Annotated in this window: 103 protein-coding genes (2 of these 103 cut by a window edge); 55 read left to right on the top strand and 48 right to left on the bottom strand. The window is 69.1% G+C overall.

Going from position 1 to position 115343, the window contains the following annotated elements; all coding sequences use genetic code 11:
* Together ACFSE6_RS06280 and ACFSE6_RS06275 are read left to right on the top strand one after the other, a co-directional pair.
* Positions 1-1266: the 3' portion of a DUF5979 domain-containing protein gene (locus ACFSE6_RS06280; RefSeq protein ID WP_388003652.1), read on the top strand. Its footprint begins 8922 nt before the window's first position; the window shows 1266 of its 10188 coding nt (coding positions 8923-10188); its start codon lies beyond the left edge, outside the window; it ends in the stop codon at positions 1264-1266.
* Positions 1267-1606: 340 nt separating this feature from the next.
* The gene (locus ACFSE6_RS06275; RefSeq protein ID WP_388003649.1) at positions 1607-1852 is read left to right on the top strand and encodes a DUF2798 domain-containing protein; all 246 of its coding nucleotides are present in this window, start codon (positions 1607-1609) and stop codon (positions 1850-1852) included.
* A gap of 43 nt (positions 1853-1895) precedes the next feature.
* Here the strand turns inward: ACFSE6_RS06275 and ACFSE6_RS06270 are convergent, their stop codons facing one another.
* The 6 genes from ACFSE6_RS06270 to ACFSE6_RS06245 form a co-directional block, all read right to left on the bottom strand.
* Complete coding sequence (locus ACFSE6_RS06270; RefSeq protein WP_388003646.1) at positions 1896-2855, bottom strand: Dyp-type peroxidase; 960 nt, start codon at positions 2853-2855, stop codon at positions 1896-1898.
* A gap of 236 nt (positions 2856-3091) precedes the next feature.
* Positions 3092-3907: a hypothetical protein gene (locus ACFSE6_RS06265; protein WP_388003643.1), complete on the bottom strand. Its 816-nt coding sequence runs from the start codon at positions 3905-3907 to the stop codon at positions 3092-3094.
* Positions 3904-5226: a right-handed parallel beta-helix repeat-containing protein gene (locus ACFSE6_RS06260; protein ID WP_388003640.1), complete on the bottom strand. Its 1323-nt coding sequence runs from the start codon at positions 5224-5226 to the stop codon at positions 3904-3906. The genes ACFSE6_RS06265 and ACFSE6_RS06260 overlap by 4 nt, the downstream gene beginning before the upstream one ends.
* Positions 5227-5360: 134 nt before the next feature.
* On the bottom strand, positions 5361-6302 hold the full coding sequence (locus tag ACFSE6_RS06255) for a response regulator transcription factor (protein ID WP_388003637.1): 942 nt from the start codon (positions 6300-6302) through the stop codon (positions 5361-5363).
* Between the two features lie 101 nt (positions 6303-6403).
* Entirely contained in the window at positions 6404-6727 is a 324-nt protein-coding gene (locus ACFSE6_RS06250) for an Hpt domain-containing protein (protein WP_388003634.1), read from the bottom strand.
* Entirely contained in the window at positions 6724-7104 is a 381-nt protein-coding gene (locus ACFSE6_RS06245) for a response regulator (protein WP_388003631.1), read from the bottom strand. Before ACFSE6_RS06245 ends, ACFSE6_RS06250 begins: the two co-directional genes overlap by 4 nt.
* Before the next feature lie 144 nt (positions 7105-7248).
* On the opposite strand from ACFSE6_RS06245, the gene ACFSE6_RS06240 reads away from it, so the two are divergent.
* The 9 genes from ACFSE6_RS06240 (at position 7249) to ACFSE6_RS06200 (ending at position 16131) form a co-directional block, all read left to right on the top strand.
* A complete protein-coding gene (locus ACFSE6_RS06240; protein WP_388003628.1) occupies positions 7249-9321 on the top strand; it encodes an ATP-binding protein in 2073 nt (690 codons plus the stop codon).
* Between the two features lie 23 nt (positions 9322-9344).
* On the top strand, positions 9345-9851 hold the full coding sequence (locus ACFSE6_RS06235; RefSeq protein ID WP_388003625.1) for a pyruvoyl-dependent arginine decarboxylase: 507 nt from the start codon (positions 9345-9347) through the stop codon (positions 9849-9851).
* The gene (locus ACFSE6_RS06230) at positions 9848-10411 is read left to right on the top strand and encodes a hypothetical protein (protein WP_388003622.1); all 564 of its coding nucleotides are present in this window, start codon (positions 9848-9850) and stop codon (positions 10409-10411) included. The genes ACFSE6_RS06235 and ACFSE6_RS06230 overlap by 4 nt, the downstream gene beginning before the upstream one ends.
* 229 nt (positions 10412-10640) lie before the next feature.
* The gene (locus ACFSE6_RS06225) at positions 10641-11900 is read left to right on the top strand and encodes an MFS transporter (RefSeq protein WP_388003619.1); all 1260 of its coding nucleotides are present in this window, start codon (positions 10641-10643) and stop codon (positions 11898-11900) included.
* A gap of 261 nt (positions 11901-12161) precedes the next feature.
* Positions 12162-12896, top strand: a complete 735-nt coding sequence (locus ACFSE6_RS06220; RefSeq protein ID WP_388003616.1) for a hypothetical protein — start codon at positions 12162-12164, stop codon at positions 12894-12896.
* Positions 12897-13090: 194 nt separating this feature from the next.
* Positions 13091-14326: an AGE family epimerase/isomerase gene (locus tag ACFSE6_RS06215; RefSeq protein ID WP_388003613.1), complete on the top strand. Its 1236-nt coding sequence runs from the start codon at positions 13091-13093 to the stop codon at positions 14324-14326.
* A 22-nt stretch (positions 14327-14348) separates the two neighbouring features.
* Positions 14349-14615 (top strand): hypothetical protein, encoded by a 267-nt coding sequence (locus ACFSE6_RS06210; RefSeq protein ID WP_388003610.1) that lies wholly within the window; start codon positions 14349-14351, stop codon positions 14613-14615.
* A 106-nt stretch (positions 14616-14721) separates the two neighbouring features.
* The gene (locus ACFSE6_RS06205) at positions 14722-15486 is read left to right on the top strand and encodes a mechanosensitive ion channel family protein (protein ID WP_388003607.1); all 765 of its coding nucleotides are present in this window, start codon (positions 14722-14724) and stop codon (positions 15484-15486) included.
* A gap of 282 nt (positions 15487-15768) precedes the next feature.
* Positions 15769-16131: an Hpt domain-containing protein gene (locus ACFSE6_RS06200; protein ID WP_388003604.1), complete on the top strand. Its 363-nt coding sequence runs from the start codon at positions 15769-15771 to the stop codon at positions 16129-16131.
* Between the two features lie 19 nt (positions 16132-16150).
* Here ACFSE6_RS06200 and ACFSE6_RS06195 read toward each other — a convergent pair whose 3' ends face one another.
* On the bottom strand, positions 16151-16807 hold the full coding sequence (locus tag ACFSE6_RS06195) for a response regulator (protein ID WP_388004039.1): 657 nt from the start codon (positions 16805-16807) through the stop codon (positions 16151-16153).
* The gene (locus ACFSE6_RS06190) at positions 16795-17949 is read right to left on the bottom strand and encodes a sensor histidine kinase (RefSeq protein ID WP_388003601.1); all 1155 of its coding nucleotides are present in this window, start codon (positions 17947-17949) and stop codon (positions 16795-16797) included. Before ACFSE6_RS06190 ends, ACFSE6_RS06195 begins: the two co-directional genes overlap by 13 nt.
* A gap of 169 nt (positions 17950-18118) precedes the next feature.
* On the opposite strand from ACFSE6_RS06190, the gene ACFSE6_RS06185 reads away from it, so the two are divergent.
* The 8 genes from ACFSE6_RS06185 (at position 18119) to ACFSE6_RS06150 (ending at position 25927) form a co-directional block, all read left to right on the top strand.
* A complete protein-coding gene (locus tag ACFSE6_RS06185; RefSeq protein ID WP_388003598.1) occupies positions 18119-18571 on the top strand; it encodes a DUF6069 family protein in 453 nt (150 codons plus the stop codon).
* A gap of 129 nt (positions 18572-18700) precedes the next feature.
* A complete protein-coding gene (locus ACFSE6_RS06180) occupies positions 18701-19468 on the top strand; it encodes an IclR family transcriptional regulator (RefSeq protein WP_388003595.1) in 768 nt (255 codons plus the stop codon).
* 159 nt (positions 19469-19627) lie between these two features.
* On the top strand, positions 19628-20656 hold the full coding sequence (locus ACFSE6_RS06175) for an amidohydrolase family protein (protein WP_388003592.1): 1029 nt from the start codon (positions 19628-19630) through the stop codon (positions 20654-20656).
* 70 nt (positions 20657-20726) lie between these two features.
* Positions 20727-21743, top strand: coding sequence for an ABC transporter substrate-binding protein (locus ACFSE6_RS06170; protein WP_388003589.1), 1017 nt, complete (start codon positions 20727-20729; stop codon positions 21741-21743).
* A gap of 7 nt (positions 21744-21750) precedes the next feature.
* Entirely contained in the window at positions 21751-22545 is a 795-nt protein-coding gene (locus ACFSE6_RS06165; protein ID WP_388003586.1) for an ABC transporter permease, read from the top strand.
* Positions 22542-23384 carry an ABC transporter permease gene (locus tag ACFSE6_RS06160; protein WP_388003583.1) on the top strand — a complete coding sequence of 281 codons (843 nt, stop codon included), beginning with the start codon at positions 22542-22544 and terminating at the stop codon, positions 23382-23384. The genes ACFSE6_RS06165 and ACFSE6_RS06160 overlap by 4 nt, the downstream gene beginning before the upstream one ends.
* A gap of 10 nt (positions 23385-23394) precedes the next feature.
* A complete protein-coding gene (locus ACFSE6_RS06155) occupies positions 23395-24195 on the top strand; it encodes an ABC transporter ATP-binding protein (RefSeq protein ID WP_388003580.1) in 801 nt (266 codons plus the stop codon).
* On the top strand, positions 24188-25927 hold the full coding sequence (locus ACFSE6_RS06150) for a thiamine pyrophosphate-requiring protein (RefSeq protein WP_388003577.1): 1740 nt from the start codon (positions 24188-24190) through the stop codon (positions 25925-25927). The genes ACFSE6_RS06155 and ACFSE6_RS06150 overlap by 8 nt, the downstream gene beginning before the upstream one ends.
* Before the next feature lie 44 nt (positions 25928-25971).
* Here the strand turns inward: ACFSE6_RS06150 and ACFSE6_RS06145 are convergent, their stop codons facing one another.
* From ACFSE6_RS06145 to ACFSE6_RS06135, 3 genes are all read right to left on the bottom strand, one after another.
* Positions 25972-26430, bottom strand: coding sequence for an RrF2 family transcriptional regulator (locus ACFSE6_RS06145; protein WP_388003574.1), 459 nt, complete (start codon positions 26428-26430; stop codon positions 25972-25974).
* 37 nt (positions 26431-26467) lie between these two features.
* Complete coding sequence (locus ACFSE6_RS06140) at positions 26468-27016, bottom strand: CAP domain-containing protein (RefSeq protein ID WP_388003571.1); 549 nt, start codon at positions 27014-27016, stop codon at positions 26468-26470.
* A 200-nt stretch (positions 27017-27216) separates the two neighbouring features.
* Positions 27217-27465, bottom strand: coding sequence for a DUF2530 domain-containing protein (locus tag ACFSE6_RS06135; RefSeq protein WP_388003568.1), 249 nt, complete (start codon positions 27463-27465; stop codon positions 27217-27219).
* 122 nt (positions 27466-27587) lie between these two features.
* Here ACFSE6_RS06135 and ACFSE6_RS06130 point away from each other — a divergent pair, with 122 nt between their 5' ends.
* Together ACFSE6_RS06130 and ACFSE6_RS06125 are read left to right on the top strand one after the other, a co-directional pair.
* Positions 27588-28124: an LPXTG cell wall anchor domain-containing protein gene (locus tag ACFSE6_RS06130; protein ID WP_388003565.1), complete on the top strand. Its 537-nt coding sequence runs from the start codon at positions 27588-27590 to the stop codon at positions 28122-28124.
* A 135-nt stretch (positions 28125-28259) separates the two neighbouring features.
* Positions 28260-29720 carry an NCS2 family permease gene (locus ACFSE6_RS06125; RefSeq protein ID WP_388003562.1) on the top strand — a complete coding sequence of 487 codons (1461 nt, stop codon included), beginning with the start codon at positions 28260-28262 and terminating at the stop codon, positions 29718-29720.
* Between the two features lie 7 nt (positions 29721-29727).
* Here ACFSE6_RS06125 and ACFSE6_RS06120 read toward each other — a convergent pair whose 3' ends face one another.
* Positions 29728-30315, bottom strand: coding sequence for an arsenate reductase/protein-tyrosine-phosphatase family protein (locus tag ACFSE6_RS06120; RefSeq protein WP_388003559.1), 588 nt, complete (start codon positions 30313-30315; stop codon positions 29728-29730).
* Between the two features lie 251 nt (positions 30316-30566).
* Here ACFSE6_RS06120 and ACFSE6_RS06115 point away from each other — a divergent pair, with 251 nt between their 5' ends.
* The 4 genes from ACFSE6_RS06115 (at position 30567) to ACFSE6_RS06100 (ending at position 35074) form a co-directional block, all read left to right on the top strand.
* Positions 30567-32327: a DUF4012 domain-containing protein gene (locus ACFSE6_RS06115; RefSeq protein ID WP_388003556.1), complete on the top strand. Its 1761-nt coding sequence runs from the start codon at positions 30567-30569 to the stop codon at positions 32325-32327.
* Positions 32328-32383: 56 nt separating this feature from the next.
* Positions 32384-32947 carry an LAETG motif-containing sortase-dependent surface protein gene (locus tag ACFSE6_RS06110; protein WP_388003553.1) on the top strand — a complete coding sequence of 188 codons (564 nt, stop codon included), beginning with the start codon at positions 32384-32386 and terminating at the stop codon, positions 32945-32947.
* A gap of 265 nt (positions 32948-33212) precedes the next feature.
* Entirely contained in the window at positions 33213-34139 is a 927-nt protein-coding gene (locus ACFSE6_RS06105; protein ID WP_388003550.1) for a hypothetical protein, read from the top strand.
* 53 nt (positions 34140-34192) lie between these two features.
* Complete coding sequence (locus ACFSE6_RS06100; protein WP_388003547.1) at positions 34193-35074, top strand: glycosyltransferase family 2 protein; 882 nt, start codon at positions 34193-34195, stop codon at positions 35072-35074.
* Positions 35075-35095: 21 nt separating this feature from the next.
* On the opposite strand, the gene ACFSE6_RS06095 is transcribed toward ACFSE6_RS06100, so the two are convergent.
* Both ACFSE6_RS06095 and cysC read right to left on the bottom strand, forming a co-directional pair.
* Positions 35096-36004 carry a sulfite exporter TauE/SafE family protein gene (locus ACFSE6_RS06095; RefSeq protein WP_388003544.1) on the bottom strand — a complete coding sequence of 303 codons (909 nt, stop codon included), beginning with the start codon at positions 36002-36004 and terminating at the stop codon, positions 35096-35098.
* Positions 36004-36906, bottom strand: a complete 903-nt coding sequence (cysC, locus tag ACFSE6_RS06090) for an adenylyl-sulfate kinase (protein ID WP_388003541.1) — start codon at positions 36904-36906, stop codon at positions 36004-36006. Before cysC ends, ACFSE6_RS06095 begins: the two co-directional genes overlap by 1 nt.
* A gap of 470 nt (positions 36907-37376) precedes the next feature.
* On the opposite strand from cysC, the gene cysD reads away from it, so the two are divergent.
* The 12 genes from cysD (at position 37377) to ACFSE6_RS06030 (ending at position 50269) form a co-directional block, all read left to right on the top strand.
* Positions 37377-38288 carry a sulfate adenylyltransferase subunit CysD gene (gene cysD / locus ACFSE6_RS06085; RefSeq protein ID WP_388003538.1) on the top strand — a complete coding sequence of 304 codons (912 nt, stop codon included), beginning with the start codon at positions 37377-37379 and terminating at the stop codon, positions 38286-38288.
* Positions 38289-39539: a sulfate adenylyltransferase subunit 1 gene (locus ACFSE6_RS06080; protein ID WP_388003535.1), complete on the top strand. Its 1251-nt coding sequence runs from the start codon at positions 38289-38291 to the stop codon at positions 39537-39539.
* Positions 39540-40292: a 3'(2'),5'-bisphosphate nucleotidase CysQ gene (locus ACFSE6_RS06075; protein WP_388003532.1), complete on the top strand. Its 753-nt coding sequence runs from the start codon at positions 39540-39542 to the stop codon at positions 40290-40292.
* Positions 40293-40414: 122 nt separating this feature from the next.
* Positions 40415-41959, top strand: a complete 1545-nt coding sequence (locus tag ACFSE6_RS06070) for a tyrosine-protein kinase domain-containing protein (protein ID WP_388003529.1) — start codon at positions 40415-40417, stop codon at positions 41957-41959.
* Between the two features lie 34 nt (positions 41960-41993).
* Positions 41994-43295, top strand: coding sequence for a hypothetical protein (locus tag ACFSE6_RS06065; RefSeq protein WP_388003526.1), 1302 nt, complete (start codon positions 41994-41996; stop codon positions 43293-43295).
* Between the two features lie 144 nt (positions 43296-43439).
* The gene (locus ACFSE6_RS06060; protein ID WP_388004036.1) at positions 43440-44459 is read left to right on the top strand and encodes a glycosyltransferase; all 1020 of its coding nucleotides are present in this window, start codon (positions 43440-43442) and stop codon (positions 44457-44459) included.
* Positions 44456-45268 (top strand): glycosyltransferase, encoded by an 813-nt coding sequence (locus tag ACFSE6_RS06055; RefSeq protein WP_388003523.1) that lies wholly within the window; start codon positions 44456-44458, stop codon positions 45266-45268. The genes ACFSE6_RS06060 and ACFSE6_RS06055 overlap by 4 nt, the downstream gene beginning before the upstream one ends.
* A 420-nt stretch (positions 45269-45688) precedes the next feature.
* Positions 45689-46459, top strand: coding sequence for a class E sortase (locus tag ACFSE6_RS06050; protein ID WP_388003520.1), 771 nt, complete (start codon positions 45689-45691; stop codon positions 46457-46459).
* The gene (locus tag ACFSE6_RS06045) at positions 46459-46623 is read left to right on the top strand and encodes a hypothetical protein (protein WP_388003517.1); all 165 of its coding nucleotides are present in this window, start codon (positions 46459-46461) and stop codon (positions 46621-46623) included. The genes ACFSE6_RS06050 and ACFSE6_RS06045 overlap by 1 nt, the downstream gene beginning before the upstream one ends.
* An 88-nt stretch (positions 46624-46711) precedes the next feature.
* Complete coding sequence (locus ACFSE6_RS06040) at positions 46712-47170, top strand: MarR family winged helix-turn-helix transcriptional regulator (protein WP_388003514.1); 459 nt, start codon at positions 46712-46714, stop codon at positions 47168-47170.
* Positions 47167-48519, top strand: a complete 1353-nt coding sequence (locus ACFSE6_RS06035; RefSeq protein WP_388003511.1) for an MFS transporter — start codon at positions 47167-47169, stop codon at positions 48517-48519. The genes ACFSE6_RS06040 and ACFSE6_RS06035 overlap by 4 nt, the downstream gene beginning before the upstream one ends.
* A 262-nt stretch (positions 48520-48781) precedes the next feature.
* Positions 48782-50269, top strand: coding sequence for a sugar transferase (locus ACFSE6_RS06030; protein ID WP_388003508.1), 1488 nt, complete (start codon positions 48782-48784; stop codon positions 50267-50269).
* A 14-nt stretch (positions 50270-50283) separates the two neighbouring features.
* Here the strand turns inward: ACFSE6_RS06030 and ACFSE6_RS06025 are convergent, their stop codons facing one another.
* The gene (locus ACFSE6_RS06025; protein WP_388003505.1) at positions 50284-52521 is read right to left on the bottom strand and encodes a polysaccharide lyase 8 family protein; all 2238 of its coding nucleotides are present in this window, start codon (positions 52519-52521) and stop codon (positions 50284-50286) included.
* A gap of 404 nt (positions 52522-52925) precedes the next feature.
* On the opposite strand from ACFSE6_RS06025, the gene ACFSE6_RS06020 reads away from it, so the two are divergent.
* Positions 52926-53582: a sulfotransferase family protein gene (locus ACFSE6_RS06020; RefSeq protein WP_388003502.1), complete on the top strand. Its 657-nt coding sequence runs from the start codon at positions 52926-52928 to the stop codon at positions 53580-53582.
* 6 nt (positions 53583-53588) lie between these two features.
* Here ACFSE6_RS06020 and ACFSE6_RS06015 read toward each other — a convergent pair whose 3' ends face one another.
* Positions 53589-55646, bottom strand: a complete 2058-nt coding sequence (locus ACFSE6_RS06015) for an acyltransferase family protein (protein WP_388003499.1) — start codon at positions 55644-55646, stop codon at positions 53589-53591.
* Positions 55647-55808: 162 nt separating this feature from the next.
* Between ACFSE6_RS06015 and ACFSE6_RS06010 the strand changes: the two genes are divergently transcribed.
* From ACFSE6_RS06010 to ACFSE6_RS05995, 4 genes are all read left to right on the top strand, one after another.
* A complete protein-coding gene (locus ACFSE6_RS06010; RefSeq protein WP_388003496.1) occupies positions 55809-57131 on the top strand; it encodes a UDP-glucose dehydrogenase family protein in 1323 nt (440 codons plus the stop codon).
* Positions 57128-58051, top strand: a complete 924-nt coding sequence (locus ACFSE6_RS06005; RefSeq protein WP_388003493.1) for a sulfotransferase family protein — start codon at positions 57128-57130, stop codon at positions 58049-58051. Before ACFSE6_RS06010 ends, ACFSE6_RS06005 begins: the two co-directional genes overlap by 4 nt.
* Before the next feature lie 104 nt (positions 58052-58155).
* Positions 58156-58971 carry a Stf0 family sulfotransferase gene (locus ACFSE6_RS06000; RefSeq protein ID WP_388003490.1) on the top strand — a complete coding sequence of 272 codons (816 nt, stop codon included), beginning with the start codon at positions 58156-58158 and terminating at the stop codon, positions 58969-58971.
* Positions 58968-59852 carry a glycosyltransferase family 2 protein gene (locus ACFSE6_RS05995; RefSeq protein WP_388003487.1) on the top strand — a complete coding sequence of 295 codons (885 nt, stop codon included), beginning with the start codon at positions 58968-58970 and terminating at the stop codon, positions 59850-59852. Before ACFSE6_RS06000 ends, ACFSE6_RS05995 begins: the two co-directional genes overlap by 4 nt.
* Positions 59853-59869: 17 nt before the next feature.
* Here ACFSE6_RS05995 and ACFSE6_RS05990 read toward each other — a convergent pair whose 3' ends face one another.
* From ACFSE6_RS05990 to ACFSE6_RS05975, 4 genes are all read right to left on the bottom strand, one after another.
* Complete coding sequence (locus ACFSE6_RS05990) at positions 59870-61414, bottom strand: lipopolysaccharide biosynthesis protein (RefSeq protein ID WP_388003484.1); 1545 nt, start codon at positions 61412-61414, stop codon at positions 59870-59872.
* A gap of 107 nt (positions 61415-61521) precedes the next feature.
* Positions 61522-62376 (bottom strand): sulfotransferase, encoded by an 855-nt coding sequence (locus tag ACFSE6_RS05985; protein WP_388003481.1) that lies wholly within the window; start codon positions 62374-62376, stop codon positions 61522-61524.
* Between the two features lie 64 nt (positions 62377-62440).
* Positions 62441-63280, bottom strand: a complete 840-nt coding sequence (locus ACFSE6_RS05980; protein ID WP_388003478.1) for an alpha/beta fold hydrolase — start codon at positions 63278-63280, stop codon at positions 62441-62443.
* Positions 63277-63837 carry a PadR family transcriptional regulator gene (locus tag ACFSE6_RS05975; RefSeq protein WP_388003475.1) on the bottom strand — a complete coding sequence of 187 codons (561 nt, stop codon included), beginning with the start codon at positions 63835-63837 and terminating at the stop codon, positions 63277-63279. Before ACFSE6_RS05975 ends, ACFSE6_RS05980 begins: the two co-directional genes overlap by 4 nt.
* A 101-nt stretch (positions 63838-63938) precedes the next feature.
* On the opposite strand from ACFSE6_RS05975, the gene ACFSE6_RS05970 reads away from it, so the two are divergent.
* From ACFSE6_RS05970 to ACFSE6_RS05945, 6 genes are read left to right on the top strand one after another with little or no spacing between them, the layout of a single operon-like run.
* Entirely contained in the window at positions 63939-66350 is a 2412-nt protein-coding gene (locus ACFSE6_RS05970; RefSeq protein ID WP_388003472.1) for a xanthine dehydrogenase family protein molybdopterin-binding subunit, read from the top strand.
* A 12-nt stretch (positions 66351-66362) separates the two neighbouring features.
* Positions 66363-67142 carry an enoyl-CoA hydratase/isomerase family protein gene (locus ACFSE6_RS05965; RefSeq protein ID WP_388003469.1) on the top strand — a complete coding sequence of 260 codons (780 nt, stop codon included), beginning with the start codon at positions 66363-66365 and terminating at the stop codon, positions 67140-67142.
* A 1-nt stretch (position 67143) separates the two neighbouring features.
* Positions 67144-68046, top strand: coding sequence for an FAD binding domain-containing protein (locus ACFSE6_RS05960; protein ID WP_388003466.1), 903 nt, complete (start codon positions 67144-67146; stop codon positions 68044-68046).
* Positions 68043-69302, top strand: coding sequence for a 2Fe-2S iron-sulfur cluster-binding protein (locus ACFSE6_RS05955; RefSeq protein ID WP_388003463.1), 1260 nt, complete (start codon positions 68043-68045; stop codon positions 69300-69302). The genes ACFSE6_RS05960 and ACFSE6_RS05955 overlap by 4 nt, the downstream gene beginning before the upstream one ends.
* Position 69303: 1 nt before the next feature.
* On the top strand, positions 69304-70884 hold the full coding sequence (locus ACFSE6_RS05950; RefSeq protein ID WP_388003460.1) for a class I adenylate-forming enzyme family protein: 1581 nt from the start codon (positions 69304-69306) through the stop codon (positions 70882-70884).
* 30 nt (positions 70885-70914) lie between these two features.
* Positions 70915-72195, top strand: a complete 1281-nt coding sequence (locus tag ACFSE6_RS05945) for a benzoate/H(+) symporter BenE family transporter (protein WP_388003457.1) — start codon at positions 70915-70917, stop codon at positions 72193-72195.
* 8 nt (positions 72196-72203) lie between these two features.
* Here ACFSE6_RS05945 and ACFSE6_RS05940 read toward each other — a convergent pair whose 3' ends face one another.
* Genes ACFSE6_RS05940 through ACFSE6_RS05915 form a run of 6 tightly spaced genes read right to left on the bottom strand, consistent with a single transcriptional unit; the run spans position 72204 to position 78926 of the window.
* Complete coding sequence (locus tag ACFSE6_RS05940; protein WP_388003454.1) at positions 72204-73478, bottom strand: neutral/alkaline non-lysosomal ceramidase N-terminal domain-containing protein; 1275 nt, start codon at positions 73476-73478, stop codon at positions 72204-72206.
* Positions 73475-74611 carry an N-acetylglucosamine-6-phosphate deacetylase gene (locus tag ACFSE6_RS05935; RefSeq protein ID WP_388003451.1) on the bottom strand — a complete coding sequence of 379 codons (1137 nt, stop codon included), beginning with the start codon at positions 74609-74611 and terminating at the stop codon, positions 73475-73477. Before ACFSE6_RS05935 ends, ACFSE6_RS05940 begins: the two co-directional genes overlap by 4 nt.
* Complete coding sequence (locus tag ACFSE6_RS05930) at positions 74608-75366, bottom strand: sugar isomerase domain-containing protein (RefSeq protein ID WP_388003448.1); 759 nt, start codon at positions 75364-75366, stop codon at positions 74608-74610. The genes ACFSE6_RS05935 and ACFSE6_RS05930 overlap by 4 nt, the downstream gene beginning before the upstream one ends.
* Entirely contained in the window at positions 75363-76136 is a 774-nt protein-coding gene (locus ACFSE6_RS05925; protein WP_388003445.1) for a 6-phosphogluconolactonase, read from the bottom strand. Before ACFSE6_RS05925 ends, ACFSE6_RS05930 begins: the two co-directional genes overlap by 4 nt.
* Entirely contained in the window at positions 76133-77371 is a 1239-nt protein-coding gene (locus tag ACFSE6_RS05920) for an AGE family epimerase/isomerase (protein WP_388003442.1), read from the bottom strand. The genes ACFSE6_RS05925 and ACFSE6_RS05920 overlap by 4 nt, the downstream gene beginning before the upstream one ends.
* 1 nt (position 77372) lies before the next feature.
* Positions 77373-78926, bottom strand: a complete 1554-nt coding sequence (locus tag ACFSE6_RS05915) for a sodium:solute symporter family protein (protein ID WP_388003439.1) — start codon at positions 78924-78926, stop codon at positions 77373-77375.
* 107 nt (positions 78927-79033) lie between these two features.
* Between ACFSE6_RS05915 and ACFSE6_RS05910 the strand changes: the two genes are divergently transcribed.
* The 3 genes from ACFSE6_RS05910 (at position 79034) to ACFSE6_RS05900 (ending at position 84304) form a co-directional block, all read left to right on the top strand.
* Positions 79034-80029, top strand: a complete 996-nt coding sequence (locus tag ACFSE6_RS05910) for a LacI family DNA-binding transcriptional regulator (RefSeq protein ID WP_388003436.1) — start codon at positions 79034-79036, stop codon at positions 80027-80029.
* 166 nt (positions 80030-80195) lie between these two features.
* The gene (locus ACFSE6_RS05905; protein ID WP_388003433.1) at positions 80196-82763 is read left to right on the top strand and encodes an NHL repeat-containing protein; all 2568 of its coding nucleotides are present in this window, start codon (positions 80196-80198) and stop codon (positions 82761-82763) included.
* 14 nt (positions 82764-82777) lie between these two features.
* Positions 82778-84304 carry a hypothetical protein gene (locus tag ACFSE6_RS05900; RefSeq protein ID WP_388003430.1) on the top strand — a complete coding sequence of 509 codons (1527 nt, stop codon included), beginning with the start codon at positions 82778-82780 and terminating at the stop codon, positions 84302-84304.
* Between the two features lie 25 nt (positions 84305-84329).
* Here ACFSE6_RS05900 and ACFSE6_RS05895 read toward each other — a convergent pair whose 3' ends face one another.
* The 5 genes from ACFSE6_RS05895 to ACFSE6_RS05875 all read right to left on the bottom strand — a co-directional run bounded on the left by ACFSE6_RS05895 (position 84330) and on the right by ACFSE6_RS05875 (position 89773).
* Positions 84330-85415 carry a dihydrodipicolinate synthase family protein gene (locus ACFSE6_RS05895; RefSeq protein WP_388003427.1) on the bottom strand — a complete coding sequence of 362 codons (1086 nt, stop codon included), beginning with the start codon at positions 85413-85415 and terminating at the stop codon, positions 84330-84332.
* Complete coding sequence (locus tag ACFSE6_RS05890) at positions 85415-86431, bottom strand: NAD-dependent epimerase/dehydratase family protein (protein WP_388003424.1); 1017 nt, start codon at positions 86429-86431, stop codon at positions 85415-85417. Before ACFSE6_RS05890 ends, ACFSE6_RS05895 begins: the two co-directional genes overlap by 1 nt.
* Before the next feature lie 62 nt (positions 86432-86493).
* On the bottom strand, positions 86494-87516 hold the full coding sequence (locus ACFSE6_RS05885) for a Gfo/Idh/MocA family protein (protein WP_388003421.1): 1023 nt from the start codon (positions 87514-87516) through the stop codon (positions 86494-86496).
* A complete protein-coding gene (locus ACFSE6_RS05880) occupies positions 87513-88547 on the bottom strand; it encodes a Gfo/Idh/MocA family protein (protein ID WP_388003418.1) in 1035 nt (344 codons plus the stop codon). The genes ACFSE6_RS05885 and ACFSE6_RS05880 overlap by 4 nt, the downstream gene beginning before the upstream one ends.
* Positions 88544-89773, bottom strand: coding sequence for a DegT/DnrJ/EryC1/StrS family aminotransferase (locus ACFSE6_RS05875; RefSeq protein ID WP_388003415.1), 1230 nt, complete (start codon positions 89771-89773; stop codon positions 88544-88546). Before ACFSE6_RS05875 ends, ACFSE6_RS05880 begins: the two co-directional genes overlap by 4 nt.
* 94 nt (positions 89774-89867) lie before the next feature.
* On the opposite strand from ACFSE6_RS05875, the gene ACFSE6_RS05870 reads away from it, so the two are divergent.
* Positions 89868-91127, top strand: coding sequence for a DegT/DnrJ/EryC1/StrS family aminotransferase (locus ACFSE6_RS05870; RefSeq protein ID WP_388003412.1), 1260 nt, complete (start codon positions 89868-89870; stop codon positions 91125-91127).
* 9 nt (positions 91128-91136) lie between these two features.
* Here ACFSE6_RS05870 and ACFSE6_RS05865 read toward each other — a convergent pair whose 3' ends face one another.
* The 6 genes from ACFSE6_RS05865 to ACFSE6_RS05840 form a co-directional block, all read right to left on the bottom strand.
* On the bottom strand, positions 91137-92813 hold the full coding sequence (locus ACFSE6_RS05865; protein WP_388003409.1) for a dipeptide ABC transporter ATP-binding protein: 1677 nt from the start codon (positions 92811-92813) through the stop codon (positions 91137-91139).
* Positions 92810-93610, bottom strand: a complete 801-nt coding sequence (locus ACFSE6_RS05860; protein WP_388003406.1) for an ABC transporter permease — start codon at positions 93608-93610, stop codon at positions 92810-92812. The genes ACFSE6_RS05865 and ACFSE6_RS05860 overlap by 4 nt, the downstream gene beginning before the upstream one ends.
* Positions 93611-93626: 16 nt before the next feature.
* Positions 93627-94685 (bottom strand): ABC transporter permease, encoded by a 1059-nt coding sequence (locus tag ACFSE6_RS05855; protein ID WP_388003403.1) that lies wholly within the window; start codon positions 94683-94685, stop codon positions 93627-93629.
* Positions 94686-94688: 3 nt separating this feature from the next.
* Positions 94689-96506, bottom strand: coding sequence for a peptide ABC transporter substrate-binding protein (locus ACFSE6_RS05850; protein ID WP_388003400.1), 1818 nt, complete (start codon positions 96504-96506; stop codon positions 94689-94691).
* A gap of 182 nt (positions 96507-96688) precedes the next feature.
* Complete coding sequence (locus tag ACFSE6_RS05845; protein ID WP_388003397.1) at positions 96689-98524, bottom strand: hypothetical protein; 1836 nt, start codon at positions 98522-98524, stop codon at positions 96689-96691.
* Between the two features lie 71 nt (positions 98525-98595).
* Positions 98596-99924 carry a hypothetical protein gene (locus ACFSE6_RS05840; RefSeq protein WP_388003394.1) on the bottom strand — a complete coding sequence of 443 codons (1329 nt, stop codon included), beginning with the start codon at positions 99922-99924 and terminating at the stop codon, positions 98596-98598.
* Between the two features lie 118 nt (positions 99925-100042).
* On the opposite strand from ACFSE6_RS05840, the gene ACFSE6_RS05835 reads away from it, so the two are divergent.
* From ACFSE6_RS05835 to ACFSE6_RS05825, 3 genes are all read left to right on the top strand, one after another.
* Positions 100043-100963: a Gfo/Idh/MocA family oxidoreductase gene (locus ACFSE6_RS05835; protein WP_388003391.1), complete on the top strand. Its 921-nt coding sequence runs from the start codon at positions 100043-100045 to the stop codon at positions 100961-100963.
* Between the two features lie 70 nt (positions 100964-101033).
* Positions 101034-101300 (top strand): type II toxin-antitoxin system VapB family antitoxin, encoded by a 267-nt coding sequence (locus ACFSE6_RS05830; protein ID WP_388003388.1) that lies wholly within the window; start codon positions 101034-101036, stop codon positions 101298-101300.
* A complete protein-coding gene (locus ACFSE6_RS05825; protein ID WP_388003385.1) occupies positions 101297-101695 on the top strand; it encodes a type II toxin-antitoxin system VapC family toxin in 399 nt (132 codons plus the stop codon). The genes ACFSE6_RS05830 and ACFSE6_RS05825 overlap by 4 nt, the downstream gene beginning before the upstream one ends.
* Position 101696: 1 nt before the next feature.
* On the opposite strand, the gene ACFSE6_RS05820 is transcribed toward ACFSE6_RS05825, so the two are convergent.
* From ACFSE6_RS05820 to ACFSE6_RS05770, 11 genes are all read right to left on the bottom strand, one after another.
* Entirely contained in the window at positions 101697-103043 is a 1347-nt protein-coding gene (locus ACFSE6_RS05820) for an FtsX-like permease family protein (protein ID WP_388003382.1), read from the bottom strand.
* Positions 103040-103795, bottom strand: coding sequence for an ABC transporter ATP-binding protein (locus tag ACFSE6_RS05815; RefSeq protein WP_388003379.1), 756 nt, complete (start codon positions 103793-103795; stop codon positions 103040-103042). The genes ACFSE6_RS05820 and ACFSE6_RS05815 overlap by 4 nt, the downstream gene beginning before the upstream one ends.
* Before the next feature lie 667 nt (positions 103796-104462).
* Positions 104463-104849, bottom strand: coding sequence for a PIN domain-containing protein (locus tag ACFSE6_RS05810; RefSeq protein WP_388003376.1), 387 nt, complete (start codon positions 104847-104849; stop codon positions 104463-104465).
* Positions 104850-104851: 2 nt separating this feature from the next.
* Entirely contained in the window at positions 104852-105115 is a 264-nt protein-coding gene (locus tag ACFSE6_RS05805; RefSeq protein WP_388003373.1) for a type II toxin-antitoxin system Phd/YefM family antitoxin, read from the bottom strand.
* A 50-nt stretch (positions 105116-105165) separates the two neighbouring features.
* Positions 105166-107211 carry an acyltransferase family protein gene (locus ACFSE6_RS05800; RefSeq protein WP_388003370.1) on the bottom strand — a complete coding sequence of 682 codons (2046 nt, stop codon included), beginning with the start codon at positions 107209-107211 and terminating at the stop codon, positions 105166-105168.
* A 121-nt stretch (positions 107212-107332) separates the two neighbouring features.
* Positions 107333-109372, bottom strand: a complete 2040-nt coding sequence (locus ACFSE6_RS05795; protein WP_388003367.1) for an acyltransferase family protein — start codon at positions 109370-109372, stop codon at positions 107333-107335.
* 176 nt (positions 109373-109548) lie between these two features.
* On the bottom strand, positions 109549-111504 hold the full coding sequence (locus ACFSE6_RS05790; protein WP_388003364.1) for a DUF2264 domain-containing protein: 1956 nt from the start codon (positions 111502-111504) through the stop codon (positions 109549-109551).
* Positions 111505-111608: 104 nt separating this feature from the next.
* Positions 111609-112535 carry a carbohydrate ABC transporter permease gene (locus tag ACFSE6_RS05785; RefSeq protein ID WP_388003361.1) on the bottom strand — a complete coding sequence of 309 codons (927 nt, stop codon included), beginning with the start codon at positions 112533-112535 and terminating at the stop codon, positions 111609-111611.
* Positions 112532-113434, bottom strand: a complete 903-nt coding sequence (locus ACFSE6_RS05780) for a carbohydrate ABC transporter permease (protein ID WP_388003358.1) — start codon at positions 113432-113434, stop codon at positions 112532-112534. Before ACFSE6_RS05780 ends, ACFSE6_RS05785 begins: the two co-directional genes overlap by 4 nt.
* Positions 113431-114744, bottom strand: a complete 1314-nt coding sequence (locus tag ACFSE6_RS05775) for an ABC transporter substrate-binding protein (protein ID WP_388003355.1) — start codon at positions 114742-114744, stop codon at positions 113431-113433. Before ACFSE6_RS05775 ends, ACFSE6_RS05780 begins: the two co-directional genes overlap by 4 nt.
* Positions 114745-114887: 143 nt before the next feature.
* Positions 114888-115343: the 3' portion of a substrate-binding domain-containing protein gene (locus ACFSE6_RS05770; RefSeq protein WP_388003352.1), read on the bottom strand. The gene runs 606 nt beyond the window's last position; the window shows 456 of its 1062 coding nt (coding positions 607-1062); the start codon falls outside the window, past its right edge — the gene reads right to left on this strand; its stop codon occupies positions 114888-114890.

Genomic DNA, 115343 nt, shown 5'->3' with positions numbered 1-115343 from the left:
CCGGGAGTCGAGTGGGGCGAGGTCACCCTCACCGTCAACGGCGAGCCCGTCGAGGGCGAGACCGCCTCGTTCCCGATCGGCCCGAACACCGGCGCCGCCATCGTCGCCACGAACACGGCGGACTACACGCCCGGCGGGTTCACTGTGGAGAAGCTGGTCGAGGGTGGGGCCGCGGATGCGGTGCCGGACGGGACCGAGTTCACCGTCGAGTACGCCCTCGACGGCGGGGGGCCGCAGACCGCGACCGTGACCGTGGGCGTGCCGTCGACCTCCGAGGACCTGCCGGCCGGCACCGAGGTCGCCGTCACCGAGGTCGACCTGCCCGAGATCGACGGTGTCACGTGGGGCGACCCCGTCCTGACCGTGGACGGTGAACCCGTCGAGACACCGGCGACCTTCACCATCGGCGCGGGCACGACGGTCGAGGTGGTGGTGACCAACACCGCGCAGCCGGCTCCGGGTGGGTTCGAGCTGGTCAAGGAGGTCACCGGGGACGCCGCGGGACTGGTGCCACCGGAGACCGAGTTCACCGTCGAGTACTCCACCGACGGTGGCGAGACCTGGCAGACCACCACGGTCACCGCGGACGGGACCCCCACCGTCGTGGAGGACCTGCCGGCCGGGACCGAGGTCACCTTCCGCGAGGTCACCCCGCTGCCCGAGGTCGACGGGGTCGTCTGGGGCGAGCCGGTCATCGACCCGCAGACCCTCACCGTCGAACCCGGCGCCACCGCGACCGTCACGGTGACCAACACCGCCGCCCCGGCACCCGGACAGTTCTCGGTCGCCAAGGCCCTGGACGGCGGGGCCGCGGGTGAGGTCCCCGGTGACGCGGAGTTCACGGTCGAGTACTCCACCGACGGCGGCGAGACGTGGGAGCCGCTGACCATCACCGCCGGCGGCACGCCCGTCACCGTCGAGGACCTGCCCGCCGGCACCGAGGTTCAGCTCCGCGAGACCGCCGCCCGGCCCGACGTCGACGGCGTCGACTGGGGCGAGGTCACCCTCACCGTCAACGGCGAACCCGTCGACGGCGACACCGCAGTGTTCACCGTCGACCCCGACACCGGTGTCGCCATCGTCGTCACGAACACCGCCGACGTTCCGCCCACGCCTCAGCCACCGACGGAGCCACCGGACGAGCCGCCACCCGGTCCGGGCCTGCCGATCACGGGCGCCACCGGCGTCGGCCTTCTGGCCACCCTCGCGCTGCTTGCCGTCGCTGCCGGGCTGCTCATGATCCGTAGTCGCCAGCGCAACAAGTAGACGAGATCGCTCGCTTCCGTCACGTTGCTGAGCCGGTGAGGTCGGCCCGGACGGCACGATTCCGAGGACGACTGTCCGGAGGTCGACACAGCATCCACCGAGCCGGTTATCAGGGGGCCGGCCGCCCGTGGGGCGAACGTCTCAGTTGGTTCCGGCGCGGCCGAGACGCTAGAGTCGACTAGCCGAAAAGATTGCAGGCTGGTGTGGTTATTCCAGCCCTCGAACCACCGAGATGCAGTCGCGCCGCCGCGCGAACCCCCGGTACGCAACGTCCCGACGAAGTGGGACGGTGACGTGCCTTGAGGGACCTCGGCGTCACCGTTCCCGAAAGGAGCGGCCCATGAACAAGCGCAGCATCCTCGTGTCCCAGATCATCATGACTTTCCTCATGGCGCTCACCATGTCTGGAATCATGGGGCTGGTCGCGCTCGGATTCTCCCCTGCGTGGCTGAGTGCCTGGCCCAAGCAGTTCCTCATCGCCTGGCCGATCGCCTTTGCCCTCACCATGGTTGTCTGGCCCGCTTCCATGGCGCTGACCCGGGTCATCGTGAGGCCCAGCGCCGGCGAGAGCACGTCCGAAGCCTGACACCGGGCCGACCGACCGGTCGCGGCGGCGAGCGAAGCTCGAGTCAGGTGAAGAGACCAGCGCCCAGCGGGCGATCCTCGTCGAAACCTGGGAGCACCAGGAACGTCGCGCTGCCGGTCGGCGTGACGAACCGCTGAAGGTCGTCGGTCTCGTCGAGGCGCTGCTGCGTGCGCACGAAGGTGGCAAGCTCACGCTGAAAGCTGACGAAGAACAACCCGGTCTCGGGCCGGCCGTCCAACTCGGGGCCACTGAAGGTGTAACTGCGGCGCAGCATCAGACCGCTTCCCGTGAACGAGGGGTGTGCAGCCCGCACATGTGACCGGGCCGGCACGAGGTACTGCCCGTCCGGTGTCCTCGCCTCGAGATCGACGTCGTCGGTGGGAGCACCTCCGCTCAACGGAGTGCCGTCCCGCCGGTGCCGCCCGATCACGATCTCCTGCTCGCGTGTGTCCAGCGCCGCGAACGCGGTGACGTCCAACCGCAGCCGGCGGATCACGCACACCGTGGCACCCTGCAGCCGGCCTCGCCGCCAGACGTGCTCGTCCAACTCGTCTTCTCCGTGCGGGACGACGATGCCGTCGAGATGGCCGAACGGGTTCCGGGAGACGGTGCGTTCTCCGGGCCCACGAAAGCACGTCTCGGCCCAGCGTGCCACGGCGGCCTCGCCGAGCCGTGCCCGCAGGGCAGCGAGCGCGGCAGGGAGGACCGTGGGGTCCGAAGCGTGGAGAGAGAGCAACATATCCCCGCCCCGGCGCTCAGGCGCGATGTGCTCGTCACCGGCGAACACGGGCAGCTCCTCGGCGCCGGGCAAGCCCGGTTCGAGAACGGTCAGCACGCGCGGTCCGAGGCCGACCGTGATCGTCAGATCACCCGGCCCGTCCGGGAGGGTTCCGTCCCGATCCGGATCCGTCAAGGCAAGGATCGTTGCGCCAAGCTCGCTCAGCAGCTCGGCAAGCGTTGCCCGGTCCGCCCGCACATCGTCGGCCAGGTCATGTACGGCCACGAGTCCGTGCGGCTGTGGTGTGGCCGGTCGCGCGACACCTGCTTGCGTCCTGCCTGCGGCCGGGACCGGCGACGGCCGAGCCGACCGCGTGTGCTGCGCCGATGCGGGCGGCGGCGTGACAGCCTCCTCACGCCCGTGCCGGCCCACGGCGAACCCACCCGCAGCACTGCCCAGTACACCACCGGCGCCGAGCAGCATGCTGCGCCGCGTCGGGCCCGAAGTCCCATCCGGGCTGTTCACGATGCACCTGCCGGATGCGGCGGCGGCCCGATGTCCGGTCCGTCGTTGTCGGTCAGGTCGACCCTCGCCCAGCCGTCCGCGAGCCGAATCTCGACCCGGTGGGCCATGCCCGCCTCGTCGATCCAGTAGCGGACACCTGCCGCTGCCGGGTCCGGGGGACCTCCGTCGTCCTCGGGCGACGGTTGCTGGTCATCGGTACCTCGGTCGGATCCTGAGGTGGGCCCGGCGAACACCGTGACCGCCTCGCCCCCGACGTCGTCCTCGCGCAACCAGAGTGCTCCGCCTTCCCGGAGCAAAAGCGGGTTCTCGGGTCGATCGTTGCCCAGACGGGCGAGCATAGCGAACAGGGCTTCGATCGGGGAGGCGCTCGGATCCAAGGGGGCGATCGACCAACCGTCGAACGACTGCGGTGGTGGGCCCAGCCACTCCACCGGCGGGCCCGACGCCGTCGCCGGGGCCGCGGTGACGGCTACGTGCTCGTGGTCCCACACGACGACGTCACTCGGCACCCCGTCCGTGCTCACGGCGGCATAGCCGCCTCCGCCGGCATAGTCGAACCACCCTTCGACCTGGACTTCGTGCCCACCGTCTTGATATGACGCGGACACCTGCCGGCTTCCCGCGTCGAAATTCCGGAAACGCATCGTCGCAAGGCGCTCCGCCTCGTCGTCTGTGACCGGCCGGGGCTCCGGCTGCGAACCGCGCCCGTCGCCGCCGTCGTCCTCCTCGTGCTGACAGCCCGCCACAGACATCAGGACGAGCAGCAGCAGTGCTATCGCGGCGCGTGCCCTCGGTCTCCTGGGCGCGCTCATGGCCGCCCGCTACGCTCAGCGAGGAAGTCCGGCGGCGGCACCTCGACCGAATCGAGATCGGGTATCGCGGTCGTGGCCGGGAGCCTGTCGGGGACGCGCTCGGCGTCGTCCATCGAGTGCTGTGGGGGAGGCGCAGGCACCTGGAGGAAACTCATACCGGGCGGAATCTCCGGAGAAGGCAGCTCGCCGGCCCCGGTCGCCGGCTGCCGGCCGGAACAGTCCGCGAGGAGCGCGTCAGGTAACACGGTGGGCAGCCCCGACGCGCCCGTGACGCAGTTGTCCGCGGCCGGCGTTCGGCCGGCGGAGGTGTTGGCGATATCCACGCCGTTGGGGGCCACGTCCTCCGCCCTGAACATGTTTTGCTCGAAGGTGTTTCCCGTGGCCGCGAGGTCCTCAGCGTGGGTGAGCAGGATACCGGCGCGTGGATTCGCCGTCACGAGGTTGCGCGAGAAGAGGTTGTCCTGCCCACCGGAGACTCCGATGCCGATACCGAATCCACCCTGGGCGTGAGCGGGGGACTGCTCGGAATCGTTGTGGGTCACGACATTGCCGACCACGGTGTTGCCATGTTGCGGGGTGAACGCCTCCTGGTAGTTCGACAGTATCGCCATGCCCACCCGGTTGCCGGAGAAACGGTTGCCGACCACCACGACGGAATCCGAGGCGTTCGCGTTCTCGAATCCGACGGCGTTTCGCTCGGCGACGTTGCCCTGGACAAGCACGTCACACTCACGACACTGCCCCACGTAGAGTCCGGAGTCGGCTGAGCCGGAGGCGTAGCTGTCGGTGACGTATCCGTGCTGTGCGTGGAACGCATAGATCCCGTAGAGACCATTGTTCGCCGCCGTCACGTGGCTGACGCCGAAGCGCTCCACGGGGGGGAACTCGGCCGGGTCGAAGCGCTCGTAGTCGTCGACCGCGGGAGCGGCCGGGCCCGACTCGTCATGCAGACCGGTGACGAGCACGCCGTAGAACGTCGTCTCCTGGACCGTGAGGTTCTCGATCCGGACGCCGTCCGCGGTCGCCACGATGCCGGAGGGCCGGACACCTTCACCGTCGATCACCACCTCGTCTCGCTCGGTTCCCCTGACCGTGACGTCTTCGGTCGCCACGTGCACCTCCTCCCGGTACACGCCGGGCGAGACCAGCACGAGATCACCCGGTTCGGCCGCCCGGACGGCGGCCGAGATCGTCTCGTGCTCCTCCGGCACCTGGAGGATCGCCGGGTCCTCGTCGGTGCTGACATCGGTGCCGGTTCCGCAGGCCGTGAGAGCGGTCAACAGGCTGATAACCCCGAACAGGGCGATGGCTCGTGTCATCCGAGCACTGTGGTCTCGGCAGCGGTCCGCGAACACATGCTCATGTCCGCGACCGTCTCGTGCGGCCTTCGTCACAAGGATTACCGTAACGCCGCAGGTCTGACGGCGACGGGCTAGAAGCTCGTGTTTGCGGGTCAGCGGCGTAGGCGGTATCCGACTCCGCGGACGGTCTCGATGAACCGCGGGTGGCCGGGGCCGTCGCCGAGCTTGCGGCGCAGGTTGGCGACGTGAACCTCGACGGAGTGCCGGTCCGCGTCCGAGACGACCGCTCCGGTGTCGTAGCTGTCGGCCCAGGCGCGCTGGACCAGTTCGTCCTTGCGCAGCACGCGCGTCGGAGACTCGACGAGGGCGACGAGAAGGTCGAACTCCGTTCGTGTCAAGGACACCGCTTGACCGTCGAGCTCGGCCGTGCGGGCGTCGACGTCGACCACGAGGCCACGGTGGGACAGCACCCGGTTGACCGGGCGGGTGGCCGCCGTCGCCACCGCCGGCTCGGCGGGCGAGCCCGGGGAGAACGGTGACGGGCTCGCCCCCGGGCTGGCCGCCGTCGGAGCCGGCGCACCGGAGTACGTGGGGTGGTGCCCGCTCGCACTCGCGGCGAGGACGTCCGCGGGAGTGACCGGGTGGGGCGCGCCGGTGATCGTGCCGTTGGTCGGCGCAGCCTGGCCAGCCACGACGGCGCCTCCGCTGGTGAAGCCGGCCAGCGTCCGGGGCCGGCGGAGCATGGCCTCGATGCGGGCGCGGAGCTCGCGCGGCCGGAACGGTTTGGTGATGTAGTCGTCGGCGCCGGCGTCCAGCCCGAGGAGCGTGTCGATCTCGGCGGCGCGGCCGGTGAGCATGACGAGGTATGTGGTGGAGAACCGCCGCACGCGCCGGGCGACCTCCAGGCCGTCGATGTCCGGCAGGGCGATGTCGAGCGTGGTGACCAGCGGATTGTGGGCACGCACCAGCTCGACGCCGTCGGTGCCCGTGGCCGAGGCGTGCACCTCGAACCCCGCCTGCGTCAGCGTGGTCTCGAGCAGGAAGCGAATGTCAGGGTCGTCCTCGACCACGACGGCTGACCGCAATTCCTCCACCGGCACAAACTAACGAGAACCACGGACATCCGGGGAGGTCCGGCTGATCCGAGACAGTTTCGTGACGTTCCAGGCTCACGGTTGGCAGGCGCGGACGCCTGTCACAGCTGTTCGGGCCCACCCCCGGGCGCAGCCTCCAGCGCCGCCCTGAGCGCCCCCATGAGCCCCGGGACGGCGGCCCGGTCCCGGGCCTGGAGCGCCTCGAGGAGCTCGCGCGCCCGGCCGCTGGCCGCCATGTTGCCGAACGTCCCCGTTGAGCCGGCGATCTGGTGGGCGAGTTCGACGCCCTCGATCCACATCTCGTCCGGGGTTCCGGGCTCCAGGTCGGCGCAGAGCCGGCCCAGGCGATCGGCCCGCTGCCGATTGCGGTGCGCGGCCCGCTCGCTGAGCTGGGCGAGCACTGCCTCGGGATCCTGCGCCGTCACGGCTCACGCCCGAGCAGGCGATTGACGTCCTCGGCCAGGGTCATCGGGTCGAACGGCTTGGCGATTGTCCCGACGGCGCCGTCGGCCTCCCACTCTTCCTCCCGCCCGGGCGTGACCTTCGCGGTGAGGAACACGACCGGGATCTCCCGCGTCTGGCGATCCGTCTGCAACTCGCTGAGGATGGCGGGCCCGTCCAGCACCGGCATCATCACGTCGAGCAGGATCGCGTCCGGCTGCGTATCAGCGGCCACCCTAAGCGCCTCTCCGCCACTGGAGACGGTCGTCACGCGCCAGCCGCCGACGACCTCCAACGCCATCTGCGCGACCTCGCGGATGGTCTCGTCATCGTCCACGACCAGGATGTGAGGCGGATGCATGGCTCCTCCCGCGCTGCGCGGGCGCGCTCGGCGGCTTGTCCGGACGCTACCGCACACGGAACCGGCCCACGTGACGGTTGCGCTCGCTAGAGTCCGATCATGACGCCCGGTGCGGGTCCTCACCGGCACGGCAGGTTTCGCTCTTTGGCGTTACTGACCACGGCCTGGCTCGTCGTCGCCTTCGCCGTCCTGGTCAGTGATCTTCCGGTCGGCGTCCGCGCACAGTTCTCCGAGATCGTGCTGCCGGCATCGGCGCTGGTCACGGCGACCAGCTGCGCAGTCACGGCGGCGCGGTCGTCGGGTCGACGACGGCGGGCGTGGGCGTTGTTCGCAGCCGCCGGGTACCTCGCCGCCTTGGCGAATCTCGCCGCGCTCGTCGTCGGGCCCACGCAAGTCGGCGACTTCACCTACGTCACCGCGCTCGTCCTCGGCATCCTCGCGCTCCTTTCCCTTCCGGCGACACCGCTACGCGGGACGCGGGTGGCGCAGATGGTTCTCGACGGCGTGGTCGTGGGCGGGTCGGTCCTGTTCGTCGCTGCGGTGGCGGTCTTCCCCGGGCTCGAGGTCTCCGACGGACTGACGCTCACCACCCTCGCGGCGCTCGTGCTCCCCCTGATCGACGCCGTCGTCGTCACGCTCGCCGTCTTCGTCATCACCCGCAGCGCCCGGCGCGAACGTGTCCCGCTCGTTCTCGCCGCCCTGTGCTTCACGTTCTTCGCCCTGGGGGACCTGTCCTACGCCGTCTTCGGGATGTCGGCCTTCGAGTTCGGCACCCCGGTGGACCTGACGTGGATCATCGGCTACGGCCTCGGCGCGCTCGCCGCCCGCCATCCGGACGCCGTGGGGACCGATGTTGCCCTGACACCGGAGGAATCGCCGGTCGCGGCGACGGCGCTGACGTTCGGGCTGTTCATCTTCGCCGCCGTCATCGGGGTGGCGACGATGAACCGGCTGCCCTGGGGCGCCGTCGCCCTCGTGCTGTGGGCGATCATCCTGTTGGCCGTCGCGGCCCGGCAGACCATCCTCGTGGTGGACAACGAGCGGCTCCGGCGCGCCCTCGAACGCCGGGTCCGGGCCCGCACCGACGAACTCCGGGCGATGACCCGCTCCACCGAGCTGATGCTCTCCTCGGTCGGCGACGGCATCTACGGCGTCGACCGCGACGGCAACGTCACGTTCCTCAACCCCGCGGCGGCCGAGACACTCGGCTACAGCGAGACGGAACTCGTCGGCCGCCACGCGCACGCCACCTTCCACGCGGCCCGCCCCGACGGCGTGCCGTTCCCGTACGAGGGCTGTTACATCGCCGAGGCGATCGGCGCCGGGTCGACGGTGACCGCCGAGGAGGACGTCTACCGACGCGCCGACGGCGAGACGGTCCCGGTGGAGGTCACGGCCAGCCCGGTGCTCGACGGACCGGTTGTGCGCGGCGCCGTCGTCGTCTTCCGGGACGTGACCGAACGTCAGGAGATCGACCGGATGAAGGACGAGTTCGTCTCCGTCATCTCGCACGAGCTGCGCACCCCGCTGGCTTCGATCCGCGGGTCGCTCGGGCTGCTGGCCGGGGGAGCGGCGGGCCGGCTCACCCCGCAGGCCGAGCGGATGGCCACCATCGCGATGGAGTCGAGCAAGCGCCTGGCCCGGCTCATCGACGACATGCTCGAGGTGGAGCGGATGCAGGCCGGCGCCGCCGTCATCAACACCGACGACCACGCAGCCGCCGCACTCGTCGAGGCGGCGCTGGACGAGGTTCGCAGCGCGGCGAACGAGGCTCAGGTGGACTTGCGGCGCGGGGACATCACCGGGCAGGTCCACGCCGACGCCGACCGCATCGTGCAGACCCTCATCAATCTCCTGGGTAACGCCATCAAGTTCTCGCCGCGGGGAAGCCCGGTATTCGTGGAGGCCGGCCCGGCGGGCGGTTATGTGGAGTTCCGGGTGATCGATCGTGGCCGCGGTATCCCCGAGGACCGTCTCGAGCGGATCTTCGGTCGCTTCGAGCAGGTCGACGCCTCAGACGCCCGGGAGAAGGGTGGGACGGGGCTCGGACTGGCGATCTCCCGGGGGATCGTCGAACGGCACGGCGGCCGCATCTGGGCGACCAGCCGCCTGGGGGAGGGCTCGACGTTCCATGTCACGTTGCCGCGCGCGGATGTGGACCGGGACGGGGAACCGGTGACCGAGACGGGAAGGACCGAAGAGTGGCGGAGTCGTTAACGGGCCAGGAGGGAACGCACACGGTGGAGGCAAGGCATCACGAGGACGCCCCGGTCATCCGGGTCAGCGCGGGGTCCGGGTCGGGCAGGACCCGGTTGTCGGCCTTCGACGCGGCGCTGCGCAGTGCAGGGGTCGCGAACTTCAATCTCATTCGGCTCAGCTCGGTGATCCCGCCCGATGCCGAGGTGCGCGAGGTCGAGGCTGTCGATCAACTCGTCGGGCGGCACGGGGACCGCCTGTTCTGCGTCTACGCGTCGGCGCACGCGGAGCTGCCGTTCCACCAGGCGTGGGCGGGGGTGGCGTGGGCGCTGGCGGACGACGGTAGCGGCGCCGGCCTCTTCGTCGAGCACGAGGGGCCGTCGGAGGACCAGGTCGGCCACGACCTGACGGCGAGCCTCGAGGACCTCATCGCCGGGCGCGGCGGCGGTTATGCCGAGGCAGGCCGCGTGGTCACCTCGGTCACCTGCGACACCGAACCGGTGTGCGCCGTCGTCGTGGCGGCCTATCTGGCCCAGGGGTGGACAGCGTGAGCGAGCCGAACCTGGATGTCACGACGGTGCGCCGCCTGCCCGAGGACGTCATCGACATCTTCTGGCCCATCTACCGGGCCTCGTTCGAGCCGCTGACCGTCCGCGCCGCGGCACGTCACCTGCTCAGCCGCGAGGAGTTCGAGGAGGACATGCGCGACGAGCGCATCCTCAAGTTCCTCGTGCAGGACGGCGGGCGGATCGTCGGCATGACGACGATGACGACGGATCTGGACGCCGTGCCGTGGATCAGCCCGGAGTACTACCGGCACCACTATCCGGAGCACGCAGCCCGCGGGGCGATCTACTACTTCGGGTACGCGCTCGTCGGTCCGGACCACCGCCGCAACCGGGTGTTCGTCGCCATGCTTGACAGCATGCTGGCGCTGCTGCTCGAGAACCGGGCGATCGCGGCCTACGACGTCAGCCGCTACAACGACGAGACGGTCAAGCTGGCCGAGCGGCTGTTCATCCGTGCCCGCCAGACCAGCGAAGTGACCGTGGACGTCGCGGACGTGCAGACGTACTACGCGGCCACCTTCCACGGACCACGCAGCGACTGAGACGTACGCGAGCGGGGTGCGGGACCGGCGCTTTCGGTGATCTCGGGCTCGGGGCCGGCTCGTTCGGGAGCGGTGCCCGAGCGGGCTCTGGAACGCACGCCTCGGCACCGCACGCTCGTTCCGGCACCGGTGCGGCCGCGCGAGCCACCGTTCATCCAACCAGTCCGGCGCCCGTCCCAGCAGCCGGGCCCGAGATGAAGCCGACGGCGGGACGCGCCACCATGGCGTCGTGCCTGCTCACGCGCCCCGCGACCCGGATCGCGGGCGGGCTGCGCCGATGTTCCCGATGCGGAACGTGGTGCTGGGTGCATTCGTGCCGACCTTCGTATTCGACATCGGCATCGGGGCGATGCTGCCGATCATCGCGCCCTCGGCCGTGGCTCGCGGGGCGGATCTCGCGCTCGCCGGATTGCTCACCGCGCTGCTGCCGATCGGCCAGATCCTCGCCGACGTGCCGGCCGGTGCGCTGACCACCCGCATCGGCGACCGCCGGGCGATGGTCGCCGCCGGCTTCGTCGCCGCGCTCGCCTTCGCCGGTGCCGGGCTGGCACCGGGGCTCCTCACCCTCGCCGTCGCGGTGGTCGCCATCGGGGCGGCGTCGGCGGTGTACAACCTCGCGCGCCACTCGTACCTCACCGAGATCACGCCGCCGCTGCGCCGGGCACGGGTCCTCTCGACCCTGGGCGGGGTGCACCGGATCGGCCAGTTCGTCGGGCCGTTCGTCGGCGCGCTGGTCATCCACGGTGGCGCCGTCGACCACGCCTACTTCCTCGGGGTCGCGACCGCGCTGGCCGCGACGTTCACGCTGCTCGCGGTCCGGCCGGAGGGCCACCCCGGTCCGGCGGTGACCCGTCCGGCGGAGCCGGTGCCCACCGTGCGTGAGGCCCTACGGCAGCACCGCGCCGTGCTGACCTCGCTGGGCGTCGCAGTGGTTCTCGTCGGGGCGGTGCGCGGCGCGCGTCAGCAGGTGGTGCCGCTGTGGGGCGAGCATCTCGGCCTGGATCCGGCGGTGACGTCCCTGATCTTCGGCATCGCCGGCGGGATCGACATGCTGCTGTTCTACCCGGCCGGGAAGGTCATGGATGTGATGGGCCGGTTGTGGGTCGGGATTCCGGCGATGCTCGTCATGGGCAGCGCGATGGTCGCGATCCCGCTGACCGGCGGGGCGGTCAGCCTCGGTGTGGTCGCTGCCCTGCTCGGATTCGGCAACGGCATGAGCTCGGGCATCCTCATGACTCTCGGCGCCGACGTGGCGCCGGCGCACGGCCGGGCCCAATTCCTCGGCATGTGGCGGGTGCTGCAGGACGGCGGTGTGGCTCTCGGTCCGCTCATCGTCTCCGCGGGGGCGGCGCTCGGGTCACTGGCCGGCGGGATCTGGGCAGCAGGTGCTCTCGGACCGGCCGCCTCGGCCGCGCTGGCGCGGTGGGTACCCCGGTGGACCGTGCACGCGAACCGCGCCACGCGCCGGCGGGCCGGTCTGGCCGACTGATCGGCGCTCGCGGGCCGGTCCTGGGCCCCCCTGCCGTGTGATCCGCCCGCCGCCACGAACCACCGCCGGAACGAGGTTGCAGAATCTGTCGAAAAGCGGATGGATTCTGCAACCTCGTTTCGGGCTCGGGCTCGGGCTCGGGCTCGGGCTCGGGCTCGGCTCCGGTTCGGGTTCGGGTTTGGGTTCGGGCTCGCGTTCGGGTTCGGAGGCCGGCTCGCCTTCGAGCTCACGTCCAGCGCCCGAGGCCGTACCCTCGCGCAGGTGCGCCATCAGCCGAACCTTCAGCTCGCCGACGTCGGTGCCGCGTGGGACCCAGACCCCAGCGCGGGGGAGTGGATCGCCCCGCTGCTCGGGCCGTTCGGCCAGCGGCTCGACCACGCCGTGCCGCGCGGCTACGAGCGCTACGCGGTGGTGCCCGTGCCCGAGTGGGACGATCCGGACGCCAACCCGCTCTCCTGGCTGGAGACGCTCCTCGACGTTCTCGAACCGATCACCGGGGATCAGCCGGTCCATGTCGGCTACTGGGACGGCTGGGGCTGGATGTACCGGCACGGCGAGGACGCGGCGACCGCACCCGGAATGAGCGCTCACGTCGCCCGGACCACGGGTTGGCGTGCCCGTCTCGCCCGGCTGCTGCCACGCCCCGCCCGGCGCCTCATCCCACCGGGCCGGCAGCTACGGGAGGCACGCGCCGCCGCCCAGGCCGAACTCAGTGCGGCCCGGGTCGAGCACCCGGCCGCGGCGCCCCTGCAGCTCCCGCACCGCGACTACTACCTCTGGACCGGCCCGCTGCGCTCGGCGACGGTCTTCGAGCGGTGGCCCGACCCGCCCTCGCTCATCTGGCCCGAGGACCGCTCGTGGTTCGTCGGAGCACCGATCTACACCCTCGAGGCCGCGGTCGGCGGGGACGCCACGCTCATCGATGCCGTCCTCGCCCGTCCGGAGCTCCACGCGCGCGCCGCCCAGCCTGAAACCGTGCTCGATATCGACGACTGACGCGCTGACCGGGTCCTCATGCGCTGACCGAGCCGCCCGAGCCGTCCGACCGCCGGACAACAGGCCCTGCCCAGCCGTCCGCCGCCCGTCCGGCTCGCCACGGACCGGCCGGTAGCCTTTCGGACGGACACGTACCGCCGGGGGACCGGCACGCCGGTAGGACCGGCACTCGAGATCTGGGAGGCCGGTCGAGCATGAGCACCACGCCGTGGCTGGGGCAGCCCGCGCACACCCGGTGGCTGGAGCAGGAGTCCGACGCGCTGCTGCGGTTCGGCCGGGCCTCACGCACCGACCGCGGGTTCGGCTACCTCGGCGCCGACGGCACCGTCGACAAGAGCGTCGACCACGAGCTGTGGGTCACCTGCCGCATGGCCCACTGCTTCTCCCTGGCCGTGCTGCTCGGCCGGGCCGGCTACGGCCCGCTCGTCGACCACGGCCTGCGCGCGCTCGCCGAGACGTTCGAGGACGCCGAGCGTGGCGGATGGTTCACCGCCGTCGGCCCGGACGGCCCCACCCAGACGCGCAAGGACGCCTACCCGCACGCGTTCGTCCTGCTGGCCACCGCCTCCGCCACCGTGGCGGGACGACCCGGCGCCGCGGAGCTCTTCGCCCGCGCGCAGGCCGTCCAGCTCGAGCACTTCTGGCGCGAGAGCGAGGGCATGGTCGTCGAGAGCTGGGACCGCACGTTCACCGAGCTCGAGGATTACCGCGGCGTCAACGCCAACATGCACACCGTCGAGGCCTACCTCGCCACCGCCGACGTCACCGGGGACGAGGCTTGGCTGGACCGAGCGCTGAGCATCACCCGCCGCGTCGTCAACGACTTCGCCCGCGGTGCGCACTGGCGCATCCCCGAGCATTTCGACCCGACCTGGCGGGCGCTGCCGGACTACAACCGCGACCAGCCCGGCCACAAGTTCCGTCCCTTCGGCGCCACCATCGGTCACTGGTTCGAATGGTCCCGCCTGGTCATGCAGGCGCGGGACTCGCTCGTCTCCCGCGGGCGCGAGCCCGAGCCCTGGATGCTCGAGGGTGCGACGGCCCTGTTCACCCGCGGCGTCGAGGCCTGGGCGGCCGACGGCGTGGACGGCTTCGTCTACACGGTCGACTTCGACGGCGCGCCGGTGGTGCGCGAGCGCATGCACTGGGTGGTCACCGAGGCGATCGGCGCCGCCGCCGTCCTCCACCGCGCGACGGCCGAGCAGACGTACGCCGACTGGTACCAGCGGTGCTGGGATCACGCCGTGGAGCACTTCGTCGAGGCCCCGGGCGCGTGGCATCCCGAGCTCAGCCCCCAGCTCGGTCCCTCGGCGAAGACCTGGTCCGGTAAGCCGGACATCTATCACTCGTTGCAGGCGACCCTCATCCCGCGCCTGCCACTCTCCCCGGCGATCGCACCGGCCCTCGCGGCCGGGCTGCTCGACGCCTGAGGTGCCCTCCTACCGCGTCGAGATGACGGTGGGGCTGCTGGCTCCCGGCGTCGCGCCGGAGGAGTTGCTTCCCGCAGCCGCCGGTGCGGCGGCAGAAACCACGACGGTCGAGGCCAAAGACGTCGGTGTCCGGGCCGGTCAGGCCCGGATCCGCGTGCGCTACACCGCCGCTGACGACGGCGAGGCGCACCGCATCGCCGCGGTGGTCCACGAGACTGCGGCTCGCCTCGCGGAGGTCGGTGCGCCAGGCGTGACGCTGCGCCGCGGCGGACGGTGGATCAGCGTCTGACCAGCACGTGATGTTGGCCACAACGCCGGATCTGCCCTATGGTCTGGCGGGCAACGTGGCCCAGCAGGGGGGCCTTTCGCTCGACATGTGAAAGGAATGCATACGCATGGACCTCACGCAGAGTCTCCAGGACACCCTGGGAGGCTTCATCGAGTTCATCCCGAGGCTGCTCGCAGCCCTCGTCATCCTCCTCATCGGATGGATCATCGCCAAGGTGCTCGAGGGCGCCGTCGTCCGGGTGCTCAGGGCGGTCCGGGTCGACCAGCTCCTCCAACGTGCCGGGATCGCCGGTCCGCTGCAGCGTGCCGGGTTCGGTGACGGGGCCAAGCTGCTCGCGAAGATCCTCTACTACGCGATCATCCTGATCGCACTCCAGCTCGCCATCGACGTCCTCGGCCTACAGGCCGTCCAGGACGTCCTCAACGGTCTCGTGGCGCTGCTGCCACAGATCTTCGTGGCCCTGGTGATCGTGGTGATCACCGGAGCGGTGGCCAACGCGGTCAAGACGCTGTTCGGCAACGCGATCGTGCGCCTACCGGCGGGGAACCTCATCCTCAACCTCGTCGTCGCCGCGATCTGGGTCATCGGTGTCTTCGCCGCTGTCGACCAGGTCGGCGTGGCGCAGAGCATCGTGGACACCTTGTTCAGCGTTCTCATCGGCTCCCTGGGCCTGATCCTGGTGATCAAGTTCGGCGTCGGTGGAGTCTGGGCGGCCAAGGACCGGTTCTGGCCGGCCGTGTACGACAAGTTCAGTGCGGCCGCCGCCCCGGCCGGTCAACAGCCGACGACGTCGCAGGCCGGCACCCAGCCGCCGGCTGCGGAAGGACCGGGGTCCGGCGCGCCGGGCTATCCGTCCGGGCCGCAGGCCTGAACCGGCGACGGCGACCACCGGCACCCTGCTCGGTCGCCGTCCTGACCCGATCCGCGCGGGCCGCCACCACGGCGGCCCGCGCGGCGCGTTCGCAGACCTGCAACCTCAAGAACCTCAAGAACACCTGCCGGAAAGCTGCGCCGTCTTGAGGTCGGCCTTGAAGCTCGCGCCCAAGACTTGCCGTGGGCGTACGGAAAAGGCGGAATCCGCGGACTCCGGCGACCATCCGCACCGGCCGCGGAGGCACCGTCGGCCGGCACCGTCCCGGCCGTCGGAGGAGTCGTGCCCGAGCCCCTGGTCGATCCGGCCGTGCTGGACCGGCTTGCCCGGGACATCGGCCGGAAGGCCGCCCAGGAGTTCGCCGAGCGTTACCGCACCGCCGTCGTCGAGCGACTGGCCGCCCTGCGGACCGCCGTGGCGGAGCGCCATCTCGACCGGGCGCACAACCTGCTCATCAACATCGACGGCGCGAGCCGCATGCTCGGCGCGCGTCGCCTGGCCCTCGCGGCCGGCCGGCTCGCCGATCGGCTGCGCGAGGACCACGCGCCCACGCCGGAGGATCTGTCCGAGCTGAGCCGGCTCGTCTCGCTGACCGACGCCGAGCTGGCCCGGGTGCTGGACGGCCGGGAAGGCGGGTCGTCGTGAGCGGCGCCGCTCAGCCCGGTCACACCTCGCCGGCATCGTGCGCGAGCAGCGCCACCTGTGTCCGGTTGGACAGCTCGAGCTTGAGCAGGATCTGGGAGACGTGGGCCTTGACGGTGGCGAGCGAGAGGAAGAGCTCACCGGCGATCTCGGCGTTCGTGCGCCCCTGCCCGATCGCGCGCACCACCTCTCGCTCGCGCTCGGTGAGCCCGGCCAGCCGGCGCCGGGCCAGGGCGGCGACACCGCCGTGGTCGACGGCGTGATCGATGAGCCGCCGGGTCACCGTGGGGGAGAGGATCGACTCGCCCAGCGCCGCGCGCCGGACGGCGTCTGCGATCTGCTGCGGCGGGGTGTCCTTGAGCAGGAACCCGTTCGCTCCGGCGCGCAGCGCGCCGAGGATCTCCTCATCGGAGTCGAACGTGGTCAGCACCACGACCTCCGGTGCCCCGGCCCTGGCGCGCAGCCGCGCCGTGGCGCGCACGCCGTCCAGCCGGGGCATCCGTAGGTCCATGAGGACGACGTCCACCGGGTGCCTGTCCAGCAGCGCCGGCACCTCGTCGCCGTCGGAGGCCTCACCGACGACGGCGATGCCGTCCGCGCCGTCGAGCATCATGGTCAGCCCCGCCCGGACCAGCGGGTCGTCGTCGACCACGAGCACCCGGGTGGTCACGTCGGCCATGGTAGCCACGCCGCGAGCGTGAACCGCCCGGTGCGGACGCCGTGGTGCAGCCGACCGCCGAGGAGCTCGACCCGCTCGGTCAACCCCACCAGGCCCGTGCCCGAACCCGGCGGACCGGCCGGCGCCACCTCCGGGACGGTGTTCGACACGGTGACCTCGACGCCGTCGTCCGCGGAGCCGTCCACGAGCACGCTCACCGGCCGCCCCGGCGCGTGCTTGCGCGCGTTGGTCAGCCCTTCCTGCACCACGCGGTAGACGGTCCTGCCGAGCAGCCCCGGCACCTGATCCGGTACGCGCACGTCCAGTTCGACGGCGGACCCGGCCGCCTCGCTCTCCTGCGCCAGGCGGGACAGCCCGTCCAGGCCGAGCGGCGGGGCCGGGACAGCGCCGCTCTCTGCCGTCGGCTCGTACCGCAGCAGCCCGATCACCTCACGCAGTTCGTCCAACGCCTGGTGCACGCCGCCTCGTACCACGGCCGCTGCGCGGGCGACCTGATCCGGCGGGGCGTCGGGCCGGAACTCGAGCGCGCCGGCGTAGGTGGCGAGCAGCGAGAGCCGGTGCGCGAGCACATCGTGCATCTCGCGCGCGATCCGCGACCGCTCCTGCGTACGCGCGGCGGCCACCGCCCGGTCCCGGTCGTCCTCGGCGCGGCGTGCCCGCTCCCGCAGCGCCGCCATCACCATGGCCCGGCTCCGCCCGAGCGCGCCCCAGCTGAGCAGGGCCGCGTGCGCGAGAACCACCAGCACCACCCACCACAGCGTCGGCAGGTCGGCCACCGGCCGCCACAACCCGCGCAGGAGGTGCGTCCCGATGCCGACCGCCGCCACCACCGCCGCCGTGGCAAGCGGCCGGCTCCGAGCCACCCACACCAGTGCGACGGTCGAGGCGGGCGTGGCGACGGGCGAGACCGCCGCCAGTAGTGCCAGGCCGATCGCCGCCGGCAGCGCACCGACCCACAGCAGCGGCACCGCCGCCGTCGCCACGACCAGAACCCCCACGTCGAGCACATCCTGGGCGAGCGGCCCACCCGGGTGCTGCTCGGCGAGGAGCGTCAGCCCGCCCAGCACACCGACGACGGCCGTGATCACGCCGACGACGCCGGCGGTCGGACGGACGGGTTCACACCCCGCGACGAGAGCCATGGCCGGAGCGTATGACCGGCCGGTCGTCCGGGGGACCGACCAAAGTCGGTTGTCGCACCGACCCTCGCCCTGCAGGGGATGGCCGCCCGACCGATGCCGACGCCGCTGCTCCCGCAGGAGCGTGGTGACCGCTCGAGCGCGCCGCGCTCACCGAACGAAGGAGAACCCCATGATCACCACGTCGCGCACCACCGTCCCGCCCGGCTCCCTCAACGACTCGGGGTCGGCGCCGCGCCGGCGCCGACGGCGTCTGGTCGCCGTGCCGGCGTCCGCGGCGGCGGCGCTGGCTGTCTGGGTCGTGGCGGTCCCGGTCCTCGGCGTCGAGCTCACCGTCGCTGCGGCAGATGCTGCGCCGTGGACGGTGAGTCCGGTCTCGGTCGCACTCGCGGGTCTCGCCGCGCCGCTGGCGGGATGGGGGTTGCTCGCCCTCCTCGAGCGAGTCACCGCCCGGGGCCGGACCATCTGGACCGTCGTCGCGATCGCGGTCGCCGTTCTCTCGCTGCCCGGGCCGTTCGCTCAGGCGACCACCACCGCCGCCGCGGTCACGCTGGCCGCGATGCACGCCGTCGTGGCGGCCGTGGTCATCCCGGCCATGGCTGGCTCGGCTCGCACGCGCCCGTAGGCCTCGGCGCCGCACCCGCCATACTCGCGTGCAGGCGCCGTCGGGCCCGTGGCCTGGAGCCGCGGTCGACCGGTCGGCGGCGTCACCGGCCGATCAGGACGACGGCGCGAGTCGAGCGGGAGGCGAGGTATGAGCGACCAGGCGCGCTATCGCGTCGAGTCCGTCGATCACGCCTTGCAGCTTCTCCTCCTGCTCCAGGGCCGGCGTGACCTCAGGGTGACGACGGCGGCGAGCACCCTGGGGATCGCGCCGTCCACCGCACACCGGCTGCTGACCACGCTCGCCGCCCGCGGGTTCGTCACCCAGGACAGGGTGTCGAAGGCCTACCGCATCGGCCCGGCGCTCATCGAGCTCGGTGTCCGCAGCACCGACTCCTTCGACCTGCGGGAGGCGAGCGAGCCGCACCTGAAGGACCTCGCCGGGCGGATCGGGGAGACGGTGAACCTGCTCGTCCTGCAGGGGCCCTCGACCCGGTTCGTCGCCGGGTTCGAGAGCAACCAGCAGGTCCGCACCCACGTGCTGACCGGGACCCTGCTGCCCGCTTACGCCACCTCCGGTGGCAAGGTTCTGCTGGCCGAGCTCCCGCGCGAGAAGCTGCGGGAGCTGTACCCGGACGGTCTGCGCAAGCTCACGCCCCGCACCAGGACCTTCACCGAGCTCGTCGACGAGCTCGCCCTGGTGCTCATGCGCGGCTACGCCGTCAATGACCGGGAGAGCACCGACGACCTCGGCGCCGTCGCGGTGCCGCTCAAGGACCACCTCGGCCGGACCGTCGCGGCGGTGGCCATGTCCGCGCCGAGCGAGCGGCTGCCGTTGCGGCAGATCCGCGAGCACGTGGTCGCGCTGCGCGAGTGCGCCACGCGGATCCGCGCGGACCTGTGGCGCCGTCACCTCTGAGGATCGGCGGCCAGACTTCGGACGGCTGCCGGCCCCCCCCGATTCCGCTGTGCAGAATCACGCCGCGGCCGGTGTTGTCGGCGCCGGACGCGCGCTGTTTGCGTGAGGACGCGCTGCTCAGGGCCGCGACGTCGCGGCACCGGAAAGGACCGTCTCCCGATGAAGATCGACGCCTTCTGCCATCTGCTTCCTCCCGCCTACGCGGAGCGCCTGTTCGCGATCGACGACAGCCCGGTCGCGCGGAACATCCAGACGCGGGTCAGCGGGATACCGGCTCTGGTCGACATGGATGTCCGACGGCGCGCGATGGACGAGTTCGGCCCCGACTACCGGCAGATCATCAACACCGCGGCCCCGCCGCTGGAGGACCTCGGCCCGGCCGAGCGCACGGTCGAGCTCGCCCGCATCGCCAATGACGGCATGGCCGAGCTCGTGCGCGACCACCCGGACCGGTTCGCCGGGTTCTGCGCCGCCGTCTCCCTGGACGACGTCGACGCCGCCATCGCCGAGGCCGAACGCGCCTTCGACGAGCTCGGTGCCGTCGGGGTGCAGATGTACACCCACTTCCACGGCGGACCGATGGACGACGAGCGGTTCTTCCCCTTCTACGAGGCCGTCGCGCGCCGCGGGAACAAGATGATCCAGGTCCACCCGTGCCGGGACGCGAGCTGGGCCGACTACAAGACCGAGGAGCGCTCGAAGTTCGAGCTCTGGTGGACCCTCGGCTGGGAGTACGACCTCTCGGCCTACATGTCTCGTCTCGTCTTCGCCGGCATCTTCGAGCGGCTGCCGGACATCAAGATCCTCATCCACCACGGCGGCGCGATGATCCCGCACTTCGCCGGCCGCGTCGGCCCCGGCTGGGACCAGCTCGGCGCCCGGACCCCGCCGGACCAGCTCGCCGTCGTCACCGGCTACCCGCTGACCAGGCGCCCCATCGACTACTTCCGGCAGTTCTACGTCGACACCGCCTACTTCGGGGCCGGTGACCCGATGCGCACCGCCATCCGGTTCTTCGGCGTCGAGCGCACGCTCTTCGCCTCCGACAGCCCGTTCGACCCGGAGAAGGGCCCGGGTTACATCCGCTCCACGATCGCCAACCTCGAGGAGATGGACATCCTGACGCCCGCCGATCGGGACGCAATCTATGCGGGCAACGTGACCGACCTGCTCGGACTCGGCGTCTGAGGCCGCACCTGCCGGGTACGCCCCGGCAGCGGCACCAGCGTCGACACAACGGAATGAGGTGAGGACAACAATGACGTTCCTCCACAGGCGCCGGCTGGCGCCTCTCGCCCTGGCGGCCACGGCCGCCGTCGCACTCGCCGCCTGCTCCTCGGGCGGAGATACCGGCGCCGAGGCGGACGGCGGCGGGCCGGAGAAGCCGGACCTGACGATCGCCATCAACCCCTCCTCGCAGTTCGCGCCGATGTACCACGGCATCGAGACGGGGATCTTCGAGGAGGAGGGCCTCGAGCTGGAGATCGTGCCGCAGACCGATGTCGCAGCGATCGTCTCCGGCGTCGCCAGCGGTGAGTACGACTTCGGGTTCGCCACCGTCGTGCACGTCATCACGGCCGCCTCCAACGGCATCCCGATCCGCGCCGTCACCACCATCGAGGGCCAGATCCAGGCCGACGACGAAGGCACCGTGACGATCGCCGCCGAGGACTCGGGCATCACCGACTTCGCCGACCTGGCCGGCAAGCGCCTCGGCGTCATCGGCCTGTCCTCGCACAACACCCTGACCACGTGGGAGCTGGCCGAGCGGGCCGGCGTCGACCCGGCGTCGATCGAGCTCGTCCAGCTCCCGTTCGGTCAGATGGCCGCCGCCCTGGAGAACGGCGACGTCGACGCCGCCGTCATGCAGTGGCCGTTCGCCCAGGACGCGCTCGACGCCGGCGGCATGCCCCTGGGCTACAACAACCGCGAGATCTTCGAGGACACGGCGACGACTTTCATCAACACCTCGCAGCAGTTCATCGACCAGAACCCGAACACCGTCCAGGCGTTCTCGGATGCGATGGTGGCCTCCATCGAGGCGGCCAACGAGGATCCCGACGCCGCCCGCGAGTCCCTGGTCTCCGGGATGGGGATGAGCGAGGAGGAGGCGCAGTCGGCCCGCTGGAACATCGGCGGCGACCCGCACCTCAACATCACCGCGTTCGAACGGACGCAGGACCTGCTCGTGAAGTTCGGTGACGAGTCGGAGGCCGCGGCGGTCGAGGACCTCGACGTGGCGACCCTCGTCTGGCCCGGAGCATTGGAGGAGTGAGACCCGAGTGAGGCTCTCGTGGCTCCTTCCCGTCGGGACCATCCTGGCTGCGCTGGCGTTCTGGCAGCTCGTCACCGTCACCGGGGTGGTGGGCCCCACCCAGTTCCCGACGATGTCCGACTCACTCGCGGCGCTGTGGGCCGAGGCCACCTCGGCGCGGCTGTGGAACTCGGTGGGCTGGACGCTGCGCAGCTGGGCGATCGGCATGGCCATCACGGTCGCGGTCGGGCTGATCGTCGGCACCGCCCTGGCGTTCAACGACTTCGCCTACCGCAGCGCAGCGCCGGTCATCGAGATCTTCAAGGCCATTCCGGCGATCGCGGTGCTGCCGCTGGCCATCCTGGTCCTCGGTTCGAGCCTGGCGATGAAGGTCTTCCTCGTGTGTTTCGCGGCGCTGTGGCCGTTCCTCATCCAGGTCATCTACGGCGTGCGCTCGATGGATCCGGTGGTGCTGGACACCGCCAAGGCGATGGGCATCCGTGGCGTGCGGCGCTTCCTCGCGGTGAGCATCCCGAGCGCCTCGCCGTACCTCGTCACCGGGATGCGGATCGCCTCGGCGCAGGCGCTGATCCTGTCCGTAGTCGCCGAGATCGTCGGCGGCGCCGAGGGGATCGGGCGCAACATCCTCATCGCACAGAACGCGGGCACCGGCGCCTACCCGCTCATGTACGCCTACATCATCGTCTCCGGCGTCCTCGGCCTGGTGGTCACCGGCGCCTTCTTCCTCATGGAGCGCAAGGTCATGCACTGGCACGAGTCCCAGCGCAACATCCGGGCGGCGAACCGGGCGGCGAGATCATGACCGGCACGACGACGGACGTGACCTCCGAGGTCGCCGCACCACGCCGCCGGTCCGGCCGGACGGGGCCGCTGCGCGGCCTGGCACGGCTGGCGACGTCGCTGTGGCTGCCGGTGGCGCTGCTGGCGGTGTGGTGGCTCGTCACGGACACGAGCACCTCGCCGTTCTTCCCGCCGCTGCGGGACATCCTCGCCGAGACCTGGAACCAGTGGGTGGTCTTCGGGGAGTGGACCCACGCCGTCGCCAGCCTGAAGAACCTGCTGTTCGGATACCTCGCCGGGACCGTGATCGGCGTCGTCGGCGGTTCGCTGCTGTGGCGGCTGCGCCAAGTGCGGGTCGCGGTCAACCCGCTCATCTACTTCCTCTACGTCCTGCCCGCGCCGGCACTGCTGCCCGCCATGATCGCCCTCTTCGGCATCGGGCAGATGCGGCAGATCGCGCTCATCGCGCTCGGCGCCATCTGGTCCACGCTGCTGAACACGCTGGACGGCATGCGCGGCATCGACGTCGTGAAGTTCGATACCGCCAAAGCGCTGCGGCTGGGCGGCTGGCGGACCTACCGCACCCTCGTGCTGCCCGGGGCCGCACCGCAGATCACCGCCGGACTGCGCGCGAGCCTGGCCGTGGGCATCGTCCTCATGGTGGTCAGCGAGATGGTCGCGGCGCGGTCCGGTATCGGCTACTTCATCCTCCAGGCACAGGCCGAGTTCGCGATCCTCAAGATGTGGACCGGGATCCTCGTCCTCGCCCTCATCGGCACGGCGCTGAACTACCTGTTCATGCTCGCCGAGCGCGTCGTCCTGCACTGGCACGTCAAGTCCCGCGCACTGGCCGGGTCCTAGAAGGAGTCTCATGGCCCTCACCTCCGAGACCGGCGTCGAGACGGTGCTCGCCGTCGACCATCTCCGCAAGGTCTACAACGAGAACACCGAGCAGCAGAACGTGGCCGTCGCGGACGTCTCCTTCACCGTCGCAAAGGGAGAGTTCGTCTGCGTGGTGGGCCCGAGCGGCGCCGGCAAGACCACGTTGTTGCGCTGCATCTCCGGGATCGCCGCACCCAGCTCCGGCGGTGTGAGCTTCGAGGGCAGGCCGCTGACCGACGTGCCCGACCAGCTCGGGCTTGTGTTCCAGGACTACGGCAGGTCCCTGTATCCGTGGTTCACCAACGGCAAGAACGTCGCGCTGCCGCTCCGGGCGCGCGGGGTGGCGAAGGCGGACCGTGCCGCGCGCGTGGCCGAGGTGCTCGCCAGCGTGGGACTGGGTCATGTGGAGAAGCAGTATCCGTGGGAGCTGTCCGGCGGGATGCAGCAGCGCGTGGCCATCGCTCGGGCCCTGTCCTACCGGCCCCAGCTGCTGCTCATGGACGAGCCGTTCGCCTCCGTGGACGCCCAGACCCGGTTCGACCTCGAGGACCTCACCTTGCGCGTGCGGCGCGACCTGGGGGTGACCGTGGTCCTGGTGACCCACGACATCGACGAGGCGATCTACCTCAGCGACCGGATCGTGGTGCTGTCGAAGAATCCGAGCGTGGTCAAGGAGATCGTCCCGGTGGACCTCGGAGCCGACCGCTCCCAGGTCGAGACCCGCTCCAGCGAGGAGTTCCTCAGGCTGCGCGGTCACCTCATGTCGCTCGTGATGCCGCACGATGAGTGAGGTCCCGCCCCGCGCCGCGACGGCGGCCGCGCTGCTCATCGACGCGTTGCGCCGCGCCGGGGTGCGGTACCTGTTCGCGAACTTCGGCAGCGACCATCCCGCGATCATCGAGGCGCTCGCGGCCGACCGGGAGCGCGGTCTGCAGGCGCCGGCCGTCGTCCTGTGCCCGCACGAGTACGTCGCGCTCAGCGCCGCGCACGGGTACGCCGCCGTGACGGGGGAGCCGCAGGCGGTGTTGGTGCACACCGACGTCGGCACGGCCAACCTCGGCGGCGCGGTCCACAACGCCGCCCGCGCCCGCGTCCCCGTCTTCGTCTTCGCCGGGCTGACGCCGTTCACCCTCGAGGGCGAGCTGCCCGGCGGGCGCAACACGCACATCAACCACCTGCAGGACACCGCGGACCAGCACGCCCTGGTGCGTCAGTACGTGAAGTGGAGCTACGACATCCGCACCGGCCGCAACGTCCCGCAGCTCGTCGGCCGGGCGCTGCAGCTGGCCACCAGCGCCCCGGCGGGGCCGGTCTACCTCACTGGGGCGCGCGAGGTCCTGGCCGAGGAGGTCCCCGTGCCGGAGGTCGCGGCCGACCGCTGGGGGCCGGTCGCGCGCGTGCCGGCGCCCGAGGCGGTGGTGGACGAGCTCATCGCGGACCTGCAGGCGGCACGGGCACCGCTGGTGGTGACCAGTTACCTCGGCCGCACCCAGAGTTCCGTCGACAAGCTCGTTGCCGTGGCGGAGCGCCTGGGGGTCCCGGTGGTCGAGTACAACGCCGAGGTCCTGAGCTTTCCGCACGACCACGCGCTTCACCTCGGGGATGATCCGCATCCGTTCGTCGCCGCCGCCGACGTCGTCCTCGCCCTGGACACGGACGTGCCGTGGATCGCGGCGTCGGCTCAGCCGCCGGCCGGCGCGAAGGTCTATGTGGTCAACGAGGATCCGCTCCAGGAGTCGATCCCGCTGTGGTACCTGCCGGCCGACCACCACGTGCGCGCGGACAGCGGCTTGGTCCTGGATCAGATCCTCGACCGGCTCCCGGCCGGTGAGGACCCGCGAGCCGCCCGCCGTGCGGCCGAGGCGGCTGCGGCCGGTCGGCGGATTCGCGCGGAGCACGAACGAGCCGCGGCGGCGGACATGGCGGCCGGGCGGCTGACACCCGCGACCGTTGCGCGTGTGATCGCCGGGTTGGTGGACGAGGAGACGATCGTCCTCAACGAGGCCATCTCCGTGGCGCCCGAGGTGTGGAAGCACCTGCCCCGGACACTGCCCGGCACGCTCTACGGCAATCGCGGCACCTCGCTCGGCTGGTCGGGTGGGGGAGCGCTGGGCATCAAGCTCGCCGCCCCGGACAGCACGGTGGTCGCGATCGTCGGCGACGGCACCTTCTACTTCAGTGTGCCGTCAGCGACGTACTGGATCGCGCAGCGCTACGGGCTGCCCGTCCTGACGGTGGTGCTGGACAACGGGGGCTGGAACGCCACCAAGCGCAACCTCAGGCGCCAGTACGACGGGGGTGCCGCCGACCGCACCGACCGGTACTGGGTGAACCTTCAGCAGAGCGCGGACTTCCCGGGGATCGCGGCGGCCGCCGGCCAGGCCCGCGGAACCACCGTGACGAGGTTCGAGGACTTGGAGGACGCCCTGCGCGCCGGTCTGGACGACGTCGCGGCGGGCGTGCCCGCAGTCGTGTCGGTGCGTCTGGACCCGATCTCCCATCAGGCGGAGGACCCGGTGTAGTGGTTACCGGGGCCGTCGCTACCGGCGGCCGGCGTGCTGTGCGTTCAGCGTGGTTCCCACGCGTCCCGGTCGCTGCTGTGCTCGGCCACCACGGGCGGCACCTCGCCGGCGGCGAGGTGAGCGATCGTCGTCGATTCGAGGATGCCACGCAGGGCGCCGCGGGCCGCGATCCAGACCGTCTGCAACGCGGCGACGTCGGGCAGGTAGGTCACGGATTCGGGCCGCAGCCCGTGGACGCTGACCAGTGGCCCTTCGACGGCGCGCATGACGTCGGCCACCGAGATGGCTTCCGGCTCGCGGGCCAGGAGCCAGCCGCCGCCCTGGCCGCGCTGGGCGCGCACGACGCCGGCGCGCCGCAGGTCCGCCAGGATCGACTGGAGGAACTGGCGCGGGATGTCCTGCTTGCGTCCGATGGCCTCCGCGCTCAGCGGCGAGCCGTCCGCGTCCTGGGTGATCTCGACGAGAGCTCGCAGGGCGTAGTCGGCTTTGGCGGAGACATGCATTCCGTCATGGTGGCAGAACCGCGCCGATCGTTCGGCCTCAGCCGGACTCGCCGCCCAGATAGATCTGTGAGCAGATGATCTCGTTCTCGCCCGGGACGCACCCGACACCGAGGCGGCCGGCGTCCGTGGTCAAGAGGTTCATCCGGTGCCCGGAGGAGTTCATCCAGGCGTCGACGACGGCCTCCGGTGCCGCGTCACTGCGGACCAGGTTCTCCGCGGAATAGTTGACGTCGCACGAACTCTGGACCTCGCCCATCGGTGCGTGCTCGAGGCCGTCCTCGTCCACCAGGGCTTCGGCGCGCTCGCGGCCCTGCTCAGCGGCACAGTCGGAGTGTTCGAGCGGCGGGAGATCCTCCTCGGCGCGGACGGCGTTCGTCTCGTCGAAGAGGTCCTGCTCGTACTCGCGCAGGTCGACCGAGTCGACATCCACCGTCGCGTAGTCGCCGGGCTCTGCCGAGGTTGTCTGCTCCGCCGTCGGAGAGCCCTCACCGGTCGGTGTCTCGTCGCCGTTCTCGGGCGTGCAACCTGCGGCGGTCAGGGCCAGCAGGGCCAAGAGAGTGGGCACCGCCCGAGGAACGCGTCGCACGGGAGCATTGTCGCTCACGGGTGCGGACATGAAGATCCCCGGGGGCCGGCGTCGCAACCTGGGGGGAATCGGACCGAAGGCTCCCGGGGATCTACTGGTTCAACGCCTGGTGCCCGGCCGAAGTTCCTTGCTGGGGCCCGAATCGGTGTGCAGTGCACCACGGGTTCCACGGGCGCGACGGACCGGTAGGAGTGTGGCACTCAGTTCCGGGACCGGCGCCTCGCCCGGTACTCGTGGATGTATCCCCACACCACGGCGATCAGACCCAGACCGAGAGCGGCGAAGCACACGTCGATCCAGCGGTCCGGGACACGGTCGAGCAGGTCGAGCACGCCGACGACCACGGTCACCACGATCCAGATCACCGTGCCGGTCACGGTCAGCGTGACGGCGTTGACCTTCGCCGGCGGCGGGTCCGGCCGCCGCTCGAACAGCTCCACCTGAGGCACCTCACCGACCCTATCGGCTGCCTCCCGTCCGCGAATCTCAACCTCACTCCGCGAAACGCTCCCGCGGAGCCCGCGCCGCTGCTAGCGTCACCCCGCACTCACACACATACCTGGGGGAAAGCATGAAGCGACGTGCGCTGGCGACGACGGCGGCGACGGCAGGTCTGGTCCTGGTACCGACGGCGGCTCTGGCGGACTACGCCAGCTCCGGCTCGCTCCAGCTCTCGACCACCAATCCCGTCGTCGGAGAGCCGTTCACGGCCACGGTCGAGACGGACGAGTTCGACGAGGTCACCCTGGACATCCAGGGCCCGGACGAGGTCGCCGACGAGGCCATCGAGATCGCCGGACAGGCCAGCGCCAGCAGCGCGGTCGAGGACGGCTCTGCCACGTTCGACGTCACCATCAACGAGGCCGGCAGCTACACGCTCACGGCACAGGGCCCGGATGGCGAGGAGATCGACTCGGTGACGGTCGAGGTCGTCCCGGCCGGTGACAGCGAGGACGACGGCGACGACGCCGGAGACGAGGAGGACGGCGGCGGCCTGCCGGACACCGGTGCCGGCAACAGCACGCCGCTGATCATCGGATCGGCGACGCTGCTCGCCGCCGGCGCCGCCGTCCTGGTCTTCGCCCGGTCGCAGCAGAAGCGGGTCTGAGCCAGGGGCCGACCAGGCCCTGACCAGGTCCGACCTGACCGGCGCCGAGCAGGCGCCTGCACCTCACCGCACGGACGTCCGGCCCTTCGGGGCCGGATTTCCTGCGTTCGCGGCAAGCTGCAAGAATCCGCGCTCATGAGCACTCCCGCGCAGGGCACTGCGACGTCGACATCGCCTGGATGGCTGGATCGCCAGTTCAAGATCTCACAGCGTGGTTCGACCCTCGGGCGGGAGATCCGCGGCGGAATCGTCACGTTCTTCACGATGGCGTACATCCTCGTGCTGAACCCGCTGATCCTGTCCACGCCGGACTCCACCGGCGCGTTCCTGGGGGGCGAGGACGGCCGGTCCGCCGTCGTCGCCGGCACCGCCCTGGTGGCGGGGGTGATGTCCATCCTCATGGGTGCCGTCGCCAATTACCCGATCGCCCTGGCGGCCGGGCTCGGGCTGAACGCCGTCGTCGCCTACACGCTGGTCTCGATGCCTGGGATGACCTGGGGCGACGCGATGGGCCTGATCGTCCTCGAGGGGCTGATCATCCTCGTCCTGGTGCTGACCGGGCTGCGTGAGGCGATCTTCCGGGCCGTGCCCCAGCCGCTCAAGGTGGCGATCACGGTGGGCATCGGCCTGTTCATCGCGCTCGTCGGCCTCGTCGACTCCGGCATCGTCCGCCCCGGCGGCACCCCGTTGCAGCTCGGCGTGGACGGGTCGCTGGTGGGCTGGCCCTCCGCGGTGTTCGTGATCGGGCTGCTGCTGATCGCGGTGCTCTACGCCAAGCAGGTGCGCGGGGCGATCCTCATCGGCATTCTCGTCTCCGCCGTGCTGGCCGTGATCGTCGAGGGCGTGGCCGGCGTCGGCGCCCAGAGCGAGGACAACCCCGGCGGCTGGGCGTTGTCCGTGCCCGAGATCGGAGGCTCGCCCGTCCAGCTGCCCGACTTCGGCACCCTCGGCCAGTTCTCGCTGTTCGGCGCCTTCGAGAAGATCGGCGTCCTGGCCGCCGCGCTGCTTGTCTTCTCGCTGCTGCTCGCGGACTTCTTCGACACGATGGGCACCATGGTCGCCGTCGGCGCCGAGGCCGACCTGCTCGACGAGCAGGGCAACCCGCCCGCGACTCGGCGCATCCTCGTGGTCGACTCCCTCGCCGCGGCCGCCGGTGGCGCCGCGGGCGTCTCCTCCAACACCAGCTACATCGAGTCCACCTCGGGTGTGGCCGACGGCGCACGCACCGGCCTGGCCTCGATCGTCACCGGGGTGTGCTTCCTGCTGGCGATGTTCTTCTCACCGCTGGTGGCGCTCGTGCCCTACGAGGCGGCGGGGCCGGCGCTCGTCGTGGTCGGCTTCCTCATGATGACGCAGGTGACCCAGGTGCCCTGGCGGGACACCGCGATCGCCCTGCCGGCGTTCCTCACCATCATCCTCATGCCGTTCGCCTACTCGATCAGCGTGGGCATCGGCGCCGGCTTCATCGCCTACGTGGTGCTGGCGGCGGCCCGCCGGGGCGGCATCCGCCAGGTGCACTGGCTGATGTGGGTGGTGGCGCTCGCGTTCGTCATCTACTTCGCGCTCGGCCCGATCCAGGCGGCGCTCGGCGTGTGAGCGCCGCTCAGAGATCCAGCGCGATCCGGCAGATCGTCCGCACCGCGGGAAGGATCTGGTCGAACGACTCCCGGTAGACGCTCTCCTCCTGCCGGAACGGGTCGACGACGTCGTCCTGCTCGGCGGGAACGGGGGAACGGTGCCGGGCGGCGAGGTCCATGAGCACCTGGAGCCGGGCACCCGGGGTCGCCTCGGGCCCGGCCTGCGCGTCGAGCTCGGACCGGTCCACCTGGGCGGCGAGGCGTGCGAACTCGCGAAGGGTGAACGTGCGACGCACCGCCGCGGGCAGCAGGTCGACGACGGCGGAGCGGTGTTCGCGCGTCATGGCGAGGATGAGATCCGCCCGCTCGATCATGTCCTCGGCGAGGTGGCGTGCGGCGAAGTCCTCGACGTCGACCTCGATGCCGCGCAGGAGCGCTGCCATGGGGCCGTGGATCGGCTCGTCGACAAGCGGTCCGGTCCCGGCGCTCTCCACGGCGACCTCGTCCTCCGGCTCGAACGCGGAGCGGAAGAGCCGTTCAGCGGCGGGCGAGCGGCAGATGTTGCCGGTGCACACCGTGAGGATGGTGAACGACTCACCGGAGCGGTAGGCCATGTGTCTTTGCCCCCTTCAGGCACGTCAGCAGCGATCTACGGTACCTGGCGCGGCGGCGCGGCCGGACTCGAGGGTTGGTTGCTTACACTCAGCCGCATGTGCTCCTTCCCTGGCACGCGTGTGCCCGCCGGCGTGCGGGGCGGTCGATGAGCCGCCGGCCCGCCGCGCACGGGCGCGAGCCCGCCCGTGATCGTCCCCGCTCCCGCTCCAGGTCGAGGTCCCGGAGCCGGAGCCGGCGGCGCCGCCGCGGCATGCCACTGTGGGCCAAGCTGACCTTCACCACGGTGCTGGTGGCGTTCGTCGCTGTGGTGGTCTCGGCGATCCTGTGCGCGATCGACGCACGGACGGCGTATGCGGATCTGCGTGACGCTCAGCAGCAGGTCGGCCGCCTCCAGGACCAGGTTCTGGCGGAGGAGCGCCAGCGCGTGGAACGCTCCGCTGCGGAGCTGCAGGAGAGCACCGGGGCGGCGCGCGACTCCCTCACCGGCCCGCACTGGACGATCATCGGGTGGCTGCCATGGATCGGGGATGACGTCCGCGCGATCCAGACCATCGCCATCACGGTGGACGACCTGGCCAACAGCGCCCTCGGCGATCTGGTCGACGCCGTTGGGGTGGTGGACCCGGCCAACCTGTCCCTCGAGGGCGGGCGGCTGGACCTTGACCCGATCGTCGAGGTAGCGCCGCGCGTGGTGGGCGCGAACGAGACGGTCCAGAACGCGGTCCAGTCCCTCGAGGACATCGACACCGACGGGCTCATCGGACTCGTGGCCGACGCCGTGGACCAACTCGAGGGCGAGGTCGACGAGATCGGCCAGCTCACGGCCACAGCCTCCCGCGCGGTTCAGCTCCTTCCCCCGATGATGGGGCACGAGGAGCCGCGCGAGTACCTGCTCCTCGTGCAGAACAACGCGGAGCCGCGGGCCACGGGGGGCATTCCGGGGGCTGTGCTGCTGCTCCGTGCCGATAGCGGTGCCGTCGAGATCGTGGATCAGCATCCGGCCGGCGGGCTCGGTCCGGGCCGTGACGAGGATCCGGTCCTCTCCCTCGACGATGCCGAGGAATCGCTCTACGGCACACGGATGGGCCGCTACATCCAGAACGTCACGTTCACCCCCGACTTCCCGCGCTCGGCCCAGCTGGCCCAGGCCATGTGGGATCAGAGCGTGGGTGGCGAGGTCGATGGAGTGGTTTCTATCGATCCGGTGGCGCTCGGGGAAGTGCTCGGGCCGGTCGGCAACGTCACCGTACCGGGAGGTCAGCAACTGACGTCTGAGACGACGAGTCAGATCCTGCTGAACGAGGTCTATCTCGAGATCGATGACCCTCAGGCTCAGGACGCCTTCTTCCAGGCGGCAGCGAGCGAGATCTTTGACCAGGCGATCAGTGGCGAGGCTGACGCCTCCGCGATGATCGACGTTCTGGACGGTGCCGCAGCGCAGGGGCGGCTGAAGTTGTGGAGCAGTCACGACGATGAGCAGGAGCTGATCTCGGGGACGAACCTGAGTGGCGAGCTGCGCGGTCACTACGACGGCTCACCGATCTTCGGCGTCTACGTCAACGACTACACGGCTGCCAAGCTCGGCTATTACGAGCAACTCGATGCTCGAGTCGAACCACAACAATGTACCGCCGACGGTTCCCAGAGATTTAACCTGACGGTAACTTTGCGCTCGCGCGTGCCGAGTGATTTCGAGGATCTGCCTCGGCACCTGATCGGCACCGGGCGCCTTGTGGAACTCGGTGATGTGCGCACCCAGGTGGCCGTATACGCGCCGACGAACGGCGAGATCGTTGACTTCTCGTCCAGTGGTGGACAGATCGGCGTCGCGCCGACCAGGCACGACGGTCTCCACGTCACGAGCAATTACGTCATCCTCTCGCCTGGTGAGACGGAGACCTTGACGTACACCATCGAGACGGACGAGCCCTATCGCGGCGATCCTTTGCTGAGGCTCACGCCGGGCCCGTCCGAAGATCAATTCGCGGGCACGGCTTCCCCTTGCCGGTAAGTCCTGCTAACGTCCCCTCTGATCCCATACGCGTTCTACTACCCCTGGGGGGAAACATGAACCGACGCGCAGTTGTGACGGCCGCCGCCACGGCTGGCCTTATCCTCGTCCCGACCTCGGCGATGGCCGACTACGCCGAAACTGAGGCGTCGGTCGTGTTCGAGGAGGTCTCCCAGAACCCGTTCGTGTTCCGGGCGACCGTCGACGCCGGCACCGAGTACGAGGACGGCGAGGACGTCACCATCACCGTGACGTCTGAGGACGAGGACACGCCGGACTCCGCCATTCAGATCGCCGGTGAGCAGTCCGCGAGCGAGACCCTCGTGGACGGCGGCGCTGTCTTCGAGACCACCATCACCCAGGTCGACACCTACGACGTGGTTGTCACCGGCCCGGACGGCGAGGTTATCGGCTCCGCTCAGGTGACCTTCTCCGGCGACGACGACGGTGGCGTTGACGACGGCACCGACGACGACGGTGCGGGCGCTGGCGGCGGTGACGGTTCGCTGCCGGACACCGGTGCCTCGAACAGCACCCCGCTCATCATCGGCGCGGCTGTGCTTCTCGCGGCCGGCGCGGGCGCCATGGTCTTCGCCCGGACGCGTCAGACCCAGGCCTGATCGACCTGCAGTAGGTCAATGAAACGCCCCCGCCATCTGGCGGGGGCGTTTCATTGTGTCCTCCGGCGCGAGAAGCGACGCGTCGTAAAGGACAGCCTCCGGTCTCGGGTGCCGAGCCGAGCGGTTCGTCGTGAACGTCATGCCATTGTGCCGGCGCCGTTCTTTTGGGGACGCGATTTCAGGCGAGCCGACTGCCGGATATACGGTTTCTGCTGGTTCGTGTGCGATGTCGTGACATCGGTTGACGGTCAAGACCGGAGGGCGCGTGGGTATCTACATCTTGGGCATGCACCGGAGCGGTACTTCGGCGTACACCCGCACCGTGGGGCGGATGGTGGGCTACGAGGAGCCCGAGGCGGAGATCAAGAGCACGAATCAGAAGGGGCAGTGGGAGAACGTCCCACTCCGCCATGCGAACGAAGATCTCCTTCGGGCGGCCGGCTCAGACTGGTCCGCTCCGGGCGAAGAGCTCGAGGCAGTACTGGCGGACACTCTGGCCGACCCCGTCAAGCGCGACCGCCATGCAGCCTTGTTGCGCCGGCTGGGTCCTGAACCCTGGGTCTGGAAGGACCCACGGACCTGCTTGACGGTTTCGCTGTGGCTTTCACTGAGTCAATCGCCCGCCCACATCGCCACAGTCGTGCGCCACCCGCTCGAGGTGGCCCATTCGCTGTCGTCTCGTAACGGCTTTCCCGTGCTCTACGGAGTCGCTCTCTGGGAGCGGTACAACAGGACGCTCATTGAAGGCATCAACGGGCGGCGCGCTCTCTTCACCTCGTTTCACTCCCTGATCACCACACCAACTCAGGTCATCGATCTGACACGGGCGTGGATACGCGAATCCGGGTACGAGCTGACTTCCGACGACGTGAGCGATCAGGTTGATGGCAGCCTCCGGCACTCTGCCGAGAGCGATGACCCGGACGACCTTGCCCGGGCAGGCCTGTCTCCCGCGCAGATCGACCTGTACCTGCGCATGCTCGAGTTGGACGGCACGGTGGTCGACGTCGCCTCAGCGGACCTCCTTCGCCACGAGGAGACGCCCACGACGGCAGCGCTGCTCGACACCCGACGACAGCTACTCGCGCCTCAAGTCGCTTGGGGTGTCGTGAAGCGGCGGATGCGCTGGGCTCGGTACCCGCGAGCGGCGACTGCTCGTATGGCGAGGCGGATCTCCAACGCCCGGTCCTAACCGTGCCCCGGCAATGTGATCAACCTTCAACAGTGACGGATCAAGGAGCATTAATGATTGTTGCGACGATGATGGTTCGAGACGAGTCCGATATCGTCGCAGCCAATATCGAGCACCACCTGGCACAAGGAATCGACCACATCATCGTGACCGACAACGGATCGGTCGACGGTACGGCGGACATTCTGCGTCAATATGCAGACACGGGCCGAGTGACGTTGCTTCACGATCCGATCCAGAAGAAGCAGCAGGCGAAGGTGGTGACGCGCATGGCGCGCCGTGCGCATCGCATGGGGGCCGAGTGGGTCGTCCACCTCGACGCGGACGAGTTCTGGGTGTCGACAGACCAGTCCACTTCGGTGCCGGAGGTGCTTCGTGGTCTGCCGACAGATGTGGGCGTCGTGCTAGCGGAGCGGACGAACCTCGTGGGGTACGGATCCATGGCGGGCAAAGGCGCCGAGCCGTGGGGGCCGCGGATGATCTGGCGGGACACGCATTCTCTGGCAGCCAATGGTCAACGGATCCTCGGGAAGGTCGCTCACCGAAGCGGTCGTTACGTGCGGGTCGCCCAGGGGTTGCACGATGCCAAGGGGATTCTCGGCAAGAGAAAGGTGCCGACAGGAGAGCTCGAGGTACTCCACGTGCCGCAGCGATCCTACGGACAGTTCTACGAGAAGATCGAAAATTCGGGGACTGCCTACGCTGCCAACAAGAACCCCTTGTTCTTCCGGATGGGGAAGCACCTACGACACGACTACAAGCGACTTCGTTCGGGTGAGCTTGAGGAGACCTATCGATCGCGCAACTTTACGGATGAGCAGATCGCCGAGGCGGTCGAGAACGGGCGGCTCGTCGAGGACACCTGGCTAAGGGACCACATGGAGAGCCTGGTCAGCGGTGCAATCAAGCCGGAGTTACTGCGCGCCGCCTTGTAGCCCGCCCCAGAGGTTCAGGTTTCAGTAACCCGGGTCCTCGTTCGCTGTGGGTGCGAGCCGCTCCCTGAGCAAGGCCCATGCCACCGGGCCAAGGATGAGCAGCCCGGCCCCGATGATGCCGACCGCCACGGGCGGGACATCGAGCAGGCTCAGGCCGGTCAAGGTGAGCACAAGGACGATGCCCCGGCGGATAACGCGCTGCGGCACGATGGAAGCCAGCCGGGCTCCAAGGAAGGTGCCGACGGGCCCTCCGATGAGGAGCGGTAGCAGGATCAGCCAATCCACGCCGGTGACGATCACGTGACCGACTGCAGCGGCGATGACCAACGGGATCGCCTGAAGCAGATCGGTCCCGACGATCCGCACGGGCGACAACGCCGGGTACAGAAGCAGCAGGGCCACCATGATCACCGATCCCGACCCCACGGAGGTCAGCCCGACGAGGAGCCCGCCGACGGCGCCGACGAGGAACGTCGGCACCTTCCGGACGGCTGGATCCCCGCTGGGCATGGCTCCTTTGCGCCGGAGCGAGATGATGAGCCGCAGGACGTAGGTGGAGGCGGCGAGCAGCAGCGCGACGCCGATGGCGATCGTGACGAACGTGTCGCCGTGCTCATCGCCGCCGACGGCGCGCACGATGAAGGCGCCGGCTGCCGCGGTCGGGACCGAGCCGGCGATGAGCCACCCGGCCAGGGCGAGGTTGGGGGAACCGGACCTCCAGTGCACGGCAGCACCGACAGACTTGTTCACCGCCGCCGCTACAAGGTCGTTCGCCACCGCCGCGGTGGCGGGGATGCCGAGAAAGATCAGAGCCGGCGTCATGAGTGCGCCGCCTCCCATACCCGTGAGGCCGACGACGATGCCGACGCCGAAGCTCACGGCGACCAGTGCCAGGGCGCTGTAGGTGAACAGGCCGGCGAGCAGGTCCACTAGTCCGCCGACCGGGTGAGAACGCCGCGTTGGTGCAGCTCGGCGAGTACGGGTGCAAGGGCTGTCGCGATGTCCGTGCCGGTGGTGTCGACCACGACCTCGGCGTCCGCCGGCTCCTCGTACGGTGAGGAGATCCCCGTGAACTCGGGGATCTCGCCCGCTCGTGCGCGCGCGTACAGTCCCTTGCGGTCGCGGCGTTCGCACTCCTCGAGTGGGGTCGCCACGTGGACGAGGACGAAGGTGGCGCCTGCATCCTCGGCCATGCGGCGCACGTCTCGGCGGGTGGAGTCGAACGGCGCGATCGGGCTGCACACCACCAAGCCGCCGTGCCGGGCGATCTCGGCGGCGACCCAGCCGATGCGCCGGATGTTCGTCTCGCGGTCCTCGGCGGAGAAGGTGAGCCCCTTCGACAGGTTGCGCCGCACCACGTCTCCGTCGAGGGAAGTGGTCTTGCGCTCGCCCGTCTCGGCGACATGGTTCAGCAGTGCCGTCGCGAGCGTGGACTTACCGCTTCCAGACAGGCCCGTGAAGAAGACGACCGCACCGCGGTCGGTTCCTTGGGGGTTCTCGGCCCGGAGGATCGCCCTCACGGTCTCTCGATAGTCGCCCTCGCCGGTCGGTCTGACCACCTCCGCCTCGGGTGCATAGGAGCGGAGGACCTGGTCGAGCATCGACTCGTCAAGTGCTTCGCCGTCGTGGCGGGCCAGGGGGACAGCGATGACATGAGCCGAGCGGAGATCAGCGGTCGCGGCTCGCGTCACCCGAATGAGTGCCGGCGCGGACAGACCGTCCGGCATGCCATGCCCCGTGAGGCAGACGAAGAGGAGCTGCCCACCTGCCGCGGCAGTAGTGGCGCGCTCGACGTCCTGCTCCGACAGTGCGGAACGGACCGGTACCACCACGGCTGCCGACCCATGTTCTGCACGGGCGTTGATTGCCGGTACGTAAACGTTGTGAAACGGCCGGGTGGACACTTCTCCGGTGTGAGCGACGTCACCGGAAATGCCCACACCATCGTTAGTGGGGTATGTGTCGGTAACCGTCACCGTCCCCACGGGGGTCCCTTCGGGGTCGGTCAATTGGATCTGTTTGGGCGCCTCGTCGGCGATCTCGCGCGGAATCACCAGAGAGGGGCCCTCATCCGAGGGGCCGAACCGGGCATCCGGTCCGAGCGCCCCCAGTTGCATGAGCTCGAGGTCGTCGAGCTCTGTGGGGGACGGAGTCAGCTGCGGGACGGAGCTTCGGGGGTCTGCCACGGCGGTCATTGTGCCAGTAGGTTCTTTGGCGGCAGTCGTGACATGGGAGCATGTCCCGCTAGGGTGCCGTTGGCCGCTACGGTGGCTGCCGCAACAGACGAGAGGCGACGTACTTGATGCGCACGCATGCTGATTACCGGCTCAGCCAGCTGGACGAACTGGAATCGGAATCCATTCACATCTTTCGTGAGGTCGCGGCGGAGTTCGAGAAGCCCGTCCTCATGTTCTCCGGGGGTAAGGACTCGATCGTCATGCTCCGGCTCGCGGAGAAGGCGTTCTACCCGGCGCGGATTCCCTTCCCTGTCCTGCAGGTGGACACCGGCTACGACTTTCCCGAGGTGCTCGCGACCCGCGACAACTGGGTCAACCGGCTGGGGCTTCGCCTGATCGTGGCCTCCGTCGAGGAGGCCATCAAGGACGGCATCGTCGTCGATGACGGTAAGACCAGCCGCAACCGCCTCCAGATCGGCACGCTTCTCCACGTCATCGAGGAGAACGGCTTCACGGCGGCGTTCGGTGGCGGGCGCCGCGACGAGGAGAAGGCGCGCGCCAAGGAGCGCGTCTACTCCCACCGTGACGACTTCGGTCAGTGGGACCCGAAGAACCAGCGCCCCGAGCTGTGGAACCTCTACAACGGCAAGCTGCACGAGGGCGAGCACATGCGCGTCTTCCCGCTGTCGAACTGGACCGAGCTCGACATCTGGCACTACATCGGCCGCGAGGGGATCGAGATCCCCGCCATCTACTACGCGCACGACCGCCGCGTGTTCCGCCGCGACGGCATGCTGCTGTCCGAGAGCGAGTACAACCCGCTGCGGGACGGCGAGGTCGTCGAGGAGAAGCGGGTCCGGTTCCGCACCGTCGGCGACCTAACGCTGACCGGATGCGTCGAGTCCACCGCGTCGACAATCCCCGAGATCATCGACGAGATCGCCGTCGCACGCGTGACCGAGCGTGGCGCCACGCGCGGTGACGACCGCTTCTCCGAGGCCGCGATGGAAGACCGCAAGCGAGAGGGTTACTTCTAAATGGATCTGCTCAGGTTCGCCACCGCCGGCTCGGTCGATGACGGCAAGTCGACCCTCATCGGGCGCCTGCTCCTGGACTCCAAGGCGATCTTCGAGGACCAGCTCGAGTCCGTCGAGACCACGTCGAAGTCCCGCGGCTACGACTACACCGATCTCGCGCTGCTGACGGACGGCCTGCGTTCGGAGCGGGAACAGGGCATCACCATCGATGTCGCCTACCGCTACTTCGCCACGCCGAAGCGCAAGTTCATCATCGCGGACACGCCCGGGCACGTGCAGTACACCCGCAACATGGTCACCGGTGCCTCCACCGCTGACCTCGGGCTCGTGCTCGTCGACGCCCGGGCCGGCCTGACCGAGCAGTCCCGCCGCCACGCCGTGCTGCTCTCGCTCCTGCGGGTGCCGCACCTGGTGCTGGCCGTGAACAAGATGGACCTGGTCGACTACAGCGAGAAGGTCTACCAGGACATCTACGACGAGTTCACCGCGTTCTCCACCAAGCTGAGCATCCCGGACCTCGAGGTCATCCCGATCTCCGCCCTCCAGGGCGACAACGTGGTCAACCGTTCCGAGAACATGCCGTGGTACGAGGGACCCTCCCTCATCCACCACCTCGAGAACGTCCACGTGGCTTCGGACCGCGACCTCATTGACGCCCGACTGCCCGTCCAGTACGTCATCCGGCCGAAGTCGGACGAGCACCACGACTACCGCGGTTACGCCGGCCAGCTCGCCGGCGGCGTCCTCAAGCCGGGCGACGACGTGATGGTTCTCCCGAGCGGCCTGACGAGCAAGGTGGCCGCCATCGACGTCTTCGACCGTGAGGTGGATGAGGCGTTCCCGCCGATGTCGATCACGGTGCGGCTCGAGGACGATCTGGACGTCTCGCGCGGCGACATGATCTGCCGGCCGCGCAACGCGCCTGTGGCCGCGCAGAACATCGACGCCATGGTCTGCTGGATGACGACGTCGCCGCTCAAGCCGCGGCAGAAGCTCGCCATCAAGCACACCACCCGCAACGCCCGCACCCTGGTCAAGGACATCCAGTACCGGCTGGACATCAACAGCCTGCACCGCGACCAGGACGCACAGGAGCTCGGCCTGAACGAGGTGGGGCGGGTGCAGCTGCGCACCACCGTCCCGCTGCTGTGCGACACCTACGAGGAGAACCGCACCACCGGCGCGTTCATCCTCATCGACGAGGCGACCGGCAACACCGTCGGGGCCGGCACGATCCTCGAGGCCAGCTGAATGCGCGGCGAGGAGTTCGCGGCGGACCTCGCCACCTCCGCCGGCGAGGTGCTGCTCGCCATCCGCAAGGAGCACCTCGCCGCCGGAACTGCGGAGGGCAAGGCGCTGGCCAAGGCGGGCGACCGCGGAGCCCAGGAGCACATCGCGGAACGGCTGGCGGCCGAGCGTCCCGACGACGCCGTGCTCTCCGAAGAGGCCGCAGACGACCTGCGCCGTCTGGAGAGCGAGCGGGTCTGGATCATCGACCCGCTGGACGGCACCCGGGAGTACTCCGAGGACCGACACGACTGGGCCGTACACGTCGCACTCTGGGAGCGTGGCTCCTTGACGGCTGGTGCGGTGGCACTGCCCGGGCTGGGCACCACGCTGTCCACCGCTGGCGAGTTCCCGGACCTCGGGCCGCCGGCTGAGCCGATCCGGCTCGCCGTCTCCCGCAGCCGGGCGTCAGACCTGGTCAAAGCGGTCGCCGCCGAGTACGGCGCCGAACTGGTGCCGATGGGCTCCGCCGGATACAAGGTCAGCGCCGTGGTCCGCGGAGAGGTCGACGCCTACGTCCACTCGGGAGGCCAGTACGAGTGGGACTCGGCGGCCCCCGTGGCCGTGGCTGCCGCGGCGGGCCTGCACACGAGCCGCATCGATGGATCGGCGCTGGAGTACAACCGCGAGGATCCCTATCTGCCAGACCTGCTGGTGTGTCGCCCAAGTCTTGCGAAAGGGCTCCTCGAGATTATTGGTCAACATCAGGCGGTCTGACGATCGCAGCTGCTCAGCGCCTCTTGCCCTCAGAACGTCGTCTACGTTCCCGATGGGAAGCTTGCGCCACTGACTGGTATGCGAAAATGACGCCAAGAGCCGCGCAACTGTAAGGGACAACGGTGGGACTCAACGAGTATCTGAGTGTGCTGTGGAAGCGATGGATCACTGTCGCCCTGCTCGCGGTTGCCGGACTTGCTGCGGGTGCCTTGCTCGCACTCACTGCGACACCGTCGTACCAGGCCACATCGCGAACGCTACTGTCTATGGACCTAGGCGACACCCTCGGGCAGGCTCGGCAGGGGACCAACTTCACGCGTGACCAGATGGCGACCTACGCAGAGGTGGCGTCATCCCCGCTCGTACTTCAGCCGGTTGTCGAAGACCTTGACCTCGACGTCAGCCCGCAGGCGTTAAGCAATTCGGTCAGCGTAGAGATTCCCACCAACACGACGATCCTTGAAATTACGGTGGTCAACGCGAGCCCCCAGCAGGCAGCAAGCGTCGCAAACGCCATCAGCTCGGAGCTCACTTCGGCGGTTGACAGATTTGCACCAGGAGGCTCGGATGGCGAACCCGCTGTCGAAGCAACGGTCTTGAGCGAGGCACAAACACCGGCCGCGCCGACGTCGCCAAACGTTGGCCTCAATCTCGGCCTGGGCCTCGGCCTTGGCCTGTTGCTCGGCGTAGGGCTAGCCGTGCTTCGGGAGACGCTTGACACAAAGGTTCGGAGCGACCGTGACATCGCTCAAGTTACTGAGACTCCAGTGATCGGCAACATCGTCTTTGAGGATGCTGGTGCGTCCCATCCAGTCTTTATGCATGCCGATGCACGTGGTCATCGCGCGGAAGCCATCAGGCGCCTTCGTACGAATCTGCAGTTCGTCGACCTGACTGAACGCCCCAGTTCCATCGTCGTGACGTCTTCAGTCCCAGGTGAAGGTAAGAGCACCACGGCAATCAACTTGGCAATATCTCTCGCGGATGCTGGGGGCCGGATTTTACTCATCGACGCTGACCTGCGCAAACCATCAGTCGGCGAGTACCTGGGCCTGGAGAGTCGAGCCGGCCTGACAACGGTACTCATCGGCCGGGCTCAGCTCGAAGACGTCGTGCAGCAGGCAGCAAGTTCTTCCTTGGAGGTTCTGCCTTCTGGGCAGACTCCGCCAAATCCCAGCGAGCTGCTGGGATCAAAGGCGATGGTCAACTTGCTCGCCCGTGCAACTCGGGAATACGACCACGTCATCATCGACAGCCCACCATTGCTGCCGGTGACGGACGCCGCCGTTCTGAGCAAGCTCACGGGGGGCACACTCCTTATAGCTGGCGCCGACCGCATCCATCGCGCTCAGCTGAGTGAGTCCGTCGGAGCGCTGGAACGGGTTGATGCGCACATGCTCGGCGTGGTTCTGAACAAGGTTGAGCGTCGTGAGCGGGACAAGTACTACTACCGCTACGACAGCTACGACGACTCGACACCAAGCGGGCAGGCTAAGCCAGCACGCGTGGTGACTGACGACGCCGTGCGTCCAGCGCCGTCCAAGCAAGAATCCGTTCCGAGCGAAGTTCAAGTCGTTACGACGCCTGAGAACGGTCATCGAGTTCGGACGACCTGGCCAGGCGAGTCTCTTGCCTCACTAAACGATCGCAGGCGCGGGACGAACTAAGCCGCCAGCGGCGAGTCGAGGGAGGAGCTGGCGCATGGACGCAGTCCGGGAGCCATCATCCGAGCAGGCCCGGCGGGTGGCGTTGTCCCTCGTCCTGATGTTTTTCGGGATGCTGCTGAGCCACAAGATCGTTGGACGTCTCGCATTCTCGAACATCGCGCAGCTGGCATCGTTGGTAACTCTTTTTAGCGCCTTTCCGCATGTGCTGCGCCCACGAGACGTCGGCTGGATCCTCTTGTCTTGTGGCGCCGTGATCGCCGCGGCACTTTCGGTGTACTCCGCGTACGGGTACGAGGCTCAACCGCAGCACGCGGTCTTCTTCCTGGCTGCAGGAATCTATTTGGTGGCGTGGTACCGAGCGACGCGCACCTACCGTTTGGTTGACATCACAGAGAGTGCCGTCCGGTGGACGATCCTTCCTATATTGGCCTACGTATCGATCCACACGGCAGTGGACCTCGCGGCCGGGGACGTCTACACGGACATGGGCTTCGACGACAAATCCCACGCCGCGGTAGCGATTGGGGTGTATGCATTTGTGGCGCTGAGACTTTGGCGGAATGCGGTCAAGCTGCCCATCGCGGGCGCTTTCATGCTCCTGTCGCTTCTCACTGCGTCGCGCCTCCCGTTGTTGATGGTGCCCTTCTTCGTCTTGGCGTTCATCGTGGAGTATCGGCACACCAGGCGACTTGCGGACTCGGTATGGAAGGTCTACGTCTGTCATGTCACCGTCATTGTCGGCGCAATAGGCACCCTTGTTACTCTCGTTAATAACTGGGATTCATTCCACGTGTTTTCCCGCGTTGGGGAGAACGCAAACTCGTCGTCCCAATCCTCGACCGAGGCGCACCTGCTTCTTATCCAGTTCGGCATCCAGATCAAGTTCGACAACGTGCTCAACGTCTTGCTTGGGGTAACACCTGGCGGCTTTGCGGGAACTGTGTACCGGAGCGGTATTGACATCAGTGAGATCCCGTCGGGAGGTGGCGGCGCAAGTATCGCCGCCGGAACTGCACCGATGCATTCGACACACACATCGATCTTCGCGGAATTTCCGCTCCCGATTTTCGTTCTCTATGCCGTCCTGCTTGTATGGCTGCTCGTCCGGCTTGTTCGTCGGCGTGACAATGTCTTGGCACTCGGGCTCATGGGATTCGTTGCCGCGACGATGTTCTACAGCAGTCACAATGAGGTCTATTTTTATGCGATATTGGCGCTCTTCATCGCTGAGGCAAGTGGTCCCGCTCCTGAAGCAGACGTAGGCCCCGTAAGAGGCACTCGTATACCGCGGCGGGCATTGCGTGGGATTTCGACGCCCCGCGCGTTGGCCGTATGAGTCTCAGAGGGTCGTAGCAAGGTGGATGGCTGAGCTAGGTGGCGAGAAGGGGTGCGCGTGGTAAGGCGGAGAGGCTCAATCGTCCGGGTGCTTCAGGTGGCGGTACCGCCATCGGAAGGCGGGAACCCCTATGTGGGGCTACTTATGGCCGGCATGCCGTCACACGTCAAATCTGATTTCTTCAGTTGGCGAAAGGCGCTGTTTCGGACCTATGACGTATTGCACGTCCACTGGCCGGAACGCTTCTACCGCCACCACTCGATGGCTGGCACTATCGTAAAGCGGATACTATTCGCGGTAATACTTGTGCGTCTGCGAGTGTCGGGCGGGGTCGTAGTCCAGACCGTGCACAATCCGGAGCCACATGAGGCCGGTGACGTCGGCGAGCGGGTCTTAAATCGCCTGATGAGGCTAGCGACGCGGGGCTGGATCAGGCTCAACGAGTGGACACCCGTGGGGGCTCGGTCGAACGTGGCAACCATTCCGCACGGTCATTACCGCGATTTGTACACGACTGAAAACGATGTGAAGCCGCGCCGAGGCGCCCTACTCTTTTTTGGTCGGATAAGGCCGTACAAGGGCGTTGAGGAGTTAATCTCGGCATTAGGGGGCGTCCGACGAGAGGGTGTGACACTGCGGATTGCTGGTCTTCCGCTCTCATCGAGTTATGGCGCTGAGATAGCCCGCCGGGCTCAGGGATCACCGTCGATCGAGCTCGACCTACGACGGCTGTCCGATGATGAATTGGCCAAGTACGTTAGAGATGCGCAGCTCGTTGTCCTGCCATACAGGGAGATGCACAATTCCGGCGCACTGCTATTGAGTCTCTCCCTTGGCCGCCCAGTGCTCGTGCCTAGCAACGATGTCACGCGTGAGTTCGCAAACGAGGTTGGGCATTCGTGGGTCTTGTTGTATGACGACGAGCTTTCAGCTGACGACCTGGAACGAGCGTTGGCCGAGTCGGAGGCGGCCGGGACTCGGGGTCGGCCCGACTTGTCGAGACGGGATTGGGGACCCATTGCGTCAGCCACGGCAGACGTGTACGGGAAGGCACTCGGCTTGCTGGCGGGCGATGGCGTGAAGCTACAAGAGCGGCGGCCGACCGCCCAGCTCGGAGTGCGCACTGATGGCGGCCGAGCAGAGGACACTGGGGGAGTCGAGTGACGTCACCGAGGTGGTCACTGATCACGGTAACCTATAACAGCGCCGAGGCGCTGCGACGGTTCGAAGTCGGACGTGGCGTAGGCGATGACGTGGAGTGGATCATCGTTGATAACGCGTCTGTCGATGACTCGGTAGATGTCGGCCGGTCGTATGGGGCGCGCATCATTGAGTTAAGGGAGAACCGCGGATTCTCCAGAGCAAATAACGTGGGGCTGGCCGCCGCGTCGGGGCGATATGTTGGCTTTGTCAATCCCGATCTGGCGGTCCGTGGTGCCGATCTTCCGCGCATTGCAGCCCACCTTGATCGAGGGCGGGAGCACCTTGTAGTTCCCCAACTGTTGGGGCCTGACGGGCGTGACCAACCCAACGGTAGGGGGGTGCCAACTGTTGTTCGTAAGGTTCGGAACCGTTCTGCTAGCCCTAGCACGGGGTATCGCGTGGTCGCGGAACCAGGCGAGGACAGATATGTTGCTTGGGCGATGGGCGCGGCAGTTTTCGGGCTCCGGGGCACGTTTGAGGCGCTCGCCGGGTGGGATGAGCGGTTCTTTGTCTATTACGAGGACCACGACCTGGGCCTGCGCGCGTGGCGCCGAGGGGTTCCGGTAGTCCTACACGGCGGGATTCGTTGGGTGCACGGATGGGCACGGGAAACCACCGAGTTGCGCGTGCGACCGTGGATGCTCGAGATTCAGGGTGCGTGGAAATTCTACACTCGGTATCCGCATCTGCTGCTCCATCACAAACTGCATGCGCGGCGCGACCCGGAATTCCGATTCGCGGTAGGTCGGCGCACAACTGAGTTCGTTTGAACGCCGAAACCATTGCGTCTGAGAGGCGCGGGCCCTACGGGCACGTGCTTGCAGCGTGGGACGGCTGTGTTGCCCGCGACGCGCAAAGGCCCACCACCTTCCGTGAAGTGATTCGTCCGGCGTGACGACCCTAAAACGGAGTCGAGCTTCACCGCTTTCCGGGCGTATGGCTGGGAAGCCGATCACGAGCGGCTGCTGGTGCGAAAGCGTATGTTACAAGCTCGTTAAGAATGCGGCCCGTGCGTGCGCGTGGGTGTGTAGCAATGACCATAGCCACATGCGATGATGCTCGCATGGCACGTCCCCGAAAGTCCTACAGCGAACGCGTCCGCTTCTGGCGCCGCGTGGAGTACGTGGCCCTCGGTGTCATGGTGGTAGCGACCGCCATCCTCCTATACGCGCTGTTGCGCTGATCAAGGCATGAGCACCCTCGCGACCGCACCGCGACGGGCGTCCCATGCGCGCCGTCGTCGGCGCGGCGGCGGTGGCCCCGTCACGTGGTTCATCGGGTTTATCGGTGAGCTTCTACTGACGGCAGGGCTTGTGCTCGGGCTTTTCGTTGTCTGGCAGCTCTTCTGGACGGACGTCGAGGCGCACCGTGAACAGGCGCAGGCGCTCGAGCATCTGCGTGAGTCCATCACTGTTCCCGCTGACGGACCGACTGCCGACGGCCCGCGAACTGATGCGCCCCCCGCCATGGATGCGCCAGCGGAAGGCGAGGACTTTGGTGCGCTCTATGTCCCGAGATGGGGCGAGCGTGCCGGGCAGGTGCCCATCGCAGAAGGAGTCGGGCGGCACGACGTGCTCGACCGTGGTCGAGCCGGGCACTTCCCCCAGACGGCGATGCCGGGCGAGGTCGGCAACTTCGCGCTGGCTGCCCACCGCCAAACCTACGGCGCGGCCTTTCATCAGATCGACCGGCTCGAAGAGGGCGACCGCCTCATCGTGCAGACCGGGCAGGCGTGGCTGGTCTACGAGGTGACGGGATCGGAGATCATCCTCCCCGAGGAGACGGACATCCTTGCGCCGGTGCCTGGCGAACCGGGCGTCGAAGCCACAGATCGACTCATCACATTGATCACGTGCCACCCGCTGTGGAGTACGGCTGAGCGCTACGTCGTACACGGTGAGTTCGTCGAGTGGTACCCGCCGAGCCAGGACATGCCCGACGAGCTGACGGAGGGGAACTGATGTACGCGGCGATCTGGCGGGTACTCCCCGGGCCCACCTGGCTGAAGATCATCGAGGCGCTTGTGCTCGCTCTCGCCGTGGTCGGCGTCCTCTTTACCTGGGTCTTTCCCTGGGCCGCCGAGGAGCTCAACCTCCTCGACCCGACGATCGGTGAGCCGGCCTGAACCAGGCGTGTGCCGCACTACTAGGTGCGCACCATCACAGCCGTTAGCGGTGGTAATTACCTAAGCTAACGGATAACCTGGGACGCATATGAGCGATCCTGCTGACCCCTCGATGGCGCCCCGGAAAGGAGATCGCCGGCCCGATCTGGCGACCAACCTCCGGGTGGCCGTGCTTCGACTGTCTCGTCGGCTACGCACGGAGTCCACGCTCGAGGTCAGCGAGGCACAGCACTCGGTGCTCTCGGCACTGTTTCACCTCGGCCCGATGACGCCGGGGAAACTGGCGGAGCACGATCACGTCCAGCGTCCCTCCATGACTCGTACCGTGGCGTCGCTCGAGGAGCGCGGCTTCGTCGTGCGAACCGGTGATGAAACGGACAAGCGCCGCGTCGTGGTCGACGTGACCGACAAGGGCCGTGACCTGGTCATGGAGATCAAGCGCCGCCGGACGGCTTGGTTACACAAGCGTCTCGCCGGGCTCACGTCCGACGAACGGCAGGCCCTCAGTCAGGCTGCCACGATCCTGCGAAGGATGGTGGATGAGTGAGTCGCACCTTCTACTCGCTGCGCTACTTCAACTACCGGCTGTGGTTCGCCGGCGCCCTCGTGGCCAACATCGGCACGTGGATGCAGCGCGTCGCCCAGGACTGGCTCGTCCTCACACATCTCACGAACGACTCCGGCTTCGCCGTCGGCGTCGTCACTGGGCTGCAGTTCCTGCCCATTCTCCTGCTCGGGCCGTATGCGGGCGTGCTTGCCGACCGACTCCCACGCCGCAAGCTCCTCATGGCCACCCAAGGTGGCATGGGCATCCTTGGCCTCGGCCTCGGTATCCTCGTACTCAGCGGGCACGCCGAGTTGTGGCACGTCTACGGCTTTGCTCTGCTCCTGGGGCTGTTCTCGGCGTTCGACGCCCCGGTGCGGCAAACCTTCGTGGCGGAGCTTGTCCCTGCCAAGGACATGCCCAACGCCGTCGGTCTCAACTCGACCTCGTTCAACGCCGCCCGGCTCATCGGTCCCGCCACCTCGGGTCTTCTCATGGCGGCTGTCGGACCGGGATGGGCGTTCATCATCAACGGTGTCACCTTCGGCGCGACCATCCTCGCCCTGGTGTTTATGCGCCGCGGCGACCTCATCACAATGCCGCACACCGAGCGCGGCAAGGGGCAACTACGCGCCGGTGTCTCGTACGTGCAACATCGCAGCGACCTCGTCGTCATCCTCGTCATCGCAGGCATCGTCGGCGCGTTCGGGCTGAACTTCCAGCTCACATCGGCCGTGATGGCGCGCGAGGCCTTCGGGCTCGGCGCGGGGGAGTACGGACTGCTTGGCTCGATCCTCGCCGTCGGTTCGTTGACCGGTGCTCTGATGGCGGCGCGGCGGCGCAACCCCCGGGTTCGCACGGTGATCCTCGCTGCCTTCGGCTTCGGCGTGACGATGCTGCTGCAGGCGATAGCGCCCGTCTACGAGCTGTACGCCGCCCTCTGCATCCCTGTCGGGTACTTCTCCTTGACCATGCTCACCGCGGCGAACACCACGGTGCAGATGTCGACCGACCCCGTGATGCGTGGCCGTGTCATGAGCCTGTACATGATGGTGGTGCAGGGCACGACGCCCATCGGTTCTCCCATCGTCGGTTGGGTCGCCGAGCAGCTCAGTGCTCGCTGGGCGGTCGGTGTGGGAGGAATCGCGTCGGTGGCGGTGGCGCTCGTTGCCGCCGCGTGGGTCAAGCGCACGTGGCAGGTCGAGGTGCGATACTCGTTGCGAAACAGACCGCACCTCGTGACGGTGGGACCCCGCGAACGGTCTGCGGCGGTCGCCCAGCGGGCTGCTAGAGAGCGCACGCGGGAAGAATTGGCTGCTGAGGAAGCGCAGCAGGCTGCCGAGAAGGCCTAATGTGATCAGCATCACTGTGCGAGCGTGACTATCCGGGCGTACGCAAGATCGCATTGGCCCTTTAGGCCTAGTCGGGGGTATGTCGTGGCATGTGGTTGCGCGAGCGCCCCCAAATCGTGCTGCCGGTCGAGGGCGTGCCGCCGTGCCGTCACGGCAAAGTCATCCGTCATTTCCCAATCGACTATTTGGGGCACTCCCTGCTGGCGGCTACCATCGGTCGCGCCAGCAGCAACCGAATGTGGGGGACTTGGGAGCGGATCGAGTGGCGACGACGGAAAGCCGTCTTGACGTGCGCCATCTCTGGCCAGCGGGCTCAGAGGGGCGCGTGGTGGCTGCGCGCTGGTTCGAAAGGTATCGCTACGCGATATTCGTCACAGACCTCGTGATGATCGTTGCCGCTCTGCTGGTTGCCCAACACACCCGGTTCGGCGACGCCGACCGTCGCGTCGTCGCCGGCCCGTTTGAGATCGATTACGGCTTCGCGGCCCTGCTGGTTGAGCTGATCTGGGTCCTAGCCCTCACCGCGACCGACTCACGAAGTAGGCGCGTGATCGGGGCGGGTCTCGAGGAGTACCGGCGTGTGGTGACCGCGACGTTTGGGACGTTCGGGTTCATCGCTGTGACCTCGTATCTCTTCCAGATCCAGTTCTCGCGGTTCTACTTCGTGGTGGCGTTGCCCGTGGGGCTCCTGCTACTGCTGAGTGGTCGATTCGGTTGGCGGATGGTACTGACGTCCTTGCGGAATCAGGGGCGAGCCATGGCCGGGGCGGTCATCGTCGGGGACCAGGACGAGGTTGAACACACGCTAAAGGAGCTCCGTCGCCACCCGGAGGCGGGATACAAGCCAGTAGCAGTCGCCATCGTCGGACCTGAGAACCCCGCCGAGGCTGCAGATCCACTGTTGTCTACACTGCCACGCTTGGCGATGGACGAGATTCCGGTACTCGCGGACGATCCGCGAATCGCCGCGGTGATGATTGCCGGGAGTGTTTCTCGGTCACGGATTCGCGAGCTGGCTTGGAACCTTGAGAGCTCAGCGGTCGAACTCATCATGGTTTCACGGCTCACCGACGTCGCTGGTCCGCGCACGCACATGAGCCCCGTGGACGGCTTGCCGATGGTTCACGTGGACCTGCCGCAGTACACAGGAATGAACGTCGTAGCGAAGCGCGCGATGGACGTCGTCCTCGGCGGAGCGGCGCTGTTGGTGTTGTTGCCTCTCTTCGCTGCCGTAGCTGTCGCCATCAAGCTGGACGACCGCGGACCCGTCATGTTCACGCAGGAGCGGATCGGGCAGAACGGTAAACCGTTCACGATCCACAAGTTCCGCACCATGGCCGTGGACGCTGAGGCGCGAATGGCTGATCTCATTGCCGAGCATGGTGGTCAGGCGCTGCTGTTCAAGCTCGAGAAGGACCCCCGGGTTACTCGTGTCGGAGCTTTCCTGCGTAAGTACTCGATCGACGAGCTGCCTCAGTTCTGGGATGTCCTCGTTGGTAACATGAGCGTCGTCGGTCCTCGTCCCCAAGTAGCGCGCGAGGTCGAGCAGTATGAGCAACATGTTCATCGGCGGCTCCTGACAAAGCCAGGTATCACCGGCTTGTGGCAGGTGAGCGGACGGTCGACTCTCTCTGTCGAAGACAGTGTCCGGCTGGACCTGCGCTACGTGGAGAACTGGTCCATCAGCGGCGACATCGTACTTATTCTAAAAACGATCAGGGCAGTGCTTCGACCCGATGGGGCATACTGATCGGGCTACGCGTCTCAAGCCGACTCGAATGTGACGACGTACGAGCTGCCTTGAGAGCGAGTTAAATCTACAGAGAGCGTAATTCCGGGCGCTAACCTGTGTACCGTGATTCGCGGATCGCTAGAAATCACGTGCGACGCCGATTCGTTCAGATTGATCCGGAGTCGCCCTTCGTACGATTGCGTGGGGTCGGCTACGATCAGAGACATCTGGTCACGGTCGCGTACTCGGAGGACTGAGGCTGGTCCATGACATGTGATTCCGCCGACCGTCGGAGCCCCGTTTCGCCAGAAATTGGCCGCGAGGACGTCTTCGCGCCGGACAGCCTGCACGTAGTTCGTGTTCGCTAGGACGTCGACAGCTGGCTGCCGTGCGTAAGACGCGGTGGTGTCGGTAGTCGCGCCGGGTAGCAAGATGTAGCTGTAGGTCTTCTGCACGGGGTCAGTGCCGTGGTCGATCCAGAGCGTAACAAAATCGCGGCGGTGCTCAGTGGCGTCGCGATGTGGCGGGCTGTTGTTGATGTCCGACCAGGCGCCAGTACGACTCTCTTGGCGGACGTGTATCTCCGTGGGATCGGGGAAGACGTAACCAATGCCACTATCAGACGTGGGCCCCGCGAGGTGTAACCAGCTTGACTCGCGGAGAGTTTCGTCGGTCGGCCAGCCGTGTAGAGCAGAACCGTCGACTGTCAGTGTCTGTGCGTTACGATTGATAACCTTTCGATTTTCGACTACCGTCTGAACCCGTTCACCGGACGATCCATTGATGTCGGTTCCGAGTGCGACGATCTCATCACCGAGCAGAAACCACGACTTTTTGCCCGTAAGAGCGGATTCGTCCGGACCGTCAGTGAAGGTCCGGAAATCCATTCCTATCGCTGCCAGGCTCGCGAATGTCGCGCCGCCGGCCCACTCCTTGTCGCTAAGGTAGCCCGCACCAAACGCGTTGGGGCGGTCCCCTACGGGCACGGTAGTTCCTGGGATGCTCGTAGGGTCGATCGTCGGCCAGTAGTGGTCGTCGTAGTGGGCAAGGTCGCTGTTGTACAAGTAGGTTGCGCCAGATCCGGTGTGCCAGCCCTTGAGGTTCTCGGTGTTCGCCGATTCGTATGTGGCGATACGCGACGACGACATTGCAATCGCGAACGTAAAGTTTGGTCGCCGGTGTACGACCCGGTCCATTGCTGGAAAGACCCGAGTCACCTGAGAAGGTGCTCGCGGCACGGTGTCAGGGTCGTCGGTCAGCGCTTTTGCGTATATTATCGTTCCGATGTCGCGCGTATTGTAAACGTCGGTAAACTGTTCCTCTTCGAGTAGATGCCGAGCTAGACCTTTCAAAGGAACCGAGCGGTGGGAGTCAACTGAAAAGGCTAGGTGTACCAGAGCTTGGGTGGCGCTTCGACCCGCGGCATGATCCTGACTGTCCTGGCGTGCGATGTAGCGTCCGCGCACCGGGCTTAGGAATGATCCTCTGTAAAGCCACGGTTCGAACCCTATGTCGATCCAATCGAGCAGCTCGGACAGGTCTGACCGCTGCAATTGCCATGGCGATCCATCGAGGAGGTGCACGAACCACGCCGTGGACGCGACGACCGCCAAGCCGTAGCCGCCGGTATATGGATGTTGTTCGTGCTGGATGAACGAGCCGTCGCGATAGAAGCCGTCACCTGCGTCGACGAACGTTAGGGCCGGTGCGATGCCGTCGCGTGCCGCGGTAAGCATTCTGTCGTCGTCGACGAGGGCGGCTCGTTGTGCGACGACTCGACTCGTCCAAATGCGATTAGCGCCAGTATGGTCTGGCTGCGGGCAGAACTTGTTCACCGCCGTCATGTATGCGTCGCGACGTGCCTCATCAACGTCGTCGTAGAGTAGGAGAACGGCGCTGGTCAGCTGTAACGGCGTCCCGATTTGCCAGTTGTACCAGTTGCCAGCCTGCTCAAGCGATTCGTTGTACCGGTTCTCGTACAGCCAGTCGAGTCCGCTGAGAAGCTGCGCACGTACTTCCGGTTCCCGCTCGAATTCGGATCCAGCGGTGGCGTAGGCGCGAGCGATCGCCTCAATCCGGGCGAAACTGCGACGAGTGTCTAGGGACTGTCGGTTCTCGTTTCCCTCAAATGGGAGGTCGCGCCACAGGTACGCGCGACGGTCGGACGTCTCGAGTGTTGCCAGGTGTTCCTGGGCGAGGGCGTCAACCCTCCCGATAGCCGCCTGCACTTCTGGAACCGGGGTGGATCGGTTATCGGTGCTACCGCTCACCAGGCGCCGCCACCGGCCGCGCAGAGAGTCAAACGGGTTATCCGCGTCCTCGTCACAGGCATGAAGGCCTAGGGGGACGCCAAACAACATTGTGGCGCCACCTAAGGTGAGCGCGCCTACTCGCAAGAGCTGACGCCTTGTGACGGGGGGAGACGGTCCCTCTGAGTCGTCGACAGGCTCGGTCAATGGACTCCTCGGAGTCGAGGCGTATCGGCGGCCATGATGTGGTGCGCTGGACCCACGTAAGGTCCGTTACGGAGATCCTCGCCAATGTTAGGTCTTGGCTCCCTGCGGTCGCGGCAGTTTCGCGTCGCTACCCGTGCTGGCCCTGGGTTGCTAGGGTTCCCCTGGTACGGACCTGCCCCCGTTTGCGCGGTGATTGCGTCACCGCAGGGAAGGTGGTCATGCGCCAGAAGATCTTCGGTGTAGGCCTAAACAAGACCGGAACCACGACGTTGTGTCGTGCTCTCGAACATCTCGGGTACTCGAGCTTTCATCACGCGTCGGTGATCTACCCTCCGCAGCGCGTAGAGCGCTTCGCATCGAGGGCCATCAGTGACGGGCGTCACCCGTTCGCCGATCTGCGAGGCCTTATGAGGTTCGATGCCTACTTCGACATTAGGGTCATTGAACGTCAGTTCGAGGAGTTTGATCGATGGTTTCCAGGAAGCAAGTTTATTCTTCACACGCGCAACTTTGATGACTGGATGCGTAGTCGCATGAAGCACGTCCACCGGAATGAAGGAAGTCGCGTGCGCAACTGGCAGGATATTGACGCGGACGATTGGGAACGTCTGTGGCGCGAGCAGCATGAGCGTGTGCGACGTTATTTCTCCGATCGTCCAGATGACCTCCTTGAGATTGACGTCCCGGCGGGAGATGGCTGGGAGAAGCTTGCGCCATTCCTTGGTGCGGACGTGCCCGCCGTACCTTTCCCACGATTGAATGTCGAAGGATCGGGTACACGTGAGGCCCCAAGCCGCAATCGTCGGGCTCGTGTCGTGCGGGGAGTCGGACGTTCGTTGAGGGACTCACTGTGGCAATTGCGAACACCGCGGTGAAGCGGTCTAAGTAAGAGCGGACTCAATTCCCTCGACTAGGTAAGGGCCCAACGTCTTAGCGTACGTGGCCGTGATGTGGCCACCGGTGTCTCGGTAAACGATGACGTTCCCAATTGTTGCCGGACAAGTCTCGTCGCGGCAGAAGTAGTCCGTTGCGTCGACGACAGGTATGTCAATCATGGACGCGGCATTCGCCAAGGCATCGCGTTGCACGAACGCCTGCTCGGTTGGCGTTCCACAGTCCCGGGAAAGGCGGAAGGGTAGTCTTGCTACGCAAGACAGCGCCTGCTGTTCCACATCCGGTCGATCGCCTATCACGACAACGTCGGTGCCAGCCTCGACGACGGGGGTCATGTAGTGATGGTATTCGCTGAACGGACCGCCGTAGGCTCGGCTCTCGGTTGCGATGACGAGGTCAAAGCCACCTGCAAGTAGCCGGTTCTGCACTTCTGGCATGTGCTCAGAGCAGTTCGAAGTTTGCGTACGCTGCCAGCGGCACCCGTTACCAACGAACGTCGTCACGTGCCAGTTGGCAGCTTCGAGTTGAGGCACGAGCGCTGGAAGCAAATCTGCAGCGTGACTGTCGCCCACGAGGGCGACGGAGAGGGCCTCCGGATGGTTGGGACCGTAGTCACAGCTCTTGAACGGATCTCCTGCGAACATGTAGCAGTCGTACCCGTTCCCACGGTCGTCGGCGGCACTGCGTGGCGCGGGACTCGCCCCGTCCTCGGGATTAAGTTCGACGCACCGATGGTTAGGGTCCATCGCTGCTGCGCCGACGCAGTTGTTTCGATCGGCGTCAGTTTCACCAGCAAGCACTAGGGGCACAGTGACCGGCTCTGGTTGCTGAGCGGTGGTCGCGGCGCCGAGGCCGGTGCAAAGGACGGCGACGGCGACGCCGCCGGCGATATAGCGGGCCGTTCCACGGCTCGGCCGATGTATACGGCCGATACGCGGTCTGTGAAACCAGGTACCAATACGGGCTGGCTTCTCGATGTAGCGATGGGAGAGGCTCGCTGCTACGAACATCATCACGAGACCGATTAGGTAGTAGCCTGCCGAACCTGCGGGAAGCACTGTCGGCAGAAGGACGGCGACAGGAAAGTGCCAGAGATACAAGCTGTAGGAAATCTCGCCAACGTACTGACTTGCACGGTTCGTCAGTAGCCGTGGCGCAGCGCGGTCGCCCTCACCGGCGATCAAGACGGCCGCTGTCGAGAGCACGGGAACCAGCGCCCACGGCGCGGGGAAGCCCTCTCCCTCGGGCACAACGACGATTGCGAGACCGATTCCTCCCAGGCCGATCCAGCTAAGCGTTCGTCGGGTTCGAACTAAGCGGACCGAAAGCGGCCGCGCACACACGGCGACGAACGCGCCGATGCCAAGCTCCCATGCACGCGAGAAGGTCGAGAAGTACGCGGAGCGCACGTCCGTGCCCGTCTCGTAGAAGGCCCACGCGAGCGAAAGTGCGGAAATGAGTGCGATCGTAATGGCAGCGACCATTGGAGCTTGATCACGGTGCCATCCGCGGTACCGCACACCGAGGAGAAGGATGCCGAGGAGGAGCCAGGGCCAGACGAGATAGAACTGCTCCTCGACAGCCAGCGACCAGTAGTGCTGAAGTGGCGACGGCGGTTGGTCCTGCTCAAAATAATTTGTGCCTGTTCGTGCGAACCACCAATTCGCTACAAACGTGAAGCTGGCCGCGGCATCTTCGATGACCGACCTCGTGCTGACCCAGCCGCGCAGCGCGAAAGATATGCAAACCGTGAAGCCGAGTGCGAATGTTGCGGCCGGGACGATTCGCTTGATACGCCTCACGTAGAAGTTCAGGAATGAGATTCTCCCGTACCTCCCGTATTCGCGCAGCAATAGTCCCGTTATGAGGTAACCCGAGATAACAAAGAAGACGTCGACGCCGACGAATCCACCTCTGGGCCAGCTAAGGAGATGGTCAGCGACCACGGCGAGCACAGCGACGGCGCGCAGGCCTTGGACGTCCCTCCTGAAGTGTGCAGTCGGTTTGCGTCCCGTCTTGGCGTCGGGCAGCGTCGTCCCGGTCATGCGTGGGTCCCCCAGGTTCTACACAAGGCCGTGTCCAGCAACTGACGCTATCGGTGGATAGTCGTGCTCGTACACGCGCTGGCCTCATGTCCCCGAGTTCATCGCTGTGTCACAGACGTGTGGCATGCTCCCCCTGGTCGTTCACTACCGGAGGAGCAGGTCTTGCAGATCTCTGTCATCGGTTGCGGGTACCTCGGCGCGGTACACGCTGCGTCCATGGCGAAGTTGGGGCACGACGTTGTCGGCGTTGATACTGATGTCACCAAAGTCGAAGCGCTCGCGCGAGGAGAGGCCCCCTTTTTCGAACCCGGTCTGCCGGAGCTACTCCGGGACGTGGTAGCTACCGGGCGGCTTTCATTTACTTCAGACGTGGCTGATGTGGCAGACGCGCAAGTTCACTTCGTGTGCGTAGGGACGCCCCAACGCAAGGATGGCTACGCTGCGGACCTGAGCTACGTCGACTCCGCTGTGGATGCTCTTGCTCCACACCTTGCATCCGGAAGTCTCGTGGTAGGCAAGTCCACCGTGCCGGTCGGCACCGCGCGACGGCTCGAGCAGCTGGTCACCGCGATCCAGCCGGAGTCAGGTCTGGCATGGAACCCCGAGTTCCTGCGTGAAGGGTTCGCAGTCAAGGACACGCTGCACCCAGACCGGATTGTCTATGGGGTCGGAGAGTATGGGGTCGGCGGCGATTCTTTCCGTGCGGAAGCACTGTTGGACGAGGTGTATGAAGCCCCACTTGCGGAGGGGGCGCCGAAGCTCGTCACTGACCATGCGACCGCTGAACTTGTGAAGGTCGCCGCCAATTCCTTTCTCGCGACAAAAATTTCCTTCATAAACGCGATGGCTGAGCTGTGCGAGGCGACGGGTGCCGACGTCGCAGCGCTGGCCGACGCTATCGGTATGGACAAGCGGATAGGCCGAAAGTTTCTCAACGCTGGGCTTGGGTTTGGCGGTGGCTGCCTGCCGAAAGACATCCGTGCATTTATGGCGCGCGCGGGAGAGCTTGGTGCCGACCAGGCGCTCAGCTTCCTTGCTGAGGTTGACTCGATAAATATGCGCCGCCGCGTCCGGATGGTGGACCTAGCGAGGGAGGTGTGCGGAGGTACGGTTGTTGGGCGGCGCATTGCCGTGCTAGGCGCTGCATTCAAACCTGAGTCGGATGATGTGCGCGATTCGCCTGCGCTTAACGTTGCTGCGCAATTACAACTCCAAGGTGGTGACATTGTTGTAACGGATCCACAGGCGAACGCGAATGCTGCAAAGGTGTGGCCCACATTGAAGTTCGCCGATTCGGCCGATGAGGCAGCTGAGGGGGCAGATCTCGTACTGCTATTAACCGAGTGGCGTGCATTTCGTGAGCTCGATCCCGTGAGCTTTGGCGAGAAGGTAACTAGAAAGCGCATACTCGACGGGCGAAATGTGTTGGACCCGCAGCGTTGGCGTGAAGCCGGCTGGACGTATCGCGCCCTTGGTCGACCATGAGCGACGAGCACTCGAGGTGCAGTAACGGAAGTAGTGCGGGGCTGCAATGCTCACCCTGGGGAGAGCACCAGCTGGTCTTCGTTGGAGGCTTGCACCGTAGTGGAACCACCCTTCTGGGGCAGTTGATCGGCGGATCCGATAATGGTACGTCGCTTTCCGGAACCGGGGTGTATATGGACGAGGGGCAGCATCTGCAGGATGTATACCCGACGGGACTAGATCTCGGCGGTGTATCAAGATGGGCCCAGTCTCCTGGGGCTCACTTAACTCACAAGGACGCGCAGCGTACTCCGCAAGCTGCGATGCGCCTTTGGGAGGCCTGGAGTCCCCACTGGGATCTTTCTCGACGGATCCTCGTCGAGAAGTCACCTCCGAACCTTGTCAGAACATCGTATCTACGTGAACTGTTCCCGGGTGCCAAATTCGTCCTAATTATGCGACATCCAGTCAGTCAGGCTCTCGCGGTGTGGAAATGGGAGAAGCGGCTGCTGGTGCGCTACGGTGTAACGTTCAATTGGCTCATTGAACATTGGCTCGACGCACACGAAGCCATGCGAGAAGATATCGCAGGCCGTGACGATATCCTCTTGCTGAACTACGAGCACCTGATGACTTCGCCACGCAGCGAGTTCCTGCGACTAGCGAGCTTTCTCGGGCTTCAGGGAGGGCTCGACGGTGTCGAGGCCGTCCGTCCCGAGACGCAGTCACGCTACGCAGACCTGTGGGCCCGCCTCGAGCGCGGCGGTGGGAGGCCAGAGTTCGGGGACGGATTCGGTGGCTCGCTCCGGCGAAACCTTACCCGGGTCACGATGCCTGTACAGGGCTGGTTGATCCGCCGGCTGTATGCCGACCGTGTGAAGAGTTTCGGTTATGACATTAGTAGGCCTACATCTCCGCCCGCTGGCATGAATGCAGACTAGGGACGCGTCACGTGCATATAGCCCACCGAAATGGTACAACCAGAATCTCGTTCTCTACGAAGGCCGTCGAGTTCGCTCGCGCTCAGCTCCCCGAAGCGGATTTTGTGAACGAGCGTTTTGATACAAGCACGGGCGGCGCTCGTGAGCTCGTGCTCATTCTGAGCACCCCGCGCAGTGGGAGTACTTTCCTGTGCGATCAGCTGCGCATGCGAGCGGGGTTCGTGCCGCACGAGTATTTCGAACCGAAGTACTGCTTGCCGTACTTGGCCGCCCGTTGGGACTGTCTCGACGACGGTGAACTCAATGTCAGGCGGTACGCTCAGAGCCTGAGACGTCACCGGGTTGGTCGTTCGGGGCGCCTCGGGATCAATGTCCAGGGGTCGCAGTTGCCGCTGTTTGGCGAGTTCTTCGACCAGTTCGAGGATCTCGCGATCCGAGTGATCCGTGTACGACGCGGCGACCGCCTTGGTCAAGCGATCTCTTTCGCGATCGCGGAACAGACCCGCGGGTGGAGCAGACACTTCGCCAAGACGGGGCAGCCCACGTACAACTACGAGCACATCGCCCGTAAGGTCGACGACCTCGCCAAGCAAGAACTCGTGATTGACGCCTTCTTGAACAAGCATGGCCTCGAAAGTGTCGCCGTACAATACGAGGAACTCGTGTCGGATCCCACGCCTATAATATCTGGCGCGCTTGGCGAGGCGATTGTGCCGGAGGTGGGGGAAGCAGCACTGATTGCTAAGCAACGCGGCACGGTGAATGATGAGTGGCGAGAGAGGTACGAGGCTGAGAGCCTGACTCTGACCGAGCGCTATGCGCGGCAGACGGAGCCGGCGTCAGTCCCAAGGCGCCTCGTGAGCCGGGCTCGCAGAGAGTTGCGACGAGCACTTCGGTCGTCGGGAGGGCGGCGCCGGTGACACCCGATACCGGAGGTGATAGCAGGCGCCACCCAACAGTTTCGGTGATTATTCCGTGCAAAGACGGCGAGGCTACGGTTGGTGCACAGCTGCGGGCGCTTCTCCGCCAGAGCGCTCCAGTCGCCTTTGAGATTCTTGTCTGTGACAACGGCTCGACGGACGGGACCGCCCGTGTGGTGGATGACTATTCGGTTGCGGCCAATGGGGTGCGGCTAATAGACGCTTCAGATGCCGTTGGGATCAATCACGCGCGGAACGTTGGGCTCTCGGAAGCTCGCGGAGAGCTGATGCTTTTCTGTGATGCTGACGACGTCGTGCAGCCTGGTTGGCTTGCTGGACATTGGCGTGCTTACAGAGGGGGTGCAGACGTCTTGGCGGGACGTTGCATACGTGTGGGACCAGGCGGTCAGAGGTTCGGCGAGACGGGTTGGAACGATACGCTCAACTTCCTACCTTGGGCAACTGGCGCCAACTTCGGTATTTCTCGGGCAGTGCTCGAGAAGTGTGGGCTAATGGACGAAACGTACCGAGGCGGAGGTGATGAGACAGAATATTGCTGGCGGGCTCAACTTGCGGGATTTGAGCTTGCGTTCGTCCCTGACGCGCGCATCGATTACCGTCAGCGCGATGATGCGCGTTCCGCCTTTCGACAAGGTCTAGGCTACGGACGGTCTCACGTACGCTTGTACGTCGCGTATAACCCATCCGGCATGCGGCGTCCGTCTGTGGCTAAGGGGGTTCTGTCCACCGGCAGGGCAGTCGCGCGGACCGCACTTGCGTTGATGACCCGGTCGGATACGCTCCCGCAGCGCATGAAGGAACTTGGGATAAAGGTGGGTCGTATCCGTGAATCGGTCAAATCGAGGCGGCTGTTCATATGAAAGCGGTAACGCGAAGCCTATGCCTCGTCTTGGTCAGCGGGCGCACGATCCTGTGCGGCACTGCGGTGCTCCCTCTCGGTGGAACGCTGGTTCGGAGGTCCACCAGGCCTGCGCGCGGAGCCAAGCACAGATCGGGCTTCCCGCAACTGTGGCCGGGCAAGTAGAAGTAACGTCACGGCGCATGCCGCTGCAAAGATGCACGCAAGTGTGAGTAGTCGCGGCAAGGAGGTCATTTCATCGAGAAGGGGTCGGGTAGCGACTGTTAGACCGGCGGCTAGGGCGACGGGGAGTCCGACGCGCAGGAATGGCCCCCCGTACACGTGAAGCCCCATGCCGGTGTACTTCTTCAGCGAGTACATCCGCATCGGCCACGTGATCAAGGCGCGCGCCACACGCGCCCACGGGATGGCCATGACCCCGAAGGGCACGGCGGCGAACAGCAATGCGGCACCTAGGCCCTGGCGAGTGAGAGACATACGGAAGCCTGCGGCCGTGTGGCCGAGCGCGAGCAAGACGACTCGATCGGCCCGCGTCACAACACTAAGAGAGAACGCAACAGCAAGCACTGTCAGAAGTGGTGCGCTTGGCTCCCATTTGTCCCCAAAGATCAGCGTGATGGCCTCAGGTGCAGCGACGGCCAAGAACGCCAAGACGGGCAGGCTGGACATACTCGTACCGAGGGTCATGAGCGAAAAGGCGCGATGGATTCGTGAACGATCGTACTGGAGCCTCGCGAACGTCGAGAAGCTGACACGACCCACAACCGCCGTTACGAGTTCTACGACGATGTTCGCGGCGCGAAGCGCGACATAATAGTAGCCGAGCGCGGTCGTGCCGAAGAATGTTCCGACAATGAGGTTGTCGAGCTGGTTGCTTGTCGCGCTGATCACCTCGCTGCCCAGTATGAACATGTTGAGGGCCCACAAGTCGCGCAAGCTAGCGAGCGAGAATTTGAACCGCGGTCGCCAGCTTGATCGGATCCAGAGAATGGCGCATCCGATGACAGAGGTGCCGAGCATCTGAGCCACAAGCGCCCAAGGCCCCCCGCCGAGCACAGCAACGCCGATACCGAGCGAGCCGCCCGCAACAATTCCGCCGACCTGCCGGACCGCCAGCGCACGGAAGTCGAATGATCGTTCGAGGAGGCCGACTTGGACGGAGGCGATCGCCATCACTACGACGTTGATGCCGAGAGCGCGGAGGATCCAGGTAAGTATCGGCTCGTCGTAGCCCGCGGCGATGAGAGGTGATGCAAAAAAGAGCGCGGCATATATTGCTATGCCGAGCAGCAACGATGTCCAGAATGTCGTGTCGATGTCCACCGCACTGATCTTGGGGCGCTGCACAATGGTCTTCGCGAAACCTTGCTGCACCACTGATGTGAGGATGACAGTGAAGACGTTGGCCAACATGACCACGCCGTAGGCCTCAGGAGTTAGTATTCTCGCGAGGATCGCAAAGACAACGAGCGAAACGGTTCGACCGAGCCACTTCTCGAGGATCACCCAGCGGGTGGATCGAACAGCGGTCGCTCCGATGCTTTGTGGGCGCGGTTCTGCCAAGTTGTGAACCTCCGGGGGGCAAACGCACGGCTTGGCCGACGTCAGGGTACCCGAGACGGGGTTGCCACACCCTTGAGTCCGGAGTTTGGCTCCAAGAGGTGCGCTGCTCAGGTGGTTCCAAGGATGAGGCGGCGATCGGCAAGTCGATCGCGTATGTCACTCGTGAGCTTCCGTAGCTCCGCCGCCTCTTCTTCCGAGACCCGGGAGCGCCACTGGTCCGTCGTGCTACGAGGGTCCCGGTCTGACGCGTGGAGTTGACCGGGCGGTGGAGGTGCGGTGCTACCTGCATGAAACGCTTGCTCAAGGTTTTGCCGGCCGCGTTTGCTGAGTTGTAGGCCCAACTCCGAATATAGTGCGCGTGCCGCGGGTATGCCTCCGACCGCTAGGTCCTGATGGGCAACGATGGTCGGAGATTCTTCGTTCGGCAGATCAAGGATGTGCTGGTAGGCGCTTCGCCACAACAACGAGATCGCTTGGATCTGTGATTCTGGTGGATGGCTCACTTCCTGATCGAGCGCCGCGAGGAGTCCTTTCCAGTCAGTCTTCCACCCCATGCGGCGGTGACTTGCGAGTAGCGCCTCGGGCGGTCGGTACACGGCGATACTGTTTATACCGAACTCGCGCCGGAGGAACCCGAGTGAGAGAGTTGCGAATGGATCCTTTACGATAAGACGTCTACCCGGAAGTGGGGCCAACAATTGCTGTCGCCCCTGTTTTCCGTATAGGCGCCACTGTCTCCCCGAGAAGACGTGGCGCCATGCGTCGACAACCGGTTTCTCCGCACCAAGGTCAAGGCTCGTCCAGTGGGTCAGTAGCCCGTTGAGGTTGAATCCGCCGGGGCGCGGGTTCATTGGTTCCCGTGCGATGAGACTTGTACCGTGCCCATGACCGAGAAGGGAGGCCACCCACGTGGTACCTGACCGCGGCAAGCCGCTGACAACGATCGCGTTGGTCTCGGTCACAGAGTGCCTCCAGTCCGGGTCCGGTGCATGGCCGTGTTGAAACCTACCGCGAGGACGTGGCGCGTCAACCGCAGGCGCGATTGTCGCCACGGCGTACGGACCGGTCTGCTTGATCGCAATTTGTGTATACTAGTGTGTTGGTTTGCGCGCGTTTGGAGGTTTCGCCATCGAGTAGCGTTTCGGCGCGTGACCAGAAGGTCTCGACGAGCTCGTTGAACGGTTCTCCGACGAGCGGGACCATGTGCCGCCGGCCGGGCACGGTGGCGCGCTCGGCGCCCGTGGCCTCGGCGATGGTGTCGCACACGGCCTCGAACGCCGGGTGATGGCCGCCCGAGACCGCCAGGATCGGAAACGGTGCTGCCCTGAGGGCATCGAGGTCTGGGCGGGCGTGCCAGGGCACGTGCTCGCGCTGAAGGGCCCGAACACCGGCGTCGAGCTCCGGGGGGAGTGGCCGGCGCGGCCACGGCCGCTCGCCGATCGCAGCGCAGAACTTCGTGTAGAAGTCGAACGGATCGAGCTGTTCGGCATAAACGGCGGCCAGCTCGTCGCGGGTCCGGACCACCTCCGGATCCTCGCTCAAGCCGAGCGCCGGTGGTTCGATCACGGTCAGGGACCGCACCCGGTCCGGCTCGGCCGCGGCGAGGAACATGGCGACCACGCCGCCGTAGGAATGGCCCACCAGGTGGGCGCCGTCCCCGAGCAGCGGGCGATGGGCCTGCGGCTCCGTCTCGAAGTCGACCCGGACGTGAGGACTGTCGCCGTATCCCGGGCGGTCGGGCACCACGAGGGTCCACCGCTGCGCGAGCGGCTCTTGCCGTTTCCAGTCCGCGGCTCCGGTCGAGGCGTCGCAGTGCAGCAGCAGGACTCGCGGCCCGGCCCCGGAGACCTTCACCGCGAGGTTCATGAACCGGCTCCGTCCGCCGCCGCCTCCTCGAGCTCCTCGGCGAGCTCGGCCCAGAAGGAGACAGCTGCACGCTCCATCGCCAGCCCGAGACGCAGGGGGACCAGCCGCGCGCGCACCTCGTCGATCCCGCCGAACCGGCTGCGCATCTCCTCGTATACGGCAATGCGCTCGCTGTGCTGGCGGACCTGCTCGCGGGCAAGCGCGCGCATGTCCTCCTCACTTGCCAGTTCGCCGAAGAACAATTTGAGCTCGGCCACGTCACGCACCTGCATCGGTTCGGTCACCGGCTCGCGCAGCCACTCCTGCAGGGCCTTGCGGCCGGCGTCGGTGAGCGTGAACGTCTGGCGCCGGCGCCCCTGCTCCTCGGACGTCACATCGAGCAGGCCGGCATCGACGAGGCGCCGCGGCTCCGAGTAGAGCTGAGCGTGCGGGAACGGCCAGAAGTAGCCGACCGAGTGCCCGACCGCGCGCTTGAGGTCGTAGGAGGTCGACGGTCCACGCAGGCCGATCAGTCCCAGGACCACGTACGAGGTGGTCGTCAGGCGAGCCGTTGACATGCGGCCGACCGTACCGTACGTTCACGATCCGAAGCGGAACGTCTGAATCGGACTATTGCGCGTGACGGCACGGGACAACGACGTCGCGGGAGGAGAGCACGATGGCTGACGGCACCGAGCCCACGACCACGCTCGCCCGCATCGAGGACCCGGCGCTGCTGACCGGCCGCGGCCGCTTCCTCGACGACCTCGACCCGCTCCCCGGCACCTTGGCGGCCGCCGTCGTGCGCAGTCCCCACCCGCACGCACGCATCCGCGAGGTCCACCTGGACCGGGCACGCAACCACCCCGGCGTGGCCGCGGTCATCGGGCCCGAGGAGGTCCTCGCCACCCTCAACCCGTTCCCGCTGTCGTTACGCACCCCGATGCCGTACTACCCGACCGGCACCGACAAGGTGCGATTCGTCGGCGAACCGGTCGCCGTCGTCGTCGCGACCGACCGCTACACGGCCGAGGACGCCGCCGAACTCGTCGACGTCGACTACGAGATCCTCCCCGCCGTCACCGAGACGCACCGAGCCCTGGACGCGGACGCGCCACGACTGCACGAGACCGCGGAATCGAACGTGGCCAGCGACCGCACCTTCGACTTCGGCGAGGTCGACGCCGCCTTCTCCGGGGCCGACCACGTCGTGACCGGCGAGTACTCCTTCCCGCGATACTCCTCGACCCCCATGGAGTGCTACTCCGTCGTCGCCGAATGGCGCGACGAGGCAGGCGGACCGCAGGTTAGCGCGTGGTCGAACTTCCACGGCCCCTTCTCGATGGTGCCCGTGCTCGCCGGCGCCCTCGGGATCGGGCCCGCCCAGCTACGGCTCGTCGTGCCGCAGGACATCGGCGGCAGCTTCGGCATCAAGGCGGGGATCTACCCCTACATCGCCCTCATGGCCGTCGCGAGCAAGTACGCCGGGCGGCCGGTGCGCTGGACCGAGGACCGCATCGAGCATCTCCTGGCCAGCTCCGCCGGCTCGGACCGGGTCATGCGTTTCTCCGCAGCGGTCGACGCCGACGGCACCGTCCGCGCGCTCGACGTCGACTTCCGGGAGAACGTCGGCGCCTACCTCCGCCCACCCGAACCCGCCACCCTCTACCGCTGCTTCGGCAACATCACCGGCGCCTACCGCATCGATCACGTGCGGCTCCGGTCACGCGCCGTCGTCACCAACAAGGCCCCCACCGGTCTCAACCGCGGCTTCGGCGGCCAGCAGCTCTACTTCGGCCTCGAACGCTTGATGGACAAGGTCGCCCGCACCCTCGACCTCGACCCGGCGGACCTGCGCCGGCGCAACCTCGTCCCGGCCGACGCCTTCCCCTACGCGACCCCCACCGGCGGCATCTACGACTCCGGCGACTATCCGCGCGCCCTCGCCACCGTCCTCGCCTCGAGCGAGTACGAGCAGGTCCGCGCACGGCAGGCGGCGGCACGTCAGCGCGGCGAGCTCGTCGGCACCGGCATCGCCCTCGCCGTCGAACCCTCGGCGACGAACATCGGATACGTCGGCCTCGCCACGCCCGCCGAGCAGCGCCCACCGGGCCGGGACAAGTCCGGCTCGACCGAGCACGTCCGCGTCACCGTGGACCCCTACGGCGTGGTCTCCGTGCTCCTGGGCACCGTCCCCCAGGGCCAGGGCCACGCCACGGTCGCTCGCCAGGTGGTCGCGCAGCGCCTCGGCCTGCCGCTGGACCAGGTGGTGCCCAAGGTCGACATGGACACCGACACCACGCCGTGGACGGTGACCTCCGGGAGCTACTCCTCGCGCTTCGCACCGCTGTTGACCTCCGCCGTCGTCGAGGCGGCCGACCGCGTTGCCGAGACGATCCGGATCGCGGCCGGGGTGCTGCTGGAAGCGGACCCGGCAACCCTGGAGATCGCTGACGGCCAGGTCCGGGTGGCCGGCGCACCGGAACGGTCCGTGAAGTTCCGTCACGCCGCGGGCCTGGTGCACTGGGACCCCGGTTCCCTGCCCGACGGCGTGGACGCCCAGCTGGGCGCCGAGGCGGCGTTCACCCCACCGCAGTCCACCGCCCCCTCGCGCACGGACAAGATCAACTCCTCGCTCTGCTACGGCTTCGTCGCCGAACTGGTCCAGGTCCGCATCGACCCCGAGACGTACGAGATCGCCATCGAACGGGTCCACGCCGTCCACGACGCCGGCACCGTCCTGAACCCCCAGCTCATCGAGGGGCAGGTGCACGGGGCCATGGTCCACGGCCTCGGCGGCGCGCTGTACGAGGAGCTGACCTACTCCGAGACCGGCCAGCCCACCGCCACCTTCATGGACTACCTCGTGCCCACCTCCGCCGAGGCAGCCTTCCCGCTCACCGGAGAACGCCAGGTCACACCCTCGCCGCTGACCAAACTCGGCGCCAAGGGATCCGGCGAAGGCAGCAGCATGAGCTTCCCCGCCGCCGTCGCGGGCGCCGTCGAGGACGCCCTCTCGGCCCACGGCGTCGAGATCACCTCGCTGCCCCTGCACGGCAACGTCATCCACGACCTGCTCGAGACCACCTGAGGAGCCACGACCATGCCCCTGACCGGCGGAGACATCCGGCTGGAGACCAGCCACGACGGACGGGTCGCCAACCTGACCCTCGCCAACGGCCGCTTCAACATCGTCACCATGGAGATGCGGCGGCTGATGGCCGAACGGTTCGCCGAGATCGACGCCGACCCGGACGTCGCGGTCGTCGTCATCCGTGGCGAGGGTGAACACTTCACCTCCGGCGGGGACATCGCCGGGTTCATGGAGGTCGAGCCGTTCGACCTCACCGATCTCGGCCAGGACGTCACCGCTCCCGCCCGGTCCCCGAAGCCGGTGATCACGGCCGTGGACGGCTACTGCTTCGGCGTTGGCTTCGAACTCGCCCTCGCCACCGACATCCGCCTGGCCACCTCCCGCACCGAGTTCGCCCTGCCGGAGATGCGGCTGGGCATGATGCCCGGCTCCGGCGGGACCCAGCGCCTCGCCCGGCTCATCGGCCTCTCCCGCGCCAAGTACCACGTGCTGACCGCCGAGCGGATCTCCGCCGAGCAGGCCCTGGCGTGGGGTCTCATCGCCACCGTCAGCGACGACGCCGAGGCGCTGGAGCGCGAGGTCGAGCGCGTGGTCGGCACACTCCTGGGCTACTCGCCGGTGGCGCTGCGCACCGCCATGGAGGTCCTCGACCGCGGCGTCGACGCACCCCTGGCCACCGGTGTCGAACTCGAGCGCAAGTCCTACGCCATGCTGCGCGCCACGCACGACTTCGCCGAGGGCGTCGCCGCGTTCGGCGAGAAGCGCAAGCCCACCTTCGAGGGCCGCTGACATGAAGCCCGCCCCGTTCGCCTACGTCCGCCCGACCCGCCTGGCGGACGTCGTCGGCGAGCTCGTGGCTGCGGAGGCGGCCGGCGGCGGCAAGGTCCTCGCCGGCGGACAGTCCCTCGTCCCCGTCCTGGCCATGCGGCTCGGCCGGCCCCGGACCCTGGTCGACCTCACCCGCGTGGCCGAACTCGGCCAGATCGGCCACGACGGCGGCTCGCTGCGCATCGGGGCCGCGGTGCGCCAGCGCCACGTCGAACGAACGGCCGGCGGTGACGTGCCGCTGCTGGCGCAGGCGCTGCCGTGGGTCGGGCACCGGGAGATCCGCAGCCGGGGGACCGTGTGCGGCTCCCTCGCCCACGCCGACCCGTCCGCCGAGCTGCCCGCCGTCGCCCTGTGCCTCGGTGCGACCCTCGACGTCGCGGGGCCGGACGGCCGGCGCCGGATCGCCGCCGAGGAGTTCTTCACCGGGGCCATGTCCACCGCGCTCGGACCCGCCGACGTGCTCGCCTCCGTGCAGTTCCCGTTGGCGCGGGCGGGGGAGGGCGCCGGCTTCGCCGAGGTGGCCCGCCGCCACGGCGACTTCGCCCTCGCCGGCGTCGCCGCCCGCGTCCACCTCACCGACGACGGCGTCCACGCTGCCGACGTCGCAACCTTCGGCGTGGCCGACCGCCCCCAGCTGCGGAGCCTGCGCGGCCCGCTCGCCGAGGCCGTCACCCGGCACGGCACGGACCCCGACGCCCTGGGCCGCGAGCTCACCGAACCGGCGGCCGCGATGGCGCAGGAGGCGGTCACCACGACCGGTGACGCGCACGCCTCACCTGCCTACCGCCGTCGTCTCGTCACCGCCCTGACGCCGCGGGCCCTGGCCCGTGCCGTCACCGCGAGCCGGAAGCGGGCTGCCGCATGACACCTCTGCGCCACCTCACCGAGACCCTCCGCCGCACCACCGGCCGCGCCACGCCGGCCAGCGACCCGCAGCCGCTGCGGGTCGACGCGGACGCCACCGTCCGCGTGCAGCTGACCGTCAACGGCCGCGCCGCCGAGGTCGACGTCGCACCGCGGGTCACCCTCGCCGACGCCCTGCGCGACCACCTCGGCCTGACCGGCACGCACCTCGGCTGCGAGCACGGCGTGTGCGGGATGTGCACCGTGACCGTCGACGGCGAGGCCGCCCGCGCCTGCCTGCTGCTCGCCTGCCAGCTCGACGGCGCCGAGATCATGACCGTCGAAGGCCTCGGCCGGCCCGACGACCTGCATCCGCTGCAGGAGTCCTTCGGGCGGCACCACGCCCTGCAGTGCGGGTTCTGCACGCCGGGCATGCTCATGAGCGCCTACGACCTGCTCGACCACGAGCCAGGCGTCCGCGCCGAGGACCTGCCCGAGAAGATGTCCGGCGTGCTGTGCCGGTGCACCGGCTACCGCCACATCATCGACGCCGTCGCCGACGTCGCGGACACGCACCCGGACGCCGTCCCGCCACCGCGCAACTGCGGCCACCAGGCCCTGCTGCCGCGCACCACGCTCGGCGGACCGGGAGCCGCGGCCGAGGACGGGCCCTCCGCCGTCGCCGCGGCCCGCGAGATTAGCCTCCCGCAGTCCGAGCCGACCGTGCGGATCGCGCTCGAGCATGAGGTGGGCGCGCCGCCGGGCGAGGTGTGGGACGTCATGAACGACACCGAACGCCTCGCCGCCTGCCTGCCCGGCGCCGAGCTGCTCGCCGACCACGGCGACGACCGCTACGCCGGGCGCATCCGGGTGGCCCTCGGCCCCATCAAGCTCGCCTTCCTCGGTGACATCCATGTCACCGAGCGCGACGCCGAGCATCGCTCGCTGCGTGCCGTCGCCCAGGCCGCCGACGCCGGCGGCGGCACCGTCCAGGCCGACGTGCGCCTGGCGGCCCGCACCCGCCCCGACGGCGCGCCGGGCAGCGTCATCCACGCCGAGGCCGACCTGTTCATGGTCGGGCGCATCGCCCAGTTCGGGCGGTCTCTCGCCGGAGACGTCAGCACCGACATGTTCGCCCAGTTCGCCGCCGCGCTCGACGCCGCCGCCCGCGGCGACGAGCCCGCCGTCGCGGCGGCGCCGCCCAGCGCCGTCGCCATGCTCACCCGCCTCGTGTCCAGCCGTGCACGAGCGCTGCGGGACCGCCTAGCAAGGAGATGACATGCAGATCGGCCGCGCGCTGCGATGGACCGCAGCCCGCCACCCCGAGCGCACCGCCTTCGCCGGCCGACGGCGGATGACCTACCGGGAGTGGGACGAACGCACCAACCTCATCGCGAACGCGATGGCCGGGCTCGGCGTGCGCACCGGCGACCGCGTCGCGATGTTCACCGCCAACACCGAGGTCATGGCCTCGACCCACCTGGCGCTGCAGAAGCTCGGCGCGATGTCCACCCCGCTCAACACCCGGCTGTCCGCCCCCGAGCTGACGTACTGCCTGGACGACGCCGAGCCGAAGGTGGTCATCACCGACGACCATGCCCGGCACGTCGCGACCGAGGCGCTCGCGGCCGCGCAGGTGCGGCCGGTGCTCCTGCACGCCGGCACCGACCCGGTCACCGGTGCGGAGGATTTCGAGGCCGCCGTCGCCCGGTCCGACGCGACCGCGCCCGGGGTGACGGTCGCGGAGAGCGACCCCAGCGTCATGCTCTACACCTCCGGCACCACCGGAAAGCCCAAGGGCGTGCCCAGGACGCAGCACAACGAGTACGCGGCCTCCTCCGCGCACGTCATGCAGTGCCAGTACGGCTCCGGTGAATCCACGCTCGGCGCGATGCCGATGTACCACACGATGGGACTGCGGTCCCTGCTGTCCATGGTGCTCGTGGGCGGGAAGGTCGTGGAGATGCCCGCCTACGACGCCGCCCGCGCCGTCGAGCTCATCGAGGCGGAGCAGGTCAGCGCCCTCTACCTGGTCCCGACGGCGTTCTGGGCGCTGGCTCAGACCGGGCGCCTCGAGGACGTCGCGCGGTCGGTCCGCAAGCTCGCCTTCGCCGGCGCGCCGATGACCTCGACGCTGTGCGAGCAGCTGATGGCGCAGGTGCGTCCGGAGGTGTTCGTCAACCACTACGGATCGAGCGAGATCTACACCTTCGCGATCGAGGACCACGCCCCGCGCAAACCCGGGTCCGCCGGCCGCGCCGGGATGCTGTCCCGGCTGCTCGTCGTCGACCCGGCGACGCAGGACGGGCACAAGCAGCTGCCGCCGGGCGAGGTGGGGGAGATCGTCGCCTCGTTGGACTCCGACGAGGCCTTCGCCGGCTACTGGCGCCGGCCCGACGCCGATCAGAAGTCGATCCGGAACGGCTGGTACCACACCGGTGATCTCGGGCACCTCGACGACGACGGCGACCTGTGGGTCGACGGCCGGGTCGACGACATGATCATCACCGGGGGCGAGAACGTCCACCCGGTCGAGGTCGAGGACGTGCTGTCCCGGCACCCGGAGGTCGGTGAGGTCAGCGTGGTCGGCCTCCAGGACGACAAGTGGGGCCAGGCCGTCACCGCCTTCGTCGTCCCTGCGCAGGAGGGCGCCGACCCTCGCGCGCTCGCCGAGCGCATCACGACATGGGCGCGTGAGGAAGCTCCGCTCTCGCCGTACAAGCGCCCCAAGAACGTCCTCGTGGTGGCGTCGATCCCGAAGTCACCCGTCGGCAAGATCCTGCGGCGCAAGTTGGTCGCGGGCGACTACCGGTTGCGGACCGGATCCGGCGAGGACGCCGGCGCACGCACGCCCAGCTAGTCACCCTCCGACACAGAAAGCGACCCTCCCATGGCCATCCCTGACAACGTCGACAGGACAGCACCCACCGAGGAGAACCGCCTCATCGAACGCGGCCCCGGGTTCGCCGGCGGCATGCGCGAGCTCCCACGCCACCTCAATCCGGCCACCGTCGGAGCAGGGGTCGTCGCCGCGATCTTCGGCTGCACCGGCCCGGCGCTGATCGTCATCGACGGCGCGAGCGCGGCGGGCCTCGGCCCGGCGGTGATCGCCTCGTGGATCTTCGGGATCTACGTCTTCGGGGGCCTGATCTCCATCCTGCTCGCCCTGTACTACCGCCAACCGATCACCGGGGCGTACTCGATCCCCGGGGCCGCGCTCGTCACGGCGGCGCTGCCGAACTTCTCCTTCCCGGAGATGGTCGGCGCCTTCATGGCGGCGGGGCTGATCGTGCTCGTCATCGGACTGACGGGGCTGGTGCGCAAGGTGGCGGACTGGATCCCCTTCCCGATCATCATGGCCATGATCGCCGGCGCCCTCATCCGGTTCGGCGTCGGCATCGTCGACTCGGCGGCGGCCGCGCCGGTCGTGGCGGTCGCCGCCCTGGTGGGGTTCGTCCTCCTCAGCCGGTTCCTGCCGATGGTGCCCGGCGTCGTCGGGGCGCTGGTGCTCGGCGGCATCGCCGGCGCGGCGACCGGTGCGTTCGGCAGTCTGCAGGGCGGCCTCGGTCTCAGCGCCCCGGTGGTCACCGCACCGGCCTTCGACGTCGGAGCCGTGCTCGCCGTCGCCGTCCCGCTCGCCCTGCTAGTCATCGGTGCCGAGAACGCGCAGGCGATGGGGGTGCTCATGGCCGAGCGGTACCGCCCGCCGTTCAACGTCATGACCATCGTCAGCGGTCTCGGCGGGGTGCTGGCGCCGGTCTTCGGTGGCCACAACGCGAACATCGCCGGGCCGATGACGGCGATCTGCTCCTCCGACCAGGCCGGCCCGGACCGCGCCGGACGCTACGCCGCGACCGTGGTCAACGGTGTGCTGTTCCTGCTGTTCGGTGTCTTCGCCGGCGTCACCGTCGCCGTGGTCAGCATCATGCCGCCGGAGCTGACCGCGACGGTGGCGGGCCTGGCGATGATCGGTGTGCTCCTGCGGTCGCTGCGGGCGGGCTTCGCGGAGCCGCGGTTCCAGCTCGGCGCGTTCTTCGCGCTCGTCATCGCGATGAGCGGGGTGACGATCCTCGACATCTCCGCGCCGTTCTGGGCACTGGTCGGCGGTGTGCTCGCCTCCGTCCTGCTCGAGCCGAAGCACTTCCGGGCCCGGAAGGAGGAGGCGGCGTAGCGGCCGCCTCACCGCGAGAGCGGATCGCGGACCTCGCGCCAGGCCTCGGCTGCCGCCTCGACGAGCTGTTCCAGACTGCCGGGCGCCGCCGGCCCCGGCATGCCGTAGTAGCGGTGCGCGTCGCAGACCTCGTAGCCGCCGGACGGGTACTCCTCCCGCGCCGGGAGGTAGCCGAAGCACTCGCCGGTGTAGCCGGCCACCACGGTCACGGCGTCCGGATCGTCCGCGGCGAGGATGCTCCGCACCGTGCGTCCGGCGGTGGCGAACGGCTCGCCCGGCAGGCCCACGAGTACGGCGCGCCCCCAGCGCAGCACCGTCACGGGCACCTCGAGGTGGGCGGGCCGCGGCTCTGCCAGGTGCGCACGTGCCCACGCGCTCCATTCGTCCAGGAGCGCGCGGACCCCCGGCTCCGCCTCGCGCGCCTGGGCCTGCCACGCGGTCAGGTCACGCTCCGTCTGCTCCGCGTCGGCCGGGACCAGCTCGATCCCGACCCGACGCGCCGCGGCGCGAACGGGCCCGTCGAGGTCGGTCGGCATGGCGCGATCGGCGGCGTCGGCGACGTCGGCGCCGGCCTGCTCGCAGGCGTCGAAGGTCCGGTCCGCACTCGGGGCGCCCGGCGCCGTCGGGTCCGGGCTGTGCCCGTTGTTCGCATCCCCCGCGCACCCGGTGAGGAAGAGCACCGGGGCACCGGTCTCCTCGGCGAGAACGCGGCGCACCACCCCGGGGTAGTCAGCCGTGAGCAGGGTGTTGTCGCCACCGAGCACCACCGGATGGCAGGCGTAGGAGACCACGGTGGCGAGCACCCGTCCGTCCCGGCGGACGAACCGGATCACCGGCACGTCGCGGTCCACCGGGCCGTCCGGGCGGCGGCGGTTGCGAGCGAGATCGCACGGCGGGCCGTACCCGCCGTGAACCGTCACCTCGGTGGCCGTGGCGTGCGCCTCGGCGACGGCCTCGACCGCGGCACGGACCACCCGGTCCAGCCAGGCTCGGTCCAGCGGTCCGCCCAGCCGGGCCTGCATGCTCACCGGCCCGCCGTGGGTGTGCGTGGCATGCACGAGCACCCGCTCGGCCGGGAGCACGCACTCCTGAGCGATCCGCGCGCAGGTCGCCCCGTCCAGCCCCACGACGTCGACCGTCACCACGGCCGTGTCCGCCACGGTCAGCGCGCGCACCTCGAGGCGGTCGTGCACACCGGACACCGGCCGGGTGCGGGCAGCGAACCCGGACATCGCCGCTCCCGGGTCGGGCGTGATGTCACGGACCGCGACGCCGGCCCTCATACGACCCGCTCACCGGCGAGGACCACCTCGCGGATCGACACCGGCCCCGCCTCGGGCACCTCGTCCAGCAGCAGCAGGTCCGCCGGCGCTCCCGTCTCCAGCGTGCCCCGGCCGTCGCCGACCAGGCGGCCCGGAGCGGTGGTGGCCAGCTCGAGCGCATCGGCGAGCGACCAGCCGGGCAGCCGCGAGACGGTGGCGACCCCGGCGGCCAAGGGCCGCGCGGCGCCGGCCAGGTACGGGGTGCCGACCTCGCCGAGCCGCCCGTCCTGCCCGAGCCGCACCCTCCCGCCGACGGGCGTCGTGTACTCACCTGGTGGCAGCCCGGCGAGGGCGACCGAGTCGGAGACCAGCACGGCCCGCCCCGCACCTTTGGCCCGGAGCATGACCGTGAGCGTGTCCGCGGGGAGGTGGTGGCCGTCGGCGATGAACCCGGCGGTCAACCGGTCCTCGGCGAGCTGCGCCCACAGGTAGTTCGGGTGCCGCGGGAGCGTGGCGTGCGCGCCATTGCCCAGGTGCGTGGCGACGCGGGCACCGGCGTCGACGACGGCGCGGATCTGCTCACCGGTGGCGTGCGTGTGACCGACCGCGACGCGCACCCCCTCCGCCACGGCCGCCCGGGTGAACTCGATGGCGCCGGCGTGGTGCGGCGAGAGCGTCACCATGCCCACGAGTCCGTCCGCCGCCTCCTGCAGCCGGTGCAGTTCGGCGAGATCGGGCGGGCGGACGTGCTCGGCCGGATGGACGCCGCGAGGCCCGTCCTCGGTGGAGATGGACGGGCCCTCCAGGTGCACGAACGGGACGGCCCGCCGGGTCGCCGGGTCAAGCCGCCGCGCCTCGGCCACGGCGCGCAGGGACCGGGCCATCTCCGCCTCGGCCGCGGTGATGATCGTCGGGACGTAACTCGTGGTCCCGGCCCGGGCGAGGGCCGCAGTGACCGCTGCGACGTCGTCGGGGGAGACGTCCGGGCCGTTGAGGTCGTGGCCTGCGAAGCCGTTGACCTGGAGGTCGACGAGGCCGGGGACGAGCCACGGCATCCCGTCCTCGCCCGGCCCGCCGGGCCGGACCTCGGCGATCCTCCCGTCGTGGACGCGAACCTCCAGCGTGCGCCCCGTGCGCGGATCCCGTCCGATCACAGCGACCGCACCCGGCCGCGGAACCGGTCGATGAAGCGCGCGTTCGCCTCGTCCCCACCGGGCGCGTTCCCGCTGCGCCACACCGGGGGGTCGATGCCGCGTGCCACGAGCGCCTCGACCGTGGCGAGGGTGAGGCAGTTGAGCACGTAAGCGTTGGCGAAGGTGGAGATGGCCGCGATCTTCTCCCCGACCCCGTCGACCTCCATCACGGCGTCACCGATCGGAACCTTGGAGTCGATCGCGACGTCGACCAGATCGTGCAGGTTCTGCCGGCTCGGGTGACGCGCGGGATGGTCCGGAGCGGTCTCGGCGGCGTGGCGGCGTGAGCTGATGCCGATCAGGCGTGCGCCGCGCTCGCGTGCGGTCAGTGCGGCGTCGATGAGCGCGGAGTTGATGCCGTAGGCGTTGACCAGCACGAGCAGGTCGCCCTCGCCGAGTCCGCGGTCCTCGATCACCACCCGCCCGTAGCCGGGGGTGCGTTCGATCGCCATCGAGCGCAGCGCGCCGTTGGACAGCAGCGTGCCTTCGTCGAGGATCGCCGAGATGTGCATGAGGCCGCCGGCGCGGAAGAAGACCTCCTGGGCGGCGAGGTTGGAGTGCCCGCCGGGCCCGAAGACGTGGATGAGCCGGTCGGCGGCGACCTGGTCCGCCAGGAGGTCCGCTGCGCGGCGGATGGTGCCCGATTCCTCGGTGAGGATCAGCCCGAGGATCTCCTGGATGCGGTGCCCGTAGTCGGTGAAGGTGGCATCAGTCATCGGTCCGCCTCCGCCGCGGTCGATCGGGGCGCCGAATCGGCGTCCACGTACAGGGTGACATCCGGGTGGGTGCGCAGCGCCGTCGCCGGGTGCCGGGCCGAGACCGGCTCGGTCAGGGCCTTCTCGACAGCGTCGCGCTTGGCGGCGCCGGGGACGACGCAGAAGAGCCGGTCGGCCGCGAGCAGCCGCGGGATCGTCAGCGTGATCGCCCGGTGCGGGACGTCGTCGAGGGAGTCGAAGCACTCGTCGTCGACCTGCTGGCGACGGCAGACGTCATCGAGCTCGACGACCTTGACGTCGAGCGGATCCTCGAGGTCCGCCACCGGAGGATCGTTGAAGGCGAGGTGACCGTTCTGCCCGATGCCGAGGCACACGATGTCGATCGGGCCGGCGGCGAGCGCGGCGGCGTAGTCCTGCGCGGTGCGCTCCGGATCGGGGCCGGGCTGGATGAGGTGGGCACCGGCGAAGGGCAGGTGATCGAAGATCGCCGAACGCAGCCAGTTCGCGAACCGTTGCGGCGCCTCGGCGGGCAGGTCGAGGTACTCGTCCATGTGGAACGCCTCGACCCGGGTCCAGTCGATCCCGTCGGCCTCCCGCAGCGCGGTGAGCATCTCCTGCTGGCTGGGCGCGGCGGCGAAGACCATCCGGACGCGGTCCTGCCTGGCCAGCCGTTCCCGCAGCTCGGCCGCCACGTCCGCGGCCGCGGCCCGGCCGAGGCTCGTGCGGTCGGGGAAGGTGCGCGGGCGTAGGGCGGGGGGATCCGGTGTCATCGACGCTCCTGGGATTCGTCCGGGTGGGTGGGGAACCGGTCGAGCTGGGTGAGCCACAGCAGCGACCGGGCGATGTGGAAGGGGTCCTTGACGGGCAGGGCGACCGTCTCCTCGAGCGGCATGCCATCGCGGGAACGGATCTGCGTCCACTCCTTCCCGGGCCCGTCGGGGAAGGTGTTCATCGTGTACGCCGTCAGGCGCTGCGCCCAGTCCCGCAACGCCGGCTCGCCGGTGGTGCGTGCCAGCAAGGAGGTGGTGTACATCGCCTCCGCGTGCGGCCACCACAGCTTGGTGTCCCAGGTGGAGACGACGAGCTGCTCGTAGCGGTCGCAGCTGCGGCTGCCGGCCGGGGCGCCGCCGTCGCGGTCGGTGAATCGCAGCAGACCACCGGCCGCCTCGTCCCACCCGATCTCCAGGGCGTGGAGTGCGATCGCGGCGAGCGTCCGGTCGGTGGCGAGCGGCCCGTCGAGGAGATCACGCGCGTGGCGCAGGAACGCGACCGCCTCGAGGATGTGCCCGGGAGTGCGATGCCGGGCCAGGAGGGAGTCCTGGCGCGCCTCGTCGGTGGCCGGTGGCATCTCGGCGATGTCGGCGCCGGTGCGGTGATGTGCCTCGATGTCGTGTGCGGCGGCGCGGACGGTGTCTGCGGCGGCGTCCTCGCCGGTGGCCCGGTAGACCTGCTCACCCACGCCCACGAGGATCATCGGCAGTCCGAAGGACCGGTGGCGCCGGTCCACCGGGTAGGGCTCGGAGCGGAAGGAGCCCGCCCGGATGCGGCCGGCGGCGTCCAGCAGCGTGCGCAGCGCCAGATCCTCCCAGCCGGCGCCGGGCTCGAGGCGTGCGGCGCCGGACCATCCGAGGGCGGCGAACAGGTCCGCGAACACCGACGTGTGCCGCCCGTCCCCGGGTGTGGGCTCGCGCGGCGTGCCCTCGCGGGTGGTGACGAACGCCGTCGTCCCGTCCGGGAGCAGGGCGTGGTCACGGATGAAGCGTGCCGTGCGCAAGGACTGGGTGGCGAGGCGCTCGCGGTCCACCCCGAGCCGGTCGGCGTCGAGCGCCAGCTGGGCGGTCAGCCACGCCCACCGGCCCTGGGACCAGGTGTACTTATCGCCGGAGACGAGCCGCCGGCCGGCGTTGTCCCAGCAGGTCAGCACCCCGCCGTGGACGTCGTCGGGTCCGTGGGCGAGCCACCACGCGAGGACGTCATCGACGAGATGCGCGTGCGGGTCGGTCATCTCAGGCGCGCTCCGAGGTGGCAGGTCCGGAACCCGGTACGTCGCCGACGCGCTCCGCCGGGCCGTCGTCGACTCCGAGGGCGTCGACCAGCGCGTCCGACTCCGCGTCGTGCCACGGCCGGACGAGCCCGATGAGGACGTAGACGATGATCGCCACGACGACGGGTCCGCCCACCTGCACGGCCGTGACCTGATCGGGCGCGAGCGCGTCGATCTGGTCCGCGAAGACGTACCGCGTCAGGACGAACACCGCCAGGCCGGCGGCCCACGAGGTGATCGCCGCGACCGGGCCGCAGCGCTTGAACGCCGGAAGCAGGCCGAGCAGCATCGGGATCGCGATCGGACCGACGAGTCCGCCGTACCAGAGGATGATCAGCCCGATCACCCCGCCGAAGGACTCGGCCGCCAGGGCGATGACGATGCTCACGGCGATGAAGGCGAAGACGCTGATCCGTCCCACGCGCAGCTCGGTGCGCACGTCGATGTTGCGCATCCGCCGCCACAGCGCGGGGAGGATGTCCCGCGTGACGACCGCGGAGATGGCGTTGGCGTCGGAACCGCTCATGGCCATGGTGTGCGCGAAGAGCCCGGCGAGGACCAGTCCGACGAGCCCGGTGGGGAGCAGTTCCTGGGTGAGCAGGGCGTAGGACTGGGTCGTGTCCTCGAGGCCGGGGAGGATGATCGGCGCCGCCCACATCGGGAAGAACATCACCAGCGGCCAGACGAGGTACAGCGCCGCGGACAGGCCGGCGGCCTTCCGGGCCGTGGAGCCGGTGGGGGAGGCGATGAACCGCTGCGCGAGGTTCCACGTGCCGCCGTTGTAGGACAGCGTGTTGATGAGCAGGTAGACCATGACGAACAGCAGCGTGTACTGACCGTTGAAGAGGGAGGAGTTGCCCTCGGGCAGGTCGTCCCACATGGTCCAGATGGTCGAGACGCCGTTCATGGTCACCAGCACCGTGACGAACATGACGATTCCCGCCACGAGCTGGATGAGGAACTGGCCGAGGTCGGTGAGGGCGTCCGCCCAGAGTCCGCCGATGGTGGAGTAGACCAGTGTCACGCCGCCGGTCAGCAGGACGCCGACGGGCAGCGGGACGCCGGCGAAGACGTCGAGCAGCACGGCCGTCGCTGTCCATTTCGCGCCGACGTCGAAGACCTTCAGCGCGGTGCCGCTCCACGCGAGGAGCTGCTGGGTGGGCAGCCCGTACCGGATCCGCAGGTACTCCAGCGGTGAGATCACCCCGAGCCGGCGGCGCAGCCGCGGCCACCGCGGGGCGAAGAGGAACATGCCCACCGCCATGGCGAAGGTGATGCCCAGCGCCCACCAGACGTAGAGCACGAAGCCCTCGTCGTAGGCGATGGCGGCGTAGCCGACGAACACGGCGGCGCTGTAGCCGGACATGTGATGGGAGATGCCGGAGAGCCACCAGGGCATGGACCCGCCGGCGACGAAGAAGTCCTTCGAGGTGCGGTTGCGCGCCTTCGCCCACAGGCCCACTCCGACCATGAGCGCGAAATAGGCAGCCAGGACGAGCCAGTCGAGTACACCCATGAGGTCTCCGTCCGCTCGGTGGGACGCACCTGCACGCCCCGGTTGACGGGCGAGCCTGGCGTGCAACCGTTTGCACGTCAACGCCGCCGAGGCTCTACGGTGGAGGTGTGCCCCGCGCCCGGCCCGAACTGCCCACGCTGAAGAAGGTCGCCGCCGCGGCCGGCGTCTCGGCCTCGACGGTCTCCCGGGTCTACTCGCACCCCCAGCTGCTCCGCCCGGAGACGGTCACCCGGGTGCGTGCCGTGGCCGACGAGCTCGGCTACGTCCCGCACCACCCGGCCCGGGCGCTGAAGACGGGCCGGATCGGCGCGATCGCCGTCGTCGTGCCCGACATCGCCAACCCGTTCTTCCCGCCGGTCATCCGCGCGGCCGAAGACCGGGCGCACGATCGCGACATCTACACCCTCCTGGCCGACACCGACGAGATGACCGAGAAGGAGGTGACGCTGCTCGTGCAGCTGCAGCGCCGGACCGACGGCGTCGTCCTCGTCTCCTCGCGGCTGTCGACCGAGGCCATCCGGAACCGGTCCACGCTCCACCCGCTCGTCCTGGTCAACCGGGACGTCGAGGGGGTCTCGCGCGTGCTCGTGGACACCGCGGCGGGAATGCGGGAGGCGGTCGATCACCTCGCCGACCTCGCGCACCGGCACGTGGTGTACCTCGCGGGACCGTCCTCGTCCTGGTCCGACGGTCAGCGCCGAGCGGCCGTCCTCGACCGGGCGCAGCGGCGTGGTGTGCGGGTCACCGTCCTCGGTCCGCACCGGCCCGAGCACGACGAGGGGATGCGGGCCGCCGCCGCGGTGCTCGAGACCGGCGCGACAGCGGTGATCGCCTTCGACGACGTCCTCGCCCAGGGCGTCCTGGCCGGCTGCGCGGCTGCCGGCGTGCGGATCCCGCAGGAGATGTCGCTCATCGGGTGTGACGACATCCTCGCCGTGCGGACCGCACCGCCGCTGACCACGGTGCGAGGCCCGAGCCGGCAGGCGGGTGCGCTCGCCGTCGACTTCCTCCTGCGACTCATCGACGGCGTCCGCGAGGAGACCGTCGAGCGCCTTCCGGCACCGCTCGTGGTGCGCGAGACCACCGGCCCCGCGCCGGCCTGAGCCGGCGCCGCAGCGCTCCTGTTCCGGCGCCGCCACCCTCGGCGGAGATCGGTCCGCTCATCCGGCCGGAGCCTTGACGCCCGGCCGACGTCGTGGTCTGCTCTGCGAAAGCAGCCGGGCCGAAATTATGATTTCGGGCAGAGTTAAGTCGGTCGAGGGAGACGGGATGCGCGGCAGACGAGCGATCGTGACGACGACGGCGGTACTCGCCTCGGCCGGACTCGCGGGAGTGGGGCCGATCGCCGGCGCGGCACCCGGCCACGACCCCGCCGATCCGACCATCCGCGACGGCGACCTCCTCGTGTCCAACCACAGCTTCGAGGACGGCACCGCCGGGTGGACGCCGTCGAACGGGCAGGGCGGGCCCGCCTCCCCGCACTGCCGCGACGCCGGCGCCGCCACCGGGACGTGGGCCAGCGACGGCCAGGCCGGCCTCGAGTTCACCGGCGAGGCACCGTGCGTGAACGCCGGCGCCGTCGCCGAGCCGGTCACCGCCGAGCCGGCGGAGACGTACACCGCGTTCGTCCGGACCGACGGTCCGGGTCAGGCCTCCCTCGGGCTGCGATTCCTCGACGACGCCGGCGACGTCCTCGCCGACGAGCACGCGCCGCGCACGGACGCCGGTGACGTCCTCGAGGTCACCGCCACGGCTCCGGAAGGCGCCTCCGCCGTCGCCGTCGAGCTCGGCGCGCACCGCACGGTGCGCTTCGACGAGGCGCTGATCACGGCCCCGCTCACCGCTACGGGTGACCAGGTGACCAAGCGCGGTTCCTTCCTCGCCATGGCTGCCGGCCACGACGAGAACGACCGGGCGGTGACGTTCTCCGTCACCACCGGCTCCGACGACGACCCGGGCACACTCGTGGTGACCGACGTCCTCACCGGCGAGATCACCCGCACCGTCCCCCTGCCCGGCGTCACCGGTTCGTGGACCCTCGAACAGAACCCCGTCACCGACGAGGTCTACATCGGCGCCTACGGCGCACCGGGGCTGTACAGCTGGACACCCGGCCAGGACGAGGCCGAGCTCCTGGGGCTACCGCCGATCGACCGTATCGGCATGCTCTACGGCCTGACCTCGGCGCCCGACGGCACCTTGTACGGCGGAGCGTGGGGAGAGCCGACCGACGGATACGACGGTGCCCAGCTCTGGCGCTACACCGCGGCCGACGGCTTCGAGTCCTTCGGCCCGGTGCTGACCGAGGACGCGAACTACACCCGAGCGGTCGCCTACGAACCCGAGAACGAGGCGCTCTGGGCCGGCACCGGGACGGTCCCGCACCTCTACGGCTGCGACACCGACGGCACCTGCACCGACTTCACCGACCTGCTCAACGAGGACATCCGTTCGAAGGAGTGGGTGTACGGGATGACCGCCGGCAGCGGATACGTCCAGGTCTGGGCCGGCGACTCGAAGAGCTTCGGCGAGGACTACCTCCTCGTACTGCGCACCTGGCGCGACGACGCCGGCGACCTGCAGGCCGAGGTGGCGCACGAGGTGCCGGGCGTCATCTACAACGGTTCGAGCCCAGTGGTGGACGGCAAGGTGTACTACTCCGTGGCCGGAGAAGAGAACCAGCCGCTGCACTCACTCGACGTCGAGACGGGCGAGGAGGTAGTCCTCGACCACGCGGAGACCGGCATCTTCTCCCGCGCGTGGGAGGTCATGGACCTCGACGACCCCGCATGGCCCGGACCGAGCCTCGTCGGCTTCAACTCCGGCGGCTACCTCGTGAAGTACAACATCGAGACCGAGGCGCTCGAACGCACCTACGTCGAGGACGTCCCCGAGGTGGCGTCGGGTCTGTCCTCCGCCGTCGGGGGAGCGGACGGCCGCATCTGGAGCGCCGGCTATCTCACGGGCGGCCTGGGCGCCTACTCACCGATGCGCGCCGACCGCCAGGTCACCTACGAGGTGGGCCGGCAGGCCGAGGGCATGATCAGCCACGACGGCGCCGTCTACCAGGGCACCTACCCGAACGGCCAGATCGCCTCGTTCGACCCGCGGACCTTCGACGGCAGCGCGGAGCCCGACGTCGAGTGCACGATCGGGGCCGAGCAGAACCGGCCGTACGGTCTGGCGGCCGCCGGCCAGCGGCTGTACTACGGCAGTCAGGCCGCGTACGGCCACGACCTCGGCGCGATCGGCTACCTCGATCTGGAGACGGGGACGTGCACCACGTTCTCCGAGGAGGTCGGCCACTACAGCGTCAACACCCTGACCCCGGCGGCAGGGAAGATCGTCGGCGGCACGTCCATCTTCTTCTCCTACGACGGCACGCCGATCGAGGACGAGGCAGGTCTGGTGGTCCTCGACGAGTCCGACCGGATCACTCACCACGACCTACCGGTGCGTGGGCTACGTGCGGTGAGCGCGGTGGCCACCGGCGCCGACGGGCTGGTCTGGGCCTACGCCGAGGGATGGCTCTTCGGCTTCGACGCCGAGACCGCGGAGTGGGTCTTCCAGGAGGAGGTCTTCCCGGGGTGGAAGCCCGGTCAGCGCATCAGCGGCAACTACGCCGCGATGCTCGAGCTCGACGGAGTTCTCTACGGCAACGCCGGAGGCCGCCTGTTCGCTCTCGATCCGGCCGCCACACTCGAGTCCGGGAACGCCGAGGTCACCGTGCTCCTCGCCTCAGGTGCCGGAGGCGGCCTGACCACCGACGACTACGGGAACCTCTACACGCGCTACCAGTCCACCCAGCTGCTGCGGATCAACCCCCGCGCCCTCTGACGGAAGGCATCGACATGGCCACGGCATCTCTCGACCGCCGCCGCTTCCTCTGGCTCGCCTCGAGCGTCACCGCACTCGGCGCCGGGCTCACCGCCGCGGGCGCCACCCCGGCACGGGCCGACGAGGCGCCCGACTACACAGCCCGGGAGACCTTCGACGACGCGCTCGCCGCGTTCATCGACAGCGGCGCCACCGGCCAGCACTGGCAGGACAACGAGGAGGGCGCGCTGGCGTGGGGGCAGTCGTACGTGCTGCTCGGCATCATGCGGATGTACGAGACGTACCGGGACACCACCTACCTCGACACGTTCGTCACCCACGCCGATGCCGTGCTGGGCAACCGGGACGAGGAACGTGGCGTCACGGACCATCAGGGCCGGTCGGGACCGGTGTGGCGTGCCGGCGGGAACTACGTGGCCTCGCACATCACGCTCACCGGAGACGACGGCGCGCCCCTCGTCCAGATCCGCAACGCCGACAGCCGGTCGGCGGAGTCCACGGTCGAGGTGCTCCCCGGCGCGCAGCCCGGCACGTTCACCCTCGCCATGACCCACGTGACCATCGGCACGACGACCCTCGAGGACGTCTCGACCGACCCGTCGCATCCGCGTTTCGTCGAGACGGTCGCCACCGAGGAGGGGTACTACCTGTGGGGCCGGTGGACCGCCAAGGTCCTAGCCGACGGCGTACCGCGGCCCGGGACGTACGAGGCCGAGCAGCAGTACTACGCCTTCGCCGTGCACACCGGGATGGTCACCTACCCCATGGCGATCTTCGCCCGCACGGTGCTGGAGGATCCGGCCCTGTCCCGGAGCCGGTACCGCGGCCCCGCGCAGCGCTACCTCACCGCCGCACGCCGGGCCGTGGCCTTCCACGACGGCGAACTGCGCTCCGACGAGCGCGGAACCAGCTACGTCTGGCCGCAGGGGGCGCCGGTGCCCTTCGACGGCACCGAGCAGCCGCTCAACCAGAGCCACGGTCTCGGGCTGACCATGGCCGAGCTGTACCGGATCACCGGGGACGCCGGCTACCGCAGCGCAGTCGAGGGTCTCGCCGAGACCTGGCGGGCGGACCTCGTCGACCAGGGCGGCTGGCCCGCGTGGCCGTACTGGCCGACCTGGGGGCACCTCTACCAGGGGTACGCCGTCGAGGACGGCGTCTCCGAGTACACCCCGTGGTACAACCCGAGCGTCGCCTGGGAGGACGTCAGCCACGCGGCGATCTCCGTGGAGTTCGCCGCCGCGGCGCACGGCGCCGGGCTCGCGTTCGACGACGCCGACCTGGAGGCCTTCGCGCGGTCGTACCTCGAGGGGTTCGTCATCGACGAGGCCAGCGTGCGCCACCGGTTCCTCGGCCCGGACCCCGCGGCCGACTCCACCGCCGTCCAGACGGCACGCTGGCTCGCCCTGGACCGCGTGGACGGCCGCGTCGGCGAGCACGCGCTCGGTCTGTACGAGGCCGTCGCGCTCGTGCCCGGATCCGGCTCGCACCTCGCCGGCATCGCCTACCTGAACTACGCCGCGGCCGACCCCTGGTCCTGACCGGCGTCCGGCCCGGCCGGGGAGCTCAGCGCAGCCAGCGGTCGAGGTGCTCGGCGACGAACGCGTCGTCGCGCAGCTCGGGATAGGCCGCCCAGATGCGGTCGATCTCGGCTAGCTGCCCGGGGGAGAGCCGGTCGCGTGGCTCGAGGAAGACGAGGTTCTCCAGCAGACCTTGACGCCGGAGCGCCTCGTGGACCCCGGCGATCGATCCCGCGAAGCCGTTGGCGGCGTCGAAGAGCACGCCGTTGGCGTCGGTCAGGCGCGGGTTGAGCGCGACGAGGTCGCGGATCGCCCCGCTGTCGCCCGCCTTGGCCAGGCGCGCGAGCTCGAGTGTGCGCACCGCTTCGCGCGTCCAGACCGCCCACTGTCCGAGCAGCCCGCCGACCACCTCGACGCGGGTGGTGCGGCCGGTGGCGTCGTGCACCCGGAACGAACTGAGCAGGTCGACGACGATGCTGTCGTCGTTGCCGGTGTAGAGCGCGACGTCGCCGCCCCGTGCTGATTCGGCGACGCCGTGAACGACGTCGAGCGTGGCGTAGCGGTCGAACGGTGCCGCCTTGATCCCGACGACGCTGGGAAGGTCGGCCAGCCGGCGCCAGAAGGACCGGGAGAGGTGGCGACCGCCGACGGCGAGCTGCAGATAGAACCCGATCACCGGCAGGACCTCGCCGACGGCACGTGCCCGGTCCAGGAGCTCGTCCTCGCTCGCGTCGTCGACACCGTGCGGGGCCAGCAGGCACAGGTGGTAGCCGAGGGAGGCGGCGAGCTCGGCCTCGGCCACGGCCTGCGCCGTCGGGCCGCTGAGGCCGGCCACCAGCAGCACGTCCCGGTCGGGATACTCACCGGCTGTCTCGGCCGCCAGGCCGAGGACCGGCTCGAGAAGGCCGCGTGAGGGCTCGTGCACGGCGAACTGCGTCGTGTGCACGGCGACGGCGAGGCCGAGCGAGCCCGCCTCGATGTAGTAGCGGCTCAACGCCCGCTGGCGCCGCTCGTCGATCCGGCCGTCCTCCCGCAGCGCGAGCGGATGGGCCGGGAGCACTCCGCCGGCGCGGAAGCTCCGCACCGCGGCATCGGTGCCGAGCGCGGGTGCCGGCGCCTGGTCGCCGATCATCAGAACTTCCCGTCTCGGCGCTGGAACTTGGTCGGCTTGTCGTGCACCGGCCCGCCGGCGCGCAGCCACTGCGCCGTGTGGTCGAGGAGGTCCTCGGTACCGAGGGCGGGAGCGCCGAAGAGCTCGTGGCAGCGGGTGGCGTCGGACAACAGGGCCGTCGGTGCCTCCGTGCCGGTGAACGTCACGTCCTCGCCGAGCCTGCGGCCGAGCGCGTGCGCCAGCTCCCGTACCCGCAGCGTCTCTGCCCCGGTGACGTTGAGGACGAACGGCGGCACGTCGGCATGGCGCAGTGACCGCAGGGTCACCTCGTTCGCATATCCCTGCCAGATGACGTTGACGTACCCCATCTCGACGTCGACGGGCAGCCCCGCCCGGATCTGCTGGGCGATGTCGACGAGCACGCCGTAGCGCATCTCGACGGCGTAGTTGAGCCGGATGAGCGCCAGCGGTGTCCCGCGGCGCCGGGCGATCTCCGTGAGCACCCGTTCGCGGCCGAGGCAACTCATCGCGTACTCGCCGACCGGTCCTGGATCGTCCTCCTCACGTGAGCCGCCGCCGTCGACCGGGACGAGCGGATACACGTTGCCCGTGGACAGGACGGCGAGCGGGACGCCCGGGTAGCGCTCGGCCACCCGGCCCGGCAGATAGGTGTTCGTGTGCCACGTCGCCGCCTGGTTGCCGCTCGCCCCGAACTTCGCCCCGACCAGGTGGACCACCGCGCCGGCGTCGGGCAGGCCGTCCAGCGAGGACTCCTCGCCGAGGTCGGCCCGGACCACACGGGCCCCCGAGGCCTCGAGCGCCTCCGCGGAGCCGGGCGTGGTGAACCGGGAGACGGCGATGACGTCGGTGCCCGTGCCGGCCTGCTCGATCGCTGCGCGGGCGAGCCGGACGAGGCTGGGGCCGAGCTTGCCGGCCGCCCCCAGCACGAGGATGTCGCCCTCGATGCTCGCAATGTCCTCGATCAGGCCTGGGCTGGGCGCGGCGAGCCGGTCCTCCAGCTCGCTGACCGTCTGCATGAGACCTCCGTGAGTTACCTGATTAAGTGCTGCCGGAATAGAGAGTAGCGGCTGGACCCTAATTAGGGCAGTCGTGGTGCAGACGGTGTCTCCGCCGGGAGTGACCAGTTCAGAGGTCTGCTACCCGAGTGGGCGCTGCGAGCGGCCAGCAGGGCCACGCGGCTCGCCGCCAGGGACTCGGCGGTGGCGACCTCCGGGGCTATGCCCGCCGCCAGCGCCGTGAGCGCCTGCTCCGCAGGGCGCAACCCGGCCGGCGTGGACGGGCGCCAGGCGTCGGGGGTGTCGGTCCGGACGCTCACCTCGCCGGTCCACCAGTCGATGTCGGCGACGCCCTCGGTACCTGTCAGGCGCATCCGGTACGGAGCGGTGACGGCCGAGGCGTCCGGCCAGAGCCAGTGGGCCTCGATCGTCGCGGTCACCTCACCGGCCGTCATCACCAGTGCACCGCTGTCACAGAACTCGGGCGCGTCGGCGAACGGGCGGCGCGGTGCCACCCCGGTCACGGTCCCGCCGGTGGCACCGGTCAGCGCCAGGACGAGGTCCACGTCGTGCACCGGGAGGTCGCCCAGCAGGTCTCCGTAGCCGTCACGCCGGAAGAACCACGGCGGGCGGGTCCGGCGGCGCAGCTGGTGCGGACCGGTGGAGGAGATCAGGGCGAGGGTGCCCAGGACGCCGTCCTCGACGAGCCGGCGTGCCGCGAGCGTCGCCGGGTACCAACGCTTCTCCAGCATGAGCGAGACGTGGCGGCCGGTCGTGGCCGCGGCTGCGGCGATTCGTCCGAGGTCCTCGAGCTCGGTGCACAGCGGTTTGTCCGCGATGACGTGAGCCCCGGCGTGGAGCGCCTCGACGACGACGTCAGCACGCTCACCGTAGACACCGCACACGGCCACGACGTCGGGTGTGTGGGCCTGCAGCATCTCCGCGTGGTCGGCGTAGGACGGCACCCCCGGCGGCGTCCAGCGTTCGCGGTCGTCCCGATGCGGTTCGCTCAGCGCCACGAGTTCGATGCCGGCACGGCGGTCCGCCTCATCCAGCGCGTAGCGGACATGACCGTGCGCGGCGCCGGCCACGGCGAGGCGGATCATGCGGTATCCGGATCGCTCGGGACGGTGACGCGCGTCCCCGTCCTGGCCGATCGGTAGGCGGCGTCGATGAGCGCCACCGTGCGCCAGCCGTCCACGGCTCGCACGCTCGGCGGTCGCCCGGCGGCCCGCGCGTCCAGCACGTCGCGCCAGACGTCGACATGGCCGGCGAGGCCGATCGCGGCCGGATCCGCAGACCCGGCACCCGCGCTCGAGGTCGACGGCGGGGGCGGGGCCTCGTCGACCTCCCAGCGCACGACGTCGGTGTGGGCGAGTTCGATGGCACCGCTCGTGGTGCGCAGGCTGAGCACGGCCGGGTCACCGGGCGGGGTCGCCGTCGTGGTCACGGCGACGCCGAGCGCGCCGGAGGCGGCCTCGAGCGTCACGGTGGCGGTGTCCTCCGCCTCGCCGCCGTTGCCGAGAGTGGCGGTCTGCGCCGTGACGGCGGTGATCGGTCCGAGGAACCAGGACAACAGGTCCACCGAGTGCAGGCCCTGGTTCGTCAGGGAGCCGCCGGCGGGCATCCGAGAGCGCCAGGGGGCGGCTGCGTAGTAGGCGGCATCGCGGTGCCAGTGCACGAAGATCTCCCCGAGCACGGGGTGTCCCAGGGTGCCGGCGTCGAGCTGGGCGCGGATGTGCCGGTGCTGCGGCTCGAGACGGCGCTGCGCGACGGGGTAGACGGTCCGCCCACGTTCCTCCGCCAGGCGGAGCAGGGCGGTGGCGTCGGCCGTCGAGGTGGCGAGGGGCTTCTCGACCACGACGTCGTGCCCGGCGTCGATCGCGGCGGCGGCATGGCCGGCGTGGAGGTCGCTCGGCGTCGCGACGAGCACGATGTCGAGATCGCTGCGGGCGGCCAGCTCCTGGGCGTCGGTCATGTGCTCGGCCGCCGGCCACCCGGCCTCGGCCAGTGCCGCGGCCGAGCCGCCGCTGGCGGCCACGACCTGGGCGGCGCCGTCCAACCGGGACAGCGCCGCGGCGTGCGTGCGCCCGATGCTGCCGAGGCCGAGGATGCCGACGCGTACCGGTGCGCTCATGCCAGAGCGTCCGGGTTCGCGACGACCTTGGCGATCGCCTGGCCGATCGCGGCGATGTGCTCCTCGGAGGCCAGGAGCACCGACTGCGGCAGCCACAGCGTGTCGCTCGCGACCAGATCGGTGGCGGGGCAGTCGGGCACAGGAGCCGGCTGACCGAGTCGCTCGGTGAGCCGGTGCATCTCGGATCGGATGGCCTCGTTGTGGTGTAACGGGACGTATCCGGTGGACACGCCCGGAACGCCCTCTGCGGTCAGGGCACGAGCCGCGGCGTCCCGGAGACCGCGTGAGCCGAGCTCGGGGACGCGGAAGAGGAACAGGTGGTGCCCGTGGGCGGTGACCCGCTCGTCGCGCGCCGCGACCTCGACGCCCTCGAGCGGCGTCAGAGCCTCGCGCAACGCCGCCGCCCGCTCGGCCCGCACGCGCTGCAGGTCCGGCAGCCGCTGTAGCTGTGCCCGCAGGACGGCGGCCTGGAACTCGGTCAGGCGCAGGTTGTAGCCGACGACCGAGTGCTCGTACCAGGCTCCCCGTGGCAGGCGGCCGACGTTGACCTGGGCGTAGGTCGAGGTCGCGAGCCGCTCGTCCTGGGCTGTGATCGCACCGCCCTCACCGGCCGTGATGTTCTTCGACGTCTGGAAGCTGAAGGTGCCCAGATCGCCCAGGGTGCCGACGCCACGCCCCTCCCACCGGGCACCGAGGGCCTGCGCGCAGTCCTCGACGACGGCGAGGTCATGGCGGCAGGCCACCTCGTTCAGGGCGGTCATGTCGACGACGTCGCCGCCCAGGTGGACGGGGATCACGGCGCGTGTCCGTTCGGTGACGGCCGCCTCGACGGCGGCGGCGTCGAGGAGATGGGTCGCCGGGTCGACGTCGGCGAAGACGGGCACGGCGCCGACGAAGAGTGCCGCCGTGGCGGTGGCGATGAACGTGTAGGGAGGCACGATCACCTCGTCGCCCACGCCGACGTCGAGCGCGCGCAGTGCGGCCGCCAGGGCGAGTGTGCCGTTCGTCAGGGCGATGGCGTGCTGGGCGCCCTGGAAGGCGGCGAGCTCGCCCTCGAACGTCCTCACCACCTCGCCGTGGATGCTGCCCCAGGCACCGGAGCGCAGGACCTCCAGGAGCCCGTGCTCCTCCTCGGGGCCGTGCTGCGGCCACGGTGGCAGGGCCGGCAGGCCGGACAGGGCCGCAGGGCCGCCGTGGACGGCGAGGGTCTGGTACGTCGTTGTCATCGCTCCCCATTTCGGCGCGCCGAATTACGCATTAGGATGCTGACCATACATGGATCTTGCCAGTCCGGCACGGGTCCGATACCTAGGAGTCGCCATGCCCGCATCGCCCGACCTCCTCGCTCTCGACGGCGGCACGCCGGTGCGCCGGGAGCCGTTCCCCACGGTCTCGGACTCCTCCGGGCGCCGGATCGGTGCCGAGGAGGAAGCGGCCGTGCTCGACGTCCTGCGCTCCGGGCGGCTGAACTCGACGGTCGGGCAGGTCACCCGTGGCCTGGAGCAGGACTTCGCCGCGCGATACGGGGTACCGCACGCCGTGGCCTCGAGCTCGGGAACCTCGGCGATCCATCTCGCCGTTGCGGCGCTCGACCCCGAGCCCGGCGACGAGATCATCACCACCGGCCTGTCCGACGCCGGCACGGTCCTGCCGATCCTCGCGCAGAACGCCGTCCCCGTCTTCGCCGACGTCGATCCGGCGAGCGGAAACCTCGACGTCGCCTCGGTACGTGACCGGATCACCCCCCGGACGCGGGCGATCATCGCGGTCCACCTCTTCGGTCAGCCTGCCCCGGTCGCCGAGCTGCGCGAGCTCGCGGACTCCCACGGCCTCGTCCTCATCGAGGACTGCGCCCAGGCGTACCTGACGGCCACGTCCCCGGACGGGGCGTTGGCAGGCACCGTCGGTCACCTCGGCTGCTTCAGCCTGCAGCAGTCCAAGCACATCACCGCCGGCGACGGCGGCCTGACCATCACCGCCGACGATCAGCTGGCACGCCGTGCACGACTCTTCGCCGACAAGGCCTGGCCGCGTGACACAGACGAACGCACCCACCTGTTCCTCGGACTGAACTACCGGATGTCCGAACTCGAGGCCGCCGTCGCCCGGGTTCAACTCACCCGGCTCGACGCCGTCGTCGAGGACCGGCGCCGCACCGCCAAGCTCCTCACGGACGTGGTCTCCGGCCTCGACGGGCTCGGTGCGGCCGGAGACGACGGCACGGTGTACTGGCAGTTCCCGATCTTCCTCGACACCGACGTGACCGGAGTCGATGCGCACTGGTACGCCGAGGCGCTGCGCGCCGAGGGCATTCCCGCCGTCGGGGGATACATCCAACGTCCGCTGTACCTCACGCCGGTGGTCGCCGAGCACGTGACGTACGGGACCTCGGGCTACCCCTTGACCTGCCCGCCGGCCGACGCCCTCCAGAGCTATGCGCCGGGTCTGTGTCCGCACACCGAGGCGCTGATCGGTGGCCGGCTGCTCGTGGTGCCGTGGAACGAGAACTACAGCTCGCAGGACGTCACCGACATCGCGACGGCGATCGAGAAGGTGCACCGCGGGCGGCCAGGTCGCTGAGGCCGGGCCTCAGGCGCTCTGCCGGGCCGGGCGCGGGCCACGGACCGGCAGGATCGCCGAGAGCAGCGTCCGGGTGTACGGGTCCTCCGCGGCGGTGAACACCTCCGTGCGTGTCCCCGCCTCGACGATCTCGCCGTCCTTCATCACCGCGACGTGGTCGGAGAGCTGGTCCACCACGGCGAGGTTGTGCGAGATGAGCAGGTACGCCACCCCCAGGCGGTCCTGGAGCTCGGTCAGCAGATCGAGGATCTGGGCCTGGATCGAGACGTCGAGCGAGGAGGTCGGTTCGTCGCAGACGAGGATCTCCGGCTCCGGCGCCAGCGCCCGCGCGATGGCGATGCGTTGCTGCTGGCCGCCGGAGAACTGCTGCGGATATCGCCGGGCGTCGTCCGGCGAGAGCCCGACGAGGCGAAGCAGCTCGGCCGCACGCTCGGTCCGCTCCGTGGGCGCACCGATGCCCTGCAGGCGCAACGGCTCGGCGATGTTGGCCCCGACGGTGTAGTGCGGCAGCAGGGAGCCGTAGGGGTTCTGGAAGACCATCTGCATCCGGCGCCGCAGCGTGTCCGCCTGCGCACCGTGGATGTCCTCGCCGTCGACCAGCACGGTGCCCGAGTCCGGCCGGTGCAGGCCCATGACGAGTCGGGCCACCGTGGACTTCCCGCTGCCGGACTCGCCCACGAGCCCGAGCGTCTGCCCGCGCCCGATGCTCAGGCTGACGTCGCGCACCGCCCGGACGGTTCCTGAGCGGCCGTGGAAGGACTTGACCAGGTGCTCCGCACGGAGCAGGGGCGGGGCGGCCGGCTCCGCCGTCGGCCCGGACACGGGCGAGGCGGTGGTCGACGAGACGCCCTTGCGTGCCACGTCGCCGACCTCGAGCGTGGCGTCGAGCAGCATCCGCGTGTAGGGCTCGCGGGGTGCCCCGAGCACGCGTTCCATCGTGCCCTGCTCGACCACCTGACCGTGATTCATCACCAGCACGTCGTCGCAGAAACGGCGGGCGACCCCGAGGTCGTGGGTCACCATGATCATCCCGGTGCCCTGGTCCTTGATGGCGGCGAGCAGATCCAGCACCTGCGCCTGGACGGTCACGTCCAGGGCGGTCGTGGGCTCGTCGGCCATGACCAGCTGCGGCTCGGCGATGATGGCCATGGCGATCATGGCACGCTGGCGCATCCCGCCGGAGAGCTGGAACGGGTACATCCGGGCCCGCCGCTCCGGCTCCGGGATCCCGACGTCGCCGAGGGCCCGGACGGCGCGCTCGCGTGCTTCGCTGCGCGAGCACAGGTCGTGCCACCGCAACGCCTCGGCGAGCTGGCGCCCCACCGGGATGGTGGGGTTGAGCGCTTCCATCGCGTTCTGGAAGACCATGCCGATGTGCCGGCCGCGGATGGCGCGCATCGTGGCCGGTGGCGCGGCCAGCAGATCGGTTCCGGCGAAGTCTGCGGTGCCGGACACGACCCTGCCGTTGCGCGGCAGCAGTCCCAGCAACGAGCGGACCGTCACGCTCTTGCCGCTGCCGGACTCGCCGACGACGGCGAGGGCGCGCCCGGGCTCGAGGGTGAGGTCGACCCCGTCGACGGCGACGAACGTGCCCCCGTCGGCGCGGGCGAAACCGGTGCGCAGTCCGGCGACGTCCAGCAGGGGCGCTCCGGGCTCGATCGTGGGGCGGAACTCGCGCTGGCTCACCGGCGGGCCTCCGTAGAGATGTCGAACGCGTCTCGTACGCCGTCACCGATCCAGGTGAAGGCGAGCAGGGTGAGGGCGAAGGCGATCGCCGGTGAGACGATCATGTGCGGCATGGTCGTCGCGAAACGGACGCCTTCGTTGATCATCGCGCCCCAGGAGGGCATGTCCGCGATGCCGAGGCCGAGCAGCGAGAGGCCGGCCTCGGTGGTGATCGCGGCCGGCACGGCGAAGCTCGAGGTGACCAGCAGCGGACCGACGGCGTTGGGCAGGATGTACCGGGTGGCGATGGTCGGGCCTGCGGCCCCCATCCCGCGTGCCGCCTCGACGTAGTCGCGCTGTTTGAGCGTGAGGACCTGGGCACGGATCAGACGCGCCTGGGTCACCCAGCCGGCGATGGCGATCGCCGCCATCACCGACCAGAAGCTCCGCCCGAAGACGGTCACGAGCAGCACGGCGAAGAGGTAGGTCGGGAAGGCGTACATCACATCGGTGGCCGCCATGAGGACGCCGTCGATGCGTCCGCCGCGGTATCCGGCGACGGTGCCGATCACCAGAGCGATGAGCACGGAGATGATCTCGGCGACGAAGGCGACCAGCAGGGCCGTCCGGAGGCCGAACAGCAGCCGGGACAGGATGTCCCGGCCGAGGGTGTCGGTGCCGAGGAGGTGCCCCGGTGTGCCCACGGGAGCGAGCTGGTGACCGTAGTCGGTCTGCGTCGGACCGTAGGGCGCGATCAGCGGCGCAAGAGCGGCCAGCAGCGCCAGCAGCACGACCACCCACAGGCTGAGGAACGCCATGCGGTTGGCGCGGAACCTAGTCCAGGCTCGGGACGCCGGTCCGGCTGCCTTCGCCGACCGGGCTGTCTCCTGCGTGGGCGTCTCGCTGTCTGCGGGTACGGCTGCCACGGTTCTTCCGCCCACTTTCTGCGCGAACGCGCGGGTCGAGGAGGCCGTAGAGAAGATCGACCGCCAGGTTGGTGACCATGAGGATGACGGCGAAGAACATCGTCGTCCCCATGAGCAGGGGCATGTCCCGGCTCGAGGCGGCCTGCGTGAACGCCAGCCCGAGCCCGGGGATCCGGAACATGGTCTCGATGAACACGGTGCCGGTCATGAGCGCTGCCAGCATCGGCCCGGTGACCGTGACGAGGGGGACGAGGGAGTTGCGCAGCACGTGCCGGACCGTGACCACGGCCGGATGCCCGCCCTTGGCCAGCGCCGCGGTGACGTACTCCTCGCGGAGCGTCTCGAGCATCGAAGAACGGACGTAGCGCGCCAGGACCGCCAGTGGCCCCACCGCCAGGGCCAGCACCGGCAGCACGAGGTTCTCCGGTCCCGTCCACCCCGCGGCCGGCAGGATGCGCAGACCGCCCGCGAAGATGAGGACGAGGAAGACGCCGGTCAGGTAGTTCGGCAGCGCGTGACCGAGCGTCAGGATGAACATCGAGCCCGAGTCCAGGAGCGAGCGCTGCCGGAGCGCGGCGAGCATCCCGACCGGGACCGCGATGATCAGCGCCAGTGCGGTGGCGAGGACGGCCAGCGTCGCCGAGACCGGGAATCCCTGGGCGATCAGACTCTCGACGGTCTGTCCGGGATGCCGGTACGAAGGCCCCAGATCCCAGGTCAGGGCACCGCGCATGAAGATCAGGTACTGCTGCCAGGCGGGCACGTCGGAGCCGTACCGGGTGGCGAACTCACCGGCCACCTCCTGGGCCGCCTGGCCCGCCATCCCGGTCGCACCCGAGCTCGCGCGCTGGATGTCCGCGAAATTGCCCGGCGCGAGCTGGAGAAGGAAGAACGTCAGCGCCGAGATGACCCCGAGGGACAGGACCATCCGCAGCACGCGACGCAACAGGAATTCGACATATCCCATCGCTCACCCCGCCGAGTCGTCGACCGAGAGGTCCTTGAAGTAGTACCGGTCGGCCTGGGCGCGCAGCTCCAGGCCCTGGACCCGGGGTTGTGCGACGTAGACCGTGTGGTTCCAGACCACGGGGAGGAAGAGCTCGGTGCTCTCGCGGATGGCGGCGGCGTCGGCGTAGATCTGCTGCTGCTCGTCCTCGTCGACCGTCTCGCGCGTGTCCTCCACGCGTTCGGCGAACTCCTGGGCCTCAGGCATCGTGCCGTCAGAGAGGATCTCCTCGAGCCGGCTGCTGCGTTCACCCGGCGACAGTGATTCGTCCGCCTGGACATCGAGGAACTCCTGATAGGCGTCACCGCCGAGACCTGCCTGACGCACCATGTCGGGGGACCAGAGCTGCTCGACCTGGTAGGGCCACGAACTCACCCCGGAGAACGAGCCGTACCAGAAGCCGACGTAGTCCTCGTCGTGCATCTCGTCGCGTCGTTCCACGTAGACGCCGACCTCGACGACGTCCTTGTCGACGTTGATGCCCAGGTTCGTCTCCCAGGTGTCGATGATGGCGTCGAGCTGCGGAAAGTCCGAGCCGGCGAGCAGCGTGAGCGTCGGGAAGCCCTCGCCGTCGGGATAGCCGGCCTCCGCCAGCAGTCGCTGGGCCTCCTCGACGGCCCCGTCACCGGACATCTCCTCGTGGGCGGCGAGGTCCTCGCTCCACCCGGGCACGAGGGGGGAGACGATCGTCGAGGCGGGTGCCGACGTCTCGCTGATGCCGGCGATCTCCTCCCGTCCCAGTCCGAGGCTCAGCGCTCGCCGGATCTGCGGGTCCTCGATGATCGGGTTCCGGCTGTGCAGCGGAGCGAGGTAAGTGGTGCCGGAGTTCTCGAGCCAGTGCATCTGCTGCTCCAGCTCGGGGTCTTCCATGAACCGGGCGATCTCCGCGGGCTCGCCCAGCGCCTGGATGTCGACCTCGCCGTTCTCGTACGGAACCGTCGTCGTGATCGACCCCTGCTCGATCAGCTGGACGTTGATCTCGTCGAGTGCCACATTCTCGGCGTCCCAGTACTCCGGGTTCTTCTCCAGGCGCATGCTGGAGTTCGCGGTCCAGGCCGCGAGATTGAACGGCCCGTTGCCGACCCAGTTCTCGGGCTGTTGCCAGTCGCCGTCGCCGCCGCCGACCGCGTCCGGGTTCAACGGAAGCATCGAGGGGTACGTCAGCCCCATGAGGAAGCCCGGGTTCGGGGCCTCGAGGGTGAACTCGAGGGTCTGGTCGTCGACGGCCTCGATGCCGACCTCGTCGAAATCCTCGACCAGACCGGTGTTGTACTCCGTCGCGTTGAGGATGCCCAGCGGGGCCTGGTACGAGGAGGCGTTCGTGGTCACGCCGCTCTCGCCGCGCTCGGGGTCGAGCAGGCGTTCGTAGGTCCAGGCGAAGTGCTCGGCGGTGAGGGGTTCACCGTTGGACCAGGACGCTCCGTCGCGTATGTGGAACGTCCAGGTGAGGCCGTCGTCGCTGACCTCCCAGTCGTCCGCGACGCCCGGGCGCACGTCGGTCCCGTCCGGAGTCTGCAGGACCAGGCCCTCCAGCAGCCCCATCTGCACGAGCCACATGCCGAAGGTGACGCTCTGGGGATCGATGTGCGCGAAGTTCGTCGCCTGGACCGTGATGCTGCCGCCGGAGGCGTCGCCGTTGCTGTCACCGCCGCCGGAGTCCTCGCCGGTGTCGCCGAACAGATTGCAACCGGCCAGGGCAAGAGTGATGGCGACGGCGCCGGCGGCACGACGTACCCGCCGCCCTCGTCGGTGTGCCGTGGTCGCCCCCGCGGTCCGTGCCATCGCGTCCTCCTCGGTCGCCGGCGTCCATGCCGGCTCGCATTCGGGATGTCCGTAAATGCAACTAGTGCCATGACGTTATGACGCAATAGGGGCGGCGTCAACGGCTACGTGTCACGACTTGGTCAACATCGTGTGACGTCCACGTCACCTGTGCGTCGACGTTCGGGCAGGAGGCGCGGCTGTCAGGAGAGTTCCCACCGGGTCGTGCCCGGCCGCACATCCACCGCGAGCTGGGCGAACACCCGGCCGTGGCGGCGGACCGTCGTCACCTCGAGAGTCGCGCCATGGTCCGCCCGGGCCAGACTCGGCGGCGCGCCGGCGTCGACGGGCACCAGAATCGCGGCGGCCTCCAGCGGTGCCTCGGACTCGACATCGACCTGGACGGTCCCGCCGCGCCGCACCGCCGTGAGGCGCACCGCGCGACGGGCACGCTCCCACGCGTTGATCTGTTCGGCTGTCCACCACTCCATGCCCCGGCGTCGCGCCTCCGCCGCGAGCTCGACGCACGCGGCCCGCGTGGCGGGCCGCCGGTTGAGGTGCGGGCCGTGGAAGAGGAAGTGCGCGACGCCGTGCTGGGCCTCGGCCGCATCGAGGATGACGTCCCGGACCGAGGCGTGCGCGGCCCAGGCGAGGTCCTGCGTGTGCAGCGGGAGGTTGAGGACGTCGTGGACGCTACGACCGGACTCCGGCGGTGCCAGGGGGAAGGAGACGTGCGCGGTGCCGAAGGGGAAGCCGACGGTTCCCTGCTTGCTGGGGCCGCGCGACTCGTCGATCTCGATGCCGACCTCCTCGCACCAGCGGTAGAACTCGGTCCATCCCTCCCAGCGGGTGTAGTGGTTCTTGTTGGCCACGATGTCCTCGCGCCCGGTGACGGCCTGGGCCCAGGCGTACTGCGCGCGGAACTGCGGCCATCCCCACGAGGCGATGTCGGCGTCGCCCATCGCGTTGTAGTGCAGCGCGTGCTCGTGACCGGCAGCGGTGATCGCGTCGTAGATCTCCTGTCCGTACCCACCCGGGAAGACCTGGCACCAGGTCACCGACACGTCCGCCTCGGCGAACGCGTCGAGTGCGGCTCGGCCGTCCTCGGGGACGTTCTGGTCGGCATCGTGCGACATGTGGGCGATCGCCGACAGGCCTGCCGGCCAGTACCCGAGCCAGGGGACGACGGTGCCGGTCCGTTCCGTTCCTGCCCAGATGGCCTGCAGGAGCAGTGAGCGCCACCAGTCGGCGTGCGGCTGGTCGAAGATCGGGACCGCGGCCGGCGGCGGATAGGTGTGCGTGTAACTCTCCGGGACCGGGCCCTCGCCGGGCGGGAGCGCCCGGTCGTGCTCGAGGTCGAGGGTCATGCCGTCCTCGGCCTTGAGGATGTCGTCGTCGACAGGAGCGGTCCCGTCACGGGCCGGGACGCCGTCGCCGGTGACCGGCACCCCCTGCTGAACGAGGACGACGGTCGCCGCGAGGTCGACGCCGAAGGTGATGACCATGCCGTCGCCGTGCCGCCGGGCGCAGATCGCCGCCTCCCCGCTCTGCCAGGTGGCGAGGACGTCGGTGCCGGGCGCCGGATCGAGGCCGGCGCCGCGGACGGCCCGAAGGTGCCGTGGCGGCCGGTGGGTCCAGAACGGGTGCTCCGCCACGGTCACGCGGCCGGTGCCCACGGCATGCGTCTCGCGGGCGCCGGCGAGGTCGCCGAGGTCGGTCGGCCCGGCGGTGAGGATCAGGGTTCCGCCGGCCGCGACCCACGTCTCGAGCGTCTCCACCGCTCGGTCGGCCACGGTCGTCGCCACGACCACGCCGCGGTCGGGCAGGTCCGTGGCCGGGGTGGAGGTGGCCGTCGCGATACCCGCGTGGGCGAGGATCTCGACGAGGTAGCGGCCGAAGCTGCCCTCCACGCTCTCGAGCGTGCCGAGGTCGACGCCCGTGGGGGCCGAGGAGGTCGCTGACGGCGGTGAGGCCGTCCAGACCGTGACGGGGGATGTGGTCTCCACGGCGCGTCGGGCCGTTGCTGGGTGCGTGCTCACGCCGACAACCTTGCCAAGTCGGCTCGATTGCTACAAGCACTAACGCAAGATAGTGCGCATCCGAAATTCGTTCAGGTGCCGAGTCGCTCGTCCAGCAGCTGGTACCGGATCGGCGGTCGTCCGACCTTCTGTGCCCGGGCCGGTGGCATCGGCCATGCCAGGCCGGCGTCGACCAGGGTGCGCAGCGTGCGCCGCGCCGTTCGCAGGGTGACGCCCTGGATGCGGGAGATGCGCTCGGCGTCGACGATCCGGCTGGCGTCGTCCTGGTCGTCGAGTGCGCCGACGATCTGCCGCAGCGTCTCACGGTGCGGATCCTCGGCCGGCTCCTGAGCCGGTGTCGGTGCCTCCTGGGTGGCCGGCAGGGGGACCGGATTGCCCTGCGGGCCGACCAGGTAGGCCAGTCCGCCACCCGAGTCCCCGGCCTGCGTCACGGCCTGCTCGGCATTCTCCTCCGCCTCGAGGGTGGTGCGCCCGAGTCCGATACCGACCTCGGCCTCGACCGTGAGCACCTCGGCGATGGAACCCAGGAAGGGGGCGCGGGCGAAGTTGGACGTCGCCGAGCGCAGGGACCCCAGGGTGGTGACCACGAGGTAGCTGTGTTCGTCACGCTCGAGGACGGCGGCGTCCATGCGCCGGGCGTCGGGCAGGAGCGCCCGGTGCAGGGACAGGCGCAGCTCCTGGTACCAGTAGTTGCTGGCGCTGGTGCGCTGGGGAAGGAAGCTCGAGGGGAGCCGGACCACCACGATCGCGATCCGGGAGTCCTCCAGCCGTGCCCCGCTGCCGAGCAGACGCGCGGTTCGCAGCGCGTTGCGCAGTGTCAGTGCGGCGGGGGCCATGGCGAGGTGCGGAGTGCCCGCGTCCTCGAGCCGCTGTGCCACCGACGGCACCGTGGTGATCGCCCCACTCGTCCGCCCGGCGGCGAACAGGTCCTGGTGGAAGTCGAAGAACTGCTCGGGGGAGACGTTGTCGTGGTACTCCATGACATGGACCTCGTCGGAGGGCAGATCGAGGTCGACGTACGTCTCCCGGACGTCGCGCTCGAGGACGGAGTCGATGCTCACGCGGGCCGGGTCGACGGCCCCACCCAGGACGCCGCGAAGCAGGGCGGTGGGTAGGGCGACACCGCCGGTGGGGACATAGGTGGCCGGGACCGGAAGGGCGCCGTGCGACATCGCGACGTCGTAGGGCAGCGGGCCCGCGAAGAGGAGCACGTCGACGTCGTCCGCGATCCGCATCGCAGCCTCGCGTGCGTGCTTCTCGCGCTCGTACGCCGCGGTGACGAGCCGGTGGGCGGTGGTCGAGTCTTCGCGCGCGACGGCCGCCAGTCGGTGGACGAACGGTTCGGCGCCGATGACGCCGATGGCGACGACCTCGGTGGCTGGGCCTCGGTGTGTCGGCATGGGACCTCGCATTGCTCACGACGTGGCGGCCGGGCGGAGCCGTCAGGGCAGATTACTGACCGCTATTTCGGACACATCATAATTGGCGATCAGGGCAGGGCCTCTTAGGATCGCCGGCATGCGCATCGGCGTCGTCGACCTGGACACCTCCCATCCCGAGACCTTCCATCCGTTGCTGGCTGCCCGGGGGCACGCCGTCGTCGCCGTCCTGGGAGGCGAGACGGTGGTCGACCAGGCGTACACCGAGTCATATGCAGCGGAACACGGCATCGGCACCGTCGTCACCGACCCTTCCGAGATGGTCGGCGACATCGATGCCGCGTTCGTCCACTCGGTGAACTGGGACCATCACGTCGAACGGATCCGTCCGTTCGTCGCAGCCGGTCTTCCGGTGCACGTCTGCAAGCCGTTCGCGGGCCGTGCCGCCGATCTGGCCCAGCTCGAGTCCTGGGTCGACCAGGGAGCACGGATCACGGGCGGGTCGGCCCTGCGCTGGACCGCGGTCGCGCAGCAGGCGCGGTCCGTCGAGGCGAACGCCGGTTACGCGGTGACGTTCGGCCATCCGCTCGACTACGGGATTCACGCCTACTCGCTGATTCACGGCGCCTTCGGGCCGGGCATCACCTCGGCCCGCGCGCTCGACGACGACGGCCGGCGCAGCCAGCTGCGCTGGTCGGACGGGCGGTCGGCGATCGTCGACGTCCAGCCTCCCGGCGAGGGGTACGGCTTCTTCCTCACGCTCGTGTCACCGGCGGGTGTGGAACATCTCGACGCCACCGGACACAGTTTGTACGAGCCGTTCCTCGACGTGACATGCGCGTACCTCGGCGGGGAGGAGATCGGCCTCAGCTTCGCCGAGCTCATCGAGCCAGAACTCTCGTGTCTGGCCGCGCGCGCGTCGGCCAGGCACGGCGGTGACTGGGTGGACCTTCGCGGTGACTCGCGGATCTCCGACGGGGATTTCGACGGCGCCGAGTTCGCCCGGGAGTATGCCCGGACGCGGCGCGCGCGACTCGGTCTCGTGCCCCGCGAGAACTGAGCGCCACTCGCGGCAGGATCGGAAACCGGTGTCTACCAGGGTAGATAGCGTCAGAGGTAGAATGGTAGACATGTCGCTGAACATCAAGAACGAGCGCGTGCATGCACTGGCGCGGGAGGCTGCCCGCGTGACCGGCACGTCCCAGACGAGCGCGATCGAGACGGCGCTGGAACGACTCCTCGCCGAGCACGGTGTCGATCTGGCGCGCGCCGAGCGGGACCGGCGGATCGCCGAGATCCTCGACATCAGTCGTTCGTGGAACCCGAGGGCCGGCAGCCATGACGTGCTCGCGAGTGACGAGGACCTCTATGACGCCGAGACCGGACTGCCGGCATGATCGTCGACGCGTCGGCGCTGGTGGCCATCCTCAAGGGTGAGCCCGAGGCGGAGAGGTTCACCGAGCGCGTCGTGTCCGAATCGGCCAAGATCTCGGCCGCGAACTGGCTCGAAGCTGCGATGGTCGCCGATGGCAGTGGCGATCCGGCGGCCGGCGACAATCTGGATCGAATCGTCGCGACAGCCGAGATCGACGTCGTACCCGTGACAGCGGAACAGGCGTCGTTCGCCCGCTTGGCGTTTCGCCGGTTCGGTCGCGGTTCCGGGGCCGGAGCGCGCCTGAACTTCGGTGACTGCTTCGCGTACGCCCTGTCGGTGACCTCTGGTGAGCCGTTGTTGTTCAAGGGAGACGACTTCCGGCAGACCGACGTCCTGCCGGCCGAGCCCGGCGCCTGACCTACGACGCCGGGACGGGACCGGCCATCACCTTCGCCAGCACCGGCCGGGTGGCCAGCATGGCCAGGCGCACCAGGAGGATCCCGCCGGCGAGACCTGCCGCCACGGTCAGGACGGTCGTCGGGCTGGTCAGCGTCCCGACGGCGGTCATCGGGAGGATGAGGATCGCGGCGGAGCCGGCCGACCAGAGCGCCACGGTGACCAGCGGCCCCATGACGGCGCGGGTGCGGGCGCCGTCGACCCGGCCGAGCGGCATGCCCATGCGATCCAGCGCGGCGAACAGGTCGCGGCGGTCGAGCACGTCGGCGGCCTGGTTGACGGCCACGGAGGCGGCGACCGTGACGAAGGAGATCACCAGCGTCAGGATCACGCCGGTCCGGATGTCCTCGAACAGCATCCGGTCCTCGGCGCTCATCGCGGTCCCACCGGCCAACTCGGTGAAGGACAGGCCCACGCCGGCGAAGACGGCGGCGAAGGAGGTCATCGCCACCCCACCCACCTGCCGCCACGTCCTCTTCGGGGCGTCGAGCACGGTCCGCGCCGCCAGTACCCGCTCGGCCGAACGGGGCCCACTGGCCCGGGAGAGCTGAATCCGGCCCTGGATCCGCAGCACCAGCGGCCCGACCAGGTTGAGCACCGCCATGGTGAGCCCGAAGGTGATGACCACGCCGGCGGCCAGCACCAGCGTGCCCTGGTCCGCCCGCATGGTCTGCCCCATGACCAGGCCCGCGCACACGGCGAGGACGAACCCGACCGCACGCAACCACGACGTGCTCCCCGCCTGCTGACGCGTGCGCACCCCGAGCGGGGAGACCACCACCCGCCGGAGCCCGACGAGCGCACTGACGGCGGCGAGCACCACGAACCCGGCCACGCAGGCGAGCATCCCGGGCACGCCGAGCACCACGTTCCCGGCGCCGATCGGGCCACCGTGGAACGGCACCAGCCCGACCACCGGCGTCAGGGCCAGATGCCCGAGGACGCCGAGCAGCGTGCCGGCCAGCGCCAGCAAGGTCGCTTCGATCAGCGTCATCACCGTCACCGTGCGGCCGGAGGCGCCCAGCAGCGACAGCGTGGAGAGCCGGCGGTCGCGCCGGCGCGCCGAGAGCCGTGCCGCTGCCCCGCACAGCGTCAGCAGCGGGATGACCAGCAGCGTCACCGCGAGGATCGCCAGCCCCTGGTAGAGCAGACCGATCTCACCCTCGATGGAGAAGAAGAACGCGGCGCCGCCGAAGACGGTCAGGGCCAGCGCGGTCACGACGGCGAAAGCGGCGACCGGCAGCACCAGCACCGCACGGTCCTCGCGGGCCTCGCGGCGCAGCAGGAGCAGGGCCAGCCGGGCGGTCACCGGGCCACCTCGCCGGTGGTGGCGTCATGGACGATCTGTCCGTCGTGCAGCCGGACCACCCGGTGACACCGGGCTGCCACCGACTCGTCGTGGGTGACGAGCACGAGCGTGCCGCCGCGGCCGGTGGTCGCCGCGAGCAGCGCGGACATCGTCTCCTCCGATGTCGCGCTGTCCAAGGCGCCGGTCGGCTCGTCCGCGAAGACCACCGGGGGACCGACCACCTGGGCCCGTGCCACGGCCACCCGCTGCTGCTGACCACCGGAGAGCTGGCTCGGGCGGCGGTCGGTCATCCCGGCCAGTCCCAGCCACTCCAGCCAGCGGACGGCCTGGGCCTGCGCCTCGCGGCGGTCGACGCCGCCGAGCATCAGCGGTAACGCGACGTTCTCCGCCGCCGTCAGTTCGGGCAGCAGCAGTCCCTGCTGGAAGACGAAGCCGTACCGGCTCCGCCGCAGTTCCGCCCGGCCGCCGGCGGACCGGGCGTGCACGGCGACCGCGCCGCCGTCGTCGTAGAGGGCGACCGATCCGGAGTCCGGCGTGAGGATCCCGGCGAGACAGTGCAGCAGGGTGGTCTTGCCGGAACCGGAGGTGCCCATGACGGCCACCGACTCCCCGCGCCGGACGGCCAGGTCCACCCCGGCGAGCGCGACAGTGGGGCCGTACGTCTTGGTCAGGCCGTGGCCGGCGAGCACCGTGCCGGCCGGGTCGGCGATCTGCTGCGGCGGCGTCGCGCCGCGGGTGGTCGTTGCGTCCATGGCAGCAAGCCTCGTCCGCGCAGGGCCGTGACGTCGTCGGGCCGCAGGATGGTCCGGGCGGTGGTCGCCGTCGTCCCGACGGCGCCGGGGAGCCCGGCCGGGTACGACCACGGGGTGAGGCGGCTTCCACCGGCGGGTGGACGCGACGCCGGATCAGGCGCGGCCCCACGGGCCGCGTCCGCGCGAGGTTCTCTCCGCGCGCGCACTGGCGAGATCGGGCGTAGCGTCCCCGGCGATGACCGAAGCAGCGGGGAACACCATAGGAATCCTCACCGATCCCGACTTGCCGATCATCGGTGACTTCCCCGCGCCTGGCGGAATGGCTCGACGAGCGCACCGGGCACTCGTGGGAGGTGGTCATTGAGGCCGACTCCCACGCCGCCGAGGCGTCCGGGATCGGCGGGCTGATGAATCGGCCGCCCGCACCGGGAGGAGAAGGGCTGGCGTTTCGTGGTCTCCGCCATTGGACGCAACCGAACCTCGGCTGGCCCGGTGCTCGTGTTCGGCATGGTGCGGGCGAACAAGCCGTAGACGCTCATGTTCGGGTTTTCAGTGCCCTCGCAACCTCGAGCCGGCGGAGGAGCGGGCGCAGGCGGAGGAGAACGTCGAGGGGCGCCCCGAGCGAGGAGCTGTGATGTTGAGCGCGAGCGCGAGCGCGGGGATGCGGCTACCGCGTTCGCGGCTGCACAATCTCGACCATGTGGTCGAACGGCCTGAAGTCGGCGATGTTGCTCGTCATCACGGCGGCGCCGTAACGGTGCGCCTGCGCGGTGATGAGTGCGTCTTTGCTCCGGATCCGCGCACCTTGCGCGCGCGCGTTGGCGGCGACCAAGCCGTAGGACCGGGTCGCCGCAAGATCGAACTCCAGCCACGCGAACCTGGAATCGAGTTCGTTGAGTCGGCGAGTCCTGACCGCCGTTTCGTGTGCTGTGGCTGCCACCTGCACACCGAACTCGAGTTCTGCCCGGGATAGGACACTGGCCCCGTACATCTCGGACGCGTCGAACATGTACCGGTCGAGGTCGATCAGGACGTTCGTGTCCAGCAGGATCATGCTTACTGCCACGGGTCGCCCGGACCGTCATCCTCGGTCACGTCGATATCCGCGCGCCACGCGGCGGCGTCCTCTGGCTGGATGGGTGCGAGGTCGGCCAGGTCGGCACCGGAGACCCATGACGACGGCGCGGCGCGATCCGGCACGAGCCGGACGCCGGACGGCTTGCCGTAGCTGGTGATCTCGAGCGAGTCGCCGGATTCGAGTACGCGCCGGATCACACGCTGCGGGTTCTGTTTGAGGTCCCGCGTTCCCACGGTTTTCATGCCTTCAGGCTACTCCTCGCGTAGACGTAGGTCTACAGTCGGGCTAACAGCTACGTCGGCGGCTCCAAGTTCCCGACGATCCGCTCGAACTTGTCCCGGATCACCGGCTCGAGCGACTCGCTGAAGGTGCGGGTCAGGTGGTGTGTGTCGCGGTAGGCCAGTCGGTCGTCGAGGACCACCGGGCACAACTCCTCGTTGCACAGATACGGGGTGACGTCGATCCGGTCCACCCGCTCGTGTGCGGCGGCGAAGGTGCGCTCCGCCGCCCGGGTCTGCCGGTCCAGGCCGTCCTCGCGCGTCACGGCGCACCGCTCGGCCTCCTCCACGTGACGGGAGAGGCAGGACGCGGGCACGGCCGGCAGGTGCGGGTTGTCCGCCATCACCACGATCCGGCTCTCCTGCGGTAGCACCTCGAGGGCGTGCTCGAGCCCGTCGCGCCACCACTGACGGCGGTCCTCGGCGCCGGCCTCCTCGCTGTGGAAGGAGGCGAAGTTCGCCAGGACGATGACATCCGGCGGGTCCTCGGCCAGCCGGTCGACGACGTTCTGCCGCCACTGCTCGCACGGCCGCGTCTGCTGGTCCTCGTCCGGCGGCGCCACCGAGCTGCACGCCCCCTTGGCGCTGACGTCGAGCCGGATCGTCCCGTCCCGGGCGAGCTGCTGCAGCGCCGGGTGCCAGTTGGCGGCGTGCGAGTCGCCGAACAGCGTGACCGTCGGTGCGCCGTCCTCGCCCTCCTGGCACCCCGCGCCGTCCACGTCACCCTCGTGCCGCACGCACCCGTTGTCGTAGATCTCGGGGTTGTCGTCCCGGGCGCTGCGCAGGTCCGGAACGAGGTTCGCCGGGACGAACGGGGTCCCGGCCGGCTCCGGCTGCGCCTGGTACGCCGGAGCGTCCTCACCGGCGTCGATCGGCATCCGGGAGACGGCTGCCGCCGAGGTCGCCGACGTCAGGCCGAACAGCACCGAAGCGGCCACCCCGACCGCCACGGTCCGGCGGTGACCGGGCCGGGCCCGGGCGGGACGCCGTCGGAAGGGTTCCTCGACGAACCGATAGCACAGGTACGCGACGGGGACGGCGAGCACACTGAGCGCCGGCGCGGCCACCGGGGGCAGGGGCGCCTCGGAGGCCGCCTGCGGGATGAGCACCAGCGGCCAGTGCACGAGGTAGAGCGAGTAGGAGATCGCGCCGATGAACTGCATCGGTGCCCGCTCCAGGAGCCAGGCCGGCGAGCGCGGCGCCTCGCCGCCGGCGATGACCGCGGCGGTGCCGAGCACCGGCAGCAACGTGGCCACACCGGGGAACGTCGTGGAGTCGGAGAGGACGAACCCGGCCGCCACCACGCCGATCAGGCCGAACCAGGCCAGCGGTGCGGCGAGCCGGTCGGGCAGGCGAACGCCGCGCGCGAGCAGGATCGCGACCAGGCCGCCCACGGCGAACTCCCACGCCCGGGTGGGCAGTAGGAAGAAGGCCCACGACTCGGAGTAGGACATCACCACCAGGCAGGTGACGAACGACGCCGCCGCCAGGGCGCCCACCGCGCCCACCACGGCCCACCGGCGGCGTCCGAGGGCGATCAGGACGGTGGCCAGCAGGATCGGCCAGAACAGGTAGAACTGTTCCTCGACCCCGAGCGACCAGTAGTGCTGGAAGATCGAGGGCTCGTCCGAGGCGAGGTAGTCGGTGTCCTGGGCACCGAAGAGCATGTTCGGCACGTAGAGCGCCGTCGCCGTCGCATCCTGCAGCAGCCGGTCCCGGTCCACCGGCGGAACGACGAGATAGGCGACGGCGGTCGAGGCCGCCAGCACCACCAACGCCGCCGGGAGGATGCGGCGTACGCGCCGCGAGTAGAACGCCACCAGGTCCAGCCGACCGTGCTTGCCCACCTCGCGCACGATGTGGGAGGTGATGAGGAAGCCGGAGATGACGAAGAAGACGTCGACGCCCACGTAGCCGCCACCGACGGCGGAGATCCCCGCGTGGTAGACCAGGACCAGCAGCACCGCGACGGCACGCAGACCCTGCACGTCGGACCGGAAGCCGGTGCGGCCGGACCGTGAACCCGTCCGCTCGGCCTGGGCGGATCCGCTCGCGACCATGCCCGACGCCCTCCTCCGTCTATCACGGGATGATAACGGAGTGGCGGCGCTCGTTCTTGGTGAGGACGGGGTCGTCCGGCGTGCTCGCCGCTGCTGGTAGCGGCGTCGGGGCGTGGCCGGCTCAGGCCTGCTTGACGCCCTCGATCACCGGCTCGAGCCGCTCGCGCAGGACCGGCTCGAGGGAGGCGCTGAACGTTCGCGTCAGGTGGTGCGAGTCGCGGTAGACGAGCTTGTCGTCGATGACGGCGGGGCAGGACTCGTCGTTGCAGAAGTACCGGGTGAGATCGAGGCGTTGGACGTGCTCGTCCTCGCGGGCGACCGCCTTCTCGGCCTGGCGCGTCGGCGCGTCGAGGCCCTCCTCGAGGGTGGTCTCCCGGTTAGCCGCGCACCGCTCGGCGTCCTCGACGTGCTGGGACAGGCAGGACGCGGGCACGGCCGGCATGGTCGGGGTGCCCGCCATGACGACGACCTCGCTCTCCTCCGGCAGCGCCTCGACGGTCTGCTCGAGGGAGTCGCGCCAGTAGTCACCGCGGTCTTCGTCGGTCTCCTCGGTGGCGTGCACCGCGTAGTTGGCGAGGAGGATCACCTCGGGCGGATCGTCGTTCAGACGGTCGATGACGCCCTCGCGCCACTCGACGCAGGAGTCGCTCCCGCGGGGGTCGTCGAGCGTGGTGACCGATTCGCAGGAACTCTTGGCGTTGATGTCGAGCTCGATGTCGCCGTCGTCGGCGATCGGCTTGAGCGCCGGCTGCCAGTGCGCGGCGTGCGAATCGCCGAACAGCGCGACCGTCGGAGCGTCCTCGTCGCCCACCTGGCAGCCGCTCGGATCGGACTCGCCGTCACCACGCACGCACCCGTCCCGGTAGATGTCCGGGTTGTCGTCCGGGGCGCTGCGCAGGTCCGGGGACATGTTCGCCGGCACGAAGTCGGTACCGACCGGGTCGGTCTCCATCCGGTAGGGCGGGGCGTCGTCGCCGGCGTGGATCGGCATGTGCGAGACGGCGTTGGCCGAGGTCGCAGCCACCACGCCGATCGAGACCGACGCCGCCAAGGAGACGGCCACCGTGCGCCGGTGCTCGACCCGCGCCTTGGCCGGCCGACGACGGAAGGGCTCCTCGACGAACCGGAAGCAGAGGTAGGCGACCGGGATCGCCGCGGCACTCAGGGCGACCTTCGCCGTCGTCGGCAACGTGCCGTCCGCACCCAGAGCCGCCTCCGGAATCATCACCAGCGGCCAGTGCACGAGGTAGAGCGAGTAGGAGATGGAGCCGACGAACTGCATCGGCGCGCGGTTCAGCAGCCAGGCGGGGGAGTGACGTTCGGCGCCGCAGAAGACGATGAGCGCGGTGCCGAGGACCGGCAGCAGGGTGGCCACACCGGGGAAGGGGGTGGCGTCCGAGAGCGTCAGGCCCGCGAGGACGACCATGACCAGGCCGGCCCACGCCAGTGCGCCGCCGATCGGCCCGCGGATCCGTGCGCCTTGGGAGACCGCGAGCGCCACGAGCCCGCCGACGCCGAGCTCCCAGGCTCGGGTGGGCAACGCGAAGAAGGCCCAGGACTCCGAGACGCTCATCAGCGCCAGGCAGCCGGCGAAGGAGGCGGTGACCAGGCCGGCGACGGCGGTCCACACCGCCCAGCGGCGACGTCCGCACAGGGCGAGGATGCCGACCAGGAGGATCGGCCAGATCAGGTAGAACTGCTCCTCGACGCCGAGCGACCAGTAGTGCTGGAAGATCGACGGCGCCTCGGCGGTCAGGTAGTCCGTGTCCTGGGCGGCGAAGAGCATGTTCGGCACGTACAGCGCCGTCGCCGTGGCGTCCTGCAGCAGACCCTCGCGCTCGAACGGTGGGATGACGAGGTAGGCCACGGCCGCCGAGACCGCCAGCACGGTCAGCGCCGCTGGCAGGATGCGCCGTGCGCGGCGGGAGTAGAACGCGACCAGGTCGAGGCGGCCCTTGGTCTGCACCTCGCGCACGATGTGGGAGGTGATGAGGAAGCCGGAGATGACGAAGAAGACGTCGACGCCGACGTACCCGCCGCCGACCGCCGAGACGCCCGCGTGGTAGACGAGGACGAGCAGCACCGCGACGGCGCGCAGTCCCTGCACGTCTGACCTGAAGTGCCGAGCCGTCTCGGGCTGGGCGGATCCACTGGCTGCCACGCCTTCAGAACCTACCGACGTCCGGCGCCAATGTCACAGGATGATAACGGTGCGCCGTGTCACCGTTGTGTCGGCTGCCGGGGCGGCGCGCGGCACAGTGCGGATCGTGGGGGAATGTCGCGTTGGTCACGTCGAGCGGCGGTGGGCAGCTCCGACGGCCGCGCCGGCGGCCGAGCTCACCCCGCGACAGTCGGGCATTCGGCGCTCCAGTCGACGGTGCGTACGCCGCGGGAAAGCGTGATGCGGGCGGTCGTGCCGTCGACCTCTGCCGTCGGCACGGCGGCCTCGGACGAGCCCCCGGCCAGCCGAGCGTGGGCGACCAGGAGCGAGCCCTCCCACGTGCCCGTCACGGCAGGGACCAGCGCCCAACGGCCGTAGGCGGTCCCGGCGGGAGCGCGCAGCACGTGGGCCTCGCCCAGGCCCGCCAGACCGGTGAGGACCGAGGTGAGGTCGGTGGTCCGGATCTCGACGGCGGACGGCTGGAGCGCCGTCGTCAGGTCACCCGGCTCCTCGCCGGCCATGGCCCATCCGCTCAACCGCACGCGATGCCCGGCCCGGAGGCCGCGCAGGCGCACCACACGGACCTCGTCGGCACCGTCTGCGAGGGTCAGCACGTCGATCCAGGCGCCCGGCAGGATCGTCCCCGCGCCACGGCGTGGCCCCGGTACGAAGCCCGCCACGCCCGGGAACCTCGGCTGCCACGCCGAGGCCGCCCAGCCCGGGGCGGTGCCGAGCGGGTGGATCCGCCGCCGCACGCTCACCCGGCCCTCGTGCTCGATCTCGACCGAGTTGTCCGCGACGTTCGTCACCGGCGTCGGCCCGGTGCGGGTCGAGTACGCCAGCCGGGCGTACAACGGGTCGGGATCGCCGCCCTCGTCGGCACCCGGGTGCATGTGGTCGCTGCCGTGGTTGTGCACGCGGACCAGACCGTCGTCGGTGGACTGAATGAGCCAGCCGACGGCGGCGATGTGCCGAGTGCCGGTTGATGTCGGTGGCGCGATCTCGGTCTCCGTCCAGTACGGGTCGGCCTCGCCCAGCAGGAGAGCGGCGAACCCGTGCACCGCCCAGTACGGCGAGCCGGGTCCCGAGTAGCTCTGCAACGTGGCGTCGTGCGGACCGTGCCAGCCCAACGAGAAGAGGCCGCGCTCGACGCTCCCGCGCTCCAGGAAGTACCGCAGGGTCCGGCTCGTCAGCGCCCGTGCCTGTCCGGCCGGCCACGGGTGCCGGCCGACCACGGACGCCATCGCCGGGGCGGCGAGGGCCGCGGTGCGGTACGTGAGCGACCGGCCCTGGTGAAGCGGTGCGCCGTTCGCGTCGAAGGTGGGCAGGAACGAGCCGAGGAACTCCTCGAGTCGGTCGGCGAACCGGGACAGCAGAGGCTCGTCACCACGCAGCCAGGCGTACAGCACCGGGTAGAAGTGCATGATCCAACCGATGTAGTGGTCATACGCCCGGCCGTCTCCGTCGCGATACCAACCCTCGCCGTCGTACCAGGTCTCCAGCAGCGCCAAGGCGTGATCGATAGCGGCCGCCGTCGCCGCGTCACCGCGGCCGACGTCCTCGAGGAAGCCGGCCACCATCATGGGGAACAGGTACCAGTTGTTCGGCGCCGGATCGTGCGTGAGCGCGCCGCGGAGCCACCCCTCGACGCCGTCCTGCTCCCGGGCCGTGAGCGAGTCCCACAGCCAGGGCCGAGTCAGGTGCAGGCCGATCGCGACGGAGGCGGACTCGACCATCGGTTGGCCCGCCTCGGACGCCGAGCGGATGTCCTGCCACGACTCGGCCGTGCGCTCGCTGTCGAGGGTGTGCCGCGTGCCGGCCACCACTCCGCGACGGTAGAAGTCGAGATGCCCGTGCGGGTCCGCCCCTGCCTCACCCCGGACACGCATCGCGGCCAGCGGAAAGGTACGCGCCCAGCCCTCGAGCCCGTCGGAGAGCACACCGGAGCGGGAGGGCCGACCCGGCAGGTCGAGGTGGGCTCCGCCGTCGGAGGCGTAGCGCCGCGCCGCCAGCAGGAGATTGTCGGCCACAGTCGCCCAGTGCGTGCGGGTCCATCCGGTCTCCGGGCTGCGCTCGGTGTCCTCGTCCGGAAGGGGCAGGTCCCAGCCCAGCGCGGCGGCGTCCAGAGTCATCGTGGCCTTTCGTTCGTTGCCGGTGTGATGTCGGTCCGAGTGATGTCTGTGCGGGTGATGTCCGTCGGCGCGATCGCCTCGCGCGTGCCGGCGGGTCGTGCCGGTCACGATTTCACGCTCCCCGCTGTCAGCCCGGAGCGCCAGAACCGCTGCAGGAACAGGAACGCCACGACGAGCGGGACGAGGGCGAGCAGTGATCCGATGATCGTGAGCTGGTAGTACAGCGGGGTGATCGTGGCCTGGCTGTTCCAGGTGTACAGGCCCAGGCTCAGCGGGTAGAGGTCCGTGTCCGAGAGCATGACCAGCGGCAGCATGAAGTTGTTCCAGATGGCGGTCAGCTGGAACAGGAAGATCGTGACGTATCCGGGCGCCATGAGCCGCAGGCCGATCGAACTGAACGTCCGCAGATGGCTGGCGCCGTCCACCCGCGCCGCCTCGACGACGGCGTCCGGCACGTAACCCTGGGAGAAGATGCGCGCCAGGTACACGCCGAACGGGTTGAACAGCACCGGGATGAGGATCGCCCAGATCGAGTCGACGACGCCGAGGGTCGAGGCGACGAGGTACATCGGCAGGGCGAGGACGGTGGGCGGGACCATGACGCTCACCAGGACGAGAGCGAACAGGGCGCGCTTGCCCCGGAAGGCGAGCTTGTCGAACACGTACCCGGCCGCGACGCTCAGCAGCGCCGCCACCGCCGCCCCCACGAAGGCGTACAGCAACGAGTTGGCGTACCACCGCAGGTAGACACCGTCCGCCTCGGTGACGAGCTGGCGGATGTTCCCCAGCAGCGCGAACCCCTCGGTCGAGAACAGGTTGGAGGCGAAGAGCGCCTCGGCGTTCTTCGTCGAGGCCATCAGCAGCCACAGCAGCGGTCCGAGGCAGTACAGGACCGCCAACAGCACGAGGACATTGACGACGGCGCGGGAGGACCAGTGGGGACGACCCCCGACGGGGCCGGTCCGGCGTCGTCGGACGGGAGTGGGGGGACGGGTCCGCGATGCCGAGCGGTCCAGGGTCGCGGCGGTCATCGGCGTGCTCCTCGATTGGTCAGGCGGACGACGGCGTAGGACAACAGGCAGCAGACCACCAGCAGCACGAGTGCGGAGGCGGCGGCCAGCCCATAGTTGTTGCGGGTGAACGCGGCGTCGAAGACGTACATGTTGGGCGTGAACCGGGTGCCCACGGCGGGGCTTGCCTGGGACAGCAGCATCGGTTCGGTGAACAGCTGCAGCGCACCGATGACGGCGAACATCCCGATCGTCACGACGGCGCCGCGGATCAGCGGGACCTTGACCGTCAGCGCGGTCCGGATCCGCCCCGCGCCGTCGATCGCCGCGGCCTCGAGGAGCTCGTCGGGTACGGCTTTCAGGGCGGCGTAGAAGATCACCATGTTGTAGCCGACAGCGCTCCACAGGCTGATGTTGACGATGCCCGGCAGAAGCAGCGGGTCGCCGAGCACGCGCAGTTCGATGTCCGCGCCGCCCAGGGCGCGCAGCACGGGAGACAGGCCAGGCGTGTAGAGGTAGAGCCAGATCAGCGCGGCGATGATCCCGGGGACGGCGTGCGGCAGGAACAGCACCGTCTGGCTGATCTGCCGTGCCCAGGCGAGGCCGGAGTCGAGCAGGAGCGCGAGGGCGAGGCCGAGTCCGAGGGCCAGCGGGATGAAGATCGCTGCGTAGATGCCGATGACCCCGAGCCCGGAGAGGAACTCCGGATCGCCGACCGCCATGACAAAGTTGCGCAGGCCGACGAAGGCGGTACGCGCGGTACCGAAGCCCGTCCCCTCGTACACGGTGGAGAAGAAGCTCAGGTAGATCGTGACGACGACGGGCACCACGAACACGCCGAGGAGCAGCAGGGTGAACGGCCCGATGAGCACGAGCAGGGCGAGACGTTTGCCCGGGTCGGGCCGGCGTGGAGTAGTCATCGATCTCCCTCCCGGACCTCGAGACCGAGGGCCGTCATGTCGCGGTAGGTCTCGGCCTGCGCGGCCTCGAGGGCATCGCCGATCGTCGTTCCCCCGCGGACGCGAGCGAGGTCCTCGTTCAACGCGGCCGCCGTCAGAGCGGTGCGCGGCCCCCAGATCCAGCCGTCCGGGATGTCCTGCGCGGCCTGCTCGAAGACGCTGTAGACGTCCTGGCCCCCGTAGAACGCCGGATCGAAGGTCTCCCGCGCCACGTCGACCAGCCCGGTGATGGAGGGATACATCGAGCTCGTACCGGTCGCGATCCGGGCACGCATCGCCTCGGGGTCGGTGATCATCCACTCGATGAACTCCAGGGCGGCCTGCGGGTGCTCGGAGCCGACGGGGACGCCGAACGCCGATCCGCCGTGTGTGCCGACGCCGCGGTCCTCACCGTCCCACCGCGGCACCGGTGCGACTCGCCAGTTGCCGGCGCCACCGGGAACGGACGTCCGCAAGGCTGCTGCCGCCCAGGCTCCGGCGAAGTAGGTGGCGATCTGGTCGTTCGCCATGGCGGCATTCCATTCCTGGCTGCTGGCGGCCAGGACGTCGACCAGGCCGTCGTCGATCAGGCCCTGCCAGTAATCGGCCACGCGGAGCGATCCGTCGCCGGTCATGTCGATGCGCCAGCCGTCCTCGTCGGCCGCGAACCACGGGTCGCCGGTCTGCCACGCGAAGGCGGCGAGATGGGGATCGCCGTTGGTGAAGAAGGAGCCGATGACGGCGTCGGAGTCGTGGGCGGCGAACTGCTCCGCCGCCTCCCGGTATTCCGCCCAGGTCGTGGGTACCTCGACCCCGCGCTCGCGAAACATATCTTCGCGGTAGAACATCATCATCGGCTCGATGTCGAGCGTGAGCGCATAGGTCCGGCCGTCGAACGTCGTCAGGTCGAACGCCTGCGGCAGCATCGCCTCGCGGACCTCGGGCGAGATGTCGTCGGTGATGTCCTCGAGGACGCCGTCGAGGGCGAACTGCGCGGCGATGTTCGTCTCGAGGGTCGCGACGTCCGGCGCGTTCCCGGCCCGGACCGAGTTGTAGAGCATGGCGTTCGTGCCTGCGGCACCGGACGGGGTGTCGGTGAACTCGACGTGGATGTCGTCGTGCGTGGCGTTGAACTGCTCCACCACGCCGTCCGCGCCGCGCAGTGACGACCAGAAGGTGATGACGGTCGGCCCCTCGGACGGTGCCGCCGTGCTGGCCGCGCAGCCCGACAGGGCGAACAGGAATGCGCTTACCGCCGCGACGCGGGCGGTGGGTATGCGGCGTGTGAACACGGTCCCTCCCTGTGCGCCGGCGCAGAGGTCGACGGCGCTGTCGTGCACAACCTCGTTGTCGGCGCCGACGCTAGATCAGGCGAATCGGCCCTGTCGACCGTTTCGATCAAACCGATCAAAACGATCACTCGCCGAAGGGCTGGTCACCGCTGCGGACTCCCGGTCGACCCCCGGACCGCGAGACGGGGCATGAGCCGAACGTGGCGGACGGTCGTGGCGCCGTCCTCATGCCGGATGCGCCGCCACACGGTGTCCACGGCCGTTCGGCCGATCTCGCGGGTCGGCGGCGCCACCGCGGTCAGGGCGGTCGTCGAGAGTTCGGCGACGACGTCGTCGTAGGCGATGATCGACAGGTCGGCCGGTGCTGCGCCTCGCCGGCTCTGCAAGGCCTGATGGATCTGCAGTCCCGTCCAGTCGTTGTGCGCGAGGACGGCGGTGACGCCTTGCTCGCGCGCGAAGTCGACGAACTCCTCGAGGGTCCGGTACGCGTCCGGTTGCTCGTTGCCCGGGCTGGTCCAGATGCGCGTCCACGACTCGTCCGAGCCGATGATGTCGGCGTAGGCCGCGCGGATCGCCCGCGCCGTCGGGCTGTCGTCGCG

Origin of the sequence: Georgenia deserti (assembly GCF_042680605.1) — a bacterium.
Taxonomy (GTDB): Bacteria; Actinomycetota; Actinomycetes; order Actinomycetales; family Actinomycetaceae; genus Allobogoriella; species Allobogoriella deserti.
The sequence above is the reverse complement of the archived record's forward strand: the minus strand, read 5'-3'. Positions and strand labels throughout refer to the sequence as shown.

Bases quoted from the DNA above. Each gene is read 5' to 3' on its own strand.
- ACFSE6_RS06275 (WP_388003649.1), top strand. From the start codon at position 1,607: ATGAACAAGCGCAGCATCCTCGTGTCCCAGATCATCATGACTTTCCTC.
- ACFSE6_RS06265 (WP_388003643.1), bottom strand. From the start codon at position 3,907: ATGAGCGCGCCCAGGAGACCGAGGGCACGCGCCGCGATAGCACTGCTG.
- ACFSE6_RS06260 (WP_388003640.1), bottom strand. From the start codon at position 5,226: ATGACACGAGCCATCGCCCTGTTCGGGGTTATCAGCCTGTTGACCGCT.
- ACFSE6_RS06245 (WP_388003631.1), bottom strand. From the start codon at position 7,104: ATGCATCCGCCTCACATCCTGGTCGTGGACGATGACGAGACCATCCGC.
- ACFSE6_RS06215 (WP_388003613.1), top strand. From the start codon at position 13,091: ATGAGCACCACGCCGTGGCTGGGGCAGCCCGCGCACACCCGGTGGCTG.
- ACFSE6_RS06210 (WP_388003610.1), top strand. From the start codon at position 14,349: ATGACGGTGGGGCTGCTGGCTCCCGGCGTCGCGCCGGAGGAGTTGCTT.
- ACFSE6_RS06205 (WP_388003607.1), top strand. From the start codon at position 14,722: ATGGACCTCACGCAGAGTCTCCAGGACACCCTGGGAGGCTTCATCGAG.
- ACFSE6_RS06195 (WP_388004039.1), bottom strand. From the start codon at position 16,807: ATGGCCGACGTGACCACCCGGGTGCTCGTGGTCGACGACGACCCGCTG.
- ACFSE6_RS06190 (WP_388003601.1), bottom strand. From the start codon at position 17,949: ATGGCTCTCGTCGCGGGGTGTGAACCCGTCCGTCCGACCGCCGGCGTC.
- ACFSE6_RS06185 (WP_388003598.1), top strand. From the start codon at position 18,119: ATGATCACCACGTCGCGCACCACCGTCCCGCCCGGCTCCCTCAACGAC.
- ACFSE6_RS06180 (WP_388003595.1), top strand. From the start codon at position 18,701: ATGAGCGACCAGGCGCGCTATCGCGTCGAGTCCGTCGATCACGCCTTG.
- ACFSE6_RS06175 (WP_388003592.1), top strand. From the start codon at position 19,628: ATGAAGATCGACGCCTTCTGCCATCTGCTTCCTCCCGCCTACGCGGAG.
- ACFSE6_RS06170 (WP_388003589.1), top strand. From the start codon at position 20,727: ATGACGTTCCTCCACAGGCGCCGGCTGGCGCCTCTCGCCCTGGCGGCC.
- ACFSE6_RS06160 (WP_388003583.1), top strand. From the start codon at position 22,542: ATGACCGGCACGACGACGGACGTGACCTCCGAGGTCGCCGCACCACGC.
- ACFSE6_RS06155 (WP_388003580.1), top strand. From the start codon at position 23,395: ATGGCCCTCACCTCCGAGACCGGCGTCGAGACGGTGCTCGCCGTCGAC.
- ACFSE6_RS06150 (WP_388003577.1), top strand. From the start codon at position 24,188: ATGAGTGAGGTCCCGCCCCGCGCCGCGACGGCGGCCGCGCTGCTCATC.
- ACFSE6_RS06145 (WP_388003574.1), bottom strand. From the start codon at position 26,430: ATGCATGTCTCCGCCAAAGCCGACTACGCCCTGCGAGCTCTCGTCGAG.
- ACFSE6_RS06130 (WP_388003565.1), top strand. From the start codon at position 27,588: ATGAAGCGACGTGCGCTGGCGACGACGGCGGCGACGGCAGGTCTGGTC.
- ACFSE6_RS06125 (WP_388003562.1), top strand. From the start codon at position 28,260: ATGAGCACTCCCGCGCAGGGCACTGCGACGTCGACATCGCCTGGATGG.
- ACFSE6_RS06120 (WP_388003559.1), bottom strand. From the start codon at position 30,315: ATGGCCTACCGCTCCGGTGAGTCGTTCACCATCCTCACGGTGTGCACC.
- ACFSE6_RS06115 (WP_388003556.1), top strand. From the start codon at position 30,567: ATGCCACTGTGGGCCAAGCTGACCTTCACCACGGTGCTGGTGGCGTTC.
- ACFSE6_RS06110 (WP_388003553.1), top strand. From the start codon at position 32,384: ATGAACCGACGCGCAGTTGTGACGGCCGCCGCCACGGCTGGCCTTATC.
- ACFSE6_RS06100 (WP_388003547.1), top strand. From the start codon at position 34,193: ATGATTGTTGCGACGATGATGGTTCGAGACGAGTCCGATATCGTCGCA.
- cysD (WP_388003538.1), top strand. From the start codon at position 37,377: ATGCGCACGCATGCTGATTACCGGCTCAGCCAGCTGGACGAACTGGAA.
- ACFSE6_RS06080 (WP_388003535.1), top strand. From the start codon at position 38,289: ATGGATCTGCTCAGGTTCGCCACCGCCGGCTCGGTCGATGACGGCAAG.
- ACFSE6_RS06075 (WP_388003532.1), top strand. From the start codon at position 39,540: ATGCGCGGCGAGGAGTTCGCGGCGGACCTCGCCACCTCCGCCGGCGAG.
- ACFSE6_RS06065 (WP_388003526.1), top strand. From the start codon at position 41,994: ATGGACGCAGTCCGGGAGCCATCATCCGAGCAGGCCCGGCGGGTGGCG.
- ACFSE6_RS06060 (WP_388004036.1), top strand. From the start codon at position 43,440: ATGGCCGGCATGCCGTCACACGTCAAATCTGATTTCTTCAGTTGGCGA.
- ACFSE6_RS06050 (WP_388003520.1), top strand. From the start codon at position 45,689: ATGAGCACCCTCGCGACCGCACCGCGACGGGCGTCCCATGCGCGCCGT.
- ACFSE6_RS06045 (WP_388003517.1), top strand. From the start codon at position 46,459: ATGTACGCGGCGATCTGGCGGGTACTCCCCGGGCCCACCTGGCTGAAG.
- ACFSE6_RS06040 (WP_388003514.1), top strand. From the start codon at position 46,712: ATGAGCGATCCTGCTGACCCCTCGATGGCGCCCCGGAAAGGAGATCGC.
- ACFSE6_RS06020 (WP_388003502.1), top strand. From the start codon at position 52,926: ATGCGCCAGAAGATCTTCGGTGTAGGCCTAAACAAGACCGGAACCACG.
- ACFSE6_RS06015 (WP_388003499.1), bottom strand. From the start codon at position 55,646: ATGACCGGGACGACGCTGCCCGACGCCAAGACGGGACGCAAACCGACT.
- ACFSE6_RS06005 (WP_388003493.1), top strand. From the start codon at position 57,128: ATGAGCGACGAGCACTCGAGGTGCAGTAACGGAAGTAGTGCGGGGCTG.
- ACFSE6_RS05980 (WP_388003478.1), bottom strand. From the start codon at position 63,280: ATGAACCTCGCGGTGAAGGTCTCCGGGGCCGGGCCGCGAGTCCTGCTG.
- ACFSE6_RS05975 (WP_388003475.1), bottom strand. From the start codon at position 63,837: ATGTCAACGGCTCGCCTGACGACCACCTCGTACGTGGTCCTGGGACTG.
- ACFSE6_RS05970 (WP_388003472.1), top strand. From the start codon at position 63,939: ATGGCTGACGGCACCGAGCCCACGACCACGCTCGCCCGCATCGAGGAC.
- ACFSE6_RS05965 (WP_388003469.1), top strand. From the start codon at position 66,363: ATGCCCCTGACCGGCGGAGACATCCGGCTGGAGACCAGCCACGACGGA.
- ACFSE6_RS05960 (WP_388003466.1), top strand. From the start codon at position 67,144: ATGAAGCCCGCCCCGTTCGCCTACGTCCGCCCGACCCGCCTGGCGGAC.
- ACFSE6_RS05955 (WP_388003463.1), top strand. From the start codon at position 68,043: ATGACACCTCTGCGCCACCTCACCGAGACCCTCCGCCGCACCACCGGC.
- ACFSE6_RS05950 (WP_388003460.1), top strand. From the start codon at position 69,304: ATGCAGATCGGCCGCGCGCTGCGATGGACCGCAGCCCGCCACCCCGAG.
- ACFSE6_RS05945 (WP_388003457.1), top strand. From the start codon at position 70,915: ATGGCCATCCCTGACAACGTCGACAGGACAGCACCCACCGAGGAGAAC.
- ACFSE6_RS05940 (WP_388003454.1), bottom strand. From the start codon at position 73,478: ATGAGGGCCGGCGTCGCGGTCCGTGACATCACGCCCGACCCGGGAGCG.
- ACFSE6_RS05930 (WP_388003448.1), bottom strand. From the start codon at position 75,366: ATGACTGATGCCACCTTCACCGACTACGGGCACCGCATCCAGGAGATC.
- ACFSE6_RS05925 (WP_388003445.1), bottom strand. From the start codon at position 76,136: ATGACACCGGATCCCCCCGCCCTACGCCCGCGCACCTTCCCCGACCGC.
- ACFSE6_RS05920 (WP_388003442.1), bottom strand. From the start codon at position 77,371: ATGACCGACCCGCACGCGCATCTCGTCGATGACGTCCTCGCGTGGTGG.
- ACFSE6_RS05915 (WP_388003439.1), bottom strand. From the start codon at position 78,926: ATGGGTGTACTCGACTGGCTCGTCCTGGCTGCCTATTTCGCGCTCATG.
- ACFSE6_RS05905 (WP_388003433.1), top strand. From the start codon at position 80,196: ATGCGCGGCAGACGAGCGATCGTGACGACGACGGCGGTACTCGCCTCG.
- ACFSE6_RS05900 (WP_388003430.1), top strand. From the start codon at position 82,778: ATGGCCACGGCATCTCTCGACCGCCGCCGCTTCCTCTGGCTCGCCTCG.
- ACFSE6_RS05895 (WP_388003427.1), bottom strand. From the start codon at position 85,415: ATGATCGGCGACCAGGCGCCGGCACCCGCGCTCGGCACCGATGCCGCG.
- ACFSE6_RS05890 (WP_388003424.1), bottom strand. From the start codon at position 86,431: ATGCAGACGGTCAGCGAGCTGGAGGACCGGCTCGCCGCGCCCAGCCCA.
- ACFSE6_RS05885 (WP_388003421.1), bottom strand. From the start codon at position 87,516: ATGATCCGCCTCGCCGTGGCCGGCGCCGCGCACGGTCATGTCCGCTAC.
- ACFSE6_RS05880 (WP_388003418.1), bottom strand. From the start codon at position 88,547: ATGAGCGCACCGGTACGCGTCGGCATCCTCGGCCTCGGCAGCATCGGG.
- ACFSE6_RS05875 (WP_388003415.1), bottom strand. From the start codon at position 89,773: ATGACAACGACGTACCAGACCCTCGCCGTCCACGGCGGCCCTGCGGCC.
- ACFSE6_RS05870 (WP_388003412.1), top strand. From the start codon at position 89,868: ATGCCCGCATCGCCCGACCTCCTCGCTCTCGACGGCGGCACGCCGGTG.
- ACFSE6_RS05860 (WP_388003406.1), bottom strand. From the start codon at position 93,610: ATGGCGTTCCTCAGCCTGTGGGTGGTCGTGCTGCTGGCGCTGCTGGCC.
- ACFSE6_RS05855 (WP_388003403.1), bottom strand. From the start codon at position 94,685: ATGGGATATGTCGAATTCCTGTTGCGTCGCGTGCTGCGGATGGTCCTG.
- ACFSE6_RS05850 (WP_388003400.1), bottom strand. From the start codon at position 96,506: ATGGCACGGACCGCGGGGGCGACCACGGCACACCGACGAGGGCGGCGG.
- ACFSE6_RS05840 (WP_388003394.1), bottom strand. From the start codon at position 99,924: ATGCCGACACACCGAGGCCCAGCCACCGAGGTCGTCGCCATCGGCGTC.
- ACFSE6_RS05835 (WP_388003391.1), top strand. From the start codon at position 100,043: ATGCGCATCGGCGTCGTCGACCTGGACACCTCCCATCCCGAGACCTTC.
- ACFSE6_RS05830 (WP_388003388.1), top strand. From the start codon at position 101,034: ATGTCGCTGAACATCAAGAACGAGCGCGTGCATGCACTGGCGCGGGAG.
- ACFSE6_RS05825 (WP_388003385.1), top strand. From the start codon at position 101,297: ATGATCGTCGACGCGTCGGCGCTGGTGGCCATCCTCAAGGGTGAGCCC.
- ACFSE6_RS05815 (WP_388003379.1), bottom strand. From the start codon at position 103,795: ATGGACGCAACGACCACCCGCGGCGCGACGCCGCCGCAGCAGATCGCC.
- ACFSE6_RS05810 (WP_388003376.1), bottom strand. From the start codon at position 104,849: ATGATCCTGCTGGACACGAACGTCCTGATCGACCTCGACCGGTACATG.
- ACFSE6_RS05805 (WP_388003373.1), bottom strand. From the start codon at position 105,115: ATGAAAACCGTGGGAACGCGGGACCTCAAACAGAACCCGCAGCGTGTG.
- ACFSE6_RS05800 (WP_388003370.1), bottom strand. From the start codon at position 107,211: ATGGTCGCGAGCGGATCCGCCCAGGCCGAGCGGACGGGTTCACGGTCC.
- ACFSE6_RS05790 (WP_388003364.1), bottom strand. From the start codon at position 111,504: ATGACTCTGGACGCCGCCGCGCTGGGCTGGGACCTGCCCCTTCCGGAC.
- ACFSE6_RS05785 (WP_388003361.1), bottom strand. From the start codon at position 112,535: ATGACCGCCGCGACCCTGGACCGCTCGGCATCGCGGACCCGTCCCCCC.
- ACFSE6_RS05780 (WP_388003358.1), bottom strand. From the start codon at position 113,434: ATGACTACTCCACGCCGGCCCGACCCGGGCAAACGTCTCGCCCTGCTC.